Source organism: Streptomyces sp. ATCC 21386, from assembly GCF_018728545.1.
Taxonomy (GTDB): domain Bacteria; phylum Actinomycetota; class Actinomycetes; order Streptomycetales; family Streptomycetaceae; genus Streptomyces.
Window position 1 is genome coordinate 7,783,893 of sequence record NZ_JAAVVL010000001.1, and the last position, 115,343, is coordinate 7,899,235.

At 71.2% G+C, this 115,343-nt stretch carries 93 protein-coding genes, 3 tRNA genes and 3 pseudogenes (2 of these 99 cut by a window edge); 47 read left to right on the forward strand and 52 right to left on the reverse strand.

The features are described 5' to 3' along the window. The 3 genes from GWK25_RS33400 to GWK25_RS33410 all read left to right on the forward strand — a co-directional run. Positions 1-356, forward strand: the 3' portion of a protein-coding gene (locus tag GWK25_RS33400; protein ID WP_215455286.1) for a hydroxymethylglutaryl-CoA reductase. The gene continues 721 nt to the left of window position 1, outside the view; only the last 356 of its 1,077 coding nucleotides appear in the window; its start codon lies beyond the left edge, outside the window; the stop codon is at positions 354-356. Then, entirely contained in the window at positions 346-1,521 is a 1,176-nt protein-coding gene (locus GWK25_RS33405) for a hydroxymethylglutaryl-CoA synthase (protein WP_215455287.1), read from the forward strand. Before GWK25_RS33400 ends, GWK25_RS33405 begins: the two co-directional genes overlap by 11 nt. 126 nt (positions 1,522-1,647) lie before the next feature. Beyond that, complete coding sequence (locus tag GWK25_RS33410) at positions 1,648-2,685, forward strand: 3-oxoacyl-ACP synthase III family protein (RefSeq protein ID WP_215455288.1); 1,038 nt, start codon at positions 1,648-1,650, stop codon at positions 2,683-2,685. 108 nt (positions 2,686-2,793) lie between these two features. Here the strand turns inward: GWK25_RS33410 and GWK25_RS33415 are convergent, their stop codons facing one another. From GWK25_RS33415 to GWK25_RS33445, 7 genes are all read right to left on the reverse strand, one after another. Continuing rightward, entirely contained in the window at positions 2,794-4,221 is a 1,428-nt protein-coding gene (locus GWK25_RS33415) for an aspartate ammonia-lyase (RefSeq protein ID WP_215455289.1), read from the reverse strand. Positions 4,222-4,392: 171 nt separating this feature from the next. Further along, the gene (locus GWK25_RS33420) at positions 4,393-5,292 is read right to left on the reverse strand and encodes an amino acid ABC transporter permease (RefSeq protein WP_215455290.1); all 900 of its coding nucleotides are present in this window, start codon (positions 5,290-5,292) and stop codon (positions 4,393-4,395) included. Continuing rightward, positions 5,289-5,957 carry an amino acid ABC transporter permease gene (locus GWK25_RS33425; protein WP_215455291.1) on the reverse strand — a complete coding sequence of 223 codons (669 nt, stop codon included), beginning with the start codon at positions 5,955-5,957 and terminating at the stop codon, positions 5,289-5,291. Before GWK25_RS33425 ends, GWK25_RS33420 begins: the two co-directional genes overlap by 4 nt. Positions 5,958-6,032: 75 nt before the next feature. Then, positions 6,033-6,863: a glutamate ABC transporter substrate-binding protein gene (locus GWK25_RS33430; RefSeq protein ID WP_215455292.1), complete on the reverse strand. Its 831-nt coding sequence runs from the start codon at positions 6,861-6,863 to the stop codon at positions 6,033-6,035. 81 nt (positions 6,864-6,944) lie between these two features. After that, positions 6,945-7,724, reverse strand: coding sequence for an amino acid ABC transporter ATP-binding protein (locus GWK25_RS33435; RefSeq protein ID WP_286014566.1), 780 nt, complete (start codon positions 7,722-7,724; stop codon positions 6,945-6,947). A 111-nt stretch (positions 7,725-7,835) separates the two neighbouring features. Further along, positions 7,836-8,711, reverse strand: coding sequence for a glutamate ABC transporter substrate-binding protein (locus GWK25_RS33440; protein ID WP_215455293.1), 876 nt, complete (start codon positions 8,709-8,711; stop codon positions 7,836-7,838). Further along, on the reverse strand, positions 8,708-9,397 hold the full coding sequence (locus GWK25_RS33445) for a response regulator (protein WP_251829147.1): 690 nt from the start codon (positions 9,395-9,397) through the stop codon (positions 8,708-8,710). The genes GWK25_RS33440 and GWK25_RS33445 overlap by 4 nt, the downstream gene beginning before the upstream one ends. A 283-nt stretch (positions 9,398-9,680) precedes the next feature. On the opposite strand from GWK25_RS33445, the gene GWK25_RS33450 reads away from it, so the two are divergent. The 3 genes from GWK25_RS33450 (at position 9,681) to GWK25_RS33460 (ending at position 16,559) form a co-directional block, all read left to right on the forward strand. Then, the gene (locus GWK25_RS33450) at positions 9,681-12,650 is read left to right on the forward strand and encodes a hybrid sensor histidine kinase/response regulator (RefSeq protein ID WP_215455294.1); all 2,970 of its coding nucleotides are present in this window, start codon (positions 9,681-9,683) and stop codon (positions 12,648-12,650) included. Positions 12,651-14,580: 1,930 nt separating this feature from the next. Then, a complete protein-coding gene (locus GWK25_RS33455) occupies positions 14,581-15,597 on the forward strand; it encodes a hypothetical protein (protein WP_215455295.1) in 1,017 nt (338 codons plus the stop codon). Next, complete coding sequence (locus GWK25_RS33460) at positions 15,591-16,559, forward strand: hypothetical protein (protein WP_215455296.1); 969 nt, start codon at positions 15,591-15,593, stop codon at positions 16,557-16,559. Before GWK25_RS33455 ends, GWK25_RS33460 begins: the two co-directional genes overlap by 7 nt. An 805-nt stretch (positions 16,560-17,364) precedes the next feature. On the opposite strand, the gene GWK25_RS33465 is transcribed toward GWK25_RS33460, so the two are convergent. From GWK25_RS33465 to GWK25_RS33485, 5 genes are all read right to left on the reverse strand, one after another. Further along, positions 17,365-17,772, reverse strand: a complete 408-nt coding sequence (locus tag GWK25_RS33465) for a PIN domain nuclease (protein ID WP_134039860.1) — start codon at positions 17,770-17,772, stop codon at positions 17,365-17,367. Beyond that, entirely contained in the window at positions 17,769-18,002 is a 234-nt protein-coding gene (locus tag GWK25_RS33470; RefSeq protein WP_033530157.1) for a type II toxin-antitoxin system VapB family antitoxin, read from the reverse strand. Before GWK25_RS33470 ends, GWK25_RS33465 begins: the two co-directional genes overlap by 4 nt. Positions 18,003-18,333: 331 nt before the next feature. Next, positions 18,334-18,410: transfer RNA gene (locus GWK25_RS33475), tRNA-Ile, on the reverse strand. A gap of 175 nt (positions 18,411-18,585) precedes the next feature. Continuing rightward, positions 18,586-18,658: transfer RNA gene (locus GWK25_RS33480), tRNA-Asn, on the reverse strand. 6 nt (positions 18,659-18,664) lie between these two features. Beyond that, positions 18,665-18,737: transfer RNA gene (locus tag GWK25_RS33485), tRNA-Asn, on the reverse strand. 174 nt (positions 18,738-18,911) lie between these two features. Between GWK25_RS33485 and GWK25_RS33490 the strand changes: the two genes are divergently transcribed. From GWK25_RS33490 to GWK25_RS33505, 4 genes are all read left to right on the forward strand, one after another. Continuing rightward, positions 18,912-19,217, forward strand: coding sequence for a hypothetical protein (locus GWK25_RS33490; RefSeq protein WP_045557412.1), 306 nt, complete (start codon positions 18,912-18,914; stop codon positions 19,215-19,217). Positions 19,218-19,286: 69 nt separating this feature from the next. Continuing rightward, positions 19,287-20,741: an FGGY family carbohydrate kinase gene (locus GWK25_RS33495; protein WP_215455297.1), complete on the forward strand. Its 1,455-nt coding sequence runs from the start codon at positions 19,287-19,289 to the stop codon at positions 20,739-20,741. A 137-nt stretch (positions 20,742-20,878) separates the two neighbouring features. Continuing rightward, positions 20,879-22,612 carry an ABC transporter ATP-binding protein gene (locus GWK25_RS33500; RefSeq protein WP_215455298.1) on the forward strand — a complete coding sequence of 578 codons (1,734 nt, stop codon included), beginning with the start codon at positions 20,879-20,881 and terminating at the stop codon, positions 22,610-22,612. Further along, positions 22,612-24,546, forward strand: coding sequence for an ABC transporter ATP-binding protein (locus tag GWK25_RS33505; RefSeq protein WP_215455299.1), 1,935 nt, complete (start codon positions 22,612-22,614; stop codon positions 24,544-24,546). Before GWK25_RS33500 ends, GWK25_RS33505 begins: the two co-directional genes overlap by 1 nt. 181 nt (positions 24,547-24,727) lie before the next feature. On the opposite strand, the gene GWK25_RS33510 is transcribed toward GWK25_RS33505, so the two are convergent. The 5 genes from GWK25_RS33510 to GWK25_RS33530 all read right to left on the reverse strand — a co-directional run bounded on the left by GWK25_RS33510 (position 24,728) and on the right by GWK25_RS33530 (position 32,015). Next, positions 24,728-26,053 carry an RNA polymerase sigma factor gene (locus GWK25_RS33510; protein WP_215455300.1) on the reverse strand — a complete coding sequence of 442 codons (1,326 nt, stop codon included), beginning with the start codon at positions 26,051-26,053 and terminating at the stop codon, positions 24,728-24,730. 215 nt (positions 26,054-26,268) lie between these two features. Continuing rightward, positions 26,269-28,158: a DNA primase gene (gene dnaG / locus GWK25_RS33515; protein WP_215455301.1), complete on the reverse strand. Its 1,890-nt coding sequence runs from the start codon at positions 28,156-28,158 to the stop codon at positions 26,269-26,271. Positions 28,159-28,284: 126 nt separating this feature from the next. Continuing rightward, a complete protein-coding gene (locus GWK25_RS33520) occupies positions 28,285-29,550 on the reverse strand; it encodes an FAD-dependent oxidoreductase (protein WP_215455302.1) in 1,266 nt (421 codons plus the stop codon). A 104-nt stretch (positions 29,551-29,654) separates the two neighbouring features. Then, positions 29,655-30,980: a deoxyguanosinetriphosphate triphosphohydrolase gene (locus GWK25_RS33525; protein ID WP_215455303.1), complete on the reverse strand. Its 1,326-nt coding sequence runs from the start codon at positions 30,978-30,980 to the stop codon at positions 29,655-29,657. Between the two features lie 177 nt (positions 30,981-31,157). Continuing rightward, entirely contained in the window at positions 31,158-32,015 is an 858-nt protein-coding gene (locus GWK25_RS33530; protein WP_215455304.1) for a sirohydrochlorin chelatase, read from the reverse strand. Between the two features lie 346 nt (positions 32,016-32,361). On the opposite strand from GWK25_RS33530, the gene GWK25_RS33535 reads away from it, so the two are divergent. Further along, positions 32,362-32,994, forward strand: coding sequence for a vancomycin high temperature exclusion protein (locus GWK25_RS33535; protein ID WP_251830464.1), 633 nt, complete (start codon positions 32,362-32,364; stop codon positions 32,992-32,994). Positions 32,995-33,065: 71 nt separating this feature from the next. Here the strand turns inward: GWK25_RS33535 and GWK25_RS33540 are convergent, their stop codons facing one another. After that, a complete protein-coding gene (locus tag GWK25_RS33540; protein ID WP_251830465.1) occupies positions 33,066-33,551 on the reverse strand; it encodes a hypothetical protein in 486 nt (161 codons plus the stop codon). Between the two features lie 297 nt (positions 33,552-33,848). Here GWK25_RS33540 and GWK25_RS33545 point away from each other — a divergent pair, with 297 nt between their 5' ends. Together GWK25_RS33545 and GWK25_RS33550 are read left to right on the forward strand one after the other, a co-directional pair. Beyond that, positions 33,849-36,071, forward strand: coding sequence for a molybdopterin oxidoreductase family protein (locus tag GWK25_RS33545; protein WP_215455307.1), 2,223 nt, complete (start codon positions 33,849-33,851; stop codon positions 36,069-36,071). A 483-nt stretch (positions 36,072-36,554) separates the two neighbouring features. Further along, positions 36,555-37,589: a hypothetical protein gene (locus tag GWK25_RS33550; protein ID WP_251829149.1), complete on the forward strand. Its 1,035-nt coding sequence runs from the start codon at positions 36,555-36,557 to the stop codon at positions 37,587-37,589. Positions 37,590-37,634: 45 nt separating this feature from the next. Here the strand turns inward: GWK25_RS33550 and GWK25_RS44890 are convergent, their stop codons facing one another. Further along, entirely contained in the window at positions 37,635-37,880 is a 246-nt protein-coding gene (locus tag GWK25_RS44890) for a gamma-glutamylcyclotransferase family protein (RefSeq protein ID WP_374200704.1), read from the reverse strand. A 159-nt stretch (positions 37,881-38,039) separates the two neighbouring features. Beyond that, positions 38,040-38,216 (reverse strand): annotated as a pseudogene (locus GWK25_RS44895) (gamma-glutamylcyclotransferase family protein); the annotation flags it as partial. 184 nt (positions 38,217-38,400) lie between these two features. On the opposite strand from GWK25_RS44895, the gene GWK25_RS33560 reads away from it, so the two are divergent. Continuing rightward, positions 38,401-40,050 (forward strand): M4 family metallopeptidase, encoded by a 1,650-nt coding sequence (locus GWK25_RS33560; protein WP_215455309.1) that lies wholly within the window; start codon positions 38,401-38,403, stop codon positions 40,048-40,050. A gap of 34 nt (positions 40,051-40,084) precedes the next feature. Here GWK25_RS33560 and GWK25_RS33565 read toward each other — a convergent pair whose 3' ends face one another. The 3 genes from GWK25_RS33565 to GWK25_RS33575 form a co-directional block, all read right to left on the reverse strand. Then, entirely contained in the window at positions 40,085-41,029 is a 945-nt protein-coding gene (locus tag GWK25_RS33565; RefSeq protein ID WP_215455310.1) for a TIGR03943 family protein, read from the reverse strand. Next, the gene (locus GWK25_RS33570; RefSeq protein WP_308404377.1) at positions 41,026-42,225 is read right to left on the reverse strand and encodes a permease; all 1,200 of its coding nucleotides are present in this window, start codon (positions 42,223-42,225) and stop codon (positions 41,026-41,028) included. The genes GWK25_RS33565 and GWK25_RS33570 overlap by 4 nt, the downstream gene beginning before the upstream one ends. Positions 42,226-42,336: 111 nt before the next feature. Then, positions 42,337-42,777, reverse strand: a complete 441-nt coding sequence (locus GWK25_RS33575; RefSeq protein WP_215455311.1) for an SsgA family sporulation/cell division regulator — start codon at positions 42,775-42,777, stop codon at positions 42,337-42,339. 302 nt (positions 42,778-43,079) lie between these two features. Between GWK25_RS33575 and GWK25_RS33580 the strand changes: the two genes are divergently transcribed. Then, positions 43,080-44,858 carry a sigma-70 family RNA polymerase sigma factor gene (locus GWK25_RS33580; protein ID WP_215455312.1) on the forward strand — a complete coding sequence of 593 codons (1,779 nt, stop codon included), beginning with the start codon at positions 43,080-43,082 and terminating at the stop codon, positions 44,856-44,858. Positions 44,859-45,054: 196 nt separating this feature from the next. On the opposite strand, the gene GWK25_RS33585 is transcribed toward GWK25_RS33580, so the two are convergent. Beyond that, positions 45,055-45,723: an NADPH-dependent FMN reductase gene (locus GWK25_RS33585; RefSeq protein WP_215455313.1), complete on the reverse strand. Its 669-nt coding sequence runs from the start codon at positions 45,721-45,723 to the stop codon at positions 45,055-45,057. A 336-nt stretch (positions 45,724-46,059) separates the two neighbouring features. On the opposite strand from GWK25_RS33585, the gene GWK25_RS33590 reads away from it, so the two are divergent. Together GWK25_RS33590 and GWK25_RS33595 are read left to right on the forward strand one after the other, a co-directional pair. Next, complete coding sequence (locus GWK25_RS33590; protein WP_215455314.1) at positions 46,060-46,590, forward strand: hypothetical protein; 531 nt, start codon at positions 46,060-46,062, stop codon at positions 46,588-46,590. 164 nt (positions 46,591-46,754) lie between these two features. Further along, positions 46,755-47,447, forward strand: a complete 693-nt coding sequence (locus tag GWK25_RS33595; protein ID WP_215455315.1) for a class F sortase — start codon at positions 46,755-46,757, stop codon at positions 47,445-47,447. A gap of 36 nt (positions 47,448-47,483) precedes the next feature. Here the strand turns inward: GWK25_RS33595 and GWK25_RS33600 are convergent, their stop codons facing one another. Beyond that, positions 47,484-48,269, reverse strand: a complete 786-nt coding sequence (locus GWK25_RS33600) for a TSUP family transporter (protein WP_215455316.1) — start codon at positions 48,267-48,269, stop codon at positions 47,484-47,486. 490 nt (positions 48,270-48,759) lie between these two features. Between GWK25_RS33600 and GWK25_RS33605 the strand changes: the two genes are divergently transcribed. The 3 genes from GWK25_RS33605 to nirD are packed head-to-tail and all read left to right on the forward strand — an operon-like array spanning position 48,760 to position 52,925. Further along, positions 48,760-49,977, forward strand: coding sequence for an NAD(P)/FAD-dependent oxidoreductase (locus GWK25_RS33605; RefSeq protein WP_215455317.1), 1,218 nt, complete (start codon positions 48,760-48,762; stop codon positions 49,975-49,977). Next, the gene (nirB, locus tag GWK25_RS33610; RefSeq protein WP_215455318.1) at positions 49,978-52,578 is read left to right on the forward strand and encodes a nitrite reductase large subunit NirB; all 2,601 of its coding nucleotides are present in this window, start codon (positions 49,978-49,980) and stop codon (positions 52,576-52,578) included. Further along, positions 52,575-52,925: a nitrite reductase small subunit NirD gene (gene nirD / locus GWK25_RS33615; RefSeq protein ID WP_215455319.1), complete on the forward strand. Its 351-nt coding sequence runs from the start codon at positions 52,575-52,577 to the stop codon at positions 52,923-52,925. Before nirB ends, nirD begins: the two co-directional genes overlap by 4 nt. Positions 52,926-53,024: 99 nt before the next feature. Here the strand turns inward: nirD and GWK25_RS33620 are convergent, their stop codons facing one another. The 4 genes from GWK25_RS33620 to GWK25_RS33635 all read right to left on the reverse strand — a co-directional run bounded on the left by GWK25_RS33620 (position 53,025) and on the right by GWK25_RS33635 (position 57,932). After that, the gene (locus GWK25_RS33620) at positions 53,025-53,882 is read right to left on the reverse strand and encodes an isocitrate lyase/phosphoenolpyruvate mutase family protein (RefSeq protein ID WP_215455320.1); all 858 of its coding nucleotides are present in this window, start codon (positions 53,880-53,882) and stop codon (positions 53,025-53,027) included. Between the two features lie 180 nt (positions 53,883-54,062). Continuing rightward, positions 54,063-54,995: an oxidoreductase gene (locus tag GWK25_RS33625; RefSeq protein WP_215455321.1), complete on the reverse strand. Its 933-nt coding sequence runs from the start codon at positions 54,993-54,995 to the stop codon at positions 54,063-54,065. A gap of 241 nt (positions 54,996-55,236) precedes the next feature. Further along, the gene (locus GWK25_RS33630; RefSeq protein ID WP_374200654.1) at positions 55,237-57,261 is read right to left on the reverse strand and encodes a SulP family inorganic anion transporter; all 2,025 of its coding nucleotides are present in this window, start codon (positions 57,259-57,261) and stop codon (positions 55,237-55,239) included. Beyond that, complete coding sequence (locus GWK25_RS33635) at positions 57,258-57,932, reverse strand: carbonic anhydrase (protein WP_215455322.1); 675 nt, start codon at positions 57,930-57,932, stop codon at positions 57,258-57,260. Before GWK25_RS33635 ends, GWK25_RS33630 begins: the two co-directional genes overlap by 4 nt. Positions 57,933-58,246: 314 nt before the next feature. Between GWK25_RS33635 and GWK25_RS43955 the strand changes: the two are divergent. The 6 genes and pseudogenes from GWK25_RS43955 to GWK25_RS33660 form a co-directional block, all read left to right on the forward strand. Next, positions 58,247-58,606, forward strand: a pseudogene (locus tag GWK25_RS43955) (response regulator transcription factor); the annotation flags it as partial. 768 nt (positions 58,607-59,374) lie between these two features. Next, on the forward strand, positions 59,375-59,839 hold the full coding sequence (locus tag GWK25_RS43960; RefSeq protein WP_374200706.1) for a winged helix-turn-helix domain-containing protein: 465 nt from the start codon (positions 59,375-59,377) through the stop codon (positions 59,837-59,839). Further along, on the forward strand, positions 59,836-61,485 hold the full coding sequence (locus GWK25_RS33645; protein ID WP_215455324.1) for a HAMP domain-containing sensor histidine kinase: 1,650 nt from the start codon (positions 59,836-59,838) through the stop codon (positions 61,483-61,485). The genes GWK25_RS43960 and GWK25_RS33645 overlap by 4 nt, the downstream gene beginning before the upstream one ends. A 345-nt stretch (positions 61,486-61,830) precedes the next feature. Further along, a complete protein-coding gene (locus GWK25_RS33650; protein WP_215455325.1) occupies positions 61,831-62,991 on the forward strand; it encodes an alkaline phosphatase PhoX in 1,161 nt (386 codons plus the stop codon). A gap of 86 nt (positions 62,992-63,077) precedes the next feature. Next, positions 63,078-64,412, forward strand: coding sequence for a glycosyltransferase (locus GWK25_RS33655; RefSeq protein WP_215457788.1), 1,335 nt, complete (start codon positions 63,078-63,080; stop codon positions 64,410-64,412). 155 nt (positions 64,413-64,567) lie between these two features. Continuing rightward, positions 64,568-66,082 carry a condensation domain-containing protein gene (locus GWK25_RS33660; RefSeq protein WP_215455326.1) on the forward strand — a complete coding sequence of 505 codons (1,515 nt, stop codon included), beginning with the start codon at positions 64,568-64,570 and terminating at the stop codon, positions 66,080-66,082. 142 nt (positions 66,083-66,224) lie between these two features. Here the strand turns inward: GWK25_RS33660 and GWK25_RS33665 are convergent, their stop codons facing one another. Beyond that, positions 66,225-66,578 (reverse strand): hypothetical protein, encoded by a 354-nt coding sequence (locus GWK25_RS33665; RefSeq protein WP_215455327.1) that lies wholly within the window; start codon positions 66,576-66,578, stop codon positions 66,225-66,227. Between the two features lie 217 nt (positions 66,579-66,795). Between GWK25_RS33665 and GWK25_RS33670 the strand changes: the two genes are divergently transcribed. Both GWK25_RS33670 and GWK25_RS33675 read left to right on the forward strand, forming a co-directional pair. Next, on the forward strand, positions 66,796-68,109 hold the full coding sequence (locus tag GWK25_RS33670; protein WP_215455328.1) for an NAD(P)/FAD-dependent oxidoreductase: 1,314 nt from the start codon (positions 66,796-66,798) through the stop codon (positions 68,107-68,109). 132 nt (positions 68,110-68,241) lie between these two features. Then, positions 68,242-69,180: a sigma-70 family RNA polymerase sigma factor gene (locus GWK25_RS33675; protein WP_215455329.1), complete on the forward strand. Its 939-nt coding sequence runs from the start codon at positions 68,242-68,244 to the stop codon at positions 69,178-69,180. Positions 69,181-69,288: 108 nt separating this feature from the next. Here the strand turns inward: GWK25_RS33675 and GWK25_RS33680 are convergent, their stop codons facing one another. The 5 genes from GWK25_RS33680 to GWK25_RS33700 all read right to left on the reverse strand — a co-directional run bounded on the left by GWK25_RS33680 (position 69,289) and on the right by GWK25_RS33700 (position 77,400). Then, positions 69,289-71,589, reverse strand: coding sequence for an FtsX-like permease family protein (locus tag GWK25_RS33680; RefSeq protein WP_215455330.1), 2,301 nt, complete (start codon positions 71,587-71,589; stop codon positions 69,289-69,291). Continuing rightward, on the reverse strand, positions 71,586-72,266 hold the full coding sequence (locus tag GWK25_RS33685; protein ID WP_215455331.1) for an ABC transporter ATP-binding protein: 681 nt from the start codon (positions 72,264-72,266) through the stop codon (positions 71,586-71,588). Before GWK25_RS33685 ends, GWK25_RS33680 begins: the two co-directional genes overlap by 4 nt. Before the next feature lie 69 nt (positions 72,267-72,335). Beyond that, positions 72,336-72,755, reverse strand: coding sequence for a hypothetical protein (locus tag GWK25_RS33690; protein ID WP_215455332.1), 420 nt, complete (start codon positions 72,753-72,755; stop codon positions 72,336-72,338). Positions 72,756-73,046: 291 nt separating this feature from the next. Beyond that, positions 73,047-75,794: a pyruvate, phosphate dikinase gene (ppdK, locus tag GWK25_RS33695; RefSeq protein ID WP_374200655.1), complete on the reverse strand. Its 2,748-nt coding sequence runs from the start codon at positions 75,792-75,794 to the stop codon at positions 73,047-73,049. A gap of 406 nt (positions 75,795-76,200) precedes the next feature. After that, entirely contained in the window at positions 76,201-77,400 is a 1,200-nt protein-coding gene (locus GWK25_RS33700; protein ID WP_215457789.1) for an ROK family protein, read from the reverse strand. A 188-nt stretch (positions 77,401-77,588) separates the two neighbouring features. Between GWK25_RS33700 and GWK25_RS33705 the strand changes: the two genes are divergently transcribed. Together GWK25_RS33705 and GWK25_RS33710 are read left to right on the forward strand one after the other, a co-directional pair. Then, on the forward strand, positions 77,589-79,202 hold the full coding sequence (locus GWK25_RS33705) for a trehalase family glycosidase (RefSeq protein WP_374200656.1): 1,614 nt from the start codon (positions 77,589-77,591) through the stop codon (positions 79,200-79,202). After that, positions 79,199-81,139, forward strand: a complete 1,941-nt coding sequence (locus GWK25_RS33710) for a glycogen debranching N-terminal domain-containing protein (RefSeq protein ID WP_215455334.1) — start codon at positions 79,199-79,201, stop codon at positions 81,137-81,139. The genes GWK25_RS33705 and GWK25_RS33710 overlap by 4 nt, the downstream gene beginning before the upstream one ends. A 105-nt stretch (positions 81,140-81,244) precedes the next feature. Here GWK25_RS33710 and GWK25_RS33715 read toward each other — a convergent pair whose 3' ends face one another. Both GWK25_RS33715 and dusB read right to left on the reverse strand, forming a co-directional pair. Next, positions 81,245-82,372 (reverse strand): polysaccharide pyruvyl transferase family protein, encoded by a 1,128-nt coding sequence (locus GWK25_RS33715; protein WP_215455335.1) that lies wholly within the window; start codon positions 82,370-82,372, stop codon positions 81,245-81,247. 89 nt (positions 82,373-82,461) lie between these two features. Continuing rightward, positions 82,462-83,616, reverse strand: coding sequence for a tRNA dihydrouridine synthase DusB (dusB, locus tag GWK25_RS33720; RefSeq protein ID WP_215455336.1), 1,155 nt, complete (start codon positions 83,614-83,616; stop codon positions 82,462-82,464). A gap of 101 nt (positions 83,617-83,717) precedes the next feature. On the opposite strand from dusB, the gene GWK25_RS33725 reads away from it, so the two are divergent. Further along, complete coding sequence (locus tag GWK25_RS33725) at positions 83,718-85,163, forward strand: MFS transporter (protein ID WP_215455337.1); 1,446 nt, start codon at positions 83,718-83,720, stop codon at positions 85,161-85,163. A 48-nt stretch (positions 85,164-85,211) separates the two neighbouring features. Here GWK25_RS33725 and GWK25_RS33730 read toward each other — a convergent pair whose 3' ends face one another. Next, entirely contained in the window at positions 85,212-86,180 is a 969-nt protein-coding gene (locus tag GWK25_RS33730) for a helix-turn-helix domain-containing protein (protein WP_251829153.1), read from the reverse strand. Between the two features lie 101 nt (positions 86,181-86,281). On the opposite strand from GWK25_RS33730, the gene GWK25_RS33735 reads away from it, so the two are divergent. Beyond that, positions 86,282-87,760 carry an MFS transporter gene (locus GWK25_RS33735; protein WP_374200657.1) on the forward strand — a complete coding sequence of 493 codons (1,479 nt, stop codon included), beginning with the start codon at positions 86,282-86,284 and terminating at the stop codon, positions 87,758-87,760. A 143-nt stretch (positions 87,761-87,903) separates the two neighbouring features. Then, on the forward strand, positions 87,904-88,110 hold the full coding sequence (locus tag GWK25_RS33740) for a hypothetical protein (protein ID WP_215455339.1): 207 nt from the start codon (positions 87,904-87,906) through the stop codon (positions 88,108-88,110). 47 nt (positions 88,111-88,157) lie between these two features. On the opposite strand, the gene GWK25_RS33745 is transcribed toward GWK25_RS33740, so the two are convergent. Next, complete coding sequence (locus GWK25_RS33745) at positions 88,158-88,562, reverse strand: SRPBCC domain-containing protein (RefSeq protein ID WP_215455340.1); 405 nt, start codon at positions 88,560-88,562, stop codon at positions 88,158-88,160. A 41-nt stretch (positions 88,563-88,603) separates the two neighbouring features. After that, the gene (locus GWK25_RS33750; protein ID WP_251829154.1) at positions 88,604-89,281 is read right to left on the reverse strand and encodes an ABATE domain-containing protein; all 678 of its coding nucleotides are present in this window, start codon (positions 89,279-89,281) and stop codon (positions 88,604-88,606) included. Between the two features lie 21 nt (positions 89,282-89,302). Here GWK25_RS33750 and GWK25_RS33755 point away from each other — a divergent pair, with 21 nt between their 5' ends. After that, a complete protein-coding gene (locus GWK25_RS33755) occupies positions 89,303-89,767 on the forward strand; it encodes a VOC family protein (RefSeq protein ID WP_215455341.1) in 465 nt (154 codons plus the stop codon). 37 nt (positions 89,768-89,804) lie between these two features. Here the strand turns inward: GWK25_RS33755 and GWK25_RS33760 are convergent, their stop codons facing one another. The 3 genes from GWK25_RS33760 to GWK25_RS33770 form a co-directional block, all read right to left on the reverse strand. Further along, positions 89,805-90,395: a TetR family transcriptional regulator gene (locus GWK25_RS33760; protein ID WP_215455342.1), complete on the reverse strand. Its 591-nt coding sequence runs from the start codon at positions 90,393-90,395 to the stop codon at positions 89,805-89,807. 26 nt (positions 90,396-90,421) lie between these two features. Beyond that, positions 90,422-91,426, reverse strand: a complete 1,005-nt coding sequence (locus GWK25_RS33765) for an aldo/keto reductase (protein WP_215457792.1) — start codon at positions 91,424-91,426, stop codon at positions 90,422-90,424. A 128-nt stretch (positions 91,427-91,554) separates the two neighbouring features. Next, the gene (locus GWK25_RS33770) at positions 91,555-92,529 is read right to left on the reverse strand and encodes a DUF4394 domain-containing protein (RefSeq protein WP_215455343.1); all 975 of its coding nucleotides are present in this window, start codon (positions 92,527-92,529) and stop codon (positions 91,555-91,557) included. Positions 92,530-92,747: 218 nt separating this feature from the next. Between GWK25_RS33770 and GWK25_RS33775 the strand changes: the two genes are divergently transcribed. Then, on the forward strand, positions 92,748-93,863 hold the full coding sequence (locus GWK25_RS33775) for an endonuclease/exonuclease/phosphatase family protein (protein ID WP_215455344.1): 1,116 nt from the start codon (positions 92,748-92,750) through the stop codon (positions 93,861-93,863). A 114-nt stretch (positions 93,864-93,977) separates the two neighbouring features. Here GWK25_RS33775 and GWK25_RS33780 read toward each other — a convergent pair whose 3' ends face one another. Beyond that, positions 93,978-95,360, reverse strand: coding sequence for a glycine--tRNA ligase (locus GWK25_RS33780; protein ID WP_215455345.1), 1,383 nt, complete (start codon positions 95,358-95,360; stop codon positions 93,978-93,980). Positions 95,361-95,575: 215 nt separating this feature from the next. Here GWK25_RS33780 and GWK25_RS33785 point away from each other — a divergent pair, with 215 nt between their 5' ends. The 4 genes from GWK25_RS33785 (at position 95,576) to GWK25_RS33800 (ending at position 98,775) form a co-directional block, all read left to right on the forward strand. Beyond that, entirely contained in the window at positions 95,576-96,538 is a 963-nt protein-coding gene (locus GWK25_RS33785) for a metal ABC transporter substrate-binding protein (protein ID WP_215455346.1), read from the forward strand. 28 nt (positions 96,539-96,566) lie between these two features. Beyond that, complete coding sequence (locus tag GWK25_RS33790; RefSeq protein ID WP_215455347.1) at positions 96,567-97,334, forward strand: metal ABC transporter ATP-binding protein; 768 nt, start codon at positions 96,567-96,569, stop codon at positions 97,332-97,334. Between the two features lie 13 nt (positions 97,335-97,347). Further along, on the forward strand, positions 97,348-98,292 hold the full coding sequence (locus GWK25_RS33795) for a metal ABC transporter permease (protein WP_215455348.1): 945 nt from the start codon (positions 97,348-97,350) through the stop codon (positions 98,290-98,292). A 69-nt stretch (positions 98,293-98,361) separates the two neighbouring features. Further along, positions 98,362-98,775, forward strand: coding sequence for a Fur family transcriptional regulator (locus GWK25_RS33800; protein ID WP_184894274.1), 414 nt, complete (start codon positions 98,362-98,364; stop codon positions 98,773-98,775). A gap of 160 nt (positions 98,776-98,935) precedes the next feature. On the opposite strand, the gene GWK25_RS33805 is transcribed toward GWK25_RS33800, so the two are convergent. From GWK25_RS33805 to GWK25_RS33820, 4 genes are read right to left on the reverse strand one after another with little or no spacing between them, the layout of a single operon-like run. After that, positions 98,936-99,460 (reverse strand): YcxB family protein, encoded by a 525-nt coding sequence (locus tag GWK25_RS33805; protein ID WP_215455349.1) that lies wholly within the window; start codon positions 99,458-99,460, stop codon positions 98,936-98,938. Positions 99,461-99,462: 2 nt separating this feature from the next. Further along, positions 99,463-100,311: an isoprenyl transferase gene (locus GWK25_RS33810; RefSeq protein ID WP_215455350.1), complete on the reverse strand. Its 849-nt coding sequence runs from the start codon at positions 100,309-100,311 to the stop codon at positions 99,463-99,465. 42 nt (positions 100,312-100,353) lie between these two features. Continuing rightward, positions 100,354-101,103 (reverse strand): DNA repair protein RecO, encoded by a 750-nt coding sequence (gene recO / locus GWK25_RS33815; protein WP_184894268.1) that lies wholly within the window; start codon positions 101,101-101,103, stop codon positions 100,354-100,356. Between the two features lie 58 nt (positions 101,104-101,161). After that, positions 101,162-101,392, reverse strand: a complete 231-nt coding sequence (locus GWK25_RS33820; protein WP_215455351.1) for a hypothetical protein — start codon at positions 101,390-101,392, stop codon at positions 101,162-101,164. A 287-nt stretch (positions 101,393-101,679) separates the two neighbouring features. Between GWK25_RS33820 and GWK25_RS33825 the strand changes: the two are divergent. Together GWK25_RS33825 and GWK25_RS33830 are read left to right on the forward strand one after the other, a co-directional pair. Beyond that, positions 101,680-101,931 (forward strand): annotated as a pseudogene (locus tag GWK25_RS33825) (phosphohydrolase); the annotation flags it as partial. A gap of 201 nt (positions 101,932-102,132) precedes the next feature. Further along, positions 102,133-105,237: an AfsR/SARP family transcriptional regulator gene (locus GWK25_RS33830; protein ID WP_251829155.1), complete on the forward strand. Its 3,105-nt coding sequence runs from the start codon at positions 102,133-102,135 to the stop codon at positions 105,235-105,237. Here the strand turns inward: GWK25_RS33830 and GWK25_RS33835 are convergent. Then, positions 105,188-105,637 (reverse strand): hypothetical protein, encoded by a 450-nt coding sequence (locus tag GWK25_RS33835; protein WP_215455353.1) that lies wholly within the window; start codon positions 105,635-105,637, stop codon positions 105,188-105,190. The genes GWK25_RS33830 and GWK25_RS33835 overlap by 50 nt on opposite strands. 462 nt (positions 105,638-106,099) lie before the next feature. Between GWK25_RS33835 and GWK25_RS33840 the strand changes: the two genes are divergently transcribed. Then, complete coding sequence (locus tag GWK25_RS33840; RefSeq protein ID WP_215455354.1) at positions 106,100-106,756, forward strand: M15 family metallopeptidase; 657 nt, start codon at positions 106,100-106,102, stop codon at positions 106,754-106,756. A gap of 166 nt (positions 106,757-106,922) precedes the next feature. On the opposite strand, the gene GWK25_RS33845 is transcribed toward GWK25_RS33840, so the two are convergent. From GWK25_RS33845 to GWK25_RS33855, 3 genes are all read right to left on the reverse strand, one after another. After that, positions 106,923-107,534, reverse strand: coding sequence for a hypothetical protein (locus GWK25_RS33845; protein ID WP_215455355.1), 612 nt, complete (start codon positions 107,532-107,534; stop codon positions 106,923-106,925). A 275-nt stretch (positions 107,535-107,809) separates the two neighbouring features. Beyond that, positions 107,810-108,268, reverse strand: a complete 459-nt coding sequence (locus GWK25_RS33850) for a protein phosphatase (RefSeq protein WP_215455356.1) — start codon at positions 108,266-108,268, stop codon at positions 107,810-107,812. Between the two features lie 3 nt (positions 108,269-108,271). Beyond that, positions 108,272-109,012: a FadR/GntR family transcriptional regulator gene (locus GWK25_RS33855; RefSeq protein WP_215457793.1), complete on the reverse strand. Its 741-nt coding sequence runs from the start codon at positions 109,010-109,012 to the stop codon at positions 108,272-108,274. A gap of 283 nt (positions 109,013-109,295) precedes the next feature. Here GWK25_RS33855 and GWK25_RS33860 point away from each other — a divergent pair, with 283 nt between their 5' ends. The 5 genes in view from GWK25_RS33860 to GWK25_RS33880 are tightly spaced (at most 58 nt apart) and all read left to right on the forward strand, a layout consistent with a single transcriptional unit that may run on beyond the window. Next, on the forward strand, positions 109,296-110,924 hold the full coding sequence (locus GWK25_RS33860) for an ABC transporter substrate-binding protein (RefSeq protein ID WP_215455357.1): 1,629 nt from the start codon (positions 109,296-109,298) through the stop codon (positions 110,922-110,924). Between the two features lies 1 nt (position 110,925). Beyond that, positions 110,926-111,885 carry an ABC transporter permease gene (locus GWK25_RS33865; protein ID WP_215455358.1) on the forward strand — a complete coding sequence of 320 codons (960 nt, stop codon included), beginning with the start codon at positions 110,926-110,928 and terminating at the stop codon, positions 111,883-111,885. Between the two features lie 58 nt (positions 111,886-111,943). Beyond that, on the forward strand, positions 111,944-114,052 hold the full coding sequence (locus GWK25_RS33870) for a dipeptide/oligopeptide/nickel ABC transporter permease/ATP-binding protein (protein ID WP_215455359.1): 2,109 nt from the start codon (positions 111,944-111,946) through the stop codon (positions 114,050-114,052). Beyond that, positions 114,049-115,089, forward strand: coding sequence for an ABC transporter ATP-binding protein (locus GWK25_RS33875; protein ID WP_215455360.1), 1,041 nt, complete (start codon positions 114,049-114,051; stop codon positions 115,087-115,089). Before GWK25_RS33870 ends, GWK25_RS33875 begins: the two co-directional genes overlap by 4 nt. 32 nt (positions 115,090-115,121) lie before the next feature. Continuing rightward, positions 115,122-115,343, forward strand: the beginning of a protein-coding gene (locus GWK25_RS33880) for a dihydrodipicolinate synthase family protein (RefSeq protein ID WP_215455361.1). Its footprint extends 714 nt past the window's final position; the window shows 222 of its 936 coding nt (coding positions 1-222); it begins with the start codon at positions 115,122-115,124; the stop codon falls past the right edge of the window.

Consider the following 115,343-nt stretch of genomic DNA (forward strand, 5'->3'; position numbering starts at 1 on the left):
TCGCCTTCTACCTGGCCACCGGTCAGGACGCGGCGAACATCGTGGAGGGCTCTCAGGGCGTCACCTACACCCAGGACCGCGACGGGGATCTCTACTTCTCCTGCACCCTTCCCAACCTGATCCTCGGCACGGTCGGCAACGGCAAGGGCCTCGGCTTCGTCGACGCCCACCTCACCCGGCTCGGCTGCCGCGAGGACCGGCCCGCCGGCGAGAACGCGCGACAGCTCGCCGTACTCGCCGCCGCCACCGTCCTGTGCGGCGAACTGTCCCTCCTCGCCGCCCAGACCAACCCCGGCGAACTGATGAAGGCCCACAACCGATTCGAACGCGCCACGGGAGACGCCCATGTCCGCTGAGACCGCCATCGGCATCCACGACCTGTCCTTCCGCACCACCAGCCTCGTCCTGAACCACACCGAACTGGCCCGCTCCAACGGCACCGACGTCGCCAAGTACCACAAGGGACTCGGCCAGCGCGCGATGAGCGTTCCCACCGCCGACGAGGACATCGTCACCATGGCCGCAGCCGCCGCGCTGCCGCTGGTGCAACGGCACGGCCCCGACCGCATCCGCACCGTCGTCCTCGCCACCGAGAGTTCCATCGACCAGTCCAAGGCGGCGGGCGTGTACGTCCACTCCCTGCTGGCCCTGCCGCCGCACGTCCGCGTCGTCGAGGTCAAGCAGGCCTGCTACGGCGCCACCGCCGCACTGCAGTTCGCGGCCGGCCTGGTCCAGCGGGACCCCGATCAGCAGGTCCTCGTCATCGCCAGTGACATCTCCCGCTACGACCTCGACAGCCCCGGCGAGGCCACCCAGGGCGCGGCGGCCGCCGCCATGCTCGTCTCGGCCGACCCCGCCCTGCTCGAACTCACCGGCTCCTCAGGCCTGTTCACCGCGGACGTGATGGACTTCTGGCGCCCCAACTACCGCGCCACCGCACTGGTCAACGGCAAGGAGTCGGTCACGGCCTACCTCGACGCGGTCGAGGGCGCCTGGCGCGACTACCGCGACCGCGGCGGCCTGCCGCTGGAGGAGTTCCGGGCCTTCTGCTACCACCAGCCCTACACACGGCTGGCCTTCAAGGCGCACCGGGCGCTGCTGGAGACGTGCGGAGCACGCACGGACGAGGAGACCCTCCACGCCGCCGTGGCCCCCACCACCGGCTACAACGAGACCGTGGGCAACAGCTACACCGCCTCCGTGTACCTGGCCCTCACCGCCGCCCTGGAGAACTGCCCCGACCTGGAGGGCCGGGCGCTGGGCCTGTTCAGCTACGGCTCCGGCAGCGTCGCCGAGTTCTTCGCCGCCCGGGTGCGCCCCGGCTATCGGTCGCATCTGCGTGCCGACGCGCACCGGGAGGCCGTCGGCGCCCGGCAGGCCATCGACTACGAGACCTACCGCGGGCTGCGCCGGCAGAGTCTGCCCACCGACGGCAGCTGGTACGAACTGCCGCACCAGACCCGCGGCCCGTTCCGGCTGGCGGCCCTCCGCGACCACCAGCGCATCTACGAGGCCGCCTGACGGCAGCGGCTCTCCGGCACTGGCGGCGCGGGCTCCGGCACCGGCACCGGCACCGGCACCGGACGTGCGACGCGCCGCGGCACAGCCCGTCCCCCACCCATCCGGACCGATCGGAAACGAGTCGACATGACACGTCCCTCAGCCGCTGTCCCCACCGCGGGAGCCATCGGAGTGCTCGGCACCGGCTCCTGCCTGCCCGGCAACGTCGTCACCAACGAGGAGGTGGGAGCGCCGGCCGGGGTGACGCCGGAGTGGATCGTGGAGCGGACCGGCATCCGGGCACGCCGCTGGGCCAAGCCCGACGACGTCACCTCCGATCTCGCCGCGACCGCCGCCCGCAGCGCACTCACCGACGCCGGCATCGGCGTCGGTGACCTCTCCCTGATCGTCGTGGCGACCTCCACCCCGGACTCGCCGCAACCCCCCACCGCCGCCGCGGTCGCCGCCGAACTCGGCGTCCCGCCCGGCACGCCCGCCTACGACCTCAACGCCGTGTGCAGCGGCTTCGTGTTCGCCCTGACCACGGCTGAGCGGATGCTGCACGGCACCGCGGGACACGCCCTGGTCGTCGGCGCAGACATCTACTCCCGCATCCTCGACCCGGCCGACCGCCGCACCGCGGTCCTGTTCGGTGACGGCGCGGGCGCCGTCGTCCTGGGCCCCGTCCGCGGAAGGGGCGTGATCGCCACCCGCCTGGCCTCGTTCCCCGACCACCGTGACCTGATCCGCGTCCCAGCCGGCGGCAGCCGCATTCCGGCCACGCCGGAGTCCCTCGCGGACGGTCTGCACTACTTCACGATGGACGGCCGGGCCGTCCGTGCCTTCGTCGAGGACCATGTCGGACCGATGATCGACGGTTTCCTCCACGAGCACGGTGCTCCGGCGTCCGGCGAGCGCGCACCCCGAGTCCACTTCGTGCCGCACCAGGCCAACGGCCGCATGCTCGAGAAACTCGTGGCCGACCTCGGCTTCCCGCCGGAACGAGCCCATACGACGGTACGCGAGTACGGCAACACCGGAGCGGCGTCGGTGCCCGTGACCCTTGACCACACGGCGAGCCGTCTGGCCCCGGGCGACCTCGTCCTCCTGGCCGGCTTCGGCGGAGGCATGGCCGCCGGACTCGCCCTGTTGGAATGGGAACCCCCGCGCCCACGCCACGCCTGACACTCCCGGACGGGGACGCGATCCCCCTCCCACCAGCCGGCGTTCCCGGGCCGGGGCCTTCGCGGTGATGGTGCTCGCCGCGTAGCGGGCCCCGTGGAGGGCGGCAGGTCAGTCCGACGCGCGTGCGTACGCCTCCCGGTCATTGCTTCTGGCGAGCGTCTCGGGGCGCAGAGCGTGACGGAGTTCGTCGGCGGTGAGCAGTTCCCGCGCCAGGACCACGTCGGCCACGGGCAGGCTTCTGGCCAGTGCCTCCTGTGCGGCGGCACTGGCCTGCGCGTAGCCGATGACGGGGGTGAGGGCGGTGACGATCCCGATGGTGTTGTGCACGACCGCGCTCAGGTGCTCGCGGTTGGCGGTGATGCCGTTCACGCAGCGGTCGGCCAGCGTCAGGCATCCGGCCTCCAGCTGCCCCAGGCTCTCGAACAGGCAGTGGGCGATGACCGGTTCGAAGGCGTTGAGCTGGAGCTGGCCCGCTTCGGCGGCCATGGTGATGGTGATGTCGTTGCCGATGGCCCTGAAGGCGATCTGGTTGACGACCTCGGGGATCACCGGGTTGACCTTGCCGGGCATGATGCTGGAGCCGGCCTGTACGGCGGGGAGATTGATCTCGCCGAGGCCCGCCCGCGGCCCGGAGGACAGCAGACGCAGGTCGTTGCAGGTCTTGGAGAGCTTGACGGCGATGCGCTTGAGCACCCCGGAGAGCTGGACGAACGCTCCGGCGTCCTGGGTGGCCTCCACCAGGTCGGCGGCGGTGGACAGGGGCACACCGGTGATGGTGCCGAGGTGTGCGCAGGCCAGTGCCGCGTAGCGGGGGTGGGAGTTGAGGCCGGTACCGATCGCCGTACCTCCGAGGTTGATCTCCCGGACGAGGGCGGTCGCCTCGGCCAGGCGCTGTTCGTCCTCGGCCAGCATCACCGCGTACGCGCCGAACTCCTGGCCGAGGGTCATGGGTACCGCGTCCTGGAGTTGTGTGCGGCCGGTCTTGACGACGTCGGCGAACTCGTCGGCCTTGGCCCGGAAGGCTTGCCGCAGCGTGGCCATGGCCTGTTGGAGACGGTGAGTGCCTGCTTGCAGGGCCACCTTGACCGCCGTCGGGTACGCGTCGTTGGTGCTCTGCCCGGCGTTCACGTCGTCGAGGGGGTGCAGGTGGTGGTAGTCGCCGCGGTGGTGACCGAGCAGTTCCAGGGCCCTGTTGGCTATGACCTCGTTCGCGTTCATGTTGGTGGAGGTGCCCGCGCCACCCTGGATGACGTCCACGACGAACTGGTCGTGAAGCTTGCCGGAGCGGATCTCCTCGCAGGCGGCGACGATGGCCTCGGCCTTGTCGGCGTCCAGGAGTCCCAGGTCGCGGTTGGCCAGCGCCGCGGCCTGCTTGACGGCCGCCAGCCCGTTGACCAGGTCGGGGTGGGTGGAGATACGGACACCGGTGATGGGAAAGTTGTGCACCGCCCGGAGGGTGTGAATGCCGAAGTAGGCGTAGCGGGGCACCGGAAGGTCGCCGAGGAGGTCGTGTTCGTAGCGGAACTGCTCGTCCATGAGGGGTTGTACTCCTGATCTGGGCGGATCACCGCTGGTCCCGCCGCCGGCCTCGGAACGGGCCGGCTTCGGGACATGCCTGCGGCGCGGTGGTTGGGTCGGGGCCCCCGTCCCCGTGGTCCGGTGGACTGCGGCGGGCCCCGGGGCCGGGGTTCCGCGCCCGCGCCGGTGTCAGAGCTGTTTGGCGAGCGGGCTGTCCTCGGCAGCGGGGGGCGGCGGTGCGGCCGTGCCTCTGCCGGGCTCGCGCGTCACCTTTCTGCCCCTGCCGGCCCCGACCCGCCGCTGCAGCCAGTGCGCCAACGCGTCGAGCGCCGTGTTGATCGCGATGAATATCGCCGCGACGAGCAGGGCGGCCGGGATCACGTTGGAGAAGTTGGCGGCGATGCCGTTCAGGCCACGGTCGACGAGTTCGTCGTAGCCGACGATGAACCCCAGGGCGGAGTCCTTCAGCAGGACGACGAACTGGCTGACGATGGCCGGCATCATGGCCACGATCGCCTGGGGCATCAGGACGAGCAGCATCGTCTGGCTCTTGCGCATGCCGAGCGCCCGTGCGGCCTCCGCCTGACCCTTGGGAAGGCTGTTCACTCCGGCCCGGAGCGTCTCCGCGATGACCGACCCGTTGTAGAGGGTGAGGCCGAGGACCACGGCGGCGAACGGCGACATGGTCGTCCCGGTGATCGCGAAGGATCCGAAGAACGCGCAGAAGATGAGCAGCAGGAGGGGAACGGCCCGGAAGAACTCGACGACCGCTGCGGCCGGCACACGGATCCAGGCGTGCTCGGACATCCGCGCTGTCGCGAAGACGAGCCCGAAGGCGCCCGCGAGCACGATCCCCAGCCCTGCGGCCTTGAGCGTGCCTTCCAGGCCCGGCAGGATGAACGTCGTCCAGACGTCGGCGCGCAGCAGGGGCTGCCATTTCTCCGCCGCCCACTGGTCGCGTTCGTCGAACCGCGCGTACACCATGTATCCGAGCCAGCCGAAGACGACGGTGATCACCGCCGCCAGCATCCGGTTGCGGATGGTTCCCCGGCGGCCGGGGACCTCGTACAGGTTCGAGTATCCGCTCATCGGGCCACCGCCAGGCGACGTGAGAGCCAGCCGAACAGCAGGCCGGTCGGCAGGCACAGCACCACGAAGCCCGCCGCGAAGCCGAGGAAGATCTGGATCACTTGGTCGCCGTAGATCTCGATCATCTCCCGCATCCGGACGGAGGCTTCCGCCACCCCTGCCACGAGGGCGACGGTGGTGTTCTTGGTCAGCGCGATCAGAATGCTTCCGAGCGGCGGGATCACCGCCCGGAACGCCTGGGGCAGAACGACGGAGCCCAGGGTCCGACCGAACCCGAGCCCCACCGCCCGGGCCGCCTCCGCCTGCCCGACGGGGACGGTGTTGATGCCGGACCGCAGGGCCTCGCACACGAACGCCGACGTGTACGCGGTCAGCCCGAGGACGGCGAGCCAGTAGTTGTTGACGCTGATCCGTGCGGAGAACTCCACACCGAGATTGGCGCCCACGCCCAGGCTGGTGAAGAGCAGGACCAGGGTGAGCGGGGTGTTGCGGGCCACCGTCACGTAGACCTGGGAGGCGGTGCGCAGCACCGGGAGGGGCGAGACGCGCATCCCGGTCAGTACGGTGCCCAGCACGAGTGAGCCGAGCGCGCTGACGGCGGTGAGCCGCAGGGTCATCCAGAACGCGGCGAGGATCGTTGCTCGCTCGGTGAACAGTGCGTCCATCAGTACCTTCAATCGAGGCGGGGCCGGGCGGTGGGGTGAACCCGCTGCCCGGAGGCCCGCGGTTCGGCGTCGTCGTCAGTACCGCTCAAGGTTCGGGACGGTGAATCCGGAGGCGGAGAGGTTGGCCTTCAGCGCGGCCTTCCAGGAGCCGTCGGACATCATCTTGGCCAGTGCGTCGTTGACCGCCTCCCGGCCCTTCTTGTCGTCCTTCTTCAGCCCGATGCCGTACTTCTCCTCGCTGAAGGGCGAGTCGAGCACCTTCAGCTTGCCGGGGTGCTGGGCCGCGTACCCGTAGAGGATGGAGTTGTCGGTGGTGACCGCGTCCAACTGGCCGCTGAGCACCCGGTCCACGCATGCGGAGTAGGTCCGTTCCTCCTGCAGCTGGACGTCCTTGGCGTACTTGTCCTTGATCAGTTGCGCGGAGGTCGAGCCCGCGACCGAGCACAGCTTCTTGCCGTCCAGCGACTCGGGACCGGTGATGTCCTTGTCGTCCTCGCGGACCAGCAGGTCCTGGCCGGCGACGAGGTAGGGCCCGGCGAAGGAGACCTTCTGCTTGCGGGCGTCGTTGATGGAGTAGGTGGCGACGACCATGTCGACCTGGCCCTGCTGGAGGAACGCCTCCCTGTTGGCCGACACGGCCTCCTTGAAGGTGATGTCCTTCTCGTCGACTCCGAGCTCCTTGGCGACGTACGTGGCGACGTCGATGTCGAAGCCGGTGAAGGTCCCGTCCGGGGTGCGCAGGCCGAGGCCCGGCTGGTCGGCCTTCACCCCGATGACGAGCTTCTTGTCCTTCGCGGCCCGGTCGACGACGGACGATCCGGTGTCGTCGCCGCCGTTTCCGCAGGCGCCGACGCTCAGTGCGACGATCACGGAGGTGAGGGCGACGCTGATCAGTCTCTTGGACATGCTGAATCCTTCGATGCAGGCGGGAGGAGGGTCTGGATGCGCGGGTGCGCCCGGCCCGTGGACGGCCGGCGGATCCCGGTGTCAGTGGGTGAGGATCTTGGCGAGGAACGACTGGGCGCGTTCGCTGCGCGGGTGGTCGAAGAACTCGTGGGGGGTGTTCTCCTCGACGATCTGACCGTCGGCCATGAACACGACGCGATCGGCGGCCCGGCGGGCGAAGCCCATCTCGTGCGTCACCACGACCATCGTCATGCCGTCCCGGGCGAGCGCCGTCATCACGTCCAGTACCTCGTTGACCATCTCCGGGTCGAGGGCGGAGGTCGGCTCGTCGAAGAGGATCACCTTCGGGTCCATGGCCAGGGCCCGCGCGATGGCCACCCGCTGCTGCTGTCCTCCGGACAGCTGGGCCGGGTACTTGTGGGCCTGGGCCCCGATACCGACCCGGTCGAGGAGTTCGTGGGCACGCTGCTCGGCGGCCCTCCGGTTCTGCTTCAGCACCTTGACCGGCGCGAGGGTGACGTTGTCCAGGACGGTCTTGTGGGCGAAGAGGTTGAAGCTCTGGAAGACCATGCCGACTTCGGCGCGCAGTCGTGCCAGCTGCCTGCCTTCGGAGGGCAACGGCGTTCCGTCGACGGTGATGGTGCCGGAGTCGATCGTCTCCAGCCGGTTGATGGTGCGGCAGAGCGTGGACTTGCCGGACCCGGAGGGACCGATCAGCACGACGACCTCACCGCGGCTCACGGCCAGGTCGATGTCCTTCAGCACATGCAGGTGCCCGTAGTGCTTGTTGACCTTGTCGAGCACCACCAGGTGGGTGCCCGGCACCGCCCGCTGATGCGTCGCGGAGATGACCTCGATCATGGGAACACGTCCCTCCCTTCCTCGGATTCGCCGGCCGCAGTGCCGTTCCCGGCGGCGATGGCGAAACCGTAGGAGGAGTGCGCTGCCGCGAAGGGCTTGTGCGCTTTGTGCTCAGCGGGACGGTGAGGAAGTGGGGGACGAGGAGGCGGACAGGGGCGGCTTGGCCGTCTTCGCGGACACGCTCATCACGCCGATGGTGTCCCGGAACGCCTCGTCCCAGCGGCCGTCGTTCACGTACTCCCGGATGAGCCCGTCGAGATGGTCGCGGAAGTGGGTGTCACCCCGGCGCACACCGATGGCGTACGGCTCCCTGCCGAACGGCCTGCCGACGAGTCGGACCGTGTCCGGATACTGGCTCATCAGGCCCAGCAGGATGGACTCGTCCGTGCTGATCGCGTCGATCCGCCCGTCGACCAGCGCCGACATGCACTCGCTGTAGGTGTCGACGATCAGCAGCCGGGCCCGCGAGACCTCGTCCCGCAACCGCTGCGCGGACGTGGAGCCCGCCGCCGTGCACACCTCCCGGCCGGCCAGGTCGGCGAGTTCGCGGATGCCCCGCTCGTCGCTGCGGACCAGCACGTCCTGCCGGGAGTAGTAGTACGGGTCGGTGAAGTCCACCAGCTTGCGGCGCTCGTCGCTGATGGAGTACGTCGCCACGACGATGTCCACGACACCGCGGCGGAGGAAGTCCTCGCGGTTGCGCGGCATGGTCTCGATGAACCGGATGTTGCTCTCGCTGCCGGTGAGGTCCTTCGCCACCATGCGGGCGATCTCCGCGTCGAATCCGGTGATCCGGCCGGTGGCGGGATCTTTGTAGCCGAAGAGCGGATGGTCGAACTTGATGCCGACGGTGAACACGCCCCGGTCCTCGATGCGGGCCATGGTCGAGCCGTCGGGGAAGCGTGCCCCGGAGTCCGGCCCCGGCAGGCCGCAGGCGCCGAGCACCAGACAGGCCAGCGCGGCCAGTACCGAGCGACGGGAGGTCATGAATCGCAGAAGCGGTAGCGGTGCTGCGGCCGCCCCGCCGACCCGTAGCGCAGGTTCGCCACCACGTCCCCGCGGTCGGCGAGGTACTCGAGGTACCGCCTGGCGGTGGCCCTGCTGATACCGACCGCCTCGGCGGTCTCGTGCGCCGACAGGTCCCGTCCCGCGGCGGCCAGCGCGTCCAGCACCACCTGCTCGGTGGCGGGCGAGATGCCGGCGGGACGGACCACCGCGTCGAGGTGCAGGGAACGGAAGACCCGGTCGATCGCGCGCTGCTCCACCATCTGGCCGCCGGCCGACAGCTGGGCCGACGCTGCCGCGTATCTGAGGAGGGTCTGCTCCACGGTGCCTGTCCGGGCCGGCTTGATCAGGTAGTAGAGGGCGCCGCGCTGCATCGCCGCCTGTACCGCGGCGGACTCCCTCCTGCCCGAGATCACGATGACGTCCGTCGGCGGGTAGTCGGGACGCCGGAGCTGGTGGGCCACGTCCAGGCCGGGTATGTCGGGCAGATGCAGATCAAGGAGCACCAGACGCGGCGCGAACCGGCGCGTGGCAGCCAGCGCCTCGCGTCCGGTGTGGGCGACGGCCACGACCCGGAACCCGGAGATCCGGTTGACCTGCGCCCGTAGGGCAGTGGTGACGACAGGGTCGTCGTCCACAATCAGAAGGGTTATCTCCTTCGACGCCATCGCCACGCTCCTCGTTTCGGCGACCGTCCAGACGACCCCATAGATTCCCAATCAACGTGGTGTCCCCTCGGCATTTTGTGCATTGTGCTCACCACATATGTCTCTTTCAACCGCTCGACCTACTATTTTCCCTTCCGGCAACCACTCTGTACTGCGGCGGCATCTCGTCGACTCGCCTGATCACCTGGAGGTGAGCGCACTGGGAGGGCGACTCTCCAGGACCGGACGGCGTTCCTGGCGATCCCCGGGCCGCGGTGACAGCGACCGGGGATGGTTGTTCGCGGTGGCCGCGCTGTGGGCCCTGCTCGGCCTGCTGCCGCTCGGGCTGCTGACCTCGACGAGTGTGACGCTGTCCGACCAAGCCGTCCGCAGCGAGGTCCGGGACCGGGTGGAGACGACCGCCGCGGTGAGCCGGGTGGTCGTGGAGCAGCAGATGGGCACGCTGAAGCAGCTCGTCAGCGCCTACGCCCAGCGGCCCGACATCCGCTCCCTGGTCACATCGGGCAACCGGGCGGCCGCGTCCGATCTGCCCGACGCACTGGCGGAACTGGCCCGGATGCGGCCCGGGATCAGCGGAGTGATCATGGCCGGGCCCGACGGCCGGCTGATCGACGCCCAGCCCTCGGTCGAGCTGTTCCAGGACGTCAGCGGAACCGACTGGTACCGCGCGGTGCGCGACGGCATGCAGCCGTACGTGTCGCAGGCGTACACCCCCACCATGCGGGGCGTCTCCCGGGCCGTGGCCGTCGCGGCGCCGATCCCGGGCGAGGACGGCCAGGGACTGCTGGGCATCCTGACCGCCGTCTACAGCCTGGACGCGATCCAGGCGTACGCTTCGGAGGCCGCCGAGGCGCAAGGGATCCGGTTGCTGATCACGGACCGGGCCGGGGTTCTGGTGGCGGACCCGGCGGGCCGACTGTTCGCGCTCACCTCCCTGCGGGAGGACGCGCGGGTGGACGCGGCACTGGCCGGCCGCAGGGTTTTCACCAACTGGCGGGGGGACGAGGGGCCGGTGCTCTCGGCCTCCGAGCCCATCCCGGGCATCGGATGGACGGTCACCGCCGAGGTGCCCGCCGCCGAGGCACTGGCCTCCGCGGCGCATCTGCGCAACCGGGTGCTGTTCATAGCCGCCCTGCTCACCGCCCTGATCCTGGCCGGGCTCGGCTTCCAGATCCACACCAGCCGCAGCCGCCGACGGGCGAGGCGGACCCTGGCGCGCTACGCGGACGCGCTCGCCACGGCGCGGGACGAGGCGGTGCGGGCCTCGGCCGCCAAGTCCGAGTTCCTGGCCAAGGTCAGCCACGAGATCCGCACGCCGATCAACGGCGTACTGGGCATGAACACCCTCCTTCTCGACACCCGCATGGACGACGAGCAGCGGCACTACGCGAGCACCGTGCAGGAATCCGCACAGAACCTGCTCCGCCTGCTGGACGACTTCCTCGATCTGTCGAAGGTCGAGGCGGGCCACCTGAGGATCGAGAAGGTGGCCTTCGACCTGCCCCGGCTGTGCGACGAGGTCGTGGCCCTGTTCGCCCCGCACGCCTACCGGCAGGGCCTGTGGCTGGCGCTCCACCTGGCCGAGGACCTGCCGCAGCACGTGGTCGGCGATCCCGTCCGGCTCCGGCAGGTGCTGACCAACATCCTCGGCAACGCCATGAAGTTCACCGTCCAGGGCGGGATCGACCTGGAGGTGACCCTGGAACCCGAACGCGATCAGGTCGGCCCGGCCACCGTCGACCGGGCGACCCTGCGGTTCACCGTCCGCGACACCGGCATCGGCGTCGGCCCCGAGGACCGGGACCGGGTCTTCGAGACCTTCCGCCGGCTCGACTCCCCCATCACGCGCCGCACCGGCGGCAGCGGACTGGGGCTGGCCATCAGCCGGCAGCTGGTCGAGCTCATGGGCGGCAGGATCGGGCTGGACAGCGTGAAGGGTGTCGGCAGCCGCTTCTGGGTGACCCTGCCCATGGGCGTCCTCGCCCGGACCGCCCCCGCCCACGAGGAACTGAACGGTCGCCGCGTCCTCATCGCCTGCGCGGACGAGGAGAACCGGGAGCCGGCGAGCCGCATTCTGTCCGGAGCGGGTCTGGTGGTGGAAGAGACCGCGGACGCCGCCGCGGCCACGGCCGCGCTACAGGCCGCTGCAGCCGGTCAGTCGCCGTTCGACCTGGCCGTCATCGATCTCCACATGCCACTCGCCGGGAACGGTACGCGTCCGGCCCGGTCGGACGACGAGGAGAACGGGTCGCTCGCCGACGCCGTCCTCGCCGATCCCCGGCTCCACGCGACCAACGTCATCGTGCTGATCACTCCGGGACGTACCGGTGCCGCATGGCCTGCCGCTTCCCGGACCAAGGACCGGACCGTCCAGTCGGTGACCCTGCCACTGAGCAGGCGCCGTCTGCTGGCGGCGGCGCAGAACGCGCTCGGCACGGCGGGAGCCCCCGAGCCCCCGGCACCGCTCCCCCACCCGTACGACGGCGGAGCAAAGGATCATGCCGACATCGCGGCACGCCCGGCCCGTGTCCTCGTCGTCGAGGACGACGACGTCAGTTCCCAGGTCGCACGGCTCGTCCTGCAGAAGGCGGGTCACCATGTCGACGTGGTCGACGACGGGCACCGCGCGGTTCGGGCCGTGCTCCGCGACCGGTACGACCTCGTCCTCATGGACTGCCAGCTGCCGGGGCTCGACGGCCTCGCCGCGACGGCCGAGATCAGACGGCGCCAGGCCGGATCCGAGCGCGTCCCGATCATCGCCATGACGGCGGCGGCGATGCCGGACGACCGGATCCGGTGCATCGAGGCGGGCATGGACGACCACCTCACCAAACCGGTGGACTGGACGCAGGTGCTCGCCCGCATCGCCGTCTGGACGGCGGCGGAACCGCCCACCGAGTCCGCGGCTCCGAACACCTGGAAGCTACCGGCGGAGCTCGACGGTCTGCCCGCCGACGACATCGCGGACATCGTGGACGCGTTCGCGGCCTCGACCCCCGAGGTCCTCGGGCGGCTGCGGGAGGCCCTGGAGACCGGGGACTTCGATGCGGCGCGCCTGTGGGCGCACCGTCTCAAAGGCAGTTGCGGGACCGTGGGAGCCACCCGCGCGGCGGAACTCTGCCAGGACCTCGAGGCCGCCGCCGAGGCACGGCAGCCGTGGACGGCCCACGACGACGCTCCGCTCCCCGCGGTCCTGAGCCGACTGGCGGACGAGATGCGCCGGACCACGCAGGAGTTGCGCAGCCGCTGCTGAGGCTGACAGAGATTCCTACACGTCTGCCCCCACACCGCACCGGCCCCACGCCCACAGCCCACGGCCCACGGCCCACGGCCGGATCAACGTAGGCGAAGGTCGCCAGGGAGCCACTGCCGCTGACCTGCGTCCCATCAGCGTCCGACTTCGGCGTCCACCAGTGGACTGATACGTCCATGCAGGTCGGAGCGGCTCCAACCAACGCCGAGCACAACGCCCTTGAACTCACGAGCAGCGGATTCAGGCCGATGGTCCAAAACCTTGAATCCGCACGCCCGCTGAGACGTTTCCGCAGGTCACGGATGTGACTGGTGGGGCGGGTGGGACTCGAACCCACGGCCGACGGATTATGAGTCCTTTGAGGATCTTGGCGGTCCTTGTCGATCAGTGCACATCCTTGCCGTTTCCCTAGGTCAGACGCTGTTTGGCGCCGCGTTCCTTCTCGGCCCTTGTCAGTCTTTTCCGATCCTTGTGTCCAACCTGCGTCCAGAACGCGTCCCGGAAGGACAAGCCCAACCAGCTTCCGAGACGATCGCCCCAGCCCGGGGGTGCGCCTCAAACTCGCCCGCAGCGGATTTCTCTACAGCGACCCGAAGGCAGGCGGAGCGCCCCCAAATACGCGGACCCTCATTTCGGTCGCCTCAGACGATCACCGTACGGGCTATCCCCGCGTGCGGGGGGGGCGACATCCCCGGAGTTCGGCCCGGCACAGATGAGCGGCGGAGCATCCCTGCGGGCGTGGAGCCGACGAGAACTTCGTGAAGTCGTGGATGACGCCCAGGCAGCTATCCCCACGTGCACTGGGCCGACAACGGGCAGCGGTACGCCCGGATCCTCGCCTACGAGGTATCCGCGCGTGCGCGGGACCGACGCGACTCACCTGGCGGCCGCGGCCTGGGGGGTAGAACTCTCCCTGCGAGCGTGGGCCGACATCGCCAAGCCGCTGACGCCTCTCTACGTCCAGGAGTTATTCCCGCGTAAGCGGAGCCGACGAATCCGCGGCCACCTGGAAGGTGTACTCCGTGGAGCTATCCCCGCCTGCGCGGGGCCGACCCGAACTCTGCGAAACACCAGGGCGTGGCCACAGAGCTATCCCTGCGTGCGCAGGGCCGACCGGTCACAGTTGCTCGGCCCGAAGTCGTGGTCGGAGGTATCCCCGGCAGTGCCATTCCCTCCGTGCCCGGGGCCGACGTCTACGTGATGCCGATCCCGGCCGCTACCTCTGGATCTATGCTCGCATGGGCGGGCCGACATGAGCACTACTCGGCCAACCTGCCAGGACTGGGGCGTGCGGGGCCGAAGTCGGAACGAGATCATGCTTGGTCCACAGACGGGAGCTATCCCGCATGGCGGGGCCGACCCGCCGGGCTCGCCAATTGTGCAGGTGAACTGCGAGCTATACCCGCCTGTGACGGACCGACGACGGCGGCCCCTCGTTAAGGGTCTTCGGCACGGGGCTATCCCGCAGGCGCGGGGCCGACGTCGGGAGTTCTACGACTCCCTTGACGCCGGTGTGGTTTTGTCGACGGGATCCGACATCACTTGTCGCTCAGGGCCGAGAACGCCTCCTTTCACCGGAGGGCGATGTCTGTGAGTTCTGGCAACGCCCGGGGGCTTGCGGCGGGAGCATGGACGTGCTCTGCGGGATGAGGCTGCGATGGCGCCGCCGAAGTCCAAGGTCGATTTGTACGCGGCGATCCGCCGTGACGCCCCGGCAGGAATGTCGTACCGGGTCTTGATGCGCGAGCACGGTGTCAAATTCCGTACGCAAGGCGACCTTGGAGTGGGTGTGGCCGGAGGGCCGAGCACTTCTAGACGGAAGTCATGCGCTTGTGGACGAAAGACGGATGCCCGGCCGTCGGCGATCTCTCTACTGTCGACCGGACCGATGACGCCCCGGCCTCCCTGAACCACCATGCAGAGGATTCTCATGCCCGCATTGTCCAAGCCTGCCGCACTGCCGCGGCCGCGGCACCGCTGGGCGGCCGTGGCCGGCCTGCTGGTGCTGTCCCCGATCAGCGCGGAGTACCTCATCGGCTACGGCGAAAGCACTGGCCGCCCGTTGGAGCTCCTCGCGGGCCTGCTCATCCTCGCGCCGCTCTACGGAACCGTCGCGGTGCTCATCCGCGAGATCACCCGGCACACCGGTCGCGGCTGGCCGACGATCCTGCTGTTGAGCGCGGCCTTCGGGGTGATCCAGGCCGGCTTGATCGACCAGACCCTGTTCGACAACGAGGTCGACGCCGATGGCCCCGACTGGGCGACCCAGGCGCGGGTCACCCTCATCCCGGGCCTGGGGGTCGACGCGGCGAGCCTGCTCAACTACGTCGGGGGACATGTGATCTGGAGTTTCGCCGCTCCGATCGCGGTGGTCGAATCCTGTGCCCCTCGGATCGCGGACCGGCGGTGGCTGGGCCCGGTCGGCGTCGGCGTCATGGTGCTGCTGTGGGCGCTGAGCGCCGCGCTTGTCCACAACGACACGGCAGCGGACTCCACCGCCGGCCCGGCGCAGCTGATCGGCGCCGCAGTCGTCGCCGCTGCCTTGATCGCCACCGCGTTCACCGTCAGGCCTGCGAAGACCCAGCCGTCTGCGAAGGCGCCGTCATGGTGGCTGGTCGGCGGTGTCACCGGAGTCGCATGGAGTGCCAGTCAGTTGCTGCCGGCGACCTGGGCGGGCGTTGCGGTGAACATTGTCGCCATGGTCGTACTGGGCTGGCTGCTGCTGCGCTGGTCGCGCCGCCAGGGCTGGAGCCGTCGGCATGTACTGGCCGCCGCGGGCAGTGCCCTCGTCGTCCGCGCCGGGCTGTCCTTCCTGGTGGAACCACTCGGCGACAACGTGGATTTCACGGTGAAGTACGCGGTCAACGCCGCGATGCTCAGTGGTGTCACCGCCCTTCTCCTCATGGCCGCCCACCGTCTGCGTCGACAGGAGCCGAGCGCATGCTGACCGTCCGCGGCATCTCCTACCTGATCGGCGAGGCGAGCACCGATGACATGCGGCGGGACCTGGAGGTCATCGCCCGGGATCTGCACTGCACCACGGTGATGCTCATCGGGGACGGGAAGCGATTGATCGATGCCGCCCGTACCGCCCTCGAGGCCGGTCTCGGCGTCTACATCCGGCCCAGCGTTCCCGAGCTGCCCGAGCCGAAGCTGCTGGAGCACCTGGGAACCGTCGCCGATGCGGCCGAAGAACTTCGCCGGGAACACCCGGACCAGGTGACGCTCCTGGTCGGCAGCGAGTTCTCCCACACCGTGCCCGGCATCGTCCCCGGACCTCGCTCGTTCCTACGCCTGAAGCTCATCGTGCGTTTCCACCGCATGCTGCGGCGCAGGATCGACAGGCGGCTCCACCGGCTGCTAACCACCGCCGTGACCACCGCGCGGCGCCGCTTTGGCGGGCCGGTCACCTACTCCGCGGCCGGGTGGGAACATGTCGACTGGTCGCTGTTCGACGTGGTCGGCGTCAGCCTCTACCGCTCCGGCCGCAACCACACCACCTACGCAGACCGCCTGCGTACCTTGGTTCGCGACCACGACAAGCCCGTCGTCATCACCGAGTTCGGGTGCGGTGCCTTCACTGGAGCCGACCAGCGGGGAGCCGGTTCCTTCTGGATCGTCAACTGGTTCGCCATGCCCCCGCGCATCCGTGGCGACCACCCCCGCGACGAGGCCGTCCAGGCCCGCTACCTCGGTGAACTCATCGACCAGTACGACGCGGAGGGCGTGCACGGCTGCTTCGTGTTCACCTTCGCCATGCCCGACTTTCCGCATCACGACGATCCTCGTCTCGACCTCGACAAGGCCGGTTTCGGGCTCGTGGCGGTGACCGGTGACGGTGCGTGCAGACCCAAGGAGGCGTTCCATGAGGTCGCGCGGCGCTACGGCGGCACAGCCGTAGAGCACTGACCGAGTGAGATGAGCAGCCAGGCATCCAACACCGAACCCCCGACTCAGCGACGCCAACACTACGCTTGAACCACCGACGCGGATCCGCAACCAACCCCGCAAGGGCATATGGAAGACGAGCGTTGCTGCTTCTCATCGACACTTCTTGGGTCCTGTGATCGCCAAGTGTTGCCCAAAACCGTCTACGAACGTTGCCCGCTCCCACTTACAGAGCCACCGGTGGAGCTATCCCCGCATGCACAGGGCCGACGGGTAGCCCGCCTCCCACTTGGAATCCCACTTGGAGCTATCCCCGCGTGTGCGCGGGGCCGACGCCCGGCTTTGAGCGCGGAAGACCCGTGGGGCAGAGCTATCCCTGCGTGCGCGGGGCCGACACCTCCTTCGCCGACGGCATCGGCTTGCCCAGGGAGCTATCCCCGCGTGCGCGGGGCGGAAGTGCTGTCCGCGCACCGTAACCCCAGCTCGTGGAGCTCTCCCCGCGAGCGCGGGGTCGTCCCTTTCGGGCACACGACCGACGACGGTGTGACGGAGCTATCCCGCGGGCGCGGGGTTGGTGCCTCGTGGACCTCGACCCTATACACGTTGTGGGAGGTATCCCCACGTAGGCGGGGATAGCTCCATGTTCTGCCGCCTCCGAATGCCCGCCAGTCGGCCCCGCGCACGTGGGGATAGCTCGAAGGTGGTGGGCTCGTTCGGTGCGCCGAAGCTGTCGGCCTCGCGCATGCGGGGATAGGTCGTAGTGATGCGCCCGGAGACATCGATCACCGAGGTTAGAAGCCGACAGACGTGTTCCTGCCTCCGGAGATCAGGCTCGTGCGTCTCGCTGCTGGACTTCCTTGAGGACTCCGGCCACCGTCGCGAAGTCATGGTCCACGTGGAGGACGGTGTGCCCATGGTGTACGGCTGTCGCACACACCAACAGGTCGATCGCTCCCGCCGCCCGGTGCTGGCCCCTCTGGGTCAGTTTGTACTGGGCGGTGTCGACCCACCGCCAGGCGTTCTTCGGAACCGGAGAGAGCAGACAGAGCGCGTCCAACTCCTCGGCCAGCTCATCTCGGTGAGACGGGCTGGTCGCCGAGTAGAGGAATTCGGCTCGTGTCGGCTCGCAGAGGTGGAATACCCCGGCGGCGATGTGTCCCTCCCAGGGACGCAGTGCGCCTGGGGTGCGGAAAAGGTGCCACAGAGCCGAGGTGTCGACCAGATACGTGATCACTCGAAGGCCTCGCGCCGCGCACGCTTCTCGGCTTCATGCGCCGCTGCGGCCTGCTCGAACTCGCCGCGCTCACCTCGCGCGGCCAGCTTCTCCGCGGCCTCAAGCCTCCTGATCCGCGCCACGTAGTCCCGAAGAGCCGCGTTGACGGTCTCCTTCTTCGTCGTGGCACCCATGAGCCGCATGGCCTCAGCCAGCGCCTCGTCGTCGAGATCAATCTGAGTAACGGACATCGCACACCCCCATTGTCCACGATGTATGCACTCACGATACATCACCAACATCGAGCGCGGCCACCAATCACAAACAGACCACGCAGGGGAGGCGCGCCGGCGTCAAGGCGTTCACATGGACCCACTTCTCGCTGCGGGACGAGCCAGCGGAGGCTTGTCCGAGCCGACGCGAAACACCCCATAAGCGCCATATCCGACTTAACCGGAATCGACGTCCAGACTTTGTCCAGACGATCATGAAATCATGATCACCACAGGGCCGCCAGGACCCTCACACTCTCGCCCTGACCAGGGAAGCGCCTGGTCAGAAGGTTTCTCCTCGCGTAGCGAGTGGTGGGGCGGGTGGGACTCGAACCCACGGCCGACGGATTATGAGTCCGCTGCTCTAACCGGCTGAGCTACCGCCCCGTACGGCGTGTCGCGTACATGTGTGCGCGCCGTCTGCCGCAGCATAGCCGCTCATACGATCTCCTGCTTCGGATGGTCGGCCTTCGCATGCGCTTCTTGACCTTGAAGACCTCGGCGCGGCGCACGCGGTTCCCCCGAACACGAAAAAGGACCCCCAAGGGGCCCTTCCTCGCTGCTCTCCCGACTGGACTCGAACCAGTAACCTGCCGGTTAACAGCCGGCTGCTCTGCCAATTGAGCTACGGAAGATCGAAGCTCCCCCGACTGGACTCGAACCAGTAACCTGCCGGTTAACAGCCGGCTGCTCTGCCAATTGAGCTACGGAGGATCGCCTCGCTGCATCGAACGTACCTCCCTGGGTATTCGCCAGGGGGCGTGCGCTCGCTGCGACACATACATTAGCGCAAGCAGGGGGGTGCTCCGCCAATCGGTATCCCCCGCGCCCGTCGCCCGCGCAGGGCACGCAAGGGACCGACGCAGACGTAAGGGAAGGGTGGTCACCATGCGGTATCGGCTCACGTTCTTTGCCGGACTGGCCCTGGGGTACGTGCTCGGCACGAAGGCCGGTCGCGAACGCTACGAACAGTTGAAGAAGTCCGCCCGACAGGTCGCACAGAACCCCGCCGTGCGGAACACCGCCGAGTCGGCCGCCCAGCAGGGGCGGGTCTACGCGGGCAAGGCGTACCACGTGGTCAGCGAGAAGGTCGGCGACCGCATGCCGGACCTGGTCGCCGAGCGGGTCCGCTCCCTGCGGGAACGCAACGCCAACGGCTCCGCCGGGGACGACTGGGGCACCAGCAATACCTAGGGACCACATCGCGCCGAACAGACCGACGCGCGGCGCTCCCACCCCTTCCCGTGCGGCAGAATTTCTGCCATGGGGATAGTCGCCGGGCTGGACAGTTCGCCCGATTTTACGCGCATTGTCGTCTGTGACTCGGACACAGGGGCCGTGCTCAGGCAGGGGTATGCCCCGCACCCGTTGGAGCCGGCGGAGAGCGGGGGGCGTCCCGCGGACGTCGACCCGCAGGCCTGGCTGCTGTCCCTGGGCGAGGCGGCCGGCGGCGGGCTGCTGGAGGGCGTGCAGGCGATCGGCGTCTCGTCCCAGCAGAACGGGCTGATCGCGCTGGACGCACAGGGCAACACCGTGCGTCCGGCGATGGTCGGCGGCGACAGGCGGACCCAGGTCGCGGCGGCCGACCTCGTCGACGCGCTCGGCGGGCGAGGCGCGTGGGCGGAGGCCGTCGGCTGTGTGCCGGGGGCCGCGCAGCCGGTGACCAAGCTGCGCTGGATGAGCCGTACGGAACCGGACGCCGCGATGCGGACGGCCGTACTGCTCCAGGCGCACGACTGGCTGGTCTGGCAGTTGCTGGGGCGGCCGGTCAGGAGGACCACGGACCGGGGCGGGGCGTCCGGGACCGGGTACTGGAACGCGGCGACCGGGCAGTACCGCACGGACCTCGTCGAGATGGCGCTCGGGCATCAGGTGATGCTTCCCGAGGTGCTGGGCCCCTCGGACGCCGCCGGTACGACGCCGGAAGGGCTCCTCATCTCCGCCGGCACCGGCGAGACCATGGCCGCCGCGTTCGGGCTCGGTATCGGCCTCGGTGACGCGGTGGTGTCGCTGGGGGCCTCCGGGTCCGTCATGGCCGTGCACACCCAGGCGCTCGTCGACTCCTCCGGGATGATCACCTCGCTGGCCGACGCCACCGGGATGCATCTGCCGGTCGTCACCACGCTCAACGCCGTACGGACCCTGCGCGGGGCCGCCGAACTGCTGGGCGTGGCCGATCTGGAGGCGCTGTCCGACCTGGCGATGAAGTCCACCCCCGGGTCGCACGGGCTGGTCATGCTGCCCTACCTGGAGGGCGAGCGGACGCCGAACCTGCCGCACACGGCGGGGACGCTGGCCGGGCTGCGGCGGGAGTCGATGAGGCCGGAGCACCTCGCGCGGGCCGCGTTCGAGGGCATGCTGTGCGGGCTCGCGGACGCGCTGGACGTGCTGCGGGGCCGGGGCGTGGACGTACGGCGGATCTTTTTGCTGGGTGCGGCGGCGGAGCTGTCGGCCGTACAGGCGGCGGCGCCGGCGCTCTTCGGGGTGCCCGTGGTGGTGCCGCAGCCGGCGGACTACGCGGCGGTGGGCGCGGCACGGCAGGCCGCGTGGGCGCTCGGGGTCTCGCAGGGGGCGCTCGATCCGCGTACGCCTCCGATGTGGCCGGGGGCGGCGGCGCAGGTGCTGGAGCCGGGTGACGAGCTGGCGGTGGGGCAGGCGGTTCGGCAGCAGTACGTGGCGGTTCGGGAGCAGACCCACCCCGGGGCGTTCCGTGCCTGAATGTCTCGGCTCGCCTGCAAGGTTCGGCCATGGATTCCTCACCGTCGGGTTAATTCGGTTGAGGTAACGCGGGTGGAGTGTTCGACGATGGGGGGTGGTGCGTCCCGAACCCCGTCTTCGACTCCGAGAGATCTCGCGTGCTCATACGTTTGCTGAGAAGTCATCTCCGTCCCTACCGGACACCGATCACCCTGCTGGTGCTGCTGCAGTTCGTGCAGACGTGCGCCACGCTCTACCTGCCCACACTGAACGCGGACATCATCGACGAGGGCGTGGTCAAGGGGGACACGGGTTACATCCTGTCCTTCGGCGCGGTGATGATCGGTATCTCGCTGGTGCAGGTCGTCTGCAACATCGGGGCCGTGTACTACGGCGCCCGCACCGCGTCTGCGGTCGGCCGGGACATCCGGGCCGCCGTGTTCGACCGGGTGCAGTCGTTCTCGGCGCGTGAGGTCGGTCACTTCGGGGCCCCGTCGCTGATCACGCGGACGACGAACGACGTCCAGCAGGTGCAGATGCTGGCGCTCATGACGTTCACGCTGGTGGTGTCGGCGCCGATCATGTGTGTCGGCGGCATCGTGCTGGCGCTCGGCCTGGATGTGCCGCTGTCGGGGGTGCTCCTGGCGGTCGTACCGGTGCTCGGGATCTCCGTCAGCCTGATCGTGCGCCGGCTGCGCCCCCTGTTCCGCACCATGCAGGAGCGGCTGGACACCGTGAACCGGGTGCTGCGGGAGCAGATCACCGGCAACCGGGTGATCCGGGCCTTCGTGCGGGACGACTACGAGAAGGAGCGGTTCCGGAAGGCGAACGTCGAGCTGACGGACGTGTCACTGGGCACCGGCCGGATGCTCGCGCTGATGTTCCCGATCGTGATGACGGTCATCAACCTCTCGTCGATCGCGGTGGTGTGGTTCGGCGCCCATCGGATCGACAGCGGTGGCATGGAGATCGGCGCGCTCACGGCCTTCCTCGCCTATCTGATGCAGATCGTCATGGCAGTGATGATGGCCACGTTCATGTTCATGATGATGCCGCGCGCCGAGGTGTGCGCCGAGCGCATCCAGGAGGTGCTGGAGACCGACACGAGCGTGGTGCCGCCGGTCGTGGCCGTACGGGAGCTGCGGCGTCACGGGTTCCTGGAGGTCCGGGGTGCGGGGTTCCGCTATCCGGGTGCCGAGGAGCCGGTGCTCAGGTCGATCGAGGTCGTGGCCCGGCCGGGTGAGACCACCGCGGTCATCGGGTCCACGGGCAGCGGGAAGTCGACGCTGCTCGGGCTGGTGCCCCGGCTGTTCGACGCCACCGAGGGCGAGGTCCTGGTGGACGGCGTCGACGTACGGGCGCTCGACCCGAAGCTGCTGGCCAGGACGGTGAGTCTGGTGCCGCAGAAGCCGTACCTGTTCTCCGGGACCGTGGCGACGAATCTGCGGTACGGCAATCCGGACGCCACCGACGAGGAGTTGTGGCACGCGCTGGAGGTGGCGCAGGCCAAGGAGTTCGTCGAGCGGCTGGAGAACGGGCTGGACTCCCCCATCGCGCAGGGCGGGACGAATGTGTCCGGCGGTCAGCGGCAGCGGCTCGCGATCGCGCGGACGCTGGTGCAGCGGCCGGAGATCTATCTGTTCGACGACTCCTTCTCCGCGCTCGACTACGCGACCGACGCCGCGCTGCGGGCGGCGCTGGCGCGGGAGACCGCCGACGCGACCGTGGTGATCGTGGCCCAGCGGGTGGCGACCATCCGGGACGCCGACCGGATCGTCGTCCTCGACGAGGGCCGCGTCGTCGGCACCGGACGCCACCACGAGCTGATGGCGCAGAACGAGACCTACCGGGAGATCGTCCTCTCCCAGCTCACGGAAGCGGAGGCAGCCTGATGGCCGGGCCGTTGGCACGGATGGCGGGGGCCGGGGCTCCCGATCAGCACTCCATGGACTTCAAGGGGTCCGGGAAACGGCTGCTCGCGCAGTTCAGGCCCGAGCGGTTCACGATGTACGCGATGGTCCTGTGCGCGGTGATCAGCGTCGGACTGTCCGTGCTGGGGCCGTGGATCCTCGGCAAGGCGACCGACCTGGTGTTCGCGGGTGTCGTCGGGCGGGAGATGCCGGCGGGCGCGACCAAGGCCGAGGTCCTTGAGTCCATGCGCGAGCGCGGGGACGGCGCGGTCGCCGACATGCTGTCGGGCACGGACTTCACGCCGGGCGAGGGCATCGATTTCGAGGCCGTCGGCACCGTTCTTCTGGTTGCCCTCGGCATCTTCCTGATCGCGGGGCTGCTGATGGCGGTGGCCACCCGGCTCTCCAACCGGGCCATCAACCGGACCGTCTACCACATGCGCGAACAGCTCCAGGCGAAGCTGTCGCGGCTGCCGCTGTCGTACTTCGACAAGCGGCAGCGCGGTGAGGTGCTGAGCCGGGCGACCAACGACATCGACAACATCGGGCAGACGCTGCAGCAGTCGATGGGGCAGCTGATCAACTCGTTGCTCACCATCATCGGTGTGCTGGCGATGATGTTCTGGGTGTCGCCGCTGCTGGCGCTGGTCGCGCTGGTGACCGTGCCGGTGTCGTTCCTGGTGGCCACGCGGGTCGGCAAGCGGTCGCAGCCGCACTTCGTCGCGCAGTGGCGGGTGACGGGCAGGCTCAACGCCCACATCGAGGAGATGTACACCGGGCACACGCTGGTGAAGGTGTTCGGGCGTCAGGAGGAGTCGGCGAAGCAGTTCGCCGAGGAGAACGAGCGGCTGTACGAGGCCGGGTTCAAGGCCCAGTTCAACAGCGGGATCATGCAGCCGCTGATGTTGTTCGTATCGAACATCAACTATGTGCTCGTCGCCGTGGTGGGCGGGCTTCGGGTCGCGACCGGTGCGCTGTCGATCGGTGACGTGCAGGCCTTCATCCAGTACTCGCGGCAGTTCTCGATGCCGCTGACGCAGGTTGCGTCCATGGCCAACCTCGTGCAGTCGGGGGTCGCCTCCGCCGAGCGGATCTTCGAACTGCTCGACGCGGAGGAGCAGGAGGCCGACGCGGTGCCCGGGGTGCGGCCCGAGGAGCTGCGGGGGCGGGTGGCGCTGGAGGGGGTCTCCTTCCGGTACGAGGCCGACAAGCCGCTGATCGAGGATCTGTCGCTGGTCGTCGAGCCGGGGCACACGGTGGCGATCGTGGGGCCGACGGGCGCGGGCAAGACCACGCTGGTGAACCTGCTGATGCGGTTCTACGAGGTCACCGGCGGGCGGATCACGCTCGACGGGGTCGATGTCGCGTCCATGTCGCGGGACGAACTGCGCGACGGGATAGGGATGGTGCTCCAGGACACCTGGCTGTTCGGCGGGACCATCGCGGAGAACATCGCGTACGGGGCGTCCGCGTCGCGGAAGGTGACGCGGGGTGAGGTCGAGGAGGCGGCTCGGGCGGCGCACGCGGATCGGTTCATCCGGACGCTGCCGGACGGGTACGACACCGTCATCGACGACGAGGGGACCGGGGTGAGCGCGGGTGAGAAGCAGCTCATCACGATCGCTCGGGCGTTCCTGTCGGATCCGGTGATCCTGGTGCTGGACGAGGCGACGTCCTCGGTGGACACGCGGACCGAGGTGTTGATCCAGAAGGCGATGGCGAAGCTGGCGCACGGGCGGACGTCGTTCGTGATCGCGCACCGGCTGTCGACGATTCGGGACGCGGACACGATTCTGGTGATGGAGAACGGTTCCATCGTGGAGCAGGGGGCGCACGCGGAGTTGTTGGCCGCGGACGGTGCTTATGCGCGGTTGTACAAGGCGCAGTTCGCGGAGGCGGTCGCGGAGGTGGACTGAGGGGCTGGCCGGGGGTGCGTTGTCGGGTGCGGGTGGGTGGGGCTGGTCGCGCAGTTCCCCGCGCCCCTGAAAAAGCGAGGCTGCGCCCCTGCTTTTTCGGCCCGAAAGGCCGGAGGCCTTTCAGGGGCGCGGGGAACTGCGCGAGAAGCCCCACCGGGCCCGCGGCCGACGACGCGCCCCCTCAGTCCAAGTACCCCCGCAGCTGGTCCGCGAAGGCGTGGTCCCTGAGTTTGTTCAGGGTCTTGGACTCGATCTGGCGTATCCGTTCCCGGGTGACGCCGAAGATGCGGCCTATCTCCTCCAGCGTGCGGGGGCGGCCGTCGGCGAGGCCGTAGCGGAGTTGGACCACCTTGCGTTCCCGCTCGCCCAGGGTGGAGAGGACCGCCTCCAGGTGCTCGCGCAGCAGCAGGAACGCGGCCGACTCCACGGGGCTCGCCGCGTCGCCGTCCTCGATGAGGTCGCCGAGGGCCACGTCGTCCTCCTCGCCGACCGGGGCGTGGAGGGAGACCGGTTCCTGGGCGAGCCGGAGAACCTCGCTGACGCGTTCGGGGGCGAGGTCGAGGTGGGCGGCCACTTCCTCCGGCGTGGGCTCGTACCCCCGCTCCTGCAGCATGCGCCGCTGGACGCGGACGACCCGGTTGATCAGCTCGACCACGTGGACCGGGACCCGGATGGTGCGGGCCTGGTCGGCCAGCGCGCGGGACATGGCCTGGCGGATCCACCAGGTCGCGTAGGTCGAGAACTTGTAGCCGCGCGCGTAGTCGAACTTCTCGACGGCCCGGATGAGGCCCAGGTTTCCTTCCTGCACCAGGTCCAGCATGGTCAGACCGCGGCCGACGTACCGCTTCGCCACGGAGACGACGAGCCGCAGGTTCGCCTCGATCAGGCGGCGCTTGGCCACGCGGCCCATGACGACCAGCTTGTCGAGGTCGAGGGCCAGCTCCGTGTCGAGGTCGGGGGCGTTGCCCAGCCGTTCCTCGGCGAAGAGGCCGGCCTCGACGCGGCGGGCCAGTTCCACTTCCTCCGCTGCCGTCAGGAGGGGGACGCGGCCGATCTCGCGCAGGTACTGGCGGAAGAGGTCGGAGGACGGGCCGCTGGTGTCCGCGCGGGCGCGCGGCAGTTCCACGGGCTCGGGCTCCGGGGTGTCGGCCGTCTCCAGGGCCTCGACCGCGGCGGCGGGCGGTTCGTCCAGGTCGGGCGGGCCGTCCGGGACCGCCTCGGGGTGGTGCGCGGCGCGACTCTGGGCGGGCACCGCGGTGATGACATCGGTCTCCGCGGCCGGCTCCGAGCCGTCGGTACCGATGGCCGTACTGGTGTCGTTCTGTATGAGGGTCTGGGTCTGCACGGGGGCGACCTCCAGGAATGTCGCTGCCCGGGCGTGCGGCAGCGGTACGTCTGGGATGGCGCGGGCGGCCTCGCCGCCGTCCATCCCGTACTCATCGAGCGGAACCGCGGGGATCTCGGACCCGTGGGGGACGGGCCGGCCGCGCTCCGAGGACTCAGGCACCGCAACCCAGTGTGGAGTACGACACACAGCCGCCACGAGGGGCGTGCGGTGACTTTTTGCGGTCGGCCCGTGACCGCGCGGTTACCGTGCTGCACGAGTGCGCTGCTGGACGGGCCGCAAACAGCTTGAAGGCCGTACGGAGCGGGGTGGCTCCGGCGCGGATTGGCATGTGCTGCGGGGACGTGCGCGGCCGGGGGGCGCGAACCGTCGCGGGGTCAGAGCGCCTCCGCGCCCCGCTCCCGCAATGCCTGGTCGTACTGCTGGAGGACCCACAACTCGTTCTGGACGGCGGCCAGCTGGGCGGGGTCGCCCTGGGCGGCCGCCCTCGCCAGGCTGCCCTGGACGTCGCGGACCCGGCGTTCGACGGCCCGGCGGCGCACGGTGACCAGTTGTGCGCCCGCGTAGACGTCGTCGACCGTCTTGCGCATGATCGCCTCGACCGCCAGCTCCGTCACCATGGCCCGCACCGTGTCGTCGGGTGCCGCCTCGCGGACACGGACCAGGTACTCCTGCGGGTCCTCGGCGCCGTACTCCACGCCGCCCGCCTCGATGATCGCCTCACGGACGGCCGCGTAGGGGGCGGCGGTGAACTCGTCGACGCCGTACGCGTCGAACGCGGGAGCGACCAACTCGGGGCGCTGGAGGGCGAGTTTGAGGAGTTCCCGCTCGGTGGCGAAGACCGGGTTGCGGAGGGTGAGGGCGGGGCCGGACGGGGGCCGGGAGGTGGACTCGTACGGCTGGGCGGTCGGGGCCGGGCCCTGGCCGCCGCGCTCGCGGGCCCAGCGGGCCAGCTGGGCGACGCGCTTGACGACGAACTGGGTGTCGAGGATGCCGAGCATGCCGGCGAGTTCCACGGCGACCTCGTGCTGGGCGCCGCTGTTCTTGATGCGGGCCACGATCGGCGCGGCCTCGTCGAGGGCGGCGGCCCGTCCGGCGGGGGTCTCCAGGTCGTAGCGGGCGACGATCTGGCGGAGGGCGAACTCGAAGAGCGGGGTGCGGGGTTCGGCCAGTTCGGCGACCGCCTCGTCGCCCTTCGCCAGGCGCAGTTCGCAGGGGTCCATGCCGTCGGGGGCGATCGCGATGTACGTCTCGGCGGCGAACTTCTGGTCGTCCTCGAAGGCGCGCAGGGCCGCCTTCTGGCCGGCCGCGTCGCCGTCGAAGGTGAAGATCACACGGGCCGAGCCGTTGTCCATCAGCAGCCGGCGGAGGATCTTGATGTGCTCGCCGCCGAAGGCCGTGCCGCAGGTGGCGATGGCCGTGGTGACGCCGGCGAGGTGGCAGGCCATGACGTCGGTGTAGCCCTCGACGACGACGGCGCGGCTGGCCTTGGCGATGTCCTTCTTGGCGAGGTCGATGCCGTAGAGAACCTGGGACTTGCGGTAGATAGCGGTATCGGGGGTGTTGAGGTACTTCGGGCCGTTGTCCGCCTCGTAGAGCTTGCGGGCGCCGAAGCCGACCACGTCCCCGCCGATGTCGCGGATGGGCCACATCAGGCGGCCCCGGAAGCGGTCGATCGGGCCCCGGCGGCCCTCCTGGGAGAGGCCGGACAGGAGCAGTTCCTTGTCGGTAAAACCCTTGCCGCGCAGGAAGCGGGTGAGGTGGTCCCAGCCCTGGGGGCTGTAGCCGACGCCGAAGTGGACGGCGGCGGACTGGTCGAAGCCGCGCTCGGCGAGGAAGATCCGGCCGGTGTCGGCCTCGGGGCTGGTGGCGAGCTGTTCCGCGTACCACTCGGCGGCGATCTTGTGGGCCTCGACCAGGCGGATCCGCTCGCCGCGCTGGTGGGAGGGGTTGTACCCGCCCTCCTCGTACCTGAGGGTGATGCCGGCCTGGCCGGCGAGGCGCTCGACGGCCTCCGAGAAGGACAGGTGGTCGACCTTCATCACGAACGTGATGGTGTCGCCGCCCTCCTGGCAGCCGAAGCAGTGGAAGAGGCCCTTGCTCGGGCTGACCTGGAAGGACGGCGACTTCTCGTCGTGGAACGGGCAGAGTCCCTTGAGGTTCCCGCCGCCCGCGTTGCGCAGCTGGAGGTACTCGGACACCACGGCGTCGATCGGGACCGCGTCCCGTACCGCCTTCACGTCCTCGTCGTTGATCCGTCCTGCCACGCGGAGATTCTACGGTGGTCCACTGACAACGACGGAGCACGGGCGGCGCCCCCTGAGGGGCGCGGGGAACTGCGCGGGCAACCACATACCACCCGCACCCGCCCTCACGCCCAGCCTCGCAGATGCCTAGGCGACCAGACTCTCCAACGGAACCTGGGGATTCGACAGCGCGTCCACATCCACCCGTTCCCGGGACCGGATCAGCTTCTGGATCGGCTCAGTGACATCCCACACGTTCACATTCATCCCGGCCAGCACCCGTCCCTCCTTCAGCCAGAACGCGATGAACTCCCGCTTCCCGGCGTCCCCCCGGATCACCACCTGGTCGTAGGACCCCGGCGGCGCCCATCCCGAGTACTCCATCCCGAGGTCGTACTGGTCGGAGAAGAAGTAGGGCACCCGGTCGTAGGTGACGTCCTTGCCGAGCATCGAGCGGGCGGCGGCCGGGCCGCCGTTGAGCGCGTTGGCCCAGTGCTCCACCCGCAGCCGGGTGTCGAACAGGGCGTGCGGGAAGGAGACGACGTCACCGGCGGCGTAGATGGAGGGATCGGACGTACGGAGCCCCGCGTCCACCAAGATGCCGCCGCCCTGTGACCGGTCGGCCACCTCCAGCCCCGCCGCTTCGGCCAGGCCCGTGCGCGGACCCGCGCCGATGGCCGCGAGGACGTCGTGCGCCGGGTGCTCCTCCCCCGTGTCCGTGCGGGCCGCCAGGACCATCCCGTCCTGGCCGACGATCTCCGTGAGCCTCGCGCCGAAGTGGAAGCGGACGCCGTGCTCGCGGTGCAGCTCGGCGAAGAGGTTGCCCAGCTCGGGGCCGAGGACGCCGTGCAGGGGCGTCGGCTCCGGCTCGACGACGGTGACCTCCGCGCCGTACTCGCGGGCCGCCGCCGCCACTTCCAGGCCGATCCAGCCGGCACCGGCGATGACGAGGTGGCCGTTGTCCCGGCCGAGGGCCCCGAGAACTCCCTTCAGGCGCTCGGCGTGGGCGAGGCGGCGCAGATGGTGGACGCCCGCGAGATCGGTGCCCGGGATGTCCAGGCGGCGGGGCTCGGCGCCGGTCGCGAGCAGCAGTTTGTCGTAGTGGACGAGGGTGCCGTCGTCCCCGAAGCGGACGGTCCTGGCCGTACGGTCGACGGCGTCGACGGTCTGGCCGAGGTGGAGCTCGATGTCGTGGCGCGCGTACCAGGACGGCTCGTGGACGAAGACGCTGTCGCGCTCCTCCTTGCCGAGCAGATACCCCTTGGAGAGCGGCGGACGCTCGTAGGGGTGGTCGCGCTCGTCGCAGATCAGTATCACGCGGCCGGTGAAGCCCTCCGCTCGGAGCGTCTCGGCCGCCTTCGCGCCGGCGAGACCGCCTCCGACGATGACGAATGTCTGATCCGCGTCGACCACTTGATGCCTCCTCTTAAGGGTGCGTCCACATGCGAGCGTCCCGCACGGAGCGTGATGCGGGAAGAGGTAGTGACCCGATCAGGCCACGCAGGGTCACGTTTTCGTCACTTCCGCCCCGTCAGTCTCGCGTGCAACGCGCGGGCGGAGGTGTCGGTGAGGGAAGCGATCTGGTCGACGATCACCCGCTTGCGGGCGCGGTCGTCCGGGGCCGAGTCGAACAGCGCGCGGAACTGGGGTTCGAGTCCCTCCGGCGCGCGGGCGGTGAGCGCCTCGGCCAGTTCGGCGACGACGATCCGCTGGTCGGCGCGGAGCCGTTCCTGCTCGGCGCGCTGCATCACGTACCGGTCGGCGACGGCCTTCAGCACGGCGCACTCCAGCCGCGTCCCGTGCGGGACGACCAGTTCGGCGGCGTACCGGGTGAGGGGGCCGCGTCCGTACGTCTGCCGGGTGGCGCCCTCGGCGGCAAGGCAGAAGCGGCCGATGAGCTGGCTGGTGGCGTCCTTCAACCGGGCCTGGGCGACGGCCGTTCCGTCGTACCCGTGCGGCCACCACTCCTGGTCGAGGAGGCGGTCTAGGGCGGCGGCGAGCTCGGCCGGGTCGGTGTCCGCGGGGACGTACCGGCCGCGGGCGACCTCGAAGACCGCTCGGCGTTCGGGCTCCGCGTGCAGGCAGGACGGATCGATGTGGCCCGCGTGCAGGCCGTCCTCGACGTCGTGCACGGAGTACGCCACGTCGTCGGCCCAGTCCATGACCTGGGCCTCGAAGGTCGTGCTCGTGCTGGGGGCGTCCTTGCGGACCCAGTCGAAGACGAGCCGGTCGTCGTCGTACACACCGAACTTGGGCGACTTGGGGTCGGTGGGGTGACCGCCGCGCGGCCAGGGGTACTTGGTGGCGGCGTCCAGGGCGGCGCGGGTGAGGTTGAGGCCGACGCTGACGAGGTCGCCGGACTCGGGGGACCGCACGAAGCGCTTGGGCTCGATGCGGGTCAGCAGGCGCAAGGACTGGGCGTTGCCCTCGAAACCGCCGCAGTCCTCGGCGAATTCGTTGAGTGCCTGTTCGCCGTTGTGACCGAAGGGGGGATGGCCGAGGTCGTGCGAGAGGCAGGCGGCCTCCACGAGGTCTGGGTCGCAGCCGAGGGCGGCGCCCAGCTCGCGGCCCACCTGGGCGCACTCCAGGGAGTGGGTGAGGCGGGTGCGGGGGCTGGCGTCCCAGGCGGGGGTGCGGGTGCCGGGGGTGACGACCTGGGTCTTGCCGGCCAGCCTTCTGAGTGCGGCCGAGTGCAGGATGCGGGCGCGGTCGCGTTGGAAGGCGGTGCGGCCGGGGCGTTTGTCGGGCTCCGGGGCGTAGCGCTCCGCGGAGGGCGGGTCGTAGTCGGCCGGGGTGTCGTGGCTCGCGGGGGTGTTGCGGGTGGGGGGTGCGGTGCCTTCCATGATTCGACAGTACGGGGCGGGTGTGACAAATGGGTGCCTACTCGTCTGCCGGGTCCTGCCGTTTGGCGGGTACGGGTCGGTGGTGGCTGGTCGCGCCCACGCGGCGGAGCCGCACATTCCGACACAGCCCCGCGCCCCTGACGGGGCGCTGCCGTCGGCCCGCGGTTCTACGTCTCCCTATGCCGATGCGAGCGCCGGCAGGGGCCTCGTCCCGGTCAGTGCCTCGTCGTAGCGGTGCAGCACCAGGCTTGCCATCGCGGGGTGGGTGCCCAGCGGGGCCGTGGCGATCCACGGGGCCGCCTGCGCGCATTCCGTCGCGAAGCGGCCCGGGGCCGTGAAGTAGGACGCGACCGCCACATGGGTGTGGCCCGCGGCGGTGAGGGTGCGGACGGCCTCGGGGACGGTGGGGGACGCCGCGGAGGCGTAGGCGGGGAGGACCGGGACGCCCAGGCGGTCGGCGAGGAGGCGGGCCGTGCGGCCGGTGTCCAGGGCGGCCTCGGGGTCGCGGGAGCCGGCTGCGGCGAGGACGACCGCGCTCCTCCGGCGCCGGGCCGCGCTCATGCGGGTGCGCCAGCCGGCCTCGACGAGGCGGGCGTGCAGGGCGTCGACGAGGAGGGGGTGCGGGCCGAGGGGGGCGGCCAGGCGGGTGCGGGCCTCGGCGGCCGCGGCCATCTCCGGGATGTCCTGCTTGACGTGGTAGCCGCGGCTCAGGAGGAGGGGGACGAGGACCGCTTCGCGGTCGCCGAGGGCGGCGAGCGTGTCGGGGAGCAGGGGCTCGTTCAGCTCGATGTGGCCGAGGTGCACGGCGAGGCCGGGGCGCTGCTCGCGGACGCGCTCCATGAGGGTGCGAACGGTCGCCAGTGCGCGCGGGTCGCGGCTGCCGTGCGCAACCAGGACGAGCGCCGGTGGGGCGGGGCGCCGCGTTCCGTCGCGGGAGACGAGGCTGAGTTGGATGGCCAGCTGGTCACTGATCAGGTTCATGATGTGCGCCGTACTGTCGAGGTCCGCGTTCGACTTGCTCGTCGTCGCCGTCATGCACCGATGGTGTCGGGAGGACGTTGCCTCCCCGTTGCGCGGTGGTGACGGGTGTTTTCCGGCGCTTCACCGCGCGCGGTACGGCGGTGTGAACCTCCGTGACCTGGCCTTTCCGCTCGTTCGGGTGAAGCTCGTCACGCTGAGCGGTGAACCGGATCTCCGTGACTGACGTCTTCGTTGGTCGAGTGGGCGGGATCCGGCGGGCCCGCCGGAGACGACCGGAAACAAGCAGGACACACGAGGGGTCCGAGGGGACGGGGGCGCAGTGAGGCGTATCGGGGGGATCGCGCGCGCCGTTCGGCTGCCGCGTACGCGGACGGGGCGGCGGCGGGCCGTGCAGGCGGTGATGCTGCTGTGCGTGCTGGCGCTGCTGCCCTCGACCTGGATGTACACGGCGGCCGCCGACCGGCTGCGGACCACGGCCGACGCGCCGCGCACCGAGGTCGGGGTGGTCTTCGGCGCCGGGCTCTGGCAGGGCGAGCCGTCCCCGTATCTCGCGCGTCGGCTGGACGCGGCGGCCGAGCTGTACCGGTCGGGCCGGATCAAGGTGGTCCTGGTCACCGGGGACAACAGCCGCGTGGAGTACGACGAGCCGGACGCGATGCGCGGCTATCTCACCGAGCACGGCGTGCCGGACGACCGGATCGTCAGCGACTACGCCGGGTTCGACACCTGGGACTCCTGTGTCCGCGCCAAGAAGATCTTCGGTGTGGACCGGGCGGTGCTCATCAGCCAGGGCTTCCACATACGCCGGGCGGTCGCGCTGTGCGAGGAGGCGGGCGTCGAGTCGTACGGCGTCGGCGTGCAGGACCGGCACGACGGGACCTGGTACTACGGGGCCACCCGGGAGCTGTTCGCGGCGGGCAAGGCCTCGCTGGACGCCCTGTTCGAGCCGGACCCCCGCTTCCTCGGACCGGAGGAGACGGGGGTCGAGAAGGCGCTCGCGTCGGCGGGGCGGGGGTCCGCGGAGGAGCAGTAGAGGGAGCAGTGGAGGGTGCGCCGAAGGCCCTGTGCGGGCTGTCGCGGCCTCCCGGCCTCCCCGGCGGACGGCTAGTGCTTGATGTTGCCCCACCAGCCCTGGTCCACCGCGCAGCCCCACTGCTTGCCGGCGGCGGTCTTGCCGCGGACGGTGAATCGGACCTCGTAGGGCTTCTTGCTGTTGGTCATGTAGGCGCTGATGCGCAGACCGGTGGTGCCCTTCTCCTTCAGAGTCTTGGTGCGGACGGTGGCGACCTTCGAGGTGCGCTTGGTGATCTTGCTGCCCTTGGTGGGCGAGGCGTAGGTGAAGGTCAGGTTGACGGGCTCGCTGACGGTCAGGCTGACGTCCTTGAAGCTCGCGGTCCTGCTCTTGTTCCTGAGAGCGAAGTAGAGGCCACCCTGCACCCGGTTCTTCGCGTCCAGGGTGAAGCTCTTGGGCGAACGGAGTTCGATCGGGCAGCCGGCGGCCTGGGGCGCGGCCGAGGCGGCTCCGGCGAGGCCGAGCTGAGTGGCGGTCAGGGCGCCGACGGCACCCAGGACGGCGGCGGTGGTGCGCATACGGTTCACGTGGTGGTCCTCTTCCCCCTGCGGCCCGCGTGCGGGCCGGGTGACAGGTCGTGCGCCACACGGGGCTCACGGCACGACCCCCGTGTCTGTGGCGCCCGTAGTTCTTAGCACGCGAGGCCCGAAGGATTGGACGGAAAGCAGCGAGGTGAACACGTATGGTGACAGAATCGCGACACCCGGCGGCTCTCCCTTCCTCACGCCGGGCCCCACGCCGCCGGGAGGTCCCCGTGCCGGTCGTGTAACGAGGGGCGTCCCGGCGCGTAACACGTGCGACGCACGCTGAGCGGTATGCCGAACTCCGCGACGCCCACCCACTGCCCGTACTGCGCCCTGCAGTGCGGGATGAACCTGACGCCCGGTGCGGACGGGACCGAAGGGGTCGTAGTGGTCACGGAGCGCGCGGACTTCCCGGTGAACCGGGGAGCACTGTGCGGCAAGGGTCGTACGGCCCCGGCTGTGCTCTCGTCCCGGGTCAGGCTGACCAGTCCTCTGGTCAGAAGGGCGGGCAACCTGGAACCCGCCTCCTGGGACGAGGCACTCGACCGGATCGCCGAGGGACTCACCCGCACGCGGACGGAACATGGCCCGGACGCGTGCGGAGTGTTCGGCGGCGGCGGGCTGACGAACGAGAAGGCTTATCTGCTCGGCAAGTTCGCGCGGATCGTCCTCGGCACCTCGCAGATCGACTACAACGGCCGCTTCTGCATGTCCTCCGCCGCTGCCGCCGGGACGAAGGCCTTCGGCCTGGACCGGGGGCTGCCGTTCCCGCTGGAGGACATCCCGAGGACGGGGTGTGTCGTCCTCGTCGGGTCCAACCTCGCCGAGACCATGCCGCCGGCGCTGCGCTATCTCACCGAGCTGAAGGAGAACGGCGGCAAACTGATCGTCATCGATCCGCGCCGCACGCGTACGGCCGAGCAGGCCGATCTGCATCTGTCGCCGCGCCCCGGCACCGATCTGGCCCTCGCGCTCGGTCTGCTGCATCTGATCGTGGCCGAGGGCCGGGTGGACGAGGAGTACATCCGTGAGCGGACCAGCGGCTGGGAGGAGGCGCGGGCCGCCGCCATGGCGCACTGGCCGGAGTACGTGGAACGGATCACGGGGGTGTCCGTTCCCCAACTCCGCGAAGCCGTAAGGCTGTTCTGCGAGCCCGAGCACGCGATGGTGCTCACGGCACGCGGGCCCGAGCAGCAGTCCAAGGGCACCGACACGGTCGGCGCGTGGATCAACCTCACGCTGGCGACGGGGCGGGCCGGGCGGCCGCTGTCCGGCTACGGCTGCCTCACCGGGCAGGGCAACGGGCAGGGCGGGCGCGAGCACGGCCAGAAGGCCGACCAGCTGCCGGGTTACCGCAAGCTGGTCGACCCCGAGGCGCGGCGGCACGTCGCCGAGGTCTGGGGCGTGGACCCCGACAGCCTGCCCGGTCCGGGGCGCAGCGCGTACGAGCTGCTGGACGCGCTCGGCGGTGACATCAAGTCGCTGCTGCTGATGGGCTCCAACCCGGTGGTGTCGGCGCCGCGCGCCGCGCACATCGAGGAGCGGATCAGGTCGCTGGACTTCCTCGCGGTGTGCGATGTCGTGCTGTCGGAGACGGCGGCGCTGGCGGACGTGGTACTGCCGGTGACGCAGTGGGCCGAGGAGACCGGCACGACGACCAATCTGGAGGGCCGGGTACTGCTGCGGCGGCGCGCGATCACGCCTCCCGAGGGGGTCCGCAGCGACCTGGAGGTCATGCACGAGCTGGCGGCCCGGCTGGGTGTCGAGAAGGGGTTCCCGACCGACGCCGAGGAGGTCTTCGAGGAGCTGCGCCGGGCGAGCGCGGGCGGGCTCGCCGACTATTCGGGCATCACCTACCGCCGACTGGCCGAGGAGAACGGGGTGTTCTGGCCCTGCCCGGCGCCGGTGAACGACGGGGAGGCCGTGTCGGGCGCGGGGCTCGAGCCGGTGACGGGCACCGGAGGGGGCCCGGTCGCGGGCGCAGGAGGGGGCCCGGTCGCGGAGCAGGTGGCAGGCGGGGGCGGAAGCCCCGTGGAGTCCGCCGAGGCGCATCCCGGGACGCCACGGCTCTTCCTCGACCGGTTCGCCACCGAGGACGGACGGGCCCGGTTCGTGCCCGTCTCGCACCGGGCGTCGGCCGAGGAACCGGACGCCGAGTACCCGGTGCTGCTCACCACCGGACGCGTGGTCGCGCAGTACCAGTCGGGCGCCCAGACCCGGCGGGTCGAGGAGCTCAACTCCGCCGCGCCCGGACCCTTCGTGGAACTGCACCCCCGGCTGGCCGAGCGGCTCGGCGCGGCGGAGGGCGACCCGGTGGCCGTGGTCTCCCGCCGGGGTCGGGCCGTCGCCCCGGCCCGCATCACGACCACCATCCGCCCGGACACGGTCTTCATGCCGTTCCACTGGCCGGGCGAGGGCCGCGCCAACACCCTGACCAACCCCGCCCTCGACCCCACCTCCCGCATGCCGGAGTTCAAGACGTGCGCGGTGCGGTTGGAGACGGTGGGGAAGTAGGGGCGGCGGGGCGGCGGGTCGGGGCCCGCTCCCGAGATGGACCGGCACGCGGACAGCCCGCCTCCTCCCGACTCGCGGAGCAGCTCGCACGTCGGGCGCGGACGGGTGCATGCGGCTGGAGGGCGGGCCTTTCGGGCGACACGAGTCAGCCCGCGCGACGGCACGGGCCCGTGAGTCGGTCGCAAGCCGGCCCCGTGAGCCGGCCACGAGACGGGTCGGGGTCGGGGTCGGGGTCGGCCGCATGAGAGCCCGTGGAACTGACCGTGACCCACCTCGCGCAAGCCGGCCCGGGAGCAGCCCGTGAGCCGGCCCACCGCTGACCGACCCGTGCAGCCTTGCATCGATACCTGGCCCGCTTGAACGTTCATGCTTTCGGATACGTAGATCCTGTGTGGTTGACCCGCCGCTTCGCACACGATGGGGAACGGCGGACGCACAGCTCGCCGTGAACACTTGGGAGCACAGCCGACCCGGGGGGATCACATGCCGCAGCACGACAGTCACCAGTGGACCGACGCGTTCCCGTGGAGCCTCTCCTACCGTTGGGGCCACTCCGCACTGACCGCCGATTTCGACCTCAGCGGAGAGACTCCCCGACTGCTGCGCGTCCGTCGCCCCGACGACCCCGAGCCCGGCCCCGAGGAGACCGAGGCCGCCCCCTCGCTTCCCCTGGTGGACCTGGTCCTGCTCGGCGACGACGCCGACTGGGCCGGCCCCCGCTTCACCGGCACGGCGATCGGCGCCCGTCTGAAGTACCGCGCCCATCACTCCACTTGTGACCCCGGTCCCGACAACGCGACTGCGGAGCGGAGTGGTTCGGCTGCGAGTTCGGCCGAGCACGGGCGCTGGCACCGGCTGACCTTCGAACTCCACGACCCGGCGACCGGGTTGACCGCCTTCGTCGAGTACGCCTCACCGGACGGCACCTCCGTGCTGCGCTCCCGGGTCCGGCTGCGCAACGACGGGCCCGGGTCGCTCACCGTACGCTCCCTCGGCAGCCTCCTCCTCGGCGGACTTCCCTCCCCCGACGACCTGTCCGTCCTCCGCGCACGCAACGACGGTCTCGCGGAGGGCCGTTGGTACACCGAGCCGTTGCGGGACTCCGTCCCCGACGTCAACCACGAGGTGCACGGCGGCACCGGGCACGCGGAGGCCCTGCTCGCCGGACGCGCCGGCCGGCCCACGGACGGGCACCTTGCGATGGGCGCGCTCCAGCACCGTACGGACGACCGCTGCTGGCTGTGGCAGATCGAGTCGGCGTCCAGCTGGGTCTGGGAGGTCGGTGAGTCGGCGGGGCAGACGTATCTGGCTCTCGGCGGCCCTACCCACGACGATCACCAGTGGCGCCAAGTCCTGCCACCCGGTGCCGAGTTCACCACCGAGTGGGCGGCCCTCGCCCTCGGCGACCGCTTCGGCGGCGCCCTGGCCGCGCTGACCTCCTACCGCCGCGTCGTACGTCGCCCGCACCCGGACCACACCCGACTGCCGGTGATCTTCAACGGCTGCAACAACGCGTGAGCGCGGCATGGTGCCGGGGCCTGAGGCTGACCTCGGATGGTGGAGCTACCCCCGCAGGCGCCAGTCCCCGCTCTCGATCAGCTTTCCCCTGGCCCTGAGTCCGGCCGCGACGGTCGGGGCGGCGACGTAGACCCAGGCCCGTACGACCGTGCCGTCGGCGAGGACAGCCAGGCGTTCCACCCGTTCGTAGTGGTTCGCGGGGTCGCCCGGGACGTACTCCTCCAACTGGTCCAGGACGCGCAGCAGTTCGGCGTAGTCCTCAGGGAGCGCCGTGACGACCTCACCGCTCACCTCGCCCGCTCCCCCGCGCCTTTCCCCGATCCCGGTCGCAATCCCGGCCCCGGTCGCAATCCCGGCCCCGGCTTCGGTCCAGGCTCCGGTCCCGGCTTCGGTTCCGGCTTCGGTCCGGGCTCCGGTCCCGGCTTCGGTTCCGGTTTCTGTCGCGGCTTCCGTCGCGTCCGCGGCTCCGTCGCCGAGGAGTTCGACCGCGTACGGGTAGCCAGGGCCGTCGTAGAGCGCCATGCCGCGCATCCGGGCCGGGGCCTCCGCGATGGTGCGGCCGCGCAGGAAGAGGTCGTGGTTGGGCTCGCCGGGGCGGAGGGTGCCGTAGACGAATATGGGGAGCACCGTTCTCGTCTCTCCTCTGCAGGGGGAGTCGGGACTCTTTGCAGAAACGATTCTCACCCCTCACACATCCCCCAGCCGACGCCCTGGACTGCGCCTGTCATGCCCACTTAAATCTGACAGATCCATGGTCGGGCCGACGACCACCGTCACCCCTCGCCCCTCGCCCCTCGTTCCTGGGAGACAGATGCGCCGAGTACGGCATCTCCGACGTCCGCGCCTCGCCACCACCGGCATCGCCGCCACGGCCGCCGCGCTGTTGGCCGCGACGCTCACCCCCACCGCAGGGGCCGCCGACAGACCGACTCGGAGCACCGCGATCGCCCGAGCCGCCGAGGTCCTGCGGGACCGCGCGACGAGCCTGGGGCTCACCGCCGCCCAGGGGACCACCGTACGGGACGTGATCGTGGACGCGGACGGCGCGCAGCACGTGCGCTACGACCGGACCTACCGCGGACTCCCGGTGCTCGGCGGCGACTTCGTCGTCCATCTCGCTCCCGGCGGCGCGTTCCGCGGTGCGGACCGGGCGTCGACCCGCGCCCTCGACCTGCCCGGCGTCACTCCCACGGTCAAGGCGCCCCGGGCGGCCGACCTCGCCGCCGCCGCGCTGCGCGCCGCGAACGTCGGCGAGACGCTGCGCGGGCTGACGTCAGAGCCCCGGCTGGTCGTCGACGCCCTGCACGGCACCCCCCGGCTGGCCTGGCGGACGGAGTCGCTCGCCCAGGACGAGGCGGGCAACCCGGTGGCCCGTACGGTTCTCACGGATGCCACGACGGGCAGGCAGATCGACGCCTGGGACGTGCTGGAGAGCGCCGCGGGCGACGGTGAGTCGCTCTACGGCGGCACGGTCCCGCTGGAGACGACCGCCTCGGGCTCGACGTTCCAGCTCAAGGATCCCACCCGCGGCGGCACATACACCGGTGACGCCGCGAACCGGACCGACCTGTGCCTCCTCGGGATCTGTGTCCGGCGCGCCCCCGCGACGCTCTTCACCGACGCCGACAACCACTGGGGCACGGGCACGGCCGCGGACCGCGCATCGGCGGCCGTCGACGCGCAGTACGGCACCGACACCACCTGGGACTATTACAAGGACGTCCACGGCCGGAACGGCATCGCCGGCGACGGCCGGGGCTCGTACAACCGCGTCCACTACGGCAACGGCTACAACAACGCCTTCTGGGACGACAGTTGCTTCTGCATGACGTACGGCGACGGCGACGGGAACCTGCTCGGGCCGCTCGTCTCACTGGACGTGGCCGGTCATGAGATGACCCACGGTGTCACCTCGGCGACGGCCGACCTGACGTACTCGGGCGAGCCGGGCGGCCTCAACGAGGCCACCTCGGACATATTCGGCACGCTCGTCGAGTTCCACGCGGACAACGCCGCCGACCCCGGGGACTGGCTCGTCGGCGAGAAGATCGTCCGCCCGGGCTTCGGGAAGCCGGCACTCCGTTTCATGGACCGGCCGAGCAAGGACGGCTCGTCGGCGGACTGCTGGAGTCCGGCGGTACGGAACCTGGACGTCCACTACTCCTCCGGCGTCGCCAACCACTTCGCCTACCTCCTCGCGGAGGGCAGCGGCACCCGGACCATCGGCGGGGTCGCGCACTCCGGCACCACCTGCGACGGCTCGACGGTGACCGGCATCGGCAAGGAGAAGCTGGGAGCGATCTGGTACCGGGCACTGACCGTCTACATGACCTCGTCCACGGACTACGCAGGGGCGCGTACGGCCACGCTGAACGCGGCCCGCGACCTGTACGGGGCGGGAAGCGCGGAGCACTCCGCGGTGGCGGCGGCTTGGAGCGCGGTCTCGGTGGCGGCGACCTGAGGGGCGGTCAGGCTGTAGGTCCCCGGGGGTTGGGTCAGCGGGTGGGGGTGAGGGCGTCGGCGTATGCGTTGGGGGGACGGGGGACCTTCTTGACCGCGTCGGCGTCGACGGCCGCCTCGGCGGAGCTCGTGCCGAGGGTGCCGGAGGAGTGCCAGGTGCCGGTGAGGGTGACCCAGGTGTCGGCGGGCGGGGGCGGGGCGCCGTGGACGCGCACCTTCACGAACTGGGCGTCGGCCGCGCAGCAGCTGAAGATGGCGCGGGTCAGGTACCAGGTGTCCGTCCCGTCGTCTCGGCTGTCCCCGCCACTCCCGCCACTCCCGCCGTTCCCGGCGTTCCCGGCGGACGTGCCCTTGTCAGGGGTGACGAAGCCCGTCATCTCGACGGTGCGGCCGTCGATGGCCCGGTCGCGGTCCTGCTGCACCCGGCGGGTGAAATCGGTGAGGGTGATCGGGAGCGGTGAGGTCTTCGGCAGCGGGTCGAAGTCGTCCTGGTCCGTGACCGCCACCGCCTTGGGTGCCTCCCTGGACGCGGTGTACGCGCCGATGGCCGGCGGGGCGTAGAAGAGCAGGCTCAGCGCGGGGAGGAGCAGGAGCCAGGCGACCCGGGGTGGGGTGGAGTGGTCGTGGTCGTGGTCGTCCGGGGTGGTATCTGTGTCGGCGTCTGCGTGGGGGTCGGGTCCGGCGTGGGTGCCGGTGGCTGTATCGGCGTCACCGCGTATGCCTGTGCCTATTGCGGTGACGGTGCCCACACCGGGGTCGGTGGCTGTGCCGGTGCCGGCTTTCCGTTCGTCCTTTTCTCGCGGTCTCCACAGTGACCAGGCCTCCGCCGTGCCCAGGGCGAGGAGCAGTGCGCCCGAGGCCACGAGGAGGGGGTACATGCCCTGCTTCACGTATCTCAGGTAGTCGTCGGTGACGAGGGTCGCGTGCAGGAGGCCGAGGCCGCTGAGGAGGAGCAGGAGCGCCTGGAGGGGTCGTTTCACAGGAGTACGGCTCCGATCAGCGCGCTGCACAGGATCGCGACGACGACCGTCGCGGCGGAGAAGCGGACCGCGAAGGCCCGGCCGAAGGTGCCCGTCTGCAGGGCGATCAGCTTCAGGTCGACCATGGGGCCCACCACCATGAAGGTCAGCCGCGCGGTGGGTGAGAAGCCGGTGAGGGACGCGGCGACGAAGGCGTCCGCCTCGGAGCACACCGAGAGGAGGATGGCGAGCCCGGCGAGGAACAGCACCGACAACCACGGCGAATCGGCGAAGGTGTCGAGCACGGTGCGCGGGACGAGCACATTGAACGTGGCCGCCGCCATCGCGCCGACGACGAGGAAGCCGCCCGCGTGCAGGAAGTCGTGCTGAAAGCCGGTGCGGAACTCGTTCCAGCGGCTCCCCCCGGGGCGGTGTCCCGTGTGCCGCGCGACCGGCTTGAGCCACTCCGCGCGCCCCAGCCAGAGCCACAGCCAGCCCATCGCGGCGGCGGTGACGAGGGAGGCGAGCAACCGGGCCAGCACCATGGCGGGGCTGCCGGGGAAGGCGATGGCCGTGGCGATGAGGACGATCGGGTTGATGGCCGGGGCGGAGAGGAGGAACGCGAAGGCCGCGGCCGGGTCGACGCCCCGGCGGATCAGGCTCTGCGCGACCGGCACCGAGGCGCACTCGCAGCCGGGCAGCACGACCCCGGCGGCACCGGCGACCGGGACCGCGAGCGCCGTCCTCTTCGGCAGCACCCGGGTGAACACGCGCGCCGGGACGAATGCGTTGATGGCACCCGACAGGGCCGTCCCGAGCAGCAGGAACGGCAGCGCCTGCACGGTGATGGAGAGGCACACGGTCCGCCACGCCTGTACCGCCGGCTGCTCCATCCCCCGCCCCACCACGAACAGCACGACACCGGGGACGAGGGCCGCGCCGAGGAGCAGCAGGGGCCAGTGACGGGGCCAGGGGTTCTCGGCGTTATCGGGGTTCTCGACGTTATCGGGGTGGTGGGCGTGTTCGGGGTTCTCTGAGTTCCCGGGGTTGTCGGAGTTCTCGGGGCGCTCGGAGTTCTCGGGGCGCTCGGAGGTGGCGGGGCGCTCGGAGGTGGCGGCGTTCAGGTGTGTGCCGGCGTCGGTGTCATCGGCCTCCGCCCCGGCGAAGGCCGCTTCCGCGGTGGTGCTGTTCGAGGTCCTGCTCACGCCCTCGGTCACGGTCTTTCCCCCAGCCCTGTCCGACCGGCCGGTTCTGCTGTCGTCTGCATGTGCCCACTCCGAATATCCGGACGATCGGATCGAACATAGCGGGCGCTCCGGGTCGACGCGTCAGACCCCACCCAGCAGAGACGTCAGACCGTCGTCGAGCGCCGGTTCCAGGTCCTCGCCGCCGAGCGCGACGACGGCGTACGAGCGGTGCAGGAAGCGACGGAGCGAGGGGGTGTCGAAACGGATCATCGCCATGCCGTGCGGTGAGTGGAGTTCCACGACGGTGTGCGACGGGCCGCAGGGCCACAGGTGCACGTCGCCGATCCCGGCCGGGCCGGTCAGCCCCTCCGCGAGAAGCGTGCGGGCGAACGCCCACGTCACGTCGGCGCCGTCGGCGGAGGAGCCGGACGGGAAGTCGATGTGCACGGCGAAGGGGTCGTCGGGGGTGTAGCGCAGGGTGGTGCGTACCGGGATCTCGTCGTAGCCCGGGGTGATCAGGCGGGCGCGGGCGCTCTGTTCCAGGGCGGGGGGCGTCGGGCGGGCGGGCCGGGCGGGGGGCATGGGCGGTCTCCAGTTCGGGCGCTTCAGGTGGGTCGTCAGGCATGTCGGCACTGCGGAAGCCGCGGATGCTTCAGCGGCCGCGGGTACTTCGGATGCTCGGATGTCGTGGGTTCATGCGTTCGTCAGATGCTTCTTCGGGCGATACGCCCTGTCGACCGCGCCAAGCCCCCATGTATTACGCCGCTTTCGAAGTTACCCGCTGTGACGCGCGTCACTTTGCGTGATTGCTTGAGATTTTTGTCATCTCCACATACAAAATCGTCGTCATTCCATCCATAGGCGACTGGAGAGCGTTTCCCGCCATGACCGACGGCCTGTCCGGGTCCGCGACCGCCGCGTACACCCGCATCTACGAGGAACAGCATCCGCGCCTGGTCGCGTACGCGCGCTCCCTCACCCGCAACTCCTGGACCGCCGAGGATCTCGTCGCCGAGGCCCACTTCCGTGTGTGGCGGCGGCTCTCCGGAGGGCACGAGATCGACAACGTGCCCGCCTATCTGATGACGACGGTGCGGCATCTCGCGGCGGCCGTCGGCTCCACCGCGACGCGGGAGACGCCGCTGGATCCGACGGCTCCCGAGCGGGCCGAGGCCGACGTCCGGGTGGCCGACGCCACCGACCCCGCCGAACAGGTCTCCTCCGTCGATCTGTTGGTACGGGTGCTGGGCCAGCTGCCAGAGCGGTGGGTGCAGGCGTTGTGGCTGGCCGAGGCGGAGGGCCAGCCGCTGGAGACGGTCGGACAGCGCATCGGCGCGAAGCAGGGCGCGACGGCGGTGCTGCTGCATCGGGCGCGCGAGGGGATGCGCCAGGCGTTCCTGCGCGAGCAGCCCGGTGCGCCGATCGATCCGGCGTGCCAGGTGCGTTGGGGGCGCATGCCGGCGTATGTGCGCGGTACGGCGACCGCCCGGCAGTCCGAGCAACTGCTCAGCCATGTGGACGTGTGCGACGACTGCCGGGCGCGGCTCGCCGTGCTGATGCGCACGAACGACCGGCTGCCCGCGTTCGTCGGTCCCGCGCTGCTGGTGTTCGTCGTGGGTGGAGGTGGGGGCAAGGTGCTGATGGCCCTCACGGGTGGCTCCGCCGGTACGGCCGCGGTGCTCGGCTCCGCGGGTGGGCACGGGGGTGGCCAGTTGCTGCACGCCGTGCGGCAGGCGGCGAGTGGGGCGCGTGGCACGGGAGGCGTGGGTGGGGTGAAGGTGCCCACCGTCGCGGCGGTCGGAGCGGCCGCCGCTGCCGCGGCGGTCGTGGCCGGCATCGTGCTCGGGCCCCTCGACTCGGGGGCGGGACCCGAGCGCCGCGCGCCGGTCGCGCAGGCGCCCGCGCCGCATCGGCCCGAGGTGGCGTCTCCCGATGTCGTCGAGCACCGGGGAGCGGTTACGGATGCGGTGGTCTCGCCTCGTGTGGAGGGCGCGGGGGGCGGCGGTGGGGGCGTGGGTTCCGGTGAGGAGGAGGGCGGGCTGGAGGTAAGGGCGCCTGAATCGCCGGGGGGTGAGGGATCTGAGGGCGAGAAGCCGAGGGTTGCCGGGCCTGGCGGCGAGAAGCCGAGGGTTGGCGGGCCTGAGGGCGAGGAGCCGGGGGTTGACGAGCCGAGGGTCGAGGGACCGGGAGTTGAACAACCGAGGGTCGAGGAGCCGGCTGGGGCTGGGGTGGAGCCGCCTGCAGAGGAGGCACCGCCTGTGGTGGAACCGCCCGCGGAGGAGGCACCGCCTGCCGTCGAGCCGCCCGCCGAGGAAGCCCCACCCGTCGTCGAACCGCCCGCCGAGGAAGCCCCACCCGTCGTCGAACCGCCCGCCGAGGAAGCCCCACCCGTCGTCGAGCCACCTGCCGAGGAAGCCCCACCCGTCGTCGAACCGCCCGCCGAAGAAGCCCCACCCGTCGTCGAACCGCCCGCCGAAGAAGCCCCACCCGTCGTCGAGCCACCTGCCGAAGAAGCCCCACCCGTCGTCGAACCGCCCGCCGAAGAAGCCCCACCCGTCGTCGAACCGCCCGCCGAGGAGACCCCGCCCTTCCAGGAGCCCGTCGAGCCGTCGCCGGAGGATCCGGAAGGTGGGGGCGGGGGGCCTGGAGGCGGTTGTGGATGACGAGGGGGTGGCGGTGGGGCACGTGGATTCTCGCCCCCGCCGCCCCCACTGTCCCCCCGCCGCCCCCACCCGTCACATCCCGAGAGGCTGCGCCCCTTCGCCTCCCCCGGGCGCCTGTCGTTCGTCCGCGGGTCGGCTGGGGTCCTCGCGTAGTTCCCGGCTCCCCTTTCGGGGCGCGGGCCGTCCTCCCCGGCCCTCAACCCCCGTACGGTCGCCTCTCCTTCGCTTCGCGTAGCGCGTGGCCCCACCAGGAGAGGTGGTTCAGCATCGTCCGGGCCGCCGCGTTCGGGGCGGTCGGCTCATGGAGGCCGCCGGTTTCGTCGAAGGCGGCGTGGGCGTTGTGGAAGGAGACCGTGTCCCGGATCGTGGTCGCGTGGAGTTCCGCGAAGACCTGACGGAGGTGCTCCACCGCGCGGAGGCCTCCTGAGACGCCACCGTAGGAGACCAGGGCCACCGGCTTGGCCCGCCATTCCTCGTAGTGCCAGTCGATGAGGTTCTTCAGGGCCGCCGGGTACGAGTGGTTGTACTCGGGGGTCAGGACGATGAACGCCTCCGCCTCCGCCAGCTTCGGGGTGATCTCGGCCAGTCGCGCCGTGGCCTCGGCGGTCGGCGCGAACGTCGTCGGCAGGTCGGCCTCGGCGACGTCCACCACGTCGACCTCGAAGCCGCCGTGCTCCCGGACCCGGCTCAGCAGCCAGTCGGCGATCACCGATCCGAAGCGGCCGGTGCGGTTGCTGCCGATGACCAGCGTCACCCGCACCGGCGCGGTGGAGAAGGGAACGGGAGGAGGAACGGGCGCGGGCGAGCGCGCGGAGGCGGGAGTCCGGGCGGAAACGGCGTGGGTGGTGTGCGTCGCGGTTTTCATGGGCCTCAGCGTGATACCTCAATGTTGCTTGAGGTCAAGCGGCGCCGGATCGCGCGGCGTTCCCGTACCGGAGGACGGCTCCGCACCCCCGCCCCCAACCCCTCCCCGATCCCCTCGGTCACCCGTTCACACCCCCACCGGTCACCCGGCGCGTTCCTTTTCGGCGCACCCACCGTGCGCACCCCCATGACCTGCCCAAACATCCACCGGTCCGGCTTTCACCGCCCACCCCCTGACACCCATTCACCTCATTTCTGACGCACCATCAGCAAGCGCGCGGGGCGGAGAGCCACTTACCTCGGAAGGGAACGGAGGACTCTCGGAGGAGGCAGCACGATGCGACGTACCGCCCGGCCGCTGGCCACGACCGCGCTCGCCCTCGCCTTCGCGGCCCTCGCCGGCACACCCGCGTACGGCGGTGCGGGCACCGGGCGGCTCGAACTGTCCCCCGCCGGTGTCGTCCCCGGCGACGAGGTCACCGTGCGCACGGCGGCCTGCGGTGCGGACGGTTCCGCCACGGGGGACGCCAGCGCGGTCGGCGCCGGCTCCTTCTCGCTCACCCCGGGCGCGGGGCAGGGGCGGCTCGACGGGCGGTTCGAGGTGCCGCCGAGCGCGCAGCCGGGAACGTACGAGATCATCGCGACCTGCGCGGACGGGACCTCTAGGGTCACCGGCGACCTGGTCGTCTCGCTCACCGGCACGCGGACCGGACAGCCCGCGTATCCGAGGGGAAGTGTGAAGACGGGGGTCGGTGGCGCACTCGGTCCCGACCCCGTGCAGACCGCGGCGGGTGTGGCGGCCCTGGCCGTCGCCGCCGCGGGCGGTACCTGGCTCCTGCATCGCCGGGCGAGAGGCGACGGGATCTGACGGACACCCTCCGCCGTCCGTCCGCCGGTACCGCCGTCCCCTCCTCCCCTCCGGGTCCGACGCCCCTCGACCCGGAGGGGAGGAACAAGGGGCACCAGCCTGCGGCGCGCCCGACGGGGTGCCCGTCGGCCCATGAGGAGGTTGAGGAGGTCGAGGAGGTTTCTGTGCGTCGGCTCGCCAATGCCGTCATAGCCGGGGTCACCGTGGTGGCCCTCTGTTCGGGCGCGTGGTTGCTGCGCAGCGGGACCGCGTCGCACGCGCCGCCGCAGCCGTCGGCCGCGCAGGCCCACAGCCGGTCGAGCGGTGCGTCGGGCACGTCGAGCGGACGGGGCCACGACGGGTCCGCGGCCGCCGCGCTTCCGGCCTCCCCACCCGTCCGGATCCGCGTCCCCTCCCTCCGCGTCGACGCGCCGCTCATGGGACTCGGCCTGACGCCCACCGGCAGCCTCGACGTCCCGCCCGCCGAGAAGGAGAACCTGGCGGGCTGGTACGAGGCCGGTACGACACCGGGTGAGCGGGGCACCGCGATCGTCGCCGGGCACGTGGACAACGCCGATGGGGCCGCCGTGTTCTACCGCCTCGGCGCGCTGCGGCGGGGTGCCACCATCGAGGTGGACCGGCAGGACGGCGGCACCGCACTGTTCACGGTGGACGCGGTGGAGGTGTACGACGCGAGCGACTTCCCCGACGAGAAGGTGTACGGGGCCGCGCCGAGGCCCGAACTGCGGGTCATCACCTGCGGCGGCGGATACTCACGGGCGACCGGTTACCGCGGGAACGTGGTCGTCTTCGCCCACCTCACCGGCAGCCGAGACGCCCACCTCACCGGCAGCCGCGACGGAGACCGCGCCGGCTGATCACCGGCGCCCGCCCTTCCCCCGCAGGTCGGCCTTTCACGCCACCCACTGCTCGTACCCCATCTTCGCCACCAGGGTGAACACGACCGTCAGCAGGACGACACGGACGAAGCCGCTGCCCTTCTTGAGGGCGGTGTGGGCGCCCACGGTCCCGCCGACGAGGTTGAAGACCGCCATCAGGGCCGCCAGTTGCCAGTACACCGTGCCCTTCCAGGCGAAGGTGGCAAGGGCGCCCGCGTTGGTGCAGCAGTTGACGATCTTGGCGGTGGCGGAGGCGCTGACCAGGTCGAGGTGGAGGACGGCGGTCAGGGCGAGGACCAGGAACGTGCCGGTGCCGGGGCCGACGAGGCCGTCGTAGAAGCCGATGCCGACGCCCGCGAGGCCGATCGCGGCGAGGACGCGGCGCGCGGAGACCGGGCCGGTGCCGGGGGCCGTGCCGAAGGAGGGGCGCAGGATCACGAAGGCGCCCACGCCGAGCAGGACCACCATCACGACGGGCTTCAGGACCTCGGTGCTCATGCCGGCGGCCACGAAGGCGCCGGCCGTCGAGCCCGCGAGTGCCGCGAGGCCGATGCGTACGGCGGTTTTCACGTCGACGGGGGTGCGCCGGGCGTACGTCACCGCGGCGCCCGTGGTCCCGACGATGGCGACGGCCTTGTTGGTGCCCAGCGCGTACTGCGCGGCCGAGGCGCCGTTCGGCAGGCCGAGGAGCAGGGCGGGCAGGAGCAGGAGACCGCCGCCGCCCACCACGGCGTCGATCCAGCCGGCCGCGAGGGCGGCCACGCACAGGACGACGACCGTGGTCAGCGATATGTCAGGCATGATCGCGACCCTATGCGGCGAGATGGGTGTGCCGTCCATCGACCTGAGGAACTTCTGAGCTCGGGCGCCCCTCCCCCGCTCCGCCACGGGTCCGTCCCCGGTCCACCGCCGGTCCACCGCCGGTCCACCGCCGGTCCACCGCCGGACCGTCCTCGCTCCACCCCCGGCCCACCGCCAGTCCGCCGCCAGTCCGCCCGGGAATGTTTCGCCGCGGCCCCCGCGCCACGTGACCTACGGCACCGCCCGACGTGACCTACGGCACCGCGGCCCGGGGCGCCCGCGTTCGCCCGCGCCCCGGCCCAGGCTCCCGTATACGCCCGCATGACTCTCGTATCACCAGGTCAGCGCAGTGATCCCGGGTGTCCTCACACCCCACCCGGGCCTTTCGGAAACCCCTCACACACCGCTCGGGGCCATGGGGAGGGCAGCGTTCCTCGCGGGAAACAGATGTGATGCGGTCGGGTAACACCGGCACCGCACGCTCAAGGACATGACCTCGAATGAGCGTGTGGTGGTGATCGGCTCCGGCCTCGCGGGTGTACGTCTCGCCCGGCGGCTGGGAGAGCTCGGCATGCCCGCCACGCTGGTGGGCGAGGAGGAGCACACACCCTACAACCGGGTGCTGCTCGCCGAGGTGCTGGCCGGTCGGTACGCACCCGAGGTCATCGCGTTGCCCGCCCCCGCCGAGCTGACGCGCGGCCGGGTGGTCCGTATCGACCGCGAGATGCGAGCCGTACATCTCGCGGACGGTGCGGAGATCGCGTACGACAGGCTGGTCCTCGCGACCGGTTCGAACCCGGTGCTGCCGCCGCTGCGCGGCCTCTGGGACCCGGAGCGGCACGAGTTCCCCGACGGGGTGCACGCCTTTCGGACCATGGACGACTGCATGCGGCTGTCCGAGGCCGTACGGCCGGGGGCGCGCGCCGTCGTCATCGGGGGCGGGCTCCTCGGGGTCTCCGCCTCCCGCGCGCTCGCCCTGCGCGGCGCCCAGGTCGTTCTCGCCCAGCAGGGCGAGCGACTGATGGAACGTCAACTCGACCCGTCCGCATCCAAGTTGGTGCGCCGACACCTGACCGACCTCGGTGTCGAGGTGCACACCGAGACGCGTGTGCGTGCCGTGCGCAGCGTCGGCGGGACCGTGCGGTCGGTCTCGATGGCCGACGGGTACGCCCTCGACGCGGACCTCGTGGTCATCGCCTGCGGGGTCCACCCCCGAGTGGGTCTCGCCCAGGAGGCGGGGCTCGCGGTGCACAAGGGCGTCATCGTCGACGAGGAGCTGCGCAGCTCCGACCCGCGCATCCACGCCATCGGCGACTGCGCCCAGTTCGAGGGCACGGTGTACGGACTCGCGACCCCCGCGCTCGAACAGGCCGATGTCCTGGCCGAGTTGCTCGCGGGGAACCCGGCCGCCCGGTACACCGGCACCCGCGCCCTGACCCGGCTGACGCTCGCCGGAGCGGACTTCCTCGACCTCGCCGCGTTCGGGGAGCCCGACCCCCTGCCCGGTGACGACGTCATCCAGCTGGCCGACGCCACGCGCGGCACGTACCGCAAGGTCGTCGTCCGCGACGACCGCCTGGTCGGTGGGGTGCTCGTCGGCGAACTCGGCACCGTCGGCGCGCTCGCCCGCGCCTGGGAGGGAGCGGAGCCGCTCCCCGGAAACGGCGCTCCCCTGCTCCACCTGCTCACCAACGATGGAGGCTCCTGAATGTCCGCCACCCTGGGGGCCACCCCCACGATCGTGCTCGTCGGCCACGGCATGGTCGGCCAGCGCTTCCTCGAAGCGCTCGCCGAGCGCGGCCTGACCGCCACGCACCGCGTGGTCGTGCTCTGCGAGGAGCCGCGCCCGGCGTACGACCGGGTGGCGCTCACCTCGTACTTCGCGGGCAAGACGCCCGAGGACCTGTCGATGACCGACATGGAGTTCATCGAGACGCACGGCATCGAGCTGTTCGTCGGCGACCCGGCCGAGACGATCGACCGTGAGTCGAAGAAGGTCACCGCACGCTCCGGGCAGGTCTTCGAGTACGACATCCTCGTCCTCGCCACCGGTTCGTTCCCGTTCGTGCCGCCCGTCCCGGGCAAGGACGCCACGGGCTGCTTCGTCTACCGCACGATCGAGGACCTCCTCGCGATCGAGGAGTACGCGAAGACGGCCGAGACCGGTGCCGTGGTCGGCGGCGGTCTGCTCGGTCTGGAGGCGGCCGGTGCGCTGAAGGGTCTCGGACTCACCTCGCACATCGTGGAGTTCGCGCCCCGGCTGATGCCGGTGCAGGTGGACGACGGCGGTGGCGCCGCGCTGCTGCGCACCATCCAGGACATGGGTCTGTCGGTCCACACCGGTGTGGGCACGCAGGAGATCGTCGTCGACGAGTCCGGCGCGGTCACCGGCATGAAGCTGTCAGACGGCTCCGAACTCGCCACCGACCTGGTGGTGTTCTCCGCCGGCGTCCGCCCCCGTGACCAGCTGGCCCGCGACTGCGGTCTGACGGTCGGCGAGCGCGGCGGCATCACCGTGGACGAGCAGTGCCGGACCGTCGACGACCCGCACGTGTTCGCGATCGGCGAGTGCGCGCTGGCCTCCGACGGGCGGGTGTACGGCCTGGTGGCCCCCGGTTACGAGCAGGCCGAGACGGCCGCCGCGACCATCGCCGCCGACGAGGCCGCCTTCACCGGCGCCGACCTGTCCACCAAGCTGAAGCTCCTCGGCGTCGACGTGGCCTCCTTCGGTGACGCGCACGGCGCGACCGCCGACTGCCTGGACGTCGTGTACTCCGACTCCCGCTCCGGCATCTACAAGAAGCTGGTCATCGGCCGGGACGGCGAGCTGCTCGGCGGCATCCTGGTCGGTGACGCGGACGCGTACGGCACGCTGAAGGCCTTCACCGGATCGGTCCCGCCGGTCTCGCCCGAGTCGCTGGTGCTCCCGGCGGGCTCCGGCGGCGGCGCCCAGCTCGGCCCGTCCGCGCTGCCGGACGACGCGATCATCTGCTCCTGCCACAACGTGTCCAAGGGCGCGATCCGGGGCGCGGTCACCGACCACCAGTGCACGACCGTCCCCGAGGTCAAGAAGTGCACCAAGGCCGGTACGGGCTGCGGCAGTTGCGTCAAGGTCCTCGGCCAGCTCGTCACCGCCGAGCTGGAGGCCGGCGGTGTCGTCGTCGACAAGGGCCTGTGCGGCTGCTTCTCGCAGACCCGCGAGGAGCTGTACGAGATCGTCCTCGCCCTGCGCATCAACACCTACCAGGATCTGCTGGACCGGTACGGCCGCGACGGGGCCAAGGGCGGCGACGGCTGCGAGATCTGCAAGCCGGCCGTCGGCTCGATCATCGCCTCCCTCGCCCCGACCATCGGCGCCAGCGGCTACGTCCTGGACGGTGAGCAGGCCGCGCTCCAGGACAGCAACGACCACTTCCTGGCCAACCTGCAGAAGAACGGCTCGTACTCGGTCGTCCCGCGCATCCCCGGCGGTGAGATCACCCCCGAGGGCCTGATCGTGATCGGTGAGATCGCCCGCGACTTCGGTCTCTACACGAAGATCACGGGAGGTCAGCGGATCGACATGTTCGGCGCCCGCGTCGAGCAACTGCCCGTCATCTGGACCCGTTTGGTGGACGCCGGCTTCGAGTCGGGCCACGCCTACGGCAAGTCGCTGCGCACGGTGAAGTCCTGCGTCGGCCAGACCTGGTGCCGCTACGGCGTCCAGGACTCGGTCCGCATGGCGATCGACCTGGAGCTGCGCTACCGGGGACTCAGGTCCCCCCACAAGCTGAAGTCGGCGGTCTCGGGCTGCGCCCGCGAGTGCGCGGAGGCCCAGTCGAAGGACTTCGGCGTCATCGCGACGTCGAACGGCTGGAACCTCTACGTCGGCGGCAACGGCGGCGCCACCCCGCGCCACGCGGACCTGCTGGCCCAGGACCTCTCCGACGCCGAACTGATCAGGCTGATCGACCGGTTCCTGATGTTCTACATCCGCACCGCCGACCGCCTGGAGCGCACCTCGACGTGGCTGGAGCGGATCTCCGGCGGCCTGGACCACGTCCGGGACGTGGTCGTGGAGGACTCCCTCGGCATCTGCGAGGAGCTGGAGTCCCTGATGGCGGACCACGTCTCGCACTACGCCGACGAGTGGGCCTCCACCATCAACGACCCCGAGAAGCTCGCCCGGTTCGTGTCCTTCGTCAACGCCCCGGACACCCCGGACCCGGTCGTCGGCTTCGTCCCCGAGCGCGGCCAGATCAAGCCCGACCTGCCCCTGCTGTCCATCGGCCTGCGGCCCGCCGATGTCCTGGAAGGAAGCGCCCGATGACCCTCGCCCCCGAGAAGATCGACGTCAAGGTCCAACTGCGGCTGGCGGACGGCTGGTTCACGGTCTGCGACCTGGCCCTGCTGATCCCGGGCCGCGGTGTGGCGGCCCTGCTCCCCGACGGCGAACAGGCCGCGCTGTTCCTCGACCGCGCGGGCAAGCTGTACGCCATCGACAACCGCGACCCTTTCAGCGGCGCCGCCGTCCTCTCCCGGGGCCTGACCGGCAGCCACCAGGGCCGCCCCTTCGTGGCCTCCCCGCTCCTGAAGCAGCGCTTCGACCTGGAGACCGGGCAGTGCCTGGACGACGAGGACGTACGGATCACGGCGTACGAGGTGCGGGCCGCGTAACGCCCCACGGACGGGCCCCGTCCGACCTGGCATCCGCGCGCCGCGCGCGTCGTCGTGCCGGTGGGGGCGGGTTCGCGCGGGCCGCTCCCGGTCGGCGCCTCAGTGGCTGTACCCCTGCACCTCGGCGTAGGAGGGGATGCGGGAGGGGATCTTCGGCTCCGTCGGGCGGCCGTCCCGCACGGCGGTCGCGGTGGTGACGGCCGCGGCGAGGGCGGTGCGGTAGAGCAGCGAGCCGAGGCTGACCCGGCGCACGCCCAGGGCGGTCAGCTCCGGGAGTGTGGGGCCGGTGGGTGTGTACAGGATGTTGAGCGGCACCACGAGGGTGGCGGTCAGCGCGGCGATGGCCTCCGGGTCGGCGAGTCCCGGCACGAACGCCCCGCCCGCACCGGCCCGTTCGTAGACCGCGAGCCGCGTGGCGGTCTCCTCCCGTGCGCGGCCCAGCCAGTGGGTGTCGGTGCGGGCGTTCACGAACAGCCCCGGTACGGCGGCCTTGACGGCGGTGATCTTCGCGGCGTGCGCCTCCACGGGGGTGAGCGTGCCGTCGGGGCGGCCGTCCTCCAGGTTGATCCCGGCCGCGCCCGCCTCGTACAACTCGACGGCCAGGGCGGCCACTTCCTCCGGGTCGTCGCTGAAGCCGCCCTCCGCGTCGACGCTGAGCAGGAACGGGCCCGACCCGAGACGGCGGGTCAGCGCCACGGTCGCGCCGACGGTGGCGGCGGCCCCGTCCGGCAGCCCGAGTGCGGCGGCCACGCCCAGGCTGGTGGTGCCGACGGCCGGGAATCCCGCGGCCGCGAGGGCCGCCGCCGAGGCGTGGTCCCAGGCGTTGGGCAGCAGCAGCGGGACGGATTCGTGATGCAGCCGGGCGAAGGGCGAGAGCGCGGTGTGCGTCCCGGGCGACGCGGCCGTGGGTGGCTGAGGTGCGGGGGGCATGTGTGGTGTGCGGGGTGCGGAGGTCATGGTCCCATGGTGGGGGCGGGACGGTTCGGCGATGGCCGAACCGTCCCCCGCGGCATCGTGAGGGGTACGCGGCACGCGGCCATGGCGAGCCGGGCTGCGGGATCGAGCCGTGGGATCGAGCCGTGGGATCGAGCTGTCGGATCAGGCCGTGGGATCAAGCTGGTGGATCAAGCCGTCGGGTCAGGCCTTCAGCTCGTCGTACGTGATGCCGGTGAGCTGCTCGGACGCGGTCCAGAGGCGTTCGCTCATCCGGTCGTCCGAGGTCCAGGGGGCACGCGGGGACGGGGACGGGGCGCCGCGCCACATCGCGAACGACGGGCCGACGAAGGAGTCGGGGCGTACGGCGGGGGCGGTCGCCGCGTAGAGGGTGGGCAGGGCGCCGTCCTCCGCCGACTGGGCGAAGAAGCGGTTGCCGACCCGCATGAAGCGTTCGACCCCCCTGCGGCCCTCGGCGCTGGGTCCGGCCGTCTGGAGGTTGGTCGACGCGTAACCGGGGTGCGCGGCCGCGGCGATGACCTCCGAGCCGCTTGCCGCCAGGCGCCGGGCCAGCTCGTGGGTGAACAGCAGGTTGGCGGTCTTGGAGCGGCCGTAGGCGAGCCAACGCCCGTACTTGCGCTCGCTGTTGAGGTCGTTCATGTCGATGTTGGCCCGTAGGTGCATCATGCTGGAGACGGTCACGACACGGGCGCCCGGCGTGGCGAGGAGGGCCGGCAGGAGCAGGCCGGTGAGGGCGAAGTGGCCGAGGTGGTTCGTCCCGAACTGCGTCTCGAAGCCGTCGGCCGTACGGCTCCGCGCCACGGCCATCACACCCGCGTTGTTGACGAGCAGATCCAGCCGGTCGCTCGCCTGCGCATAGGCCTCCGCGAACTCCCGCACGGAGCCGAGGTCGCCGAGGTCGAGCCGCATCAACTCGACGCTGCCGTCCGGCACTTCGGAGCTCATCCGCTCCAGGGCGGCGGCGCCGCGCTCCGCGCTCCGACAGGCGAGGACGACATGCGCGCCACGGCGGGCGAGCTCCCTGGCGGCGGCGTATCCGATACCACTGTTGGCACCGGTGACGACGGCGGAACGGCCGCGCTGATCGGGGATGTCACGCACGCTCCAGCCGGTCATGACGCCGCCTTCCCGAGGGCTTCTGGGGCGTTTCCAGCGTAGACCGGGTGGGGGTGTTGCGGGAGGTGCGGCGACGGAGGCTCCGGTGGGTCACTCGGCCTGGCTGAAAGCGAAGCCGGGCGTAGCCCCGGCTTCGCTTTTCAGGGGCGCGGGGAACTGCGCGGCCCGCCCCCACCGGACCCGCACCCGCACCCGCACCCGCACCCGCACCCGCACCCGCACCCGCCAACGAGCCCTCCGCTCACTCCCCCCAATCGCGACCCCGGCGCAACAACGACGGCCGGTCCTCCGGCACCCCCGGCATCGGCCGGGTGTCGAGATAGAACCACTCGGCGTCGGGCCCCGGCCCACCCCCAGCCAGGGCACCGCCCCCCGCCCCGGTCGGCATCGGCCGCCCCGTACCGCCCACCGCCGCCGTACCGACCGTCGCGTAGTCCCACACCTCCGTCGGCACTGGCTCCGGCTCCGGCTGCGCCGCCCCCGTGAACGCCCGCTCCTCGGCCATCGCCCCGTTCGGCTCGGCGGCCGCAGGCGACTTCGTGAGGTCCGGCATCAGCAGTTCCACCCGCAGGCCCGCCCCCCGCTGCTGCGCCACGAACTCCTCGATCTGGCTGCGGCAGGCATGGTCGAGGTGGGTCACCCCGAGCAGGTCCAGCCGGATGCGCGGCTTGCCGGAGGCGGCAGCGCCCTCCAGCGCGTCGATCAGCTTCGGCAACCGCAGGAACGTCGCGTTGCCCGCCATGACGACCTTCGCCGTGTCGTCCTCGATGTGCTGCCGGATCACCGTCTGCGACATCCGCAGCGCGGCCAGCACCACCCCCGCGGCCAGCCCGAACAGCACCCCTTCGAGCAGTGCCGTCGCCGTGATGACCAGCGTGGTCAGCGTCATCACCGCGAACTCGCCCCGGTCCTGCCGCCACATCTTCGGGAACTGCTCCGGCGCGAACAGCTTCCACCCGCTGTGCACGAGGACACCCGCGAGCACCGAGATCGGGATCAGCGCGAGCACCTGCGGCAGCAGCAGCGCGAAGGCGAGCAGCCAGAGGCCGTGCAGCGTACGGGAGAGACGGGTCTTGGCACCGGCCTGAACGTTCGCCGAGCTCCGCGCCACGACCGCCGTGATGGGCAGCGCGCCGAGGAGGCCGGCGACGGTGTTGCCCGCGCCCTGGGCGATGAGCTCGGTGTTGTACCGGGTGCGCGGACCGTCGTGCATCCGGTCCACGGCGGCGGCGGTGAACAGACTCTCCGCCGACGCGATCACGGTGAAGGTGAGGATCGCCGTGATGACCCCGGCGCCGGCCAACCCGGACAGCTGCTCCGGCCCCGGCACGTCCACGGACGCCAGCAGATTGCCGACCTGGAGAGTCTTCACCTCGACGCCCGGCAACGAGGCGACCGCGATACCGATACCGACGGCCACGAGCGCGGCCGGGATCTTCCTGACCGGCCCCGGCACCTGCTTCCAGACGAAGCTCAGCACGATCGTGACGATCCCGAGCCCGGCCGCGATCAGGGCCTGCGGGTTCGTCACGGTGTCGGCGATCAGTCCGGGGACGCCCGCCATGTTGTCCAAGGGAGTCCCCGGCGCCTTGGCGTCGGACATCGGGTAGAGCTGGCTGAACATCAGCGGCAGTCCGATGCCTGCGAGCATGCCCTGCACGACGGCGATGGAGATCGCCTGGAACATCCGGCCCAGTTTCACCAGGCCCAGCACGATCTGGAGGAGGCCGGAGAAGAGGACGATCACGCCGAGCATCGCGACGCCGAACTCCATGACGGTCTCCGCGACGAGCGCCGCGAGCCCGGCCGCCGGGCCGCTGACCTGGAGGGTGCTGCCCCTCACCGCGCCGACCACCAGACCGCCGATCACCCCCGAGATGATGCCCAGCTCGGCGGGTACGCCGGAGGCCACGGCCACGCCGATGCACAGCGGCAGCGCGACCAGGAAGACGACTAGGGACGCGGTGATCTCCGTACCGAAGTCGATGCGCCCGGCGGAGGCCCTGGTGCGGGAACGCTCGGGCCCGGAGGGCGGATGGTTCTGGCCCGCATGATCCCGGCCAAGGGGGTCCCGGCCCAAGGGCTCGGGGGCGGTCCACTCCGTCGGTGCACCGTTGTCCGGAGCGAACTCCGGGGCGTAGTCCGGGGCGTAGGGGGGCGGGTCAGGTACGTATCCGGGTAACCCGGGTCCGCCGCTTCGGCCGTTCCTGTGGGACCGGTGGGCGCCGCCTCCCGCCCCGGTCCGGCGTCCGTGCGCCCCGCTCATGAACCGTGCACCTGGAAGTCGCCGTCCGCGTCGAGTTCGTGCACCTGGCCGGTGTCGATCTCGTAGTACCAGCCGTGCAACCGCAGCCGTCCGGCGTCGAGTTGCTGCCGGGCGACCGGGTAGTCCCGCAGGACGGCCAGCTGATTGCGGATGTTGAGCTGGACGACCTCACGCAGGGAGGGATCCTCGGACGAGGCACTGTCCCTGCCGGCGCCGTCGCTACTGGTGCCGTCCCTTCCGGTGCTTTCGCTGCCGGTGGCATCCCCCAGGACCGGTTCGAGCGCGGGCCGGGCGTAGTCGAGCCAGGCGTCCACCCGGGGCAGCCCGGACAGGTCGGCGCCGTACTTCAGCGCGCCCATCGCACCGCAGTGGGAATGGCCACACACCACGATGTCCTGAACGCCGAGCACCTCCAGCGCGTACTCGATGGTGGCGGCCTCGCCGGAGGCGGCCCCGTACGCGTCGTGCGGCGGCACGATGTTGCCCGCATTTCGCAGCTCGAATATCTCACCGGGCCGCGCCCCGGTGATCAGCGCGGGAATCACCCGCGAGTCCGAGCAGGTGATGAACAGCGCCTCGGGAAATTGCCCTACGGCGAGTTTTCGGTATTCGTCGCTCTCGAAGTCGACCCGCCGTTTGAACGACCGGGCGCGATCCAGCAACGCCTTCATCGTGCCTCCCTGTACTGGTTCCGAGCTGTTCCAGCCTGCTCTGACCTGTCCTGACCTGGACTGACCTGCCTTGACGACCGTAGAGGGGCGATGACCAGAGGAAGGTTAAGCGAACACTAAAACGACGCCAGATTTTCCACAGATTTCAGCCAGGAAGCCCTCCGCCGCAGGTCGGGCGACCGAATACAAGCGGTTTCTGAGGGCCATTTCACAATGCTCTGGATTCCCTGCACAGAGCTGTTCGTACTCTTGTAGCGTTGCGCCCCACAGCACGGCTCTCGTGTTGTCCCGACTTTCTGGAGAGACAGGCGGCCATGGGCGTACGAGTGCTGCTCATCGAGGACGACGAGACGATCGCCGAACCGCTCGCCGACGGGCTGCGGCACTTCGGCCTGACGGTCCACCACGTGGCCACCGGCACGGACGGGTTGAGAGGTCCGCACGGCGATGTCGTCCTACTGGACCTCGGACTGCCCGACATGGACGGCATCGACGTCTGCCGCGGGATCCGCCGGACCTCCGACGTCCCCATCATCATCCTCAGCGCGCGCGGCGAGGAGGCCGACCGTGTGCTGGGCCTGGAACTCGGCGCCGACGACTACCTGGCGAAACCATTCAGCATCCGGGAACTGGTCGCCCGGATACGGGCGGTGTCCCGCCGCCACCAGCGCCCGAGTGGCGGAGCGACGGGCGGGGGCGCGGGCGGGACCATGGGCCGCGAGGTGGTGGCCGGGGTCGTGGTGGCCGAGGCGGGGGTCGGGAGGCCGGCCGGGCCGGAGGAACCAGCCGGGGTCGGGTCCGGGACCGGGCTCGGGCTCGGGCTCGGGCGGGGAGCCGGGCCCGGGGGTGCGGCCGAGTTCGAGTCCATGGCCGGGAGTTCGACTTACGGCAGTTGGTCGGCGCCCGCACCAGAGCCCGGGGCGCACGGGGAGTCGGCGGCGGACGGAGAGTCGGCAGCCGGGGACGGCTACGGGGGCAGGCGCCGGGCCGGGAGCCGTTTCGGGGCGGACAACGACTTCGCGTCCGTCGGGGACTCCGAAGCCGACACCCCCTATCGGGCAGGGGTCGGCGGAACAGGCGGAACAGAAGGAACAGCCGCTGTCGGAGCCCCAGGTGGAGCCGGAGGAACGGGGGGAGTCGGAGCCGGAGGAGCGGACGGCATCCGAGGAGCGGGCGGGGTCGGAGGAACTGGCGGCTTCGGAGGAGCGGGTGGCGTCGGTGAAGGCGGTGGCGCCCAGTACGACTGGTCGGCCCCGTACGAGACGCCGGCGCACGGGACGCCCACGTACGCCGACCGGACGCAGAACGCGCCCACCGTCGGGAGCCCCGCGACCGGCGCTTCCGCCCTGGGCGGCCCGGCGTACCGCACTCCGGCGTACGGCAGCCCGGTCCACGAGCCCCCGGTCTACGAGCCCCCGGTCTTGGCGCCCTACGAGCCCCCCATGTACGAGCAGGCGCCGCCCGCACCCCGTGCCCCTTCCGGCGGCGCGGCGGCCGACGTCGGTGCGGCCCCGCCGCCCGGCCCCCTCGTCGTGGACCGGCGGACCCGGCAGGTGTGGGTGGGCGAGGTCCCGGTCGCGCTGACGCCCAAGGAGTTCGAACTGCTGGCGCTGCTCACCGAGGACCCGGGCGCGGTGTACTCCCGGCAGCAGATCCTCAACCGCGTCTGGGACGACCACTACCAGGGCCCGACCAAGACACTGGACGTCCATGTGGCCACCCTGCGGCGCAAGTTGGGCGACCCGGCGTGGATCCAGACCCTGCGCGGGGTGGGCTTCCGGCTCGCCGTTCGCGCCCCGGGGCCGGGACAGGCGAACGGTGGCGGGCGCGGACCGGGGACGAGGTCCGCGACGGAGTCGAGGGCGGGCACGGGGAGGCATCGCACACCGGAGGCCAGGGCGTCATGACCCGACGTCTGCTGCTGAGTTACCTCAGTCTCGCCGCCCTGGTCCTGCTCGGTCTGGAGATCCCGCTGGGCTTCGTCTACTCCCGGGCCGAGCGCGAGCGGATCGTCAACTCGGCCAACGACGAGGCCGAGTCGGTGGCCGCGTTCGCCGCGCTGTCGCTCGCCGCGCACCGCCCGGACGAACTCGCCGAGCGGGCCAGACACTGCGCCCAGCGCATCGGCGGGAAGGTCGTCATCGTCGACGCGGACGGTGAACTGCTGGCTTCCTCCCACTCCTTGTCCGCCGAGGAGAAGCGGTCCCTCGCCTCACTCCCCGAGATCTCCGCCGCACTGCGGGGCCGCGCCACCACGGACGTACGGACCACGACGACGGGCGGTGTCCACCACCTGTCCGTGGCGGCCCCGGTGGGCCACGCGACGGCGGACAGCGACTCCGGCACCGACTCCGACACGGATCCCGACCGGGACCCCGACTCCGGCCCGGGAGGCGACGCGGGCTCGGAGAGCGACTCGGGTATCGCCTCGGTCTCGTACACGCGGCCCGTCTCGGAGCCCGGTCGGGAAACGGGCGCGTCGGCGCAGGGTGCCGTGCGCATCACGCTCCCGACCACGATGGTGCACGCCCGCGTGTTCGCGGTCTGGCTGCTGCTGGCGCTCGCCGGACTCGCCGTGCTCACCGGCGTCGCCGCCGTGGCGTTCGCGTTCGCGCGCTGGACGGGGCGCCCCATCCGGCAGTTGGAGGAGGCCACGCACCGGCTGGCCGAGGGCGGTACGGCGACCAGCGTGGTGGTCACCTCGGGTCCGCCGGAGGTACGGAGTCTCGCGGCGGCCTTCAACACGACCGCGGCCCGCCTCGAACATCTGCTGGCCTCGCAGCGGGCGTTCGCCGGTGAGGCGTCGCACCAGCTGAAGACCCCGCTCGCGGCCCTGCGGCTACGGCTGGAGAACCTGGAACCGGACATCGCCCGACGCGCCCGGCCGAGCCTCGACGCCGCCGTCACCGAGACCGACCGGCTGGCCCGGATGGTCGAGGGGCTGCTGGCGATGGCCCGCCTGGAGGAGTCGGCGGCCATCCCGGCCCCGGTCGACCTGGGGGCGATCTGCGTGGAACGGCACCGTACGTGGGGGCCGTTGTTCGAGCGCGAGGGGGTCTCCCTGGTCCTCTTCGCGGGTGTGGTGGGTCCGGTGACGGCCGTTCCCGGAGCCGTGGAGCAGATCCTCGACAACCTCCTCTCCAACGCCCTGCGCGCCTCCCCGGCGGGCAGCACGGTCACCATCGAGCTACGGCTCCTCGTCCCCGCCCGCCGGGCACTGCGCGACGCCCGGCCCCACTGGGTCGACCTGCATGTCACCGACGAGGGTCCCGGTATGACGGCGGAGCAGCGCGCCCGCGCGTTCGACCGCTTCTGGCGCGCCCCCGGCGCGCCCAAGGGCGGCACCGGGCTGGGCCTCTCCCTGGTCCAGCGGCTCGCCCACGCCAGTGGCGGTGAGGTGACGCTGCGGGAGGCGGCCACGGGCGGCCTGGACGCGGTCGTCCGCCTGCCGTCGGCCGAGCCGCCGGGACCGGTCCACGGCCACGGCCACGGCCACGGGTTCGGCGGCCGTCCCGGGCAACGGCGCCGCGAGGCACCGCCGCTACCGGCCTGAGCGAAGGCCACGCAGGAGCCGGGAACCCGTCAACGAACACCCGGCTTCCAGACACACTGCCTCAGACACCCGGCGTTCAGACACCCGGCGTTCAGACACCCGGCGTTCAGACACCCGGCCGCACGGACTCGCGGACACCGGCCGCACGGACTCGGGGGACACCGGCCACACGGACTCGGGGACACCGGCCACACTCGCTCACGGACACCCTGACGCACTCGCTCGCGGACCCGTGTCGTCACGTGTTGTCCATGCACCGTCAATTCCGCTCCTCTAGGTTCCATCAGCGCGCGACCCCGCCGCCGACCGTGCGGCGGGCCGGCTAAGGCATCCCTTGGAGCGACTGTGGAACGTCGTACTCTCCTGCGCGCGGCCGTACTCGGCGGCACGTCGACCGTCCTCGGCGGCACCCTGTGGCGTGGCGCCGCGTACGCCGCGCCCGCCCAGCCCAGTCCCGGCCCCTACGGGGCGCTCGGCTCGCCGGACGCCAACGGCATCCGGTTGCCGAGCGGGTTCACGAGCCGGGTGATCGCCCGCTCCGGCCAGAGGGTCCCCGGTACGTCGTACACCTGGCACAACGCCCCCGACGGCGGCGCCTGTTACGCGGACGGCAGCGGGTGGATCTACGTCTCCAACTCGGAGATCAATCCGTCCGGGGGTGCGAGCGCGGTGCGCTTCTCGTCGACGGGCGCGGTGACGTCGGCGTACCGGATCCTGTCCGGCACACGCCAGAACTGCGCCGGCGGGCGGACGCCCTGGAACACCTGGCTGTCCTGCGAGGAGGTGGACCGGGGCTATGTCTACGAGACGGACCCGTGGGGCACCAGGGCGGCGGTCCGCCGGGACGCGATGGGCCGTTTCAAGCACGAGGCGGCGGCCGCCGACCCCATCCGGGGTGTCGTCTACCTGACCGAGGACGTCTCCGACGGCTGCTTCTACCGCTTCCGGCCCACGACCTGGGGCGACCTGTCGTCGGGCACGCTGGAGGTGCTGGTGGCCGGTACCGCCACCAGCGGGCCGGTGACCTGGTCCCGGGTCCCGGACCCCACCGGCGCCACCGCCACCCGTAACCAGGTGTCCGGCGCCAAGCGCTTCAACGGCGGCGAGGGCTGCCACTACGCCGACGGCACCTGCTGGTTCACGACCAAGGGCGACAACCGCGTCTGGCAGTACGACGCCGCCGCGCAGACCATCGAACTCGCCTACGACGACTCGCTGGTCACCGGCGGAACGGCACCGCTGACCGGGGTCGACAACATCACGAGCACCAGCTCGGGAGACCTCTATGTCGCCGAGGACGGCGGCAGCATGGAGATCTGCCTCATCACCCCGAACGACACCATCGCCCCCTTCCTCCGCGTGGACGGCCAGTCCGCCTCCGAGATCACCGGCCCCGCCTTCTCCCCCGACGGCCGCCGTCTCTACTTCTCCAGCCAGCGCGGGACCAGCGGCAGTTCATCGGGCGGGATCACCTACGAGGTGACGGGCCCTTTCCGGTCCGCGTAAACGGAAATCGTCGCCGCCGGAAATATCGAACTCATTACCACACCAGACTAGTTCGATTTTCCTTCTGCTAGGTTCAGCGCGTGGTCATGCCCAATGAATGGGAGCCGGAGAGCCTCGCGGTCGGCACCCGCCCCCGCAAGGTACTTCTGGCGGCATGCGGTACCCGCGGGGATGTACAGCCTTTTCTCGCATTGGCCGTGGCGCTGCGCCGCCACGGCCAACAGCCGTTATTGGCGGCCCCTTCCGCTTATGCGGCCGAAGCAGCCGCGTACGGCGTCGATTTCGCCGCGATCGACGACGGGCCGACCCGCATCCTCGACGAGACGACGACCCGGAGAATCATCGACGGCGGCCTCATGGGCGTGCGGGGAAAGATCGCGGCCGCGCGGACCGTGGCCCGGCTGAGACAGCTGATGGTCGCCCCGCTGCGCGACGTGGCGGCCATCGCGCACGACCACGGGGACGTGGCGGCGGTGGTGCATTCGGCGGCGTTCCCCGTCCAGCACGTCGCCGACATGCTGGACGTACCCGCCGTCGTGGTGGCGCTCCAGCCGGGCTGGATCCCCACCGCCGCCTTTCCCTGCCCGCTGCTGCCGCTCCCCCGGGTGCCGCGCTTCCTGAACCGGAGCACGTACGCCCTGGTCACGGCTGCCCAGCGGTCCCGTGAGGTGGAGCGCTGGCGGAGGAGCGAACTGGGGCTGGCCCCCCGTCGGCACGGTGCCCGGCGGTGGCTGCGGGACCCCGAGGGCCGTCGGCGCCCGGTGCTCCAGCCGTTCAGCCGGCACATCACCCCGGTCGACCCGGCGTGGGGCGACGCCGTACGCACCACGGGTTTCTGGTACCTGCCCGCACGCCCCGACTGGACGCCGCCGAGGGAGTTGAGCCGGTTCCTGGACGAGGGTCCGCCCCCCGTCTACATCGGTTTCGGCAGCATGGCCGGCACCCGGGCCCGCCGGAACCACGCCCTGGTCACCGAGGCGATCCGCCGCACCGGTGTACGTGCCGTCGTCGCGACCGGCTGGGGCGGCATCGGCGCGCCGGGCAGGAACTCCGCCCCCCTGCCACCGAACATGCTGGTGATCGAAGAGGCCCCGCACGACTGGCTCTTCCCGCGCACGGCCGCGATCGTCCACCACGGCGGCCAGGGCACGGTCGGGGCCGCCCTCGCCGCGGGCCGCCCTCAAATCCTGTGCCCGCACATGGGCGACCAGACCCACTGGTCCGCCCGTATGCGAGCACTGGGCGTCGCCCCCGCCCCCCTCACCGCCCGCACCCTCACCGCGCCCCGGCTCGCGGAGGCGATCACGACGGCGGTGACGGACCGTCACCTGGCGCACAGGGCGACCGAGATCGCCCGCCTCGTCCGGGCCGAGGAGGGTGTGGACGCGGCGGTGAATTCCCTGCTGACACACGTCATTTGATCCGGACCGCCATTGACTTGACCAAGAAATCCGACACCCAACGCTCACCCCCCTTCATTTACCTCCCCCACCCCTGATCCACCCCCCACCTGATTCACCGCTCGAATACTCCCTCGACTTCCCCCCCCCACAAGTCATGAACAGAAAGCCCCCGAGTGCTGCAGATCCCCTTCTCCGACGCCACCATCGAGCCCGGCACCGTCATCTCCTGGTCCCTCCATACGAAGCGCGCCGCAGCAATTTCACTCACATCGGCCTCGTTCAACCAGGACAAGCACCACTCGTCGTCCGAGGCCACCCGGAGCACGAGCGACGGAATCGCCAGCTCGATCACGGTCACCTTCGAGATCACGGGTGAGCTGGACACCAAGGCCCTCGCAGCGGCGCTCCTGCTGCTCGTACGGCGCCACGAGGTGCTCCGCTGCGAGTTCCAGCGGCTCGCCGGCGACCTGAACTGCACGGCGCTGGCGCCCGATTCCATCACCCTGGAGGCGGAAGAGGTCGGCCGGTTCCACAACGGGGACGATCTGCACACCCACCTCGACAAGACGTTCAAGAGCATCGACACGCTCTCCTGGCCGCTGTTCCTCATGGGCGCGGTGGTCCGGGACAACGGCGCGACGGTCTACCTCTGCTTCGACCACATCGTGTGCGACGGCCTGTCCATGCCCGTCGTCGTGAACGAACTCCAGACCTCGTACGCCGCTCTGTCGGCGGACCGCACCCCCGAACTCCCGGCGGCCGCGAGCTACTTGACCTTCGGTGACGACCAGCGACGCCGCTACGCCGCACTCCGCCCCGACGACGACCGCCTGCGCTACTGGAAGGACTTCATCCGCGGCAACGGCGGGTTCTTCCCCCGCTTCCCCTTCGACCTGGGCGTACCGGAGGGTCACCTGTACCCGCTGGTGAACCGGGCCCTCCCCCTGCTCGACCCGCACCGCACCGACGCCCTGGCGGCGGGCGCCCGCGCCTCGGGCGGCAGCGTCTTCACCGCCGTACTGGCGGCCGCGGCGACGGCCCAGCACCGCTTCGGGGGGCCGGGGGTCTACCGGGGCCTGCTCCCCATCAGCGAACGGACGGACGAGGGCCGGGGCGAGCATGGCGGGGTGAACGCGGGGGAGGCCGACGGTGCTGCCGACGAGGCGGCCGGCGGGGCTTCGAACCCTTGGCAGCACTCGGTCGGCTGGTTCGTGAACACGATGCCGATCGAGTTCCGGGTGGGCGAGGGCGGCACGGACCACGCCACCACGATCGCGCGGGCGCGCACGGCGTACGGCGCGTTGCAGCGGCACACGGACATCCCCTTCGTGCGGGCGTGGGAGCTGTTGGCACCGGAGACCTTCGCGTTGCACCACTGGCCGTTCCCGGTGAACTTCTTCTCCTACATCGACTTCCGCAGAACTCCCGGCGGCCTCCAACACCCGCTCTGGAAGCCCAAGTTGCACGTGTGGGCCGCCCGGGGCAACGGCATCAGCCACTGGTTCCACCGCACGGCCACCGGGCTCCACGTCAACATGCTGCACGTGGACACACCCCAGGCACACGAGATCGGCGACGCCCTCCACGAGGAACTCGTACGCGTCCTACGGGAGATCGCGGGCGAGCGGGACAGCGTGCCGGTCCCCATCCCCCGCCCCTCACGGGCAAGGCCCGCCGTGCGGAGCTGACCGACGACGAGGGACTGATCGTCGTCGAAGGACTGGTCGTCGTCGAGGGGCAACGGGGGCACTGCTGGGCCCCCCGCCGCCCCTCGACGGCAGTCACCGCGACTGCCGGGGCCGCCGCGCACGGGCCTCGCGGCGGCCGCGCTCAGTGGAACTCGTGCACGACCTCGATCTCACCCACGAGGTGCGCGTTGAACTCCTCCAGCTCCTCCGCCGGCACCCAGAGTTCGAGGATCGTCCTCCCGCCGGCCTGCCGCACCGGGTACCGCCGCAGGAAGTCGGTCTCGACCTCGAACCGGGTGACGTAACCCGCCCCGTCGTGCTTCACGTTCCAGTCCCGCGCGATCTTGACGGCGTACTCCTCGTCGAGCACCGGGTAGAAGATCGGCTGCTCAGGAAGCCGGGGCGGCCAGGCGCGCCATCCCGCCTCCCGCACCAGCCGCAGCTCCACGGGGCCGGTCGGCCGCCACAGGGTCGTCGTCTCTCGCTGCCCGCTCACGGAACGCATCACTCTCCGAACACGGCGACCGCGGTTCGGCCCGCCGGGCGGCGACACTACCGACCCCCCGGTGGGCGAGGCACGCGAAATAATCCCCGCGCCTCTCCCGGACTCACCGACGCACCGCGCCTCCGTGATCCACGTCACACCTGACTCCTGTCAGGAATCGGGGCGCCATCCCGTTCAGGAGGCACGCGAACGAGACAGGAGCATCGACATGAAGCACCGCATCGTCGTCCTCGGCGCCGGATACGCCGGGGCCTTCGCCGCCGGGAACCTGGCCCGTCGGCTCTCCCCCGCCGACACCGAGATCACCGTGGTCAACGCCGCGCCCGACTTCGTCGAGCGAATGCGGCTCCACCAGCTCGCCAGCGGCCAGGAACTCACACCCCGCCCGCTCGCCGACGTGTTCGCCGGCACCGGGGTGAGGCTGCGCGTGGCGCGCGTCACCGGCATCGATCCGGAGCGGCGGACGGTCACCGTGACGGAGGAGACCGGCGCGACGGGGACGATCGGGGCGGGCCGGGCGCTCAGCGAGGCGGGGTCGGAGGCAGGGTCGGAGGCGGAGGCAGCCGGCGAGGCCGGGGACCGCGAACTCCCGTACGACACCCTGCTCTACGCGCTCGGCAGTTCCGTGTCCCACCATGGCGTCCCGGGTGTGGCCGAGCACGCCTACGACGTGGCCGGCCGGTCCTCGGCGTTGCGGCTGCGTCAGCGCCTGGCCGGGTTGGGCGAGGGCGGCACGGTGCTGGTCGTCGGCGAGGGGCTGACCGGCATCGAGACCGCCACCGAGTTCGCCGAGTCCCGGCCCGACCTCTCGGTCGCGCTCGTCGCCCGCGGGGAGCTGGGCGCCTGGCTGTCCCCGAAGGCCCGCCGGCATCTGCGCCGGGCGTTCGACCGGCTCGGTGTCACCATCCACGAGCACACCACGGTCGAAGCCGTCGAGCCGACACGGGTGATCACCGCCGGCGGTACGCCCATCCCGGCCGACGTGACGGTCTGGTCGGCGGGGTTCGCCGTGCACCCGCTCGCGGCCGCCGCCGGCCTGCGGGTCGCCGAGACCGGTCAGATACTCGTCGACCGCACCATGCGCTCGGTGTCGCACCCGGACGTCTATGCCGCCGGTGACTGCGCCTACGCGATCGGGGACAACGGCCGCCCGCTGCCGATGTCCTGCGCCTCGGCCGGCTACACCAACATGCAGGCGACCGCCGCGATCATCGCGCGTCTGACGGGCCGCGAGATCCCGACGGTCGGGCTGAAGTACCACGGCAACCACATCAGTCTCGGACGGCGGGACGCGATCTTCCAGATGGTGGACGAGAAGGTCAGGTCGAAGTCCTGGTACCTGGGCGGCCGAACCGCCGCGCGCCTCAAGGCGGGCGTGCTCAACGGGGCGGCGCTGGGCATCGCCCACCCGACCTTCGGAGTACCGAAGCGACGGCAGCGGTTGGCCGCCGGGGCCGAACGGGGTGGAGTGAGTGCGGCGGGGGTGGGCGTGGAGGCCGCCGGTGCGAACTCCGCGGCGTGAGGACCCTGGTGCAGAGGTCCTCCTGCGAAAGCCCTGCTGAGGCCCTGTTGTGCAGGCTTGTTCGTAAGTCCCTGTCCTGGAGGCGCTGTTGTGAAGGCCCTGTTGTGAAGACCGCCGCATAGGCTCCTGTGCATGGACACCGCAGCCATCGACCGATTCGAGGCCGGCCGGGGACGGCTGGCCTCGCTCGCGTACCGTCTGCTCGGTTCGGCGGCCGACGCCGAGGACGCCGTGCAGGACGCGTTCCTGCGCTGGCAGGCCGCGGACCGGGACCACATCGAGGTACCGGAGGCATGGCTGACGAAGGTCGTCACCCATCTCTGCCTCGACCGTCTCCGCTCGGCGCAGGCCCGCCACGAGCGGGCGGCCGGGGACTGGCTGCCCGAGCCGCTCCTCGAAGGCGACCCCATGCTCGGCCCCGCCGAGACCGTGGAGCAGCGCGAATCGGTGTCCTTGGCCGTACTGACCCTCATGGAGCGCCTCTCACCGGTCGAGCGAGCCGCCTACGTCCTGCGCGAGGCGTTCACGTATCCCCACGCCGAGATCGCCGGGATCCTCGACATCACCGAGTCCGCGAGCCAGCAGCATGTGCACCGGGCCCGGCGCCGGGTCGCCGCCGAGCGCCGCGGCGGCGTCCCTGCGGATCCGGCGACCGCGCGCAAGGTCGTGGAGGAGTTTCTCGCCGCGGCCACGTCGGGGCGCACCGAACGGCTGGTGGAGCTGCTCACCGCCGACGCGGTCGCGGTCTCGGACGGGGCCGGGCTGGCCAGGCGGCTGCTGCGCTACCGGACGCCCGAGCGCATCGCGTCCCTCGTGCGGGCCGGCTTCACACCGAGTGCGGCGAAGCGGCGGATGGCGGGTGGCAACCCCACGATGCACCTCACGCTGCTCAACGGTTCCCCGGCCGTCGTCGCCGTGGTCGAGGGGCGGGTCGTGGGGGCGGTGGCGTTCGACGTCGCAGGCGGCAAGGTCGCGTCCATGTGCGGGATCGCCGCCGCGCACCGGCTGGGTCGCCTGAACGAGGAGTGGCAGCGGTACGAGCCGGGGGCGCCGATCGCCAGCGCGTGGTGATCGGGGGTGCGGCGCGCCGGGGCCGCCGACTCGGGCCGGGACGGGCCACAGCGGGCAGGCGGCGCTCCCTTCGGCGCGCCGCCTGCCCGCTGTGGCCCGTCGCTTCGCTCAGTCCCGCCGGATCAGCTCCGGATCGATACGACGCCCGACGAGCGGCAGCGCACCGACCGCTGCCACGGCGACCGCGCCGAGGGCGCAGGCCAGCAGCAGGGGGATGCCGGCGCCGTCCCAGTAGACGGCGCCGCCGCCGGTCACGAGGTAGCTGGACTCGGCGAGCTTGCCCAGCACCACGGCGAGGGCGAGCCCGACGGCCAACGGCACGACCACCTGGGCGACTTGCACGGCCCGGAGCGTACGGGGCCGGGCCCCGAGCAGCGAGAGCGCGGTGACCTGGGGTTTGCGCTCGACGGCGCGGTCGGTGGCGGCTACGAGGTACGCGGCAACACCGATGACGAGGCCCAACACCATGCCGATGCCCAACAGGCTCTTCACCACGGTGATCTGCTGCAACGAGGTGACGACGACCCCCGGCGTCCCGACCTTCGTGGTGGGGTCCACGCCGCCGATGCCGTCGAGTACGGCTCGGACGGTGTCGGGGGACGAACTGCTGAGGAGGATGAGGGTGGCGACGTCGGGGCGGTGGTGAGCGGGGACGGCGGAGGGGGGGAGCAGGACGGAACCGCTGTGGAAGACCGTGAGACCTACGTCGTCGCTGTACCGGAGGACCTCACGCGGCACCTGCACATGCATGACACGGCGCTGCCCGTCGCGCCGGAGGTCGAACGGGAAGCGGGCGCCCTTCTCGGGCAGCTCGGTCGCGACCTGCTGCGGGTCCCACAACAGCAGGGGCCGGCCGTCCACGCAGCCCTCTGCTTTCCGCACCATGCTGCGCAGTTGCTCGCATGTGGCGACCACCGCTTCGAGGGTCGGACTCCAGCGGCCGACATCGGAACTCGACCGCGACTGCATGATGACCGCGTGCCCTCGGACACCCTTCACCTCCTCGTATGCTCGCTGGCGCTCGGCCGTGGTGCCCGCGAGCGAGATGTCGTACGTCTGGACGGGGGATGTGTTCTTCGAGACCTGGTCCAACTCAATCAGCACCCCCTGCACCAGCGACGCCGCGAAGACCAGGACCACCAGCCCGGTCGCCACCCGCAACGCGCCGCCGGGTTCCACCTCGTTGCGCCGCATGGCCAGGCCGAGGGAGACCGAGCCGGTGGCGCGGGCCACCCTCTGCGAAATGGTCCGGGAGAAGACCGGCAGCATCATCACGAGCCCGATGCCGACCAGAACGACGGCGAGGGGCATGAGGATCGAAGAAAGTGAGGTGTCCCGGGGAGCGTTGTCCGTCACTCCGGCAACGCAGTACGCGATCACGATGCCCATACCCGGGACCAGGGGAAGCAGCCCCCACTTGCCGGGCGCCCTCTCGGCGGCACTCCGCCGCACGGCCAGCGGGTTCGCCGCCGCTTTGCGTGCACTGGCGCGGCCGACGAACCAGGCGAGGGCTGGGCAGCCGACGAGGCAGATCAGGGCTGTGGACAAGGACAGCGCGCCATCGGAGGGGTACCACTTGAAGCCCGGCACACCCACCCGAGAAATGAGCTGATTGGCGACCTCGTAGAGACCCAGGCCAAGCATGGCCCCCAGCAAGGCTGCCGCCACAGTTTCGGCGGCGTTGACTCTCTGCGTGCCTTTCCTGCTCAGCCCCAGCAGCCGCAGCGCCGCCAGCCGCCGGGTACGCGCGGCGGCGGAGAGCCGGGCGCAGACGGAAAGAAAGACAGCCAGCGGCAAGAGGACGACGCCCGCGAGGGTGAAGCGGACGATGTCGAGCGTCGAGGGCTCCACTGTCGGCCAGTCGGCTTCCTTCCTGCCGAAGAACGCCACGGGATCGCTGCCGCCCTCCAGCTCGTCGTGGTCGACACCGACGTACGCGTACAACTCGTCAGGATGAGCCAGCCCTTGAGCACCGATGGCCCCTCGCTCGTCACCTGGAAGGAGTTGGGCCAGACCTGGCTCTTGCTGCAGTACCTCACGCAGTCGTGGCGAGAGGTACAGCTCACCCGGAGCGGGGAGTTCGCTCAGACCCGGGGGCGGCTCGACGGACTTGCCGCCTCGGGCGAGGAAGACCCGGGTCAAGGGTTCCGAACCGTACGGGTCCGTTCTGATCAGTTCGAAGGAGCTACCTTCAGGCACGAGGCAGGCGAATCGCTTCGGATCCTTGAGGCAACCCGGTTCGCGCGCCGCCTTACGCCCGTCCTGCGCCGCCAGAATCCCAGGGATCGCAAGAACTATGGCCAGGCAGCCTACTCCGACGGCACTACCCGCGACCATGAGCAGGAAGCGCACACGACTCCCCCTACCGGCACCCATCAACAGCCGCAGCCCCAGGGCCAGTTCTTTCACGAGACTTCCCTCACCTGAGCCGAGAGAACTCCGTCGCGCATCGTGTAGCGACTGTCCGCACGGGCCGCCACCTCGCAGTCGTGCGTCACCAGTACCACTGCCGTTCCCTGCGAACGGGCGAGAGCCAGGAACTCCTCGAGTACCGCGGCGGCATTGACACTGTCCAACGAACCGGTCGGCTCGTCGGCGAATACCACGGCGGGGCGATGCACCAGAGCGCGGGCCACCGCAATGCGCTGGCTCTGCCCTCCTGACACCTGTGAGGGTCGACGCTCTCGCAGGTCCGCGAGACCGAGGCGGCCCAACACCTCTCCGGCTGCGGCCAGGGCCTCCTTCTTACGCTGTCCGGCAAGCCGCAACGGAAGCGCGGTGTTCTCCTCAACCGTCAACTCGGGCAGGAGTTCGCCGTATTGGAAAACGAATCCGAACCGTTCCCGGCGAAGCTCGCTGAGCGCCTCGTCGTCGAGATCGCCGAGAGAGCGCCCCTCGAAGCGGACTTCCCCCCTGGCCACCGGCAACACTCCGGCCAAGCAGTACAACAGCGAGGACTTACCCGAACCGCTCTGTCCGGCGATCGCCGCGACCTCCCCCCGGCCCAGGACGATGTCGGCGTTGCGGACTGCGGGAGTCTCACCATAGAGAAGGTCGACTCCCTTGGCGCACAGTACTTCTGACATCTTGATCTCAATCCCTCAGAAGAGCACGAGCCCAGGCGAAGACGCCTGGGCTGTGGATGCCGGGTGGGCTCAGTCGAGTACGTACGAGAAGCTCTCGGTGGGCGAACAGTTGTCCGGCCTCAAGGAGCCCCGGTCTCGACATACACGGAGTTCCGCGTTGTCCGTGTACTGCTGCGCGCCGCTCCAGTCGGAGTGGTGCACGCGCACCGTGCGCCGCTGCTTCCCGTAGTACCGGGCCCAGCCATGCCCCTCGACCCTGACCTGCACATATACGTTGTGGCCGTCATCGGCGTCGTCGTCCTTCAGCAGCCCGGACCACTCGAAAGACCCGTGATTGGTCCCAGGCGGGTTGAACTTGTAGTGGCCCTGCAGGAATTCGACGCCTCGTGTATCGAGATGCGGAATGGATCCCTTCTGCGCCGCAAGCGCCACCCCCGCCCCCGTGAGAAGCAGCCCCGCAGCCACAACCCCGGCCATCGCCCTCTTCATGTGAACCTCCGTGTCATCGGCAGCCCCAACAACCACCGTGAATCACGGACTGTAATGGTGCGAGCACACAAAGAAACGATCGATCAACCCCACCACCACCGAATCAGGTGATCTTGAAGCGCAAGAGGCTCCGAAGGATGCACAACCCACCCAAAACCAAACCCAGAAGGCGGCACCCCCCGCACGGGGTGCCGCCTTCTGTTTCGTGGGCCGGAACCGCCGCCCATCGGTGAGGGTCGGTCGGGGACGAGCGGCGGTTCCGGGGTCTGGACGCGGCGTGGCCGCCGGAGGCTACCGGTGGTCACTCCCCGTCGACTGCGAGGCCGCGCGGCCCGCCTCCAGGCGGGCGACCGGAATACGGAACGGGGAGCAGGAGACGTAGTCGAGTCCGACCTCGTGGAAGAAGTGGACGGACTCCGGGTCACCGCCGTGCTCACCGCAGACGCCGAGCTTGAGGTCGGGGCGGGTCGCCCGGCCCGCCTCCGCCGCCAGCTTCACCAGGGAGCCCACGCCGTCCTTGTCGATCGTCTCGAACGGCGACACCCCGAAGATGCCCTTCTCCAGGTACGCCGTGAAGAAGGACGCCTCCACGTCGTCGCGGCTGAAGCCCCACACCGTCTGGGTCAGGTCGTTCGTGCCGAAGGAGAAGAACTCCGCCGCCTCCGCGATCTGACCGGCGGTCAGCGCGGCCCGCGGCAGTTCGATCATCGTGCCGATCGACAGCTTCAGCGTCACGCCCGTCGCCGCCTCGACCTCCGCGATCACCGCGTCCGCCTCCTCGCGGACGATCTCCAGCTCCTGGACCGTGCCCACGAGCGGGATCATGATCTCGGCGCGCGGGTCGCCCTTCGCGTTCTTGCGCTCGGCGGCCGCCTCCGCGATGGCGCGGACCTGCATCGTGAACAGACCCGGGATCACCAGGCCCAGGCGTACGCCGCGCAGACCCAGCATCGGGTTCTGCTCGTGCAGGCGGTGGACGGCCTGGAGGAGACGCAGTTCGTTCTCGTGCGGCTCCTGGCGGGACTCCGCGAGGGCCACGCGGACCGACAGCTCCGTGATGTCGGGGAGGAACTCGTGCAGCGGCGGGTCCAGGAGACGGATCGTGACCGGGAGGCCGTCCATCGCGGAGAAGAGTTCGACGAAGTCCTGCTTCTGCAGCGGGAGCAGGGCCCTCAGGGACTCCTCGCGCTCCGCCTCCGTGTCGGCCAGGATCAGGCGCTCGACCAGCTCTCGGCGGTCGCCGAGGAACATGTGCTCCGTACGGCACAGGCCGATGCCCTGGGCGCCGAAGCGGCGGGCGCGCAGCGCGTCCTCGGCGTTGTCGGCGTTGGCGCGCACGCGGAGTCGGCGCTTGCGGTCGGCGAAGGCCATGATCCGGTGGACGGCCTCGACCAGTTCGTCGGCGTCGTTGGCGCCGGCGTGCATCCGGCCCTCGAAGTACTCCACGACCGGGGAGGGGACCACGGGCACCTCGCCCAGGTACACCTTGCCGCTCGAACCGTCGATGGAGATGAGATCGCCCTCCTCCACCACGTGCCCGCCCGGCACCGTCATCCGGCGACGCTTGGTGTCGACCTCCAGTTCCTCCGCGCCGCACACGCACGTCTTGCCCATGCCGCGCGCGACGACGGCCGCGTGGGAGGTCTTGCCGCCGCGCGAGGTCAGGATGCCCTCGGCCGCGATCATGCCGTCGAGGTCGTCGGGGTTGGTCTCACGGCGGACCAGGATGACCTTCTCGCCCGAGCGCGACCACTTCACGGCCGTGTACGAGTCGAAGACCGCCTTGCCGACCGCCGCGCCCGGGGAGGCGGCGATGCCGCGGCCGACCTGGGCGACCTTCGCGTCCTCGTCGAAGCGGGGGAACATCAGCTGGGCGAGCTGGGCGCCGGTGACCCGCTGGAGGGCCTCCGCCTCGTCGATCAGGCCCTGGTCCACCAGCTGCGTCGCGATGCGGAAGGCCGCACCCGCGGTGCGCTTGCCGACGCGGGTCTGCAGCATCCACAGCTGGCCGCGCTCGATGGTGAACTCGATGTCGCAGAGATCCTTGTAGTGGTTCTCCAGGGTCTCCATGATCTGCATCAGCTGGTCGTACGACTTCTTGTCGATCGACTCCAGCTCGGCCAGGGGGACGGTGTTGCGGATGCCCGCGACGACGTCCTCGCCCTGGGCGTTCTGCAGGTAGTCGCCGTACACGCCCTGGTGGCCGGAGGCGGGGTCACGGGTGAAGGCGACACCGGTGCCGGAGTCGGGGCCCAGGTTGCCGAAGACCATGGAACAGACGTTGACCGCCGTGCCGAGGTCGCCGGGGATGCGCTCCTGGCGGCGGTAGAGCTTGGCGCGGTCGCCGTTCCAGGAGTCGAAGACGGCCTTGATGGCGAGGTCCATCTGCTCGCGCGGGTCCTGGGGGAAGTCCCGGCCGGCCTCGGTCTTGACGATCTTCTTGAACTTGGTGACGAGCTTCTTGAGGTCGGCCGCCTCCAGCTCGGTGTCGACCGTGACCTTCTTGGCCGCCTTCGCCGCCTCCAGCGCCTCCTCGAAGAGGTCGCCGTCGACGCCGAGCACCGTCTTGCCGAACATCTGGATGAGGCGGCGGTAGGAGTCCCAGGCGAAGCGGTCGTCGCCGGCCTGCTTGGCCAGGCCCTGGACCGACTTGTCGGAGAGGCCGATGTTGAGGACCGTGTCCATCATTCCGGGCATCGAGAACTTCGCACCGGAGCGGACCGAGACGAGGAGCGGGTCGTCGGCCTGGCCGAGCTTCTTGCCCACCTTCTCTTCGAGGGCGACGAGATGGGCGGTGACCTCGTCACGGAGTGCCGCGGGCTCGTCGCCGCTGTCGAGGTAGACCTTGCAGGCCTCGGTGGTGATGGTGAAGCCGGGAGGCACGGGGAGCCCGAGGTTGGTCATCTCGGCGAGGTTCGCGCCCTTGCCGCCGAGGAGGTCCTTGAGGTCCTTGTTGCCTTCGGTGAAGTCATAAACAAACTTCACGCCCTCAACGCTCTGAGCTACGTGGCCTACGTGGGGATCTTTGTTTTCCGACACAGGTCCCAACTCCTTGAGGACGCGGTGGCTGCCCTGACGGCCAGGAACATACCCAGATCGAAGGCACCTGGGTACGTCCACTTGCGCGTCATGCGCCTGTAACCACCCGTCCGCCAAGAGATCGAAAGTCAAAGCTTGGCAAGGAAGACGGCCGGAATGTGTTCACCTCTTGAAGGGGGCAAGTCCCACCTGCCCCTCATTTCGCTCACATGAGCGGCTATCGACACGCCTGAGTTCGCTCGATGAACGATCAAAGGGTGGCACCCAGTGCCACCCCTTGAAGTCGCAGAACCGCCCGCGATTCGCTCATCTGAGCGGAACACCTATCAGGGGTGGCGAGAATCACGCAGTTCGAGGGGGCCCGATTTCACCATGCGGACCGCTCCACGGGACGGAAACGCCTCCGTCACACCCCGAGCGCCACCAGCCGCTGCTCGGCCCGCTCCGGCGCGTAGAGGTGCTCGACGACCAGCGCACCCGCCCCCACCAGCCCCGCCCGCTCCCCCAGCTTCGAGGTGACCACGTCCAGATGGGCCGTGGAGCGGGGCAGCGCGCGCTGGTAGAGCAGCTCGCGGACGCCCGTGAGGAAGGGGGTTCCGGCCAAATCGCCGGCGATCATCAGGACACCGGGGTTCAGCAGGGTCACGACCGTCGCCAGGACGTCCCCGACGGCCCGGCCGGCCTCCCGCGCGAGGGCCGTCGCCCCCGGGTGGCCGGCGACCAGCAGATCCCGCACATCCGAGCCGGAGGCCGCCGGAACCCCCGTTTCCGCCAGCCGTCGGGCCACGGCTCCGCCGCTCGCGATCGCCGCCAGACACCCGTACGAGCCGCACTTGCACAGCGCCTCCGCGCCCTGCGGGACCCGGATGTGGCCGATGTCCCCGGCACCGCCGTCCACGCCCCGGAATATCGAGCCGCCGACCACGACGCCGGCGCCGATACCCGTGGAGACCTTGACCAGCGCGAACGCCGCGCAGTCGGCGTATCCCGCGCGCTGTTCCCCGTACGCCATGAGGTTGGCGTCGTTGTCGACGAGGACCGGTGTCCCGGCGGGGCCGTTCGCGTGGTCGGCGAAGGCGCGGGCCAGGCGGCCTCGTATGTCGTAGCCGTCCCAGCCGGGCATGATCGGCGGCTGCACCACGCGGCCTGTGTCGATGTCGACCGGGCCGGGGACCGCGAGGCCGATCCCGCAGACGGCGTCGGCAGGGCGGCCCGCCTTCTCCAGCAACTCGGCGAACCAGCGCCCGAGTTCGTCCAGGACGGCGTCGGGGCCCTCCTCGACGAGCAGGACACCGGCGTGCTCGGCCTGGATCTCGCCGGTCAGGGAGAGCACGGCGGCGCGGGCATGGCGGGTGTCGAGGTCGGCGGCGAGGACGACCGCGTGCTCGTCGTCGAACTCCAGGGTGATGGAGGGGCGGCCGCCGAGCGGCGAGCCGACCGGGCCGCCGGCGCCCTCGCGCAGCCAGCCCGCGCGGAAGAGCCGGTCCAGGCGCTGGCCGACGGTCGCCCGGGAGAGGCCCGTGGCCTGCTGGAGCGCGCCCCGGGTGGTGGCCCGGCCGCTGCGGACCAGCTCCAGCAGATCTCCTGCCCCCGCGTGACTGCCCACCTTCACGGCCCTTCGCTCATGTCGTCCTCGATGCCGCCATTGTCGTCGGCCCTGTCGGAATTACTTCCCCCGCACCCTCTTGCGCTCACCAACTCTGCATTACATATTGAGTTTTGCGTGTTAAGTAGACGTAACCCTACGGTAGCTACTGCCGAACCGGTCGGCACCTTGTCCTCAGGGAGCCCTGCGTGGACCGCACTACCCAGCTCACCGCCCGTCGACCAGGCATGACAGCCCGTGCCTGGGATCACGTATACGATCCGCCGGGTTCACCGCACCGCGCGGCGGCCGAGGTGCTGGCGGCCAACTGGACCGGGCGGTCCACCGTGCCGTCGCGGACGCTGTATCCGCACCAGTGGTCCTGGGACTCGGCGTTCATCGCGATCGGCCTGCGGCACGTCTCGCCGCTGCGGGCGCAGACCGAGCTGGAGACGCTGCTCGCCGCGCAGTGGGGGGACGGGCGGATCCCGCACATCGTCTTCAACCCCTCGGTGCCGCTGGACGCCTACTTCCCGAGCCCCGACTTCTGGCGCTCCTCGACCGCGGGACGCGCCGCCGGCGCCCCACGCGCCACCGAGACCTCGGGCATCGTGCAGCCGCCGGTGCACGCGCTGGCGGCGTGGCTGGTGCACCGGGCCGACCCGGAGCTCTCCAGGGCGCGCGGCTTCCTGGCCCGGGTCTATCCGGGGCTCGCTGCCTGGCACCGCTATCTGCTGGACCGCCGTGACCTCGGTGGTGGCGGGCTCGCCTCGGTCGTCCACCCCTGGGAGCAGGGCATGGACAACAGCCCCGCCTGGGACGCGCCCCTCGCCCGGATCACCCCGGCCCCCGCGCGCTCCTTCCGCCGCGCCGACCTCGACCACGGCGCGGCCGAGGACCGGCCGACGGATCTGGACTACGGGCGGTACGTGCGACTGGCGGTGGACTACCGCGACGCCGGCTACCGGGACCGGGTGGGTGAGCGTGCGGGCGAGCGGCTCGGGGGGAGGAGCGGGGCCGGAGAGGCGGAGTTCGCCGTCGAGGACCCGGCGTTCAACGCGCTGCTCATCGCCTCCGAGCACGCCCTCGCCCGGATCGCGAAGGAGTTGGGCGCATCGGGGACGGCCCGGCACACGCGCGCCGAACGGCTGACGGCGGCCCTGGTGGAGCGGCTGTGGGACCCGGCGGAGGGCATGTTCCTCTGCCGCGACGTCACCACCGGCGCCCTCATCCCCGAGCGCGGCGTCTCCGGCCTCGTCCCGCTGCTGCTCCCGGGTCTGCCCCGGGACATCGCCGCCGCCCTCGTCCGCACGATGCACGGCCCGCACTTCGGGCTCGGCGACACCACCCTGCTGGTGCCGTCGTACGACCTGACCGGCGAGGCCTTCGATCCGCACCGCTACTGGCGCGGGCCCGCCTGGTTCAACACCAACTGGATGCTGGAGCGGGGACTCAGGCTGCACGGCGAGGGAGGGCGGGCCGACGCGCTGCGTACGGCGCTGCTGGAGACGGCGGTGGCGTCCGGGTTCGCCGAGTACGTCGATCCGTACACCGGCGAGGCGTGCGGAGCGGCCGGCTTCGGCTGGACGGCCGCGCTCGCCCTCGACCTGCTGCACCGGGACGACCACGGCCACCCGCCCGCCCGCGAGCGGCCCGCCCGGGAACGGCACCACGCGCGGCACCACGCCACCGGCGAACTCGGGATCGGCAGGGAGGCGGCCGGGTTCGGCACGAGTGGGGACAGGTCCGGCACGGGCGGGACCGTGTTCGGCACGGGCGAGGCCAAGTTCGGTTTGAGTGACCAGGGAGGGGAACGGGGATGACGGACCGGCATCACCTGCTCGTGCGCGGCGGGACGTTCGCCGCCGTGGGCGACGGCGGCGACATCAGCGGGGTGCGGGGCGGCAGTTCACCGGACGGGCTGTTCGTCCGGGACGCCCGGCATCTCAGCAGGTGGCAGCTGACCGTCGACGGCGCGGTTCCCGAGACGCTCACACCCGTCGCGGACGGTGACGTCGCCCGCTGCGTGCTCGTGCCCCGGGGCGGACGCCGGGAGCCACCCGCGTACACGCTCTTCCGTGAACAGGCCGTCTCCGACAGCGCGTTCGTGGAGACGCTGCGCGTCACCAGCAACCGGCCGGTGGCCACGACGGTCCGGATCGCGATCACCGTCGACGCCGACTTCACCGACCAGTTCGAGCTGCGCTCCGACTTCCGTACGTACGCCAAGATCGGTGTCGTCCGCAGGCGCGAAGTCCTGGACGACGGGGTGGAGTTCAGCTACCGGCGCGGCGAGTGGCGGTCCTGCACGACGGTGACGACCGAGCCCGCCCCGGACGGTGTGGAGGAGACCGGGACGGGGGCGCGGCGCCTCGTCTGGGCGCTCGATGTCGCGCCGCACGGCTCGGCGGAGCTGACCTGCCGGGTGATGGCGCGGACGCACGGTGACCGCCGGGCCCTGCGGGTGCCGAGCTCCCCTGCCGCCGTGCACGAACAACTCCGTCGCCTGGAGGACGAGTTCGTGGAGGGCGTGGCCTTCCCCACGGGTTGGCCGGAGCTGGCGGCCGCGTGCGAGCGCGGTCTCGCCGATCTCGCCGCGCTCCAGGTCCCGGCGATCGGCCCGGACGGGGAGACCCTGCGGGTGCCCGCCGCCGGGGCGCCCTGGTTCCTCACCCTCCTCGGCCGGGACGCCCTGCTCACCTCTCTCTTCACGCTCCCCTACCGGCCGGAGCCGGCGGCCGCCACCCTGCTCGCGCTCGCCGCCGCCCAGGCGACCGAGGTCGGCGTCGACTCGGTGGCCCAGCCCGGCAAGATCGTGCACGAGGTGCGGCACGGCGAGCTGGCGCACTTCGGGCAGGTCCCGTACGGCCGCTACTACGGCTCGGTGGACGCGACCCCACTCTTCCTCGTGCTGCTCGGCACCTACGTCGAGCAGACCGGGGACGTCACCCTGGCCCGCCGCCTCGAACGCCACGCGCGGGCCGCGATCGGCTGGATGCTCGACCACGGCGGCCTCACCTCGCGCGGCTACCTCGTCTACCGCGCCGACCAGGGCGGCCTCGCCAACCAGAACTGGAAGGACTCCCCCGGCGCGATCTGCTCCGCCGACGGCGGCCGGCCCGCCGGCGGGCCGGTGATGGCGGCGGGCGCGCAGGGCTACGCGTACGACGCGCTGCGCCGCACCGCCGTGCTGGCCCGCACGGTCTGGGAGGACGAGGTGTACGCGGCGCTCCTGGAACAGGCCGCGGGTGACCTGCGCGACCGGTTCCAGCGGGACTTCTGGATGCCCGGGCACGAGTTCCCCGCGCTGGCGCTGGACGGCGAGGGAGCGCAGGTGGACGCCCTCGCCTCGGACGCGGGGCACCTGCTGTGGTCGGGGCTGCTGGACAAGGAGTACGGGAAGCTGGTCGGGCGGCGGTTGCTGGAGCCGGACTTCTTCTCCGGGTGGGGCGTGCGGACGCTGGCCGCCGGGCAGCCGGCGTACCACCCGTTGTCGTACCACCGGGGGTCGGTCTGGCCGCACGACAACGCGCTGATCACCTTGGGTCTGGCGCGGTACGGGCTGCACGACGAGGCGCGGGCGGTGGCCGCCGGCATGGTGGACGCGGCGTCGACCGCCGGGCACCGGCTGCCGGAGGTGCTGGCCGGGTACGGGAGGGAGACGCATCCGGTGCCGGTGCCGTACCCGCACGCGTGCGTGCGGGAGGCGCGGTCCGCGGCGGCGCCACTGGCACTGCTGACCGCGGTGGGGGGTGCCTAGTACCTCGGGGGCGCCTGGTGGCTCAGGGGCGCCCACTGGTTCGGGACTTCGGGTGCGTCGGCGGGTGCGGGTGCGTGGGGCTTCTCGCGCCGTTCCCCCCGCCCCTCACGAGTCGCTGAGGCCCGCCAGCAGTCGTCCCGCCCTCTGCCTCGCCTCCGCCTCCGTCCACGCCCACTCCGTGGTCGGGGGGCGGTGGGTCGTCCAGGTGTCCCAGTAGCTGCGGGCCTTGCCGTAGCGGTCGGCGAGCAGGACGTGGGGGAGGCCCAGGAGGAGGGCCAGGACGTGGCCGTGGAGGCGGTCGGTGACCGTGATCCGGCCGGCGGTCAACAGGCGGCAGCCGCGCGTGAGTTGGAGGCGGGCGAGGCCGTCGTAGGCAGCGAGGAGAGCGGGGACGGCACCGGGCGGGTCGCCCGAGGCGGCGCGGCACAGGGCGCGGGCTCTGCTCCGCCACAGCGCCTCCTTGGCCCTTCGCCAGTCGGTGTCCTCGCCTTCCCGGGTCCAGTCGAAGACGTACGGGCCGCCGCGCTCCTTGCGTGCCGTGCCGCGCCCGGCGGGTGGGCCCTTCGCCGACTCCTTGTCCTCCCTGGCCAGCCAGACGACGTCATGGGCGACCGCGCCGCCGGTGAGCGCGTCCGGCGGCACGGCGAAGGCCAGGTCGGGGGCGAGCAGCGAGGGGGCCTCGAAGACGGCACGGCAGCGGTGCAGGCTGTGCCGGTCGCGCAGCAGCAGGGTCAGGTCGGGGTGTGCGTCGAAGACACGGCGGGCGCGGGTGAGGTTGGCGTGGTCCGTGAAGTGCACGGACTGGGGCAGTTGGACGATCCGGCGGTCCGGGAAGTCACGCAGGACCTGTTCGCGCAGGAGCTGGCTGTCCTCCCACAGGTCACCGAGGGTGCCGCCGCCCGTCAGCATGATCGGGCCGTCCGGGAGGCAGGCCGCCAACTGCCCGGCGTCGTACGACATCAGGTCGCAGGCGTAGCGCACGTCGGCGCCGAGCGCGGCCAGCAGGGCGCGCTGGCCGAGCCAGATCGCGCTGTCGCCGACGTTGGAGTTGAGCGGGGCGCCGATGAGCGCGCACCTGGTGCCGGCCGGGACCAGCCGGTCCAGGACGGTCAGGACGTACGAGACGTAGTGGGCGCAGTGCGGGACGTAGGACGGGGGCGCCGGGGGTTTCCGCGTCGGCCGCTTCGAGGGCGTCTTCGTCGGCTTCTTCGGGGTCTCATCGGCTCCGCACACCAAAAGGCGCTACCCGGACATTTCCACACTCATTCCGAGATGACGGAAACCGGCCGCACAACGACCGGAACGCCGACAGAAGCGGGCAACTACCCCCCGGACGTGTCCAGTTCGGCGTCCTCGCCCACACCCGCACAGTCGTAGGGGTCCTTGAGCCAGCCGTCGGGCAGGACGACGCGGTTGTTGCCGGAGGTGCGGCCGCGCGGCCCGTCGGCACCGACGGGCCAGGGCTGGTCGAGGTCCAACTCGTCGAGTCCCGAGCGGAGTTCGGCGAGGGAGGAGGTGATGGCGAGCCGCCCCCGCATCTCGGAGCCGACGGCGAAGCCCTTCAGGTACCAGGCGACATGCTTGCGGAAGTCGACGACTCCCTTGGACTCGTCCCCGATCCACTCGCCGAGCAGGGTGGCGTGCCGGACCATGACGTCGGCCACCTCGCGCAGCGACGGACGCGCGATGTCCTCGGTACGCCCCTCGAAGGCCGCGACCAGGTCGGCGAACAGCCACGGCCGGCCCAGGCAGCCGCGCCCCACGACCACTCCGTCGCAGCCGGTCTCGCGGACCATGCGCAGCGCGTCCTGGGCGGACCAGATGTCGCCGTTGCCGAGGACGGGGATCTCGGGGACGTGCTCCTTGAGGCGGGCGATGGCGTCCCAGTCGGCGGTGCCGCCGTAGTGCTGGGAGGCGGTGCGACCGTGCAGGGCGATCGCGGTGACGCCCTCCTCGACGGCGATCCGGCCGGCGTCGAGGTAAGTGATGTGGTCGTCGTCGATGCCCTTGCGCATCTTCATGGTGACCGGGAGGTCGCCTGCGCCGCTCACGGCCTCGCGGAGGATGGCGCGCAGCAGGTTCCGCTTGTACGGGAGGGCCGAGCCGCCGCCCTTGCGGGTCACCTTGGGGACCGGGCAGCCGAAGTTGAGGTCGATGTGGTCGGCGAGGCCCTCCTCCGCGATCATGCGGACGGCCTTGCCGACGGTCACCGGATCCACGCCGTACAGCTGGATCGAGCGCGGCTTCTCCGTCGCGTCGAAGTGGATCAGCTGCATGGTCTTCTCGTTGCGCTCGACCAAGGCCCGCGTGGTGATCATCTCGCTGACGAACAGCCCCTTGCCGCCGCTGAACTCCCTGCACAGGGTGCGGAAGGGCGCGTTGGTGATCCCGGCCATCGGGGCCAGGACTACGGGCGGGGTGACGGTGTGCGGGCCGATCCGCAGGGGGGCCGGGGCGAGGGACACGGGCGTGGACATTCCCCCATTGTCACGCACCCGGACGCATGCTCGCCGCGCGCCGCCGCGCCTCGCCATTCATTAGTTAGGCGCACTATTGAATCGGGCGTACGATGGGGCGCATGCCCGAGCTCAGTCGCCGTCACCGTCTGCTGGTGCTCGCGATCTGCTGCACCAGCCTCCTGATCGTGAGCCTGGACAACACCGTCCTGAACGTCGCCCTGCCCTCCATGCAGCGCGACCTGAACGCGAGCCTCGCGGGGCTCCAGTGGACCATCGACGCCTACACCCTGGTACTGGCCGCGCTGCTGATGCTGGCCGGCTCCACCGCGGACCGGATCGGCCGCAAACGGGTCTTCATGGCCGGGCTGGTCGTCTTCGCCGTCGGCTCCCTGCTGTGCTCGCTCGCCCCGAACCTCGAATCGCTGGTCGCCTTCCGGATGGTGCAGGCGGTCGGCGGCTCCATGCTCAACCCGGTCGCGATGTCGATCATCACCAACACGTTCACGGACCCGCGCGAGCGGGCCCGGGCGATCGGTATCTGGGGTGCGGTGGTGGGCATCTCGATGGCCGCCGGGCCCATCGTCGGCGGACTGCTCGTAGAGTCGGTCGGGTGGCGCTCGATCTTCTGGATCAACCTGCCGGTCGGTCTGGCCGCACTGCTGCTGACCTGGCGATACGTCCCCGAGTCCCGCGCCCCCAAGGCGCGCCGCCCCGACCCCGTCGGCCAGCTGCTCGTCATCGCGCTGCTCGGCTCCCTCACCTACGCGATCATCGAGGCACCGACCGCGCCGGTCGCCGAGACCCTCGCCCTCGGCGGTGTCGCGCTCGCCGCGTTCCTCGGCCTCCTCCGCTACGAGCCCCGCCGCACGGAACCCCTCATCGACCTGCGCTTCTTCCGTTCGGCACCGTTCAGCGGGGCGACGGTGACCGCGATCAGCGCGTTCGCCGCGCTCGGCGGCTTCCTGTTCCTGTCGACGCTGTACCTGCAGAACGTCCGGGGCCTCGACGCCCTGCACGCCGGCCTGTGGATGCTTCCCATGGCGCTGCTGTGCTTCGTCTGCGCGCCGATCTCCGGGCGGCTGGTCGGCAGCCGGGGCCCGCGTCTGCCGCTCCTGATCGCCGGGGTCGCGATGACCGCGAGCGGGGTGCTCTTCGCCGCGTTCGAGGCCGAGACCGGCGACGTCACCCTCGTCATCGGCTACGTCCTGTTCGGCCTCGGCTTCGGCTTCGTCAACGCGCCCATCACCAACACGGCCGTCTCCGGCATGCCGCGCGCCCAGGCCGGGGTCGCCGCCGCGGTCGCCTCCACCAGCCGCCAGATCGGCCAGACGCTGGGCGTCGCGGTGATAGGCGCGGTGCTGGCGGCGGGCATCGGCTCCTCCTCGTACACCGCCTCCTTCGTCGCGGCGGCCCGCCCCGCCTGGTGGATCGTCGCGGTGTGCGGCTTCGCCGTCCTCGTCCTGGGCGCGCTCACCACGGGCGCGTGGGCACGGGAGACCGCGGCGCGGACGGCGAAGCGGCTGGAGTCCCCCGAGGTGAGGGATGCGGCGGGAGTGGGGTCGTAGGGGCGCGGGGAACTGCGCGAGAAGCCCCACCGGGCCGCACCTTGTTCTCTAGCAGTCCCCGGTCCTCCCCCACTCCTTCTCCTTGTTCCTCTCCCTCTCCCTCTCCTTCTCCCTCTCCAGGGCCATCGCGTGCAGTTTCTCCATGCGGTCGCGGGTCTCGTCGTCGACCGGTACGTACGTCACCATGCGCGGGCCGGGGCGGGGGCCGAGCCAGAGGTCGGTGTGGTCCACGTCGAGGAGGCCGACGTGGGCGTTGCGGTACTGCTTGCGCTTGTTGAAGGTCTCGACCACCTCGTGCCGCTCCCACGCCGCGCGGAACTCCGCGGACTCGGCACGCAGCCGCTTGAGCAGGGTCTTCCAGGCCGGGTCGGTGAGATGGTCGGCCATCGCGGCGCGCAGCTTGCCCGCGAGGAAGCGGGTGGTCTCCTCCAACTGCACCATGGAGGCGCGCCATTGTGGATTGGTGTAGGCGAGGATCATGAAGTTCATGTCCTCGGGCGGCACCTCGGACAGGTCGCAGAAGAGCAGTCCGAAGGTGCGGTTGTGGGCCAGGAGGTCGTAGCGGCTGTTCTGGATGGACGCCGGGATCGGTTCCAGTTGTTCCAGCAGGGCGTACTGGGCGTCGGTGATCGTGTGGCACCGCGTCCCCGGCGCCGGGTCGGCGGCCCCGGCCAGGTTGAAGAGGTGGGCGCGCTCGCCGGGGTCCAGGAGCAGGGCGCGGGCCAGGGCGTCGAGGACCTGGCCGGAGACATGGATGTCGCGGGCCTGCTCCAGCCAGGTGTACCAGGTGACACCCACCGCGGAGAGCTGGGCGACCTCCTCGCGGCGCAGCCCCGGTGTACGCCTGCGGCGCCCCCGGGGCAGGCCGACCTGCTCGGGGGCGATGTGCTCGCGCCGGTGGCGCAGGAAGGCGGCGAGTTCGTGCCGCCGGATCACCGACTCGGGTGCGGCGGGCGGACGTTCGGGCGTCCCGGTCCGGGGGTGCGCCGTCGTCTCCGGTGCGGACGTGGTCGTCATGCCTCCAGGGTGCCGCCGCGCGGATCCTGTTGCCAGGTAGCGCCAGTACCAGGATGAAGAGACTCTGGTACCAGTCTGAGCGGCGCGCGAACCTTGCCCATGTGACCGAGAGCCTTGCGACACCGACACCGACACCGACACCGACACCGACACCGACCTCGACCTCGACCCAGTCCGGCACCCCTTCCCCCGGCTCCCCCGTCGCCCTGAGCGACCTCGGGCTCTTCACCGTCCTGCTCGGCGCGGCGCTGCCCCTCATCGACTTCTTCATCGTCAACGTCGCCCTGCCGACGATCGGCCGGGACCTCGCCGCGAGCGAGGCCGTGCTGGAGCTCGTCGTCGCCGGGTACGGCGTCTCGTACGCCGTGCTGCTGGTGCTCGGAGGCCGACTGGGCGATCTGTTCGGTCGGCGGCGGCTGTTCCTGTGGGGCATGGCCGCCTTCGGGGTGACCTCGCTGGCGTGCGGGCTCGCGCCGGACGCCTGGACGCTGGTCGCCGCGCGGGTCGCGCAGGGCGCCGCGTCCGCCGCGATGCTCCCGCAGGTGCTCGCCACCATCCAGTCGGCGACGGCCGGCGCCCGCCGGGCCCGTGCGATGAGCCTGTACGGCGCCACGGCGGGGCTCTCCATGGTGGCCGGGCAGATCCTGGGCGGGGTGCTGGTCTCGGCCGACCTCGCCGGCACCGGCTGGCGGTCCGTCTTCCTGGTGAACGTGCCGGTGGTCGTCCTCGGTCTGCTCCTGACCGCCCGCGCGGTGCCCGAGACCCGCTCGGCCCGCCCCGAGCCGGTGGACGGCCCCGGCACGGTCCTGCTGGCGGTCTCCCTCCTGACACTGCTGGTCCCGCTGACCGAGGGCCGGGCGGCCGGCTGGCCCCTGTGGACCTGGCTGGGGCTGGCCGCGTTCCCGTTCGCCGCGACCGCCTTCTACCTCGTCGAGCGGCGCGCCGACCGTCTCGGCCGTACGCCGCTGGTCCCGCCGAGCCTGTTCCGGCTGCTCTCGCTGCGGCGGGGGCTGGTGATGATCCTGCCGTTCTCGATCGGGTTCAGCGGGTTCATGTTCGTGATCGCGGTGGCACTGCAGGAGGGTGCCCGGCTCGGGCCGACGGCGGCAGGGCTGGCGCTCTCCCCCATGGCGGTGGTGTTCTTCGTTCTCTCGCTGGCCGGGCCGCGACTGGTGACGCGGTACGGCACCCGCGTGGTGACGGCGGGCGGTCTGGTCCAGGGCGTGGGTCTCGCCCTGGTCGCCCTCGCCGTGGGGCGGGCCTGGCCCGAGCCGGACTGGCCGCTGCTGCTCAGTGGCGTGGCGGTCGCGGGCGGCGGTCAGGCGCTCCAACTCCCCATCGTCTTCCGGATCATCCTCTCCGAGGTCCCGCCGACGCGGGCCGGTGTCGGCAGCGGCGTGATGATCACCACCCAGCAGTCGGCGCTGGCGCTGGGCGTGGCGACGCTCGGCTCGCTGTTCCTCGGGCTGGTGCCGGGGATGGGGATGCGGGACGCACTGGTGACGACCCTGCTGGTCCAACTGGCCGGAGTGGCCCTGACAGTGGGCCTGAGTCTGCGGTTGCCGCGTGCGGTGGGGTGACCCCGGGCAACGGGGAGTCGTCGCCGAGTGGCTGAGGTAACGCCTGGGACAACTCCGCGGTCGATCCCCCCTGTTGATGTTGGTCTTGCAGCACACTCCTCACGGGCCTCACGAACCTCGCGGACCGTACGGCTGGAGACGTCATGCAGCAGATCAACACGAGCAAGGTGACCCGCTGGGACCAGCACGGCCGGGAACACACCGTGCGGGTCCAGCGCTCGGGAGTGCAGCGCACGATCAGATGCGACACGTGCGGCTGGCGGCGGGGCGCGCAGTTCCTGCCGTGGCTGAAGGCCGAGGAACACCTCGCCGAGGCCCACCAGGCGACGGTGGACCCGACGGACTCGTGACCGCCGAAGGTCCCACGGGCGACCGCGGTTCCTGAGGCCCCTGCCCGTCAAGCCAGTTGGTCGAGTGCCTCCGCGACCCGGTCCATCACATGCTGCCAGTGGGCCCGTTGGCGTTCCCGTTCCTCCGGGCCCGCCATGTGCTCCTGGTGGAAGACGAGCACCGATCTGCCGCCACCGGCCGCCGAGACGGCGACCTGGACGGTCGTGTCGCCGTAGGTGACGCGGATACGGTCGCCGGGGCGGTAGCCGCGCACCTCGCCCGTGGCGCCCGCGTCGGTCTCGTACCCGGCGCCGCGCTCGGGAGTGAGCCGCGCCCCGGCCCCGAGCCACAGCTCCAGCCCGCGCGGCCCGCTGATGAACTCCCATACGGTGGCGGGCGATTGGGGCAGGGTGCGGGAGACACCGACCTGCCATCCGGCGTCCTTGGTGAGTCCGGTGGATCGAGCGGACATGGGGATCACCCTCTCTGGGACTTCTGCCGTTTGCCGTTTCTCTAGGACTTCTGCCGTACGCGGTGGGCGCGGACCTTGTGGCGGTTGCCGCAGTGCTCCATCGAGCACCAGCGGCGGCGGCCGGGGCGTGAGGTGTCGACGTAGAGGAGATAGCAGCGGTCGCCGGCGCACATCCGGACGCGTTCCGCGTACGGACCGGTGAGGAGGTCGACGGCGTCGCGGGCGACGGTGGACAGGAGCTGCGCGCCGGTCGCCGGGCCGGTGGCCCAGCCCCGGGTGCCGTCGGCACGGATCGCCGGGGCCAGCGGGGGGCGGGCCGCGGCCTCGTTGACGAGGTCCAGGTCGGTGGTGTCCGCCGGGGCGATGCCCAGCTCCGGGAGTCCGGCGCCGCCGACGACGTGGGAGACGACCGTTCGGGTCAGCGCGTCGCGCAGCCGGCGGGCGTACGCCACGTCGTCCGCCGTGACGTGGAGGGTGGGGGGCGTGGGGGTGAGCCGGGACTGCTCGACCCATGTGAGCAGGTCACCGGGGGTGTGCAGCACCTCGTGGCGGGTCAGGGCGCCGGGGCCGCCGGTGACGAGCAGTTCCAGGCACAGGGCGCCCGGATCGAACCGGTAGACGTTCCCGGAGTAGGAGCGGAGGCGGATGCCACGCGCTGCCGAATCTCCCGACACTCCCGACACCCCCTGCGCGGCCGATGCCCTGGACGTCGTACCCATGTAACCAATATAACCGGTTACATGGCTTCGACCACCGCACTGAACTGGAAACTGGTCATCGACACCCGGGACGCCCAGCCCCTGGCCGACTTCTGGGCCGCGGCGCTCGGCTACGAGGTGGAGGACCCGAGCACCCTGATCACCCATCTCCTCTCCACGGGCGACCTCCCCGAGGCGGCGGTGGCCGAGCACCACGGCCACCGCGTCTTCCGCGGCTACGCCGCCGTGCGTCACCCCGACGACCCGTACGACCCCTTCACCGGCATCGGCAAGGGCCGCCGTCTCCTCTTCCAGGACGTCCCCGAGCCCAAGACGGTCAAGAACCGCCTCCACATCGACGTGCACGCGGGCCCCGACGGCCTGGAGGCCCTGGCCACCCGTCTGGAGACCCTGGGCGCCACCCGCGTCGAGGAGTTCGACCGGGGCCCGGCGGGTCACTGGTGGGTCATGCGCGACCCGGAGGGCAACGAGTTCTGCGTGGCGTAGGCCGCGCCGGCACGGCGCCCCGGGCAGGACAGCGGCGTCAGCGGGCGCGCAGCCCCCGCGTCACGAGGTCCACGACCGCCTCGAACTGGGCCTCGATGTCCGGCTGGAGCCAGGTGGGGGCGTACGACGGGTCGTGGAAGCGGGCGGTGGCGTGGAAGACGGCCCGCGCGGTACGGGCCGGGTCGGTGGGCGCGAACGTCGAGGCGTCCACACCGGCGCGGACGATGTGCGCCAACTGGCCCGTCAGCTCGGCGATGTGGGCGCCCACCGCCTCGCCGTTCTCCTCGGTCAGGACCTGGTACGTGGCGAACAGCTCCGGGTCGTCGCCCGCCTTGCGGCGCTTGGCCTCGAAGAGCGCGGCCAGCCAGGCGCGCAGCCGGGCCTCCGGGTCGCGGTCCTCGGCGGCGAGGGCGGTCAGGGTGGCCGTTGTACGGTCCAGCCAGCGCTTGGTCACCGCCTCTCGCAGCAGCGCCTTCGTCCGGAAGTGGCGGTAGACGCTGCCGTGGCTGACGCCGAGCGCGCGGGCCACGTCGACCACGGTGGCCTTGGCGGGCCCGTGGCGGCGCAGGACCTCCTCGGTCGCTTCGAGGATGCGCTCGGCGGTCAGGATCTCGGAGGTCGGTGCCATGGTGGGAACCGTACCCGGCGGCGGGATCAGTGCTCGCTGTCGAGGTGTGCCATCTGGGCGGCGGGGTAGCGGTCGCCGGCCGCCGCGTCGGCCGGTACGGCGCCCTCGATCGCGGCGAGGTCGGCCGCGTCCAGGGTCACCTCCAGCGCGCCCAGCGCCTCCGCGAGACGGTCCCGACGGCGGGCCCCGACGAGCGGGACGATGTCCTCCCCGCGCGAGAGCACCCAGGCGATCGCGATCTGGGCCACCGACGCCCCCTTCTGCTCGGCGACCTTTCGCAGGGCGTCGACCAGGTCCAGGTTGTGCTGGAGGTTCTCCCCCTGGAAGCGGGGCGAAAGGGCCCGGAAGTCCCCCGGCTCCAGCCGGCGCTCGCGGGTGAAGTGGCCGGAGATCAGGCCACGGGACAGGACGCCGTACGCCGTGACCGCGATGCCCAGTTCGCGTGTGGTCGGCAGGATCTCCCGCTCGATGCCGCGCGAGATGAGGGAGTACTCGATCTGGAGGTCCGCGATCGGGGCCGTGGCGGCCGCGCGGCGGATCGTGTCCGCGCCCACCTCGCTCAGGCCGATGTGGCGGACGTGCCCCTTCTCGACCAGCTCCGCGATCGCGCCGACCGTCTCCTCGATCGGCACGTCGGGGTCGACCCGCGCGATCCGGTAGACGTCGATGTGGTCGGTGCCGAGGCGCTGGAGGGAGTAGGCGGCGAAGTTGCGCACCGCCGCCGGGCGGCCGTCGTATCCGGACCAGCCGCCGTCCGCGTCCCGCAGCGCGCCGAACTTGACGCTGGTCAGGGCCTGCTCCCGGCGGGCCGCGGGCGCGGTGCGCAGGGCTTCGCCGATCAGGAGTTCGTTGTGGCCCATGCCGTAGAAGTCGCCGGTGTCCAGCAGGGTGACCCCGGCTTCGAGGGCCGCGTGGATCGTCGCGAGGGATTCGGCCCGGTCGGCGCCCGCGTACAGCGCGGACATGCCCATGCAGCCGAGGCCGAGGGCGGAGACGTGGGGGCCGGTGGTTCCGAGGGTGCGGGTCTGCATCGTCGTCGTCATGGCACCCACGATGACATGACAGCTGACAGATTTCAATATCTGTCAGCTGTCATGCGTCAGTCGCTGGCTCTCATGGGTCGGCCACTCGTCGCCCGGCGCTCACGGCCGGGCGCCCGTCAGCCCTGCCGCAGCGGTATCGCCAGGTCCACCACCTGGCGGCCCTCCGGGAAGGCCCCGGCCGAACTCGCCTTCCCCGTCAGCAGGTTGACGGCGAACAGCCGCGCCCCCGTGACCGCGTACCCGGCGTTCACCCCGCTTCCCGCCGAGCTGTAGATGTCGAACCCGGCGTTCAGCGGGGCATCGACGCCGAGCTTGCCCGTGGGGGCGAGGTTGCCCGCGTTGGCCGGGGACTGGACGGAGACCTGGTCCTGGGCGGTGTCCAGGTCGAAGAGGGTGGTCGCGGTGGTGGCGTCGAGGTCGTTGTTCGTGTACGCGGCCCCGGTCACCCCCCGCGCGGTGACACCGGCCGTGGCGGGCGGGACCGGCGGGTTGACGAGGGTGCCGTCGACGGCCGTGGTGCCGGCGGCCGGGGCGCCCTGGGGGTCGTCGAGGTTGTGGCGGAGGTTCTGGCCGGTGTCGCTGATCACCCTCAGGCGGTTCGCGGCGGGGTTGAAGTCGACGCCGTAGGCCGAGCCCTGGAGGGCGACGGTGAGCTGGGAGACCTTGGTGGCCTTGGCGCCCACCTCGCGCAGGGTGTAGACACCGCCCTTGTCGCCGACGCCGTACAACTTGCCGTTCTGGACGCGGTAGTCGATGCCGACGAGCCGGGTATCCCCCTTGAGGCCGCGGACCTTGCCGAGCTGCACGGCGGCGGCGGGCTTGTCGACGCGGAAGACGAGGAGCCGCTGGTCGGCGGTGAGACCGACGGCCTTCAGCCCGCCGGGCACCTTCGCCCCGCCGCCGAGGACACCGCCCTTGGACTCGAGACCGGCCCCGGTGCCGGTCCCGGAGGAACCGCTCGCCGCGACCTCCGTCGACGCCGCCGGCCCGTCCGACGCCCCGGACCCGCCCATGGCCCCGGTGCCGACGGCACCGACCGTCCCGATCGCCACCGCCATGGTCAGTACGCCGATGACCGCTTGCTTGCGCATGAACGCCCCCGTGAAGATGCGCGGCCCGCCCTCTGCGGGCCGTGTGCCCTCTCCTTCGGAACCGACGGCGGGTCCGGATTGGTGGGTCGTAGGAGATTTTTTCCGGAACTTCGGATGTTCCCCCGACGCTCCGTTGGACACCATTCATCCGCTCTCGGAGAATTCGAGGTGTCTGCCGTCGGCCCCCTCAGCGGCCGCGCGACCCTCAAGGAGGGCGTATGACGATCCGTATCGCCACCTTCAACGCCGAGAACCTCTTCCGCCGGCCGACCGTGTTCGGCCTCGACGACGACGAACGGCGCAAGGAGATCCTGGACGACTTCAACGAACTGGTCGGCCTCCTCGACAAGGAGATCTACCAGGACTCGGACAAGGAGCGGATCACCGAACTGATCGTGAAGCACGACGCGCACAACTCACAGGCGGGCGACCACCGGCCGTTCTTCATCAACCAGCCCCGCGGTGGCGCCAAGCTCTTCACTGTCCCCCAGTCGGGCAGCCCGGCCGTCAAGATCGTCGCCAAGGGGCGCCCCAAGTGGTCGGGTTGGGCCGAGATGCGGCGGGACGACATCAGGTGGGAGGCGGTGGAGAACACCGCCCGGGTGATAGCCGAGGTGAACGCGGACATCCTGCTCACCGTCGAGGTCGAGGACCGGCTGACACTGGACCGCTTCAACACCCAGGTCCTGGGCGGCGCGGTGGGAGGCACGCCGTATCCGTTCAACCTGCTCGTCGACGGCAACGACAGCCGTGGCATCGACGTCGGCATACTCAGCCGGTTCCCGATCACGTCCGTGCGGTCGCACATCTTCGACCTCGGCGCGAACGGCCGGCCCGTGTTCAGCCGGGACTGCCCCGAGTTCGAGGTCGAGGTCGCCGGTGAACCGCTGTGGATCCTCGGCAACCACTTCAAGAGCAAGGGTTTCGGCAGGGCCTCCGAGAACGACGCACGCCGCAAGGCCCAGGCCACCCGGGTCAGGGAGATCTACGAGGCAGCGCTCGCCCACTCCTCACGGGTCGTCGTGGCCGGCGACCTCAACGACTCCCTCGCGAGTCCCCCCATCAAGCTCCTCCTCGACGCGGGCCTGCGCGAGGCCATGACCCACGAGAGCTACGGCACCCAGCCCCCGGGCACCCACGGCACCGGCAAGCGTGACGAGCAGAAGCTCGACTACCTCATGTTCAGCCCGGAGTTGTGGGACCGGGTCACGCACGTGGGCGTGGAACGCCGGGGCATATGGGCCCCGAAGACCTTCCCGTCCTTCGCGACGGTCACCTCGAAGGTCGACCAGGCCTCCGACCACGCGGCCGTCTTCGCCGACCTGGACCTGTAGAAAGCCGAGTTCCCCGCACCCCGAGGGGCCGAAGGCCCTGAAGGGGCGCGGGGAACTGCGCGACCAGCCACGAACGACGCCGCGGCCGCTCAATCACTCAAGCCAGGCAGACGCTCACGCGCCCACGAGCCGAGCCGCCAGGTACCCCTCGATCTGGTCGAGAGACACCCGCTCCTGCTTCATCGAGTCCCGCTCGCGCACGGTCACCGCGTTGTCCTCGAGCGTGTCGAAGTCGACGGTCACGCAGTACGGGGTACCGATCTCGTCCTGACGGCGGTAGCGCCGCCCGATCGCGCCCGCGTCGTCGAACTCGATGTTCCAGTTCTGCCGCAGCGCCGACGCGAGCCCCTTCGCCTTCGGGGACAGCTCGGGGTTGCGGGACAGCGGGAGGACCGCCACCTTCACCGGGGCGATCCGGTGGTCGAGGCGCAGCACCGTCCGCTTCTCCAGCTTGCCCTTGGCGTTGGGCGCCTCGTCCTCGGTGTAGGCGTCGAGGAGGAACGCCAGCATCGTGCGGCCGACACCGGCCGCCGGCTCGATGACGTACGGCGTGTAGCGCTCGCCCGCCTCCTGGTCGTAGTATGACAGGTCCTGGCCGGAGGCCTTGGAGTGCGCGCCGAGGTCGTAGTCGGTGCGGTTGGCGACGCCCTCCAGCTCGCCCCACTCGCTGCCGCCGAACTGGAAGCGGTACTCGATGTCGGCGGTGCGCTTGGAGTAGTGGGAGAGCTTCTCCTGCGGGTGCTCGTACCAGCGCATGTTCTCTTCACGCAGACCCAGGCCGGTGTACCAGTTCCACCGCTCCTGCATCCAGTACTCCTGCCACTTCTCGTCCTCGCCCGGCTTGACGAAGAACTCCATCTCCATCTGCTCGAACTCGCGGGTGCGGAAGATGAAGTTGCCGGGCGTGATCTCGTTGCGGAAGGACTTGCCCATCTGGGCGATGCCGAACGGGGGCTTGCGGCGCGAAGTGGTCTGCACCTGGGCGAAGTTGGTGAAGATGCCCTGGGCGGTCTCGGGACGCAGGTAGGCGATGGAGCCGGTGTCCTGGGTGGGGCCGAGGTGGGTGGAGAGCAGACCCGAGAACTGCTTGGGCTCGGTGAACTGGCCCTTGTTGCCGCAGTTGGGGCAGTTGATGTCGGCCAGGCCGTTCGCCGGGGCGTAGCCCTTCTTCTCCTCGTACCCCTCTTCCAGGTGGTCCGCGCGGTACCGCTTGTGGCACGCGGTGCACTCGGTGAGCGGGTCGGAGAAGGTGGCGACGTGGCCGGAGGCCACCCAGACCTCGGAGGCCAGGATGACGGACGAGTCGAGTCCGACCACGTCCTCGCGCGACGTCACCATGTAGCGCCACCACTGGCGCTTGATGTTCTCCTTGAGCTCGACACCCAGCGGTCCGTAGTCCCAGGCGGCACGCTGGCCGCCGTAGATCTCGCTGCACGGGAATACGAAGCCACGGCGCTTGCTCAGGCTGACGATGGTGTCGATCTTGTCGGCGGCCACGGTGCTCTCTTCATTACGACGACGGGCGACGAAGCGATGCGCTCCTGGAGGAAGCGGACGCGCTTCAGAGCGAATGCTTCAGGTTACCGGCGGGGGCTGCCCTCGGATCAAATCGGTTCGGAGAAGGAGACGGTCGATGCCGGACAAACGCCTTACCAAGGGCTTACCACCAGGCTTGTTGACAATCGTTTCCAGACAAGATGAAAATGACTGTCATGAACGTAGTACGACGACGCCTTCTGATACCCGCGGCGGCGACCGCGGCCGCCGCTCTCGGCCTCACCACTCTCACCGCATGCGGCGGCGACAGCGCCGCCGCGGGCAACACCGACAAGTTCGACGTCGTCGCGTCGTTCTACCCGATGGCCTTCCTCGCCGAGCAGATCGGCGGGAAGCACGTGAACGTCACCAGTCTGACCCAGCCCGGCCAGGAACCGCACGACCTGGAGATCAGCGCCAAGCAGACCGCCGCGCTCCAGGAGTCGGACGCCGTGCTCTACCTCAAGGGCCTGCAGCCCTCCGTCGACGAGGCGGTCGCGCAGTCCGGCCACGAGACGAAGATCGACGCGGCCACGCTGACCGACCTGGAGCACCACGGCAACGAGGTCGGCGGCCACTCGGCCGAGCACGACGAGCACGAGAACGAGGAGCTGGAGGGCAAGGACCCGCACATCTGGCTCGACCCCGTGAAGTACGCCGAGGTCGCCAAGGGGGTCGGCGCCGCCTTCGAGAAGGCCGACCCGGACCACGCGGACACCTACAAGACCAACACCGAGGCCCTGGTCGAGAAGCTGGGCGCCCTGAACGACCAGTTCGTCAATGGACTGAAGGACACGAGGACCAAGGTCTTCATCACCACCCACGCCGCCTTCGGCTACCTCGCCGAGCGCTACGGCCTCACCGAGGAGGCCATCACCGGTCTCGACCCCGAGTCCGAGCCGAGTGCCGCCCGGGTCAAGGACCTTGAGAAGATGGCGAAGGCCGACGGCGTGACCACGGTGTTCTACGAGACACTGGTCAGCGACAAGACCGCGAAGACCATCGCCGCCGACGCGAACCTGAAGACCGACGTCCTCGACCCGATCGAGGGCATCACGGAGAAGTCGCGCGGCAAGGACTACTTCGCGGTCCAGGAAGCCAACCTCAAGGCCCTCCAGACGGCCCTGGGAGCCAAGTGACCTTGTTGATCATCCGGAGGCAGCAGGCATGACCGAGCCCGTCATCGCGTTGCGCGGCGTCCGCGCCGAACTGGGCTCGCGCACCGTCCTGCGCGGCATCGACCTCACTGTGCGCCGCGGTGAGGTCGTCGCGCTGCTCGGCGCCAACGGCTCCGGCAAGTCCACCGCCGTCCGCACGGTGATCGGGCAGGTACCGGTCGCCGCCGGCGAGATCGAGCTGTTCGGCACCCCCCGGCGCCGCTTCCGCGACTGGCGTCGCGTCGGGTACGTGCCGCAGCGCACCACGGCCGCCGGCGGTGTCCCGGCGACGGTCACCGAGGTCGTGGCCTCCGGCCGGCTCTCCCGCACCCGCCTCGGCATCCTGCGCAAGGCCGACCGCGAGGCGATCCGGCACGCCCTGGACATGGTCGGTATGGCGGACCGCGCCAAGGACTCGGTGAACGCCCTCTCCGGCGGCCAGCACCAGCGCGTCCTCATCGCCCGTGCCCTCGCCTCCGAACCCGAGCTGCTGATCATGGACGAGCCGATGGCGGGCGTCGACCTGGCCAGCCAGGAGGTGCTGGCCGCGACCCTGCGCGAGCAGGTCGCCCAGGGCACGACCGTGCTGCTGGTCCTGCACGAACTCGGCCCGCTGGAGCCGCTGATCGACCGCGCGGTCGTCCTGCGCGACGGCTGTGTCACCCACGACGGCCCGCCCCCGAAGGCGGTCGGCCAGCACGCGCTGCCCGGCCACGACCACGTCCACCCGCACGCGGCACCGGGCGCCGAGCCCGTCCGTACGGGTCTGCTGAGCTGAGAAGGCACCCACGATGGAATTCCTCGACTACGCCTTCATGCAGCGGGCCCTGCTCGCCGCCGTCCTCGTCGGCATCACCGCGCCGGCGATCGGCATCTACCTCGTCCAGCGCCGTCAGGCCCTCATGGGCGACGGCATCGGCCATGTCGCGATGACCGGCGTCGGCCTCGGCTTCATGCTCTCCTGGTCACCGGTGTGGATGGCGACGCTGGTGTCCGTGGTGGGCGCGGTGCTCATGGAGCTGATCCGCTGGTACGGCAAAACGCGCGGCGACATCGCGCTCGCGATGCTGTTCTACGGCGGCATGGCCGGCGGTGTGATGCTCATCAACCTCGCGCCCGGCGGAACCAACGCCAATCTGATGTCGTTCCTCTTCGGCTCGCTGTCGACCGTGTCGCAGGAGGACATCACCGCGATCTGCGTGCTCGCCGCGTTCGTGATCGTGATGACGCTGGCGCTGCGCCGGCAGCTGTTCGCGGTCAGCCAGGACGAGGAGTTCGCCCGCGTCACCGGCCTGCCGGTGCGGGCGCTGAACCTGCTGACGGCGGTCACGGCAGCGGTGACCGTGACGGTCGCCATGCGCGTCGTCGGACTGCTGCTGGTGTCCGCGCTGATGGTCGTGCCCGTCGCCGCCGCACAGCAGCTCACCCGCAGTTTCGCGGCGACCTTCGCGATCGCCGTGGCCCTCGGGGTGACCGTGACGATCGGCGGCACGATCACCTCGTACTACCAGGACGTGCCGCCCGGCGCGACGATCGTGCTGCTCGCCATCGCCGCGTTCATGGTGCTGACCGCGCTGGCGACCCCGCTGGCCAGGCGCCGCGCGCGGGCCTTGGAGACAGCCCTCGGGGACCCGGCGGAGTGCGGGGTCCCCGAGGCCCCGGAGGCCGCCGGGACGGCTGTGGCGAAGGACACGGTTCCGGCCGCCCGCGGCTCCGTCGAGGGGTCCGCGGGATGACCGGCGGCTGAACGGGGTCGGCGGGGGCTGGCACAATGGCCCGCGAGACCGCTACGTGAGGAGGCAACGGTGACGACCGCCGGACCTGTACGAGGTCGTTCCACCCGGCAGCGGGCGGCCGTGGCCGCGGCACTGGACGAGGTCGACGAGTTCCGCAGCGCGCAGGAACTCCACGACATGCTCAAGCACAAGGGCGACTCGGTCGGGCTCACCACCGTGTACCGCACGTTGCAGTCCCTCGCCGACGCGGGCGAGGTCGATGTCCTGCGCACCTCCGACGGCGAGTCCGTGTACCGCCGCTGCTCGACCGGCGAGCACCACCACCACCTGGTCTGCCGGATCTGCGGCGCGGCCGTGGAGGTGGAGGGCCCCGCGGTCGAGAAGTGGGCCGACGCGATCGCCGCCGAGCACGGCTTCGTGAACGTCGCCCACACGGTGGAGATCTTCGGCACCTGCGCGGACTGCGCGGCCAAGACGTCGTAGGGGGCGCGGTGCCCACCGGGTCCGCCTCCCACGCGCCCACGGTGCGTCGGCGGGGGCGGGTGCGTGGGGCTTCTCGCGCCCGCGCGGCGGAGCCGCATGTCGATACAGCCCCGCGCCCCTGGAAGGCCGGGGCTCCGCCCCGTGCCTTCATCCCGCCCCTCTACAGCCGCGTCAGGCCCTCGCGGGTCAGGACGGCGCGGAGTCGGTCGGCGTCGGCGGGGGTCGCCAGGCCGCGCTTCGGGAGCACGGTGAGACGGGGCGCGTGGGCGCCACTGAGCAGCACGAAGGTGTGCGGGGTCTCCGCGTACCGGGAGACCTGGGACCAGCGGGCCGGGCGCTCGGTGCCCCGGTCGTGCGCGACCGTCACGCCCCACGGGTCCAGCACGGCGCGGTGCAGCCCGAGGGCCGCCGCCCGCCGGTGCAGGAGGCGGGCCTGGAGCCGCGGCAGCAGGACGAGGCCGCCCGCCGCCGCCACCGGCATGACCAGGGACCGCGCGTCGGGCACGGCGCCCAGGGCGAGCGTCACGACCGTGACGAACAGGCCCGCCCCGGCGGCGAACAGCAGCAGCGCCCGGCCCCACCGGCCGACGGCCGAGGCGCGCGAGGACACGCGTACCGCCTCGCGGAAGTCCCCGACCGCCGCCCGGTACACCAGCTCCACGTTCTCCCCGCCGGCCCGCGTCACGGTCAGTCCTCCGTCCGGCCCTCCATCGCGGCTTCCATCGCGAGGAGTTCCTCGTTCGGGACGGCGCCGCCGAAGCGGCGGTCGCGGGAGGCGAACTCCACACACGCCCGCCACAGGTCACGGCGGTCGAAGTCCGGCCAGAGCACGTCCTGGAAGACCATCTCGGCGTAGGCGCTCTGCCAGAGCAGGTAGTTGGAGGTGCGCTGCTCGCCGCTGGGGCGCAGGAAGAGGTCGACGTCCGGCATGTCCGGGTAGTAGAGGTACTTCGCGAACGTCTTCTCGGTGACCTTGGAGGGGTCTAGGCGGCCCGCGCGGACGTCCTCGGCGAGGGCCTGGGCCGCGTCGGCGATCTCGGCCCGGCCGCCGTAGTTCATGCAGAAGTACAGCGTCAGCAGGTCGTTGTCCTTGGTCTGCTCCTGCGCGACCTGCAGTTCCTTGGCGACCGACTTCCACAGCTTCGGCATCCGGCCCACCCAGCGGACCCGGATGCCGAGTTCGTCGAGCTGGTCGCGGGTCTTGCGGATGAAGTCGCGGTTGAAGTTCATCAGGAAGCGGACCTCGTCGGGCGAGCGCTTCCAGTTCTCGGTGGAGAAGGCGTAGAGGGAGATGTTGCGGACACCGACCTCGATCGAGCCCTGGAGGACGTCGAGCACGCGCTCGGCGCCGACCTTGTGGCCCTCGGTGCGCGGCAGCCCGCGCTCCTTGGCCCAGCGGCCGTTGCCGTCCATGACGATCGCCACGTGCTCGGGGACCAGCTCGCCGGGGAGCTTGGGCGCGCGGGCGCCGGACGGGTGCGGCGTCGGCGCCTTGTACTCGCGGCGCTGACGCCCGAGGAACCCGCGTACCACCATGTGCTTCTCGTCTCCTTAGGGGTGCCGGTGGGTCGGTCGTGCCTACGACTTCTCCACGTACCGAAGGGAGCGCAGGCCGCGCTCCAGATGCCAGTGCAGATAGGCGGACACCAGCCCGCTGCCCTCCCTGACGTGCCGCGGTTCGCTCGCGTCCGCGGTCTCCCAGTCTCCCGTGAGGAGCGCGGCGAGCAGTTCCAGCGTCTGTGGCGAGGGTACGACGCTGCCGGGCACCCGGCAGTCCACGCAGACGGAGCCTCCGGAGGCGACGGAGAAGAAACGGTTCGGGCCGGGCATGCCGCACTTGGCGCAGTCGCTGAAGGTGGGGGCGTAGCCGTTGACGGCGAGGGAGCGCAGCAGGAAGGCGTCGAGGACCAGGTGCGGGGCGTGTTCGCCGCGGGCGAGGGTGCGCAGCCCGCCGACGAGCAGCAGGTACTGCTGCACGGCGGGCTCGCCCTCGTGGTCCGTGAACCGCTCGGCGGTCTCCAGCATGGCCGTTCCGGCGGTGTAGCGGGCGTAGTCGCTCACGATGCCGCCGCCGTAGGGAGCGATGGTCTCGCTCTGGGTGCACAGGGGCAGCCCGCGTCCGACCAGTTCGCTGCCCCGCGCGAAGAACTGCACGTCCACGTGGGAGAAGGGTTCGAGCCGCGCGCCGAACTTGGACTTGGTCCGCCGGACCCCGCGCGCCACGGCCCGCACCCGCCCGTGCCCACGGGTGAGCAGCGTGATGATCCGGTCCGCTTCACCCAGCTTCTGGGTGCGCAGCACGACACCGTCGTCCCGGAATAGGCTCATGGCGCCCATTCTCGCCTACGGCCGGTGCGCGGCGGGACCTCGTCCGGCGCTCACCCCTTCAAGGGACCTCGCCCCGGCTGCGTGCGTTCTCGTAGGCCGTCGCGGCCCGCAGTCGCTCTATGGTCGTCGCGGCCCGTACGACCTCGGGGGCGCAGTCCCACTCCCTTCCGCCGCCGACCGGCCGGAGCTGTACGTAGGGCCCCTCGTGGCCCATGACGCGGCCGACCTGCCCGGTGCGGGTGTCCACCGCGTAGGTGCCGATCGCCGGTTTCCTCCCGTTGCCGTTCACCGCAGGGCCGCCGCCGAGAGGCCCGGTGACGGCAGAACAATTCCCGCCCTTTCGGCCGTCCGCCGCAATTCCTCCACCGATTCCTCCGCCTCTTCGACGCGCCCGCCGAGTACCGTCCCCCGAGCCTTCTCCACCTGCTTTCACGGTGCTCCCCCGCATCACCGAATTTCACTCTTCGCATCTCCTCGATGACCCACTGTGTCTAAACTCGGCCGGAGTCTGTCCCGCACAACTCCGGGTCCGCGCGGATGTGTTGAATTAACCCGACGGCCCCCTCGGACCGGTAGTTCGCGGCCACGCACGCGGCATGGGCGGAGCCCGGCGTCGGGATGGAGGACCTGCTGGTCTCCCTGGCCGACAAGGTGTGGAAGAACAAGCGGGTGCGGGAGCTGGAGGACCTCGTCGTCGGCCGGCTCGCGGAGGTGGGCGGCCGGCCCGTCTGGGAGGAGTTCCTCGCCCTCGACGACCTCCTTGACCCGCTGGGCGCCGGTGCGGACCGCCGGCTGGCCTTCCAGGCGGCGTACCCCGTACACCCGTAGCCCGGCGGTTCTCACAGCATCGTCACAGGTGGTCCGCACACACGTGGGGAATCTCCGCGTCGTCCACCTAAGATTCCCTTCGGTTGCCCCGTTTTCCGACAACTCCGCGGCGCATCATGCGTCCTGGGAAACCACTCGCCGTACATGAGCGTCGAACGGTGCGTGAGCAACCGCTGTCCCGGCGGTCCGACAGCACGGAAGATGGGACCCGTGGAGCTGGAATTCCGACTGCTCGGCCCGGTCGAGGCATGGCACGGTGACAGACCCCTGCGACTGGGCGGCCCGAAACCGCGCGCACTGCTGGCCGTGCTGCTACTGCGGGCGGGACAGGTGGTGCCCGCCGACTCGCTCGTGGACGTGATCTGGGGGGACGATCCCCCGGACACCGCGCGGGCGCTGGTGCAGACGTACGTGTCGGCCCTGCGCCGGGCGCTGCCCCCGCAGGCGGCGGAGGCGATCGAGACCCGGCCGCCGGGATATGTGATGCGGCCCGGCGTCGGCCGGGTCGATCTGGCGGAGTTCGAGGCCCGCACGGCCGACGGGCGGCGGGCCGCCGCCGAAGGCGACCCCATGGAGGCCGCGCGGCTGCTGCGCCAGGCGCTGGAGCTGTGGCGGGGCCCGGCGCTCGGCGGGGTCGGGGAGGCGCTGCGGGGTGAGGCCGGGCGGCTGGAGGAGGCCCGGCAGGCGGCCCTGGAGGAACGGATCGCCGCCGAGCTGGAGACCGGCGGGCACGAGGCGGAACTGGTCACCGAACTGACCGCGCTGGTCGGCGCGCATCCGGCCCGGGAACGGCTGCGCGGGCAGCTGATGCTGGGCCTCTACCGGCTCGGGCGGCAGGCCGACGCGCTGGCCGTCCACGCGGAGGGGCGGGCCGTGCTCGCCGAGGAGCTGGGCCTCGACCCGGGTCCGGAGCTGAACCGCCTGTACGAGGCCATCCTGCGGGCCGATCCGGCCCTGCTCACCGGGACGGCGGCGCCCCCGGCTCCGGGCCCGGTCGGCGCGGCCGCGCCCCGGGCGGTGTCGCTCCTGCCGCCCGCCATCGGCGACTTCACCGGCCGGGAGGAGGAGCTGGCCGGGGTCGTCGAGGGGCTGACCGCCGCCCGGGAGGCGATGCCCGTCGTCGTGGTCTCGGGGGCCGCCGGGGTCGGCAAGTCCGCGCTCGCCGTGCAGGCCGCGCACCGGGTCGCCGGTGCGTACCCCGACGGGCAGCTCTACGCCGAACTGCACGGCTTCAGCGAACCCGTGCCACCCGCCGAGGTCCTGGGCCGGCTGCTGCGGGCGCTCGGCGCCGACCCGCCGGAGGACACGGCCGAACGCGGCGACCTGTTCCGCAGCCTGGTCGCCGGACGCCGGATCCTGCTGGTCCTCGACGACGCGAACGGCGAGGCCCAGGTACGGCCACTGCTGCCGGGCAGCGCCAGCTGCGGAGTCCTGGTGACCTCACGGGCCCGGCTCGGCGGACTCGTCGGGGCGCGGCGCACCGACCTGGACGTCCTGGACGACGCCCGCGGACTCGAACTGCTCACCAGGGTCACCGGCCCGGAGCGCACCCCGGACGACCCGCGCGAACAGGCCGCGGCCCGCCGGATCGTCGAGCTGTGCGGCGGGCTGCCGCTGGCCCTGCGGATCGCCGGCGCCCGCCTCGCGACCCGGCGGCACTGGACGCCCAGCGTGCTCGCCGAGCGGCTCGCCGACGAACACCGTCGCCTCGACGAGCTGTCCGTGGGCGACCTGGAGGTCCGGGCCGGGCTCGGCCTCAGCTACCAGGCGCTCGACGAGTGCGCCCGCCGCGTCCTGCGCCGTATCGCCACGCTCGGTTCGGCCGACGTGGCCGTGTGGGCGGTGGCCGCGCTCGCCGGCATGACCGAGGACGAGGCGGAGGAGATCCTCGAACGACTCCTGGACGCCCAGCTGATCACCTGCCCCGGCACCGACCAGATCGGCCAGCCCCGCTACCGGCTGCACGACCTGGTCCGCGTCTACGCCGCCGAACGCGCCGAGGCCGAGGACCCCGCAGAGGACCGCACGGCGGCGGTGGGCCGCGCCCTGACGGCAGGCCTGTGGCTGATGGACCGGGTGACGGAACAATCCCCCTCAGGCGCGGTGACTTTGAGACAGAGGCTCACCCCCAAGGGGCGCGGGGAACTGCGCGCTCAACCACCCCCGACCGAAAGCCGCGGCACAACAGAACCCCCCACCCCCGTAGGCGCACACACCACCCGCCGAGCCCTCGAAGACCCCTTCGCCTGGTTCGACGTCGAAGCCGACACCCTCACCACGGCCGTCGAACGGGCGGCAGCCCTCGGCCTGCACACCCTCGCCTGCGAAGCGGCAGCGGCCCTGTGCTCCTCCTCGTTCGCCATCAAGAACCGCTTCGACGCCTGGTGGCGCAGCCACGACGCCGCCCTCGCGGCGGCGCGCCGGGCCGAGGACCGCTCGGGCGAGGCCCTGCTGATCATCGGCCTCGGACAGCTCCGCTACGAACAGGACCGCATCGCCGAGTCCCAGGAGTACTTCCGCACCGCCGAGCGCATCTGCACCGAACTGGGCGACGTACGCGGCCGCTCCGCCGCCCTCGCGGGCCTCGGCAGCGCCTGCCGTGAGGTAGGCGAACTCCGCGACGCGGAAAGGGCGTTGACCGACGCCGCCGAGGGGTTCCGGCGGGTCGGCGACGACACGGGCGTCGGGGTCGCCTGCCGGTACGGCGGTTCCGTACGCCTCGAACTCGGCGACCAGAAGGGCGCGTTCCCGTTGCTCGACGAGTCGCTGCGGGCCTACCGGCGGCTCGGCAGCCGACGCGGCGAGGCGCTGGCGCTGCGCACGCTCAGCCTGGTGCACCGCTCGCTGGACGCGTACGAGGAGGCCGCGCGCGTGGCGGAGCAGGCGCTCAAGATCCTGCGCGACCTCGGCGACCCGCACATGGCGGCGTACGCGCTGCGGGCCCGCGCCAAGGCGCGGCTGCGGCTCGGGCACGTGCGGGAGGCGGAGACGGAGCTGCACGAGATCCTGGAGGTCTGCCGGACCCACGAGGACCGTTTCGGCGAGGCCCTGACACTGCGCACGCTCGGCGAGTGCGCGCTGGCCGACGGGCGGCTGACGGACGCGGAGGGGCTGCTGACGGCCTCCGCCGCGCTCTGGGGCGTCCTCGCCCTGCCGCTCCCCCGGGCCCGCGCCCTGCGCAACCTGTCGGTGGTCCGGGCCGCCCTCGGGGACCGGTCCGGCGCGGAGGAGCTGCGGGCCGAGGCCATGGCGGTGTTCAACGCCTGCGAGGCCCGCGAGCGGCACGAGCCGTGGCCGTGGGTGTGACTCCCTTGACGCGGGACCGCAGGGTGCGGACGGGGCCGGTGGCCGGGCGTCCGGCCCGCAGCTGTCGCCAGGTCGGCTTCGGGCAGCGGCCCTTGGGCCGGGTCCTGGTGAAGTTCTCGTAGGGCACGAGCCGGGGCGGCAGGCCGATCTCGACCCAGTGGGCCTTGCCGGAGGAGGAGTCCCAGCCGTCGTTGGGGATCCGGACGAAGTCGGCGCGGTGGTCCTTGTCCTGGCTGGTGATCTGCAGGACCTCGACATGGCGGAGGCGGGGCCGCATCACCACGCAGTAGTGCGGCTTCTCGCCGGCGGACTCCCGGAACGGCACCGAGGCGTGCCAGATCTCGCCCGGCGCCGGACGGCGCCGCCCTCCGTTCAGTCCCCCGTCGTCCCACCAGCGCACCCCACGGTGACAGAGGTAGGCGGCGAGGGCGGCTGCCCCGGTCTGGGCCAGGCCTGGAGAGTCAGACTCCGAGGTGGAATTGCTTACGCGGATACGTAAACACGCCGTGCCGAGGGCGCGTTCCGGACAGTCGGCCCGGCCGAAACCCGCTTGCGGCGGACTTGCAGAGAACTTCCAGCGGAGTCCGCCATTCTCGTTGTTCTCGGGGGAACAACGGATCGGCCGGGCGACCACCGCCCGGCCGGTCGGCCCACCGGAGCGCACAGGGGACGGACCGGTGGGAACGTGACAACAGTGGAATCGCACGAGCAGGACGGGCTGGGGGGAGGCCCGGAGCCAGGCCACGAACCACCACTCAAGGGGGGAAGCCCCCGGGGAGGGACATCAGGGGATCAAGTCCCTCCCCGGGGTGCTGCCGCACACCCCGACGCATCGCACCTCCCGCCCGGTGGAAGACGACGCATGCCTTCGATCATCCTCATGAGCGACCCCGAGGTCGCCGGTGTCCCGGTCCAGGAGTGCGGTGAGCCCCTCGTCGATCTGAGGGAGCTGCCCTTCGTGGTGGTCGACTCCCGTCAGGCCGATCCGGAGGGGGCGTACGCGCACCTCCGTGAGGGCGTCGCCTGGCGTCTCGCGCGGGCCGCCCGGCTGCTGCCCGACGGGCTGCGGCTGCTGGTCACCGAGGGGTACCGGCCACTGGCCCTGCAGATCGAGTACTTCGAGCGGTACGCCGCCGAGCTGCGGCTCGCCAACCCCGACTGGACGGAGGAGCACCTCCGCGTGCAGACCAGCCGTTCGCTCTCCCCACCGGAGATCGGGCCGCATGTCGCCGGCGCCGCGGTCGACCTCACCCTGTGCACGGCCGCCGGGGAGGAACTCGACATGGGCACGCGCCTGGACGCCAGCCCCGAGGAGTGCGACGACGCCTGCTACACCGACGCGCCCAACATCTCCGACACGGCCCGCCGCAACCGGCGCACGCTCTCGGCCGCGCTCACCACGGCCGGGCTGGTCAACTACCCCACCGAGTGGTGGCACTGGTCGTACGGGGACAGGTACTGGGCGTTGATGACGGGCGCGCCGAACGCGCTGTACGGGCCCGCGAGCACCGGCCCCTAGCCGGACCCGGCCCGGGGCCCTCCGTCCCGCCGCCCCTACCCGTCCCATCCCCGAGGGCTGCACCCCGCCCCCGTTGCCGCCTCGGCGGCGAACCCCGTAGCGGGGCCAGGGGCAGCACCCTGCGGATGGGACGGGCAGGGGTGGCGGGGAGGAGGGGCCGCCGTCCTCAACGGACCTTCGCCAGAACGGCGTTCACCGACTGCTCGGAGCCGTCGACCTTGGCGCCCGTGTAGGCGAAGTCCAGCGTGCCGTCCGACAGCGGGGTGAGGGTGATCCGCCCACCCTTCACACAGTTGCCGGTCTGGATGTACTCGCCGAGGGAGAGTGCCTCGCTGACCGGGTCCACCTCCAGCAGGGTCAGGTCGCCCTGGCATCGGGAGTCCCGCATCTCGTAGTGGACCTCGCCGATGTCCCCGCCGACGGCGCCATCGGTCAGTTCCAGCCGCACGCGGTAGGAGTCGGTCGAGTCGCTGTTGGACTCCGTGGCGGTGCCCACCCAGGTTCCGGCCAACTCCGGTGCCGGACGCTCCGCCTGGGCGACGGGCTGCGTGGGGGCGGGTGTGGGGACAGGGGGCGGGGTCGAGGGTGGTGTCGTGGGCGGGGTCGATATCACGGAAGGGGTGGGTGTGGGGTCGGCGGCCGGGGTGGGCGACTCCACCGGTGCCGTCGCCTGGACGGACGAACGCCCGGCCTCGGACTCGGACTTCCCGGAACCGGTCGTCGTCATCACCCCGACCGTGATGCTCGCGGCGGCCGTGATGACGGCCGCGATGATCATCCCCCTGTTGTGCCCTCGGGGGTCGGACGGGGTGGGCGGGGCGGGCGGTGCGGGCGGAGAAGGTGGTGTCGTCACTGACGGCCTCAGGGGTGAGTTCGACGGGCGTGTTCGGGCCGGATCAGCAGAGTGATCTCCTGCCTCATGGTGCCGCCCGGACCTCCCTCATGGACCGCTTTCCTCGGATTACCTGCCGAATATCCGGAAAGGATCATGAGGAAACGATTTGCCCGTCTTCGGCTCCTCCTCCCCGAGCCTCCCCGAGCCTCCCCCGGCGCTCAGCCGAATCTCCGCACGTACCTCCGCTGCCAAGGCGTCTCCACCGCGTGCCGGTCGTAGTGCCGGCGCACGTACGCCACGGCCTCCTCGGGCGGTACGCCGTCGAGGACGGCGAGACAGGCCAGCGCCGTGCCCGTGCGGCCCTTGCCGCCACCGCACGCGAGCTCGACCCGGTCGACGGCGGCCCGTTCCCAGGCGTCCCGCAGCACCCGGTCCGCCTCCGCCCGGTCGCCGGGCAGCCGGAAGTCGGGCCAGCGCAACCAGCGGGACTCCCAGGGGACTTCGGGCGGCTCCTTGCCGAGGAGGTACACGGCGTAGGTGGGGACCGTGCCGTCGGGCAGCGGCCGGCGCAGCCCCCGGCCGCGCACCAGCCGCCCGGAGGGCAGCCGCAGCACACCGGCGTCGGCGGGGTCCCACGGCTCGGTCGGCCCGGTCGGCCCGGTCAGGTTCTCCCCCATGGCCTAGCCCACCCCTCGCGAGGCCTGCGCCGCCCTCGCCTCGATGCCTCTGAAGTGGTCGGACATCGCCCGCTGGGCACCCTCGACATCGCGGGCGCGCAGGGCGGCCACGATGTCCCGGTGGCGGCGGACCGTCAGCTCGGGGGTGGGGTCGTCGGTCCAGCCGCGGGCGCCCGCGACCCGCAGGAAGACGGTCCAGAAGGCGCCGAGGAGCTGCGGGATGAGCGCGTTGCCGAGGGAGGCGTAGAGGAGTTCGTGGAAGTCGCGGTCGAGTTCGGCGACGGGTTCGCCCGCCTCCCCGGCCGCCTCCATCCGGTCGACGACGGCCGCGAGCGCGTCCAGTTCGTCGTCCGTGAGGGTGCCCGCGACCCGTCGTACGAGACCGTCCTCCAGCACCTCGCGAACCTGGAGGATCTCGGCGAGCGCGGCGGTGTCGCCGTCGGGCCGGGCCAGGGTGCGGAAGGTCAGGCCGTCGACGAGGGGGGTGAGGGACGCCTCGCCGACGTAGGTGCCGTAGCCGTGCCGGATGTCGACTATGTCGAGGGCCTGGAGGGCCTTGAGGGCCTCGCGGACGGAGTTGCGGCTGACGCCGAGGTCCTCCATCAGCTCCGTCTCGGTGGGCAGGGGCGCGCCCGCCTGCAGACCGCGGTCGAGGATGAGCTGCATGACCTCACGCTGGATCTGGCTGCCCACCCGCCGTTCGGGCCGGCGCCGGCTCCCGCTCTCCTGAGACATGCGCCGCATCGTACGCTCGCCGGACATCCGACGTCCCACCTCCGGACGGGAACCACATGAAAGGGCCAGGGGAACGCCAGGTTAACGTCCCGTGATCACCCCGGGAAACCCTCTCCTAACGGGCCCTCAACTGTCGTTATTTCACACCGGCGTTGATCCGTCATTGGTCGCACCTCTGGCACGTACGCCATTCGTGTGCGATCTCTTGACCGCCCCCACGGGCGCTCCTAGGGTCACGCTGCTCCCTGTAGGACGTAGGACGTCGTATCTCCTCTCCCTCCCTGGAGGAACCGTGCGCGACGTGATCCGTGACGCCCCGGCGCCGAGCCGCCGGTCGCTCCTGAAGTACTCCGGCGCGCTGGGCGCGGCCGCCGCCGTCTCCTCGTCGCTGGCCGCCTGCTCGGCGGGCCCGGAGTCCACCAACGACACCGGCGACCGAGGCGGCGGGAACGGTACGCTGACGGCCGTCATCGGCTACGGCAACGACGGCAGCTGGGACCCGACCCAGACCGCGTCCGCCTTCTGCATGGCCGCCAACAACCACATCTACGAGGGCCTCCTCGACACCGACCCCCTCTCGCGCGAGCCGTACGCGGCGCTCGCGACGGCCGTACCGGGCGACCTCGACGGCACGTCCTGGACCTTCGAGCTGCGGCCCGGCGCCACCTTCCACGACGGTCGGCCGGTCACCGCCGACGACGTCGTCTTCGTGTACGAGCGCATCCTCGACCCCGGCACCCAGACCCTCGCCAAGGGCTTCTTCGCGAGCTGGCTGAAGGAGGTCAGGAAGATCGACGCGCGCAATGTCGAGCTGGTGCTCAAGTTCCCCTTCCCGGACGGCATCGCCCGGCTGACGCTGGCGAAGATCATGCCGAAGCACGTGTTCTCCCGGCCGGGCGCCTGGGAGGAAGCCATCAAGGGCAAGGCGATCGGCTCGGGGCCCTACCGCCAGACCGCGCACCACCCGAAGTCCAACACCACCTTCGAGGCGTACGCCGACTACAACGGCCCCCGCCCGGCCGCCTTCAAGAAGATGAACTGGCTGACCATCGTGGACGCGGCCCCGCGCGTGGCGAAGATCTCCGGGGCGAGCGCGGGCGCGCAGATCGCCGACAACATCCCCTACGCCAACATCGGGCAGCTGGAGAAGGGCGGGATGTCCGTCCAGGGCGGCTCCGGGATGAACAACCTCTTCCTGATGTTCAACACCCGGCGCGAGCCCTTCGACGACGTACGGGTCCGGCAGGCGCTGCACCACGCGATCGACCGGGACAAGATGATCGAGGTCGCGCTCAAGGGTCACGGGAAACCGGCGAGTTCCTTCCTCGACGAGGGGAATCCGAGTTACCGGCCGGCGAAGAGCGTCTACGCCTACGACCCCGACAAGGCCAGGGCGCTGCTCGCCGAGGCCGGGGTGAAGGGGCTGAGCATCGAGATCCTGGCGGTGAACGTCAGCTGGATCGTGGACTGTCTGCCGACGATCAAGGCGTCCTGGGACGCGATCGGGGTCGAGACGACGCTCTCGCCGCAGGAGACCACCGCCGTCTTCACGAAGATGGACCAGAAGCGGGACTACCAGGTGGTCGCCGCCGCCTCGAACCCCAACCAGTTCGGGCTCGACGCGGATCTCATCATGCGGTACAACTACGGCCCGCAGAACCTGTGGATGCAGTACGCGCGGTGGGCCGACGATCCGGTGGCCAAGGCGCTGTTCAAGGACATGGACCGGGCGACACGGGAACCGGACGCCGACCGCAAGAGGACGATGGTCCAGGACTACATCGACATCGTCGCCGAACAGGCCGTGCTCTACCCGGTGGTGCACAACGAGCTGATGACCGCGTGGAACCCGAAGCGGCTGTCGGGGATAAGGGCACAGCCGTATCCGGGGATCAACCTGCTCCAGGCCAAGTGGGTCTAGCGTGATCGCCGTCCTGCGCATCCTGCTGCGGCGGATCGCCCTGCTCGTTCCGCTGCTGCTCGGGATCATCCTGTTCGTCTTCGTCGTCATGCGGTTCTCGGACGTCGACCCGGCGTCCGCGTTCTTCCAGGGGGCCAATCCCACGCCGGAACAGCTGCACGAGTTCCGGGCGGAGAACGGGCTGCTGGATCCCCTGCCGGTCCGCTACGCCGGCTTCGTCGGCGATCTGCTGCACGGGGACCTGGGGATCAGCGCGCTCACCCGGGCACCCGTGGTCGACCAGGTGGCGACCGCGCTGCCGCTCACGCTCCAGCTGACCTTCCTCGGACTGGGGATCGCGGTCGTGCTGGCGCTGCTCGGCGGGGTGACGGCGGCGATCCACCGGGACCGGCTGCCGGACCAGTTCATCCGGGTGGTGTCGCTGACCGGGGTGGCGGCGCCCGGGTTCTGGCTGGCGCTGCTGATGATCCAGTACCTGGCGGTGGACCTGGGCTGGTTCCCGACGGGCGGTTACATCAACCCGGCTGACTCCTTCACGGGGTGGCTGCGGACGATGACCCTGCCGGCGCTCGCGCTGTCGCTGCCGGTGGCGGCGCAGCTCACCCGGATCGTGCGGACGGCGGTCGTCGAGGAGCTGGACAAGGACTACGTGCGGACGGCGATCGGCAGCGGTCTGCCGCCCCGGGTGGTGGTGGGCCGGAACGTGCTGCGGAACGCGCTGATCAATCCGCTGACCGTGCTGGGGCTGCGCGTCGGCTATCTGCTCGGCGGCGCGGTCGTCATCGAGACGATCTTCTCGCTGCCGGGCATGGGCAAGCTGATGATCGACGCCGTGAAGAACGGCGATCCGGCGGTCGTCCAGGGGGTCGTCCTGACCACGGCGGTCGGGTTCGTGGTCGTCAACCTCGTGATCGACGTCCTCTATCTGCTGGTGAACCCCCGTATCAGGGAGGCGAGTTGACGCCGTCCGAGGGGCGTGGACCCCTGTACGGGCGTTCGGGGCGGGAGCTGATGCCCTGATGTTCGGTCTGATCGTGACCACGCGCAGGCGCCTGACCGAGGCCCTGTCCCGGCCCGGTGTCCGGCCGCGCTCCTGGCGCGGCCTGCCGCCGCTGTCCCGGATCGCGGTCTGCTTCCTGGCGGTCGTGGTCCTCACCGCGCTCCTCGCACCGTGGCTCGCCCCGTACGACCCGCTCGACCAGCGGAGCCTGGTCGGCGGCACGGGCGCACCCTGCGCCGACCACTGGATGGGCCAGGACAGCCTCGGCCGGGACATCCTGAGCCGGCTGATGTACGGGGCCCGCTGGTCGCTGGCGATCGGACTCGGCGCGACCGCGCTGGCCCTCGTCGTGGGCGCGGTCGTCGGCGCCGTCGCGGCGACCTCGCGCAAGGCGGTCGACGAGACGCTGATGCGCTGCCTGGACGTGGTCATGGCGTTCCCCGGCATCGCGCTGGCCGCCGTCCTGGTCGCCGTCTTCGGCGGTGGGATCACCGTGCTGATCTGCGCGATCGCGTTCCTGTTCACCCCGCCGGTCGCCCGGGTCGTCCGGGCCAACGTCCTCGACCAGTACGGCGAGGACTATGTGACCGCCGAGCGGGTGATAGGGGCCCGCACCCCGCACATCGTGGTCCGGCACGTGGCGATCAACTGCGCGGCCCCGGTGCTCGTGTTCTGCACCGTCCAGGTCGCCGAGGCGATCGTCTTCGAGGCGTCGCTGTCCTTCATCGGCGCGGGCGTACGGCCGCCGGACCCGTCCTGGGGCAGTGTCATCGCGGACGGCAAGAACATGGTGCTGACCGGCGGCTGGTGGGCGACCGTCTTCCCCGGCCTGCTGATGCTGGTCACGGTCCTCTGCCTGAACATGCTCTCCGAGGGCGTCTCCGACGCGTGGGCGGCGCCGGCCGCGCGGAGCACGGAGCCGCCAGGGCGGCCGGAGCCGCTGCAGGGGACGGACCGGGAGGAGCCACAGGAGCGGGGCGGCCGGCCGGAGCCGCAGGAGCAGGGCGGCCGGCTGGAGGTCACCGGGATCGGTGGTGGTGCGGAGGAGGCGGGCGGCGAGGCGGTGGGCGGAGAGGCTGCGGGCGGCGGCGAGGTCGCGGAGTTGCCCGGTCTGGCCGAGGCGGCCGCGCGGCTGCGCTCCCGGGCCCGCCCCCTCCCCGAGGGCCGGCCCGTGCTGTCGGTTCGGGACCTGGCGATCGGCTTCGACGAACGGCACCGGGGCGTGGACATCGTCGACGGCATCAGCTTCGAGGTCCGCCCCGGTGAAGTGCTGGGCCTGGTCGGCGAGTCGGGCTGCGGCAAGTCGCTGACCGCGCTGACGGTGATGGGCCTGCAACCGAGGGGCGCCCGGGTGCGCGGACAGGTCCTCTTCGGCGAGCGGCAGTTGGTGGGCGAGCCGATGCGGGCCCGACGCCGGCTGCTCGGCCACGAGATGGCGATGGTCCACCAGGACGCCCTGTCCTCGCTGAACCCGGCGATGACCGTCCGTGCCCAGCTGAAGCAGGTGGTGCGCAGGGGCGGCAGACGCCCCGCGCCCGAACTGCTGCGCCTGGTCGGCCTGGACCCCGACCGCACCCTGCGCAGCTATCCGCACGAACTCTCCGGCGGCCAGCGCCAACGCGTCCTCATCGCGATGGCCCTGTCCCGCGACCCCCGGCTGATCGTTGCCGACGAGCCGACGACCGCGCTCGACGTCACCGTGCAGGCGCAGATCATCGAACTGCTGCTGCGGCTGCGCGCGGAACTCGGCTTCGCGCTGATCCTCGTCTCCCACGACCTGGCCCTGGTCGCGGACGTGACCGACCGGGTGGTGGTGATGTACGGCGGGCAGATCGTCGAGACGGGCATCACGGCGGACCTGGTCGAGCGGCCCTCCCACCCCTACACGCGCGGGCTGCTGGGCAGCGTCCTCTCCTTGGAGTCGGCGGCCGAGCGGATGACCCAGATCAGGGGTGTCGTCCCCGCGCCCGCCGACTTCCCGGCGGGCTGCCGCTTCGCCGACCGCTGCCCGAGGGCGAGCGGGGTCTGCCGCACGACGGCCCCGGCCCTGCTGGGCGGCCGTGCGCACACGGTGGCCTGCCACCACCCGGTGGTGGACCTCAGGGACGGGAGGGAGACGGTCAGGTGAACGCGCTCGTGGAGGTCTCCGGCGCCCATGTCGTCCACCGGGCGCGCGGCGGCGGGTTGTTCACCCGGGACCGGGTGTACGCCCTGACCGGCGCCGACCTGGTGATCGCGCCCGGTGAGACGGTGGGCGTGGTGGGCGAGTCGGGGTGCGGCAAGTCGACGCTGGCGAAGCTGCTGGTGGGGGTGGACCGGCCGACGGCCGGGACGGTGGCGTACCGGGGGCGGGACCTGTGGTCGATGGAGCCGGGTGAGCGCCGGGCGACCGTCGGCGGCGGCACGGGCATGATCTTCCAGGACCCGTCGACGGCCCTGAACCGCCGGCTGACGGTCCGCCGGATCCTGAGGGACCCGCTGGACGTGCACCGGCGCGGCACCCCGGCCGAACGGGAGGACCGGGTGCGGGAGTTGATGTCGCTGGTCGGCCTGCCCCCGGCGCTCGCGGACGGTCTGCCCGGACAGCTCTCCGGCGGTCAGCGGCAACGCGTGGCGATCGCACGGGCGTTGGCGCTCGACCCTGAACTGGTGGTCGCGGACGAGCCGACGAGCGCGCTGGACGTCTCGGTCCGCGCCCAGATCCTCAACCTGCTCCTGGACCTCAGGGAACGCCTGGGTCTGGCGCTGGTCTTCGTCTCGCACGACATCCAGACGGTACGGCGGATGAGCGACCGGGTGGTCACCATGTATCTGGGCCGGATCGTGGAGGAGACCCCCGCGGCCCTGGTCACCGGCCGCGCCCGGCACCCCTACACCCGCGCGCTGTTCTCGGCGACGCCGGGCCTGCTGGACCCGATCGACCCGATCCCCCTGGTGGGCCCCGTCCCGTCGGCGACGCGCCCGCCGAGCGGCTGCCCGTTCCGTACCCGGTGCTGGAAGGCGGACGACGTCTGCGCGGAGATCATGCCGGACTTCGCGGCCGCGTCGGCCCCCGGACACCGCTTCCGCTGCCACCATCCTGTGCAGGAGACGGACTCGACGCGGGACCTGGTCGCCCAGGCGGTGGCCGCGCCCGCGCCGGACGCCGTCCACGATGCCCAGTGACGTCCAGCGAAGTCCAGCACCAGGGAGCCGCCATGTCCTTCCCCGCCCCGCTGACCGGTGTCATCCCGCCCGTCTGCACGCCTCTGACACCGGACCGCGAGGTGGACGTCCCCTCGCTGGTCCGGCTGGTCGACCATCTCGTGGCGGGCGGGGTGGACGCGCTGTTCGTGCTCGGTTCGTCGTCGGAGGCTGCTTTCCTGACGGACGCGCAGCGGCGGCGGGTCGTGGAGACCGTGGTCGCTCACGTCGGCGGC

Bases quoted from the DNA above. Each gene is read 5' to 3' on its own strand.
- GWK25_RS33405 (WP_215455287.1), top strand. From the start codon at position 346: ATGTCCGCTGAGACCGCCATCGGCATCCACGACCTGTCCTTCCGCACC.
- GWK25_RS33410 (WP_215455288.1), top strand. From the start codon at position 1,648: ATGACACGTCCCTCAGCCGCTGTCCCCACCGCGGGAGCCATCGGAGTG.
- GWK25_RS33415 (WP_215455289.1), bottom strand. From the start codon at position 4,221: ATGGACGAGCAGTTCCGCTACGAACACGACCTCCTCGGCGACCTTCCG.
- GWK25_RS33420 (WP_215455290.1), bottom strand. From the start codon at position 5,292: ATGAGCGGATACTCGAACCTGTACGAGGTCCCCGGCCGCCGGGGAACC.
- GWK25_RS33425 (WP_215455291.1), bottom strand. From the start codon at position 5,957: ATGGACGCACTGTTCACCGAGCGAGCAACGATCCTCGCCGCGTTCTGG.
- GWK25_RS33430 (WP_215455292.1), bottom strand. From the start codon at position 6,863: ATGTCCAAGAGACTGATCAGCGTCGCCCTCACCTCCGTGATCGTCGCA.
- GWK25_RS33435 (WP_286014566.1), bottom strand. From the start codon at position 7,724: ATGATCGAGGTCATCTCCGCGACGCATCAGCGGGCGGTGCCGGGCACC.
- GWK25_RS33440 (WP_215455293.1), bottom strand. From the start codon at position 8,711: ATGACCTCCCGTCGCTCGGTACTGGCCGCGCTGGCCTGTCTGGTGCTC.
- GWK25_RS33445 (WP_251829147.1), bottom strand. From the start codon at position 9,397: ATGGCGTCGAAGGAGATAACCCTTCTGATTGTGGACGACGACCCTGTC.
- GWK25_RS33455 (WP_215455295.1), top strand. From the start codon at position 14,581: ATGCCCGCATTGTCCAAGCCTGCCGCACTGCCGCGGCCGCGGCACCGC.
- GWK25_RS33460 (WP_215455296.1), top strand. From the start codon at position 15,591: ATGCTGACCGTCCGCGGCATCTCCTACCTGATCGGCGAGGCGAGCACC.
- GWK25_RS33470 (WP_033530157.1), bottom strand. From the start codon at position 18,002: ATGTCCGTTACTCAGATTGATCTCGACGACGAGGCGCTGGCTGAGGCC.
- GWK25_RS33490 (WP_045557412.1), top strand. From the start codon at position 18,912: ATGCGGTATCGGCTCACGTTCTTTGCCGGACTGGCCCTGGGGTACGTG.
- GWK25_RS33495 (WP_215455297.1), top strand. From the start codon at position 19,287: ATGGGGATAGTCGCCGGGCTGGACAGTTCGCCCGATTTTACGCGCATT.
- GWK25_RS33505 (WP_215455299.1), top strand. From the start codon at position 22,612: ATGGCCGGGCCGTTGGCACGGATGGCGGGGGCCGGGGCTCCCGATCAG.
- GWK25_RS33525 (WP_215455303.1), bottom strand. From the start codon at position 30,980: ATGGAAGGCACCGCACCCCCCACCCGCAACACCCCCGCGAGCCACGAC.
- GWK25_RS33530 (WP_215455304.1), bottom strand. From the start codon at position 32,015: ATGACGGCGACGACGAGCAAGTCGAACGCGGACCTCGACAGTACGGCG.
- GWK25_RS33535 (WP_251830464.1), top strand. From the start codon at position 32,362: ATGCTGCTGTGCGTGCTGGCGCTGCTGCCCTCGACCTGGATGTACACG.
- GWK25_RS33540 (WP_251830465.1), bottom strand. From the start codon at position 33,551: ATGCGCACCACCGCCGCCGTCCTGGGTGCCGTCGGCGCCCTGACCGCC.
- GWK25_RS33545 (WP_215455307.1), top strand. From the start codon at position 33,849: ATGCCGAACTCCGCGACGCCCACCCACTGCCCGTACTGCGCCCTGCAG.
- GWK25_RS33550 (WP_251829149.1), top strand. From the start codon at position 36,555: ATGCCGCAGCACGACAGTCACCAGTGGACCGACGCGTTCCCGTGGAGC.
- GWK25_RS33560 (WP_215455309.1), top strand. From the start codon at position 38,401: ATGCGCCGAGTACGGCATCTCCGACGTCCGCGCCTCGCCACCACCGGC.
- GWK25_RS33575 (WP_215455311.1), bottom strand. From the start codon at position 42,777: ATGCCCCCCGCCCGGCCCGCCCGCCCGACGCCCCCCGCCCTGGAACAG.
- GWK25_RS33580 (WP_215455312.1), top strand. From the start codon at position 43,080: ATGACCGACGGCCTGTCCGGGTCCGCGACCGCCGCGTACACCCGCATC.
- GWK25_RS33585 (WP_215455313.1), bottom strand. From the start codon at position 45,723: ATGAAAACCGCGACGCACACCACCCACGCCGTTTCCGCCCGGACTCCC.
- GWK25_RS33590 (WP_215455314.1), top strand. From the start codon at position 46,060: ATGCGACGTACCGCCCGGCCGCTGGCCACGACCGCGCTCGCCCTCGCC.
- GWK25_RS33600 (WP_215455316.1), bottom strand. From the start codon at position 48,269: ATGCCTGACATATCGCTGACCACGGTCGTCGTCCTGTGCGTGGCCGCC.
- GWK25_RS33605 (WP_215455317.1), top strand. From the start codon at position 48,760: ATGACCTCGAATGAGCGTGTGGTGGTGATCGGCTCCGGCCTCGCGGGT.
- nirB (WP_215455318.1), top strand. From the start codon at position 49,978: ATGTCCGCCACCCTGGGGGCCACCCCCACGATCGTGCTCGTCGGCCAC.
- nirD (WP_215455319.1), top strand. From the start codon at position 52,575: ATGACCCTCGCCCCCGAGAAGATCGACGTCAAGGTCCAACTGCGGCTG.
- GWK25_RS33620 (WP_215455320.1), bottom strand. From the start codon at position 53,882: ATGACCTCCGCACCCCGCACACCACACATGCCCCCCGCACCTCAGCCA.
- GWK25_RS33625 (WP_215455321.1), bottom strand. From the start codon at position 54,995: ATGACCGGCTGGAGCGTGCGTGACATCCCCGATCAGCGCGGCCGTTCC.
- GWK25_RS33630 (WP_374200654.1), bottom strand. From the start codon at position 57,261: ATGAGCGGGGCGCACGGACGCCGGACCGGGGCGGGAGGCGGCGCCCAC.
- GWK25_RS33635 (WP_215455322.1), bottom strand. From the start codon at position 57,932: ATGAAGGCGTTGCTGGATCGCGCCCGGTCGTTCAAACGGCGGGTCGAC.
- GWK25_RS43960 (WP_374200706.1), top strand. From the start codon at position 59,375: ATGTACGAGCAGGCGCCGCCCGCACCCCGTGCCCCTTCCGGCGGCGCG.
- GWK25_RS33645 (WP_215455324.1), top strand. From the start codon at position 59,836: ATGACCCGACGTCTGCTGCTGAGTTACCTCAGTCTCGCCGCCCTGGTC.
- GWK25_RS33655 (WP_215457788.1), top strand. From the start codon at position 63,078: ATGCCCAATGAATGGGAGCCGGAGAGCCTCGCGGTCGGCACCCGCCCC.
- GWK25_RS33670 (WP_215455328.1), top strand. From the start codon at position 66,796: ATGAAGCACCGCATCGTCGTCCTCGGCGCCGGATACGCCGGGGCCTTC.
- GWK25_RS33675 (WP_215455329.1), top strand. From the start codon at position 68,242: ATGGACACCGCAGCCATCGACCGATTCGAGGCCGGCCGGGGACGGCTG.
- GWK25_RS33685 (WP_215455331.1), bottom strand. From the start codon at position 72,266: ATGTCAGAAGTACTGTGCGCCAAGGGAGTCGACCTTCTCTATGGTGAG.
- GWK25_RS33690 (WP_215455332.1), bottom strand. From the start codon at position 72,755: ATGAAGAGGGCGATGGCCGGGGTTGTGGCTGCGGGGCTGCTTCTCACG.
- GWK25_RS33710 (WP_215455334.1), top strand. From the start codon at position 79,199: ATGACGGACCGGCATCACCTGCTCGTGCGCGGCGGGACGTTCGCCGCC.
- dusB (WP_215455336.1), bottom strand. From the start codon at position 83,616: ATGTCCACGCCCGTGTCCCTCGCCCCGGCCCCCCTGCGGATCGGCCCG.
- GWK25_RS33725 (WP_215455337.1), top strand. From the start codon at position 83,718: ATGCCCGAGCTCAGTCGCCGTCACCGTCTGCTGGTGCTCGCGATCTGC.
- GWK25_RS33730 (WP_251829153.1), bottom strand. From the start codon at position 86,180: ATGACGACCACGTCCGCACCGGAGACGACGGCGCACCCCCGGACCGGG.
- GWK25_RS33740 (WP_215455339.1), top strand. From the start codon at position 87,904: ATGCAGCAGATCAACACGAGCAAGGTGACCCGCTGGGACCAGCACGGC.
- GWK25_RS33745 (WP_215455340.1), bottom strand. From the start codon at position 88,562: ATGTCCGCTCGATCCACCGGACTCACCAAGGACGCCGGATGGCAGGTC.
- GWK25_RS33750 (WP_251829154.1), bottom strand. From the start codon at position 89,281: ATGGGTACGACGTCCAGGGCATCGGCCGCGCAGGGGGTGTCGGGAGTG.
- GWK25_RS33755 (WP_215455341.1), top strand. From the start codon at position 89,303: ATGGCTTCGACCACCGCACTGAACTGGAAACTGGTCATCGACACCCGG.
- GWK25_RS33760 (WP_215455342.1), bottom strand. From the start codon at position 90,395: ATGGCACCGACCTCCGAGATCCTGACCGCCGAGCGCATCCTCGAAGCG.
- GWK25_RS33765 (WP_215457792.1), bottom strand. From the start codon at position 91,426: ATGCAGACCCGCACCCTCGGAACCACCGGCCCCCACGTCTCCGCCCTC.
- GWK25_RS33770 (WP_215455343.1), bottom strand. From the start codon at position 92,529: ATGCGCAAGCAAGCGGTCATCGGCGTACTGACCATGGCGGTGGCGATC.
- GWK25_RS33775 (WP_215455344.1), top strand. From the start codon at position 92,748: ATGACGATCCGTATCGCCACCTTCAACGCCGAGAACCTCTTCCGCCGG.
- GWK25_RS33785 (WP_215455346.1), top strand. From the start codon at position 95,576: ATGAACGTAGTACGACGACGCCTTCTGATACCCGCGGCGGCGACCGCG.
- GWK25_RS33790 (WP_215455347.1), top strand. From the start codon at position 96,567: ATGACCGAGCCCGTCATCGCGTTGCGCGGCGTCCGCGCCGAACTGGGC.
- GWK25_RS33795 (WP_215455348.1), top strand. From the start codon at position 97,348: ATGGAATTCCTCGACTACGCCTTCATGCAGCGGGCCCTGCTCGCCGCC.
- GWK25_RS33810 (WP_215455350.1), bottom strand. From the start codon at position 100,311: ATGGTGGTACGCGGGTTCCTCGGGCGTCAGCGCCGCGAGTACAAGGCG.
- recO (WP_184894268.1), bottom strand. From the start codon at position 101,103: ATGAGCCTATTCCGGGACGACGGTGTCGTGCTGCGCACCCAGAAGCTG.
- GWK25_RS33830 (WP_251829155.1), top strand. From the start codon at position 102,133: ATGGGACCCGTGGAGCTGGAATTCCGACTGCTCGGCCCGGTCGAGGCA.
- GWK25_RS33840 (WP_215455354.1), top strand. From the start codon at position 106,100: ATGCCTTCGATCATCCTCATGAGCGACCCCGAGGTCGCCGGTGTCCCG.
- GWK25_RS33845 (WP_215455355.1), bottom strand. From the start codon at position 107,534: ATGATCATCGCGGCCGTCATCACGGCCGCCGCGAGCATCACGGTCGGG.
- GWK25_RS33850 (WP_215455356.1), bottom strand. From the start codon at position 108,268: ATGGGGGAGAACCTGACCGGGCCGACCGGGCCGACCGAGCCGTGGGAC.
- GWK25_RS33855 (WP_215457793.1), bottom strand. From the start codon at position 109,012: ATGCGGCGCATGTCTCAGGAGAGCGGGAGCCGGCGCCGGCCCGAACGG.
- GWK25_RS33870 (WP_215455359.1), top strand. From the start codon at position 111,944: ATGTTCGGTCTGATCGTGACCACGCGCAGGCGCCTGACCGAGGCCCTG.